Annotated in this window: 90 protein-coding genes; 54 read left to right on the top strand and 36 right to left on the bottom strand. The window is 63.6% G+C overall.

Features of this window, described 5'->3' with window-relative positions:
• The 11 genes from K0F85_RS07640 to K0F85_RS07690 form a co-directional block, all read left to right on the top strand.
• Positions 1–939: acetyl-CoA C-acyltransferase (locus K0F85_RS07640; protein WP_257572598.1), on the top strand; the 939-nt coding region annotated here is incomplete at its 5' end.
• A gap of 78 nt (positions 940–1017) precedes the next feature.
• Positions 1018–2169 carry an ABC transporter substrate-binding protein gene (locus K0F85_RS07645; RefSeq protein ID WP_219115441.1) on the top strand — a complete coding sequence of 384 codons (1152 nt, stop codon included), beginning with the start codon at positions 1018–1020 and terminating at the stop codon, positions 2167–2169.
• 84 nt (positions 2170–2253) lie between these two features.
• A complete protein-coding gene (locus K0F85_RS07650; protein ID WP_219115442.1) occupies positions 2254–3132 on the top strand; it encodes a branched-chain amino acid ABC transporter permease in 879 nt (292 codons plus the stop codon).
• Positions 3129–4133, top strand: coding sequence for a branched-chain amino acid ABC transporter permease (locus tag K0F85_RS07655; RefSeq protein WP_219115443.1), 1005 nt, complete (start codon positions 3129–3131; stop codon positions 4131–4133). Before K0F85_RS07650 ends, K0F85_RS07655 begins: the two co-directional genes overlap by 4 nt.
• A gap of 1 nt (position 4134) precedes the next feature.
• Entirely contained in the window at positions 4135–4890 is a 756-nt protein-coding gene (locus K0F85_RS07660) for an ABC transporter ATP-binding protein (RefSeq protein ID WP_219115444.1), read from the top strand.
• Positions 4887–5618, top strand: coding sequence for an ABC transporter ATP-binding protein (locus tag K0F85_RS07665; protein ID WP_257572599.1), 732 nt, complete (start codon positions 4887–4889; stop codon positions 5616–5618). The genes K0F85_RS07660 and K0F85_RS07665 overlap by 4 nt, the downstream gene beginning before the upstream one ends.
• A gap of 9 nt (positions 5619–5627) precedes the next feature.
• Positions 5628–6242: a phenylacetic acid degradation protein PaaY gene (paaY, locus tag K0F85_RS07670; RefSeq protein ID WP_219115445.1), complete on the top strand. Its 615-nt coding sequence runs from the start codon at positions 5628–5630 to the stop codon at positions 6240–6242.
• A 32-nt stretch (positions 6243–6274) separates the two neighbouring features.
• A complete protein-coding gene (paaZ, locus tag K0F85_RS07675; protein WP_219115446.1) occupies positions 6275–8326 on the top strand; it encodes a phenylacetic acid degradation bifunctional protein PaaZ in 2052 nt (683 codons plus the stop codon).
• Positions 8327–8716: 390 nt separating this feature from the next.
• Complete coding sequence (locus K0F85_RS07680; RefSeq protein ID WP_219115447.1) at positions 8717–9982, top strand: hypothetical protein; 1266 nt, start codon at positions 8717–8719, stop codon at positions 9980–9982.
• 10 nt (positions 9983–9992) lie between these two features.
• Complete coding sequence (locus K0F85_RS07685; RefSeq protein WP_219115448.1) at positions 9993–10400, top strand: hypothetical protein; 408 nt, start codon at positions 9993–9995, stop codon at positions 10398–10400.
• 59 nt (positions 10401–10459) lie between these two features.
• Positions 10460–12016, top strand: a complete 1557-nt coding sequence (locus K0F85_RS07690) for a methyl-accepting chemotaxis protein (protein ID WP_219115449.1) — start codon at positions 10460–10462, stop codon at positions 12014–12016.
• Positions 12017–12024: 8 nt separating this feature from the next.
• On the opposite strand, the gene K0F85_RS07695 is transcribed toward K0F85_RS07690, so the two are convergent.
• The 12 genes from K0F85_RS07695 to K0F85_RS07750 all read right to left on the bottom strand — a co-directional run bounded on the left by K0F85_RS07695 (position 12025) and on the right by K0F85_RS07750 (position 24714).
• Entirely contained in the window at positions 12025–13248 is a 1224-nt protein-coding gene (locus K0F85_RS07695) for a Xaa-Pro peptidase family protein (protein WP_219115450.1), read from the bottom strand.
• Positions 13249–13293: 45 nt separating this feature from the next.
• On the bottom strand, positions 13294–13830 hold the full coding sequence (locus tag K0F85_RS07700; protein ID WP_257572600.1) for a type II secretion system protein: 537 nt from the start codon (positions 13828–13830) through the stop codon (positions 13294–13296).
• Complete coding sequence (locus tag K0F85_RS07705; protein WP_374198649.1) at positions 13817–14206, bottom strand: type IV pilin protein; 390 nt, start codon at positions 14204–14206, stop codon at positions 13817–13819. Before K0F85_RS07705 ends, K0F85_RS07700 begins: the two co-directional genes overlap by 14 nt.
• Positions 14206–14676 (bottom strand): type II secretion system protein, encoded by a 471-nt coding sequence (locus K0F85_RS07710; protein ID WP_257572601.1) that lies wholly within the window; start codon positions 14674–14676, stop codon positions 14206–14208. Before K0F85_RS07710 ends, K0F85_RS07705 begins: the two co-directional genes overlap by 1 nt.
• Positions 14673–16553: a secretin and TonB N-terminal domain-containing protein gene (locus tag K0F85_RS07715; protein ID WP_219115452.1), complete on the bottom strand. Its 1881-nt coding sequence runs from the start codon at positions 16551–16553 to the stop codon at positions 14673–14675. Before K0F85_RS07715 ends, K0F85_RS07710 begins: the two co-directional genes overlap by 4 nt.
• Before the next feature lie 17 nt (positions 16554–16570).
• Positions 16571–17110: a hypothetical protein gene (locus K0F85_RS07720; protein WP_219115453.1), complete on the bottom strand. Its 540-nt coding sequence runs from the start codon at positions 17108–17110 to the stop codon at positions 16571–16573.
• Positions 17107–17727 carry a type 4a pilus biogenesis protein PilO gene (gene pilO, locus K0F85_RS07725; protein WP_219115454.1) on the bottom strand — a complete coding sequence of 207 codons (621 nt, stop codon included), beginning with the start codon at positions 17725–17727 and terminating at the stop codon, positions 17107–17109. The genes K0F85_RS07720 and pilO overlap by 4 nt, the downstream gene beginning before the upstream one ends.
• A complete protein-coding gene (locus tag K0F85_RS07730; RefSeq protein ID WP_219115455.1) occupies positions 17715–18257 on the bottom strand; it encodes a hypothetical protein in 543 nt (180 codons plus the stop codon). Before K0F85_RS07730 ends, pilO begins: the two co-directional genes overlap by 13 nt.
• Entirely contained in the window at positions 18248–19036 is a 789-nt protein-coding gene (locus tag K0F85_RS07735) for a hypothetical protein (RefSeq protein ID WP_219115456.1), read from the bottom strand. Before K0F85_RS07735 ends, K0F85_RS07730 begins: the two co-directional genes overlap by 10 nt.
• On the bottom strand, positions 19023–20720 hold the full coding sequence (locus tag K0F85_RS07740) for a GspE/PulE family protein (protein ID WP_219115457.1): 1698 nt from the start codon (positions 20718–20720) through the stop codon (positions 19023–19025). Before K0F85_RS07740 ends, K0F85_RS07735 begins: the two co-directional genes overlap by 14 nt.
• A gap of 10 nt (positions 20721–20730) precedes the next feature.
• Positions 20731–21924: a type II secretion system F family protein gene (locus K0F85_RS07745; protein ID WP_219115458.1), complete on the bottom strand. Its 1194-nt coding sequence runs from the start codon at positions 21922–21924 to the stop codon at positions 20731–20733.
• A 258-nt stretch (positions 21925–22182) separates the two neighbouring features.
• Positions 22183–24714, bottom strand: a complete 2532-nt coding sequence (locus K0F85_RS07750; protein ID WP_219115459.1) for a M4 family metallopeptidase — start codon at positions 24712–24714, stop codon at positions 22183–22185.
• Between the two features lie 670 nt (positions 24715–25384).
• Here K0F85_RS07750 and K0F85_RS07755 point away from each other — a divergent pair.
• Positions 25385–26041: a hypothetical protein gene (locus K0F85_RS07755; protein WP_219115460.1), complete on the top strand. Its 657-nt coding sequence runs from the start codon at positions 25385–25387 to the stop codon at positions 26039–26041.
• A 51-nt stretch (positions 26042–26092) separates the two neighbouring features.
• On the opposite strand, the gene argH is transcribed toward K0F85_RS07755, so the two are convergent.
• Positions 26093–27490, bottom strand: coding sequence for an argininosuccinate lyase (argH, locus tag K0F85_RS07760; protein ID WP_219115461.1), 1398 nt, complete (start codon positions 27488–27490; stop codon positions 26093–26095).
• A 273-nt stretch (positions 27491–27763) separates the two neighbouring features.
• On the opposite strand from argH, the gene K0F85_RS07765 reads away from it, so the two are divergent.
• Positions 27764–27961 carry a hypothetical protein gene (locus K0F85_RS07765; RefSeq protein ID WP_219115462.1) on the top strand — a complete coding sequence of 66 codons (198 nt, stop codon included), beginning with the start codon at positions 27764–27766 and terminating at the stop codon, positions 27959–27961.
• 176 nt (positions 27962–28137) lie between these two features.
• Positions 28138–28551, top strand: a complete 414-nt coding sequence (locus K0F85_RS07770) for a GNAT family N-acetyltransferase (RefSeq protein ID WP_257572602.1) — start codon at positions 28138–28140, stop codon at positions 28549–28551.
• A 5-nt stretch (positions 28552–28556) separates the two neighbouring features.
• On the opposite strand, the gene K0F85_RS07775 is transcribed toward K0F85_RS07770, so the two are convergent.
• Together K0F85_RS07775 and K0F85_RS07780 are read right to left on the bottom strand one after the other, a co-directional pair.
• Positions 28557–29945: a YfcC family protein gene (locus K0F85_RS07775; RefSeq protein ID WP_219115464.1), complete on the bottom strand. Its 1389-nt coding sequence runs from the start codon at positions 29943–29945 to the stop codon at positions 28557–28559.
• 18 nt (positions 29946–29963) lie between these two features.
• On the bottom strand, positions 29964–31100 hold the full coding sequence (locus K0F85_RS07780) for a succinylglutamate desuccinylase/aspartoacylase family protein (RefSeq protein ID WP_219115465.1): 1137 nt from the start codon (positions 31098–31100) through the stop codon (positions 29964–29966).
• Positions 31101–31302: 202 nt separating this feature from the next.
• Between K0F85_RS07780 and K0F85_RS07785 the strand changes: the two genes are divergently transcribed.
• The 3 genes from K0F85_RS07785 (at position 31303) to K0F85_RS07795 (ending at position 36541) form a co-directional block, all read left to right on the top strand.
• Complete coding sequence (locus K0F85_RS07785; protein WP_219115466.1) at positions 31303–32295, top strand: MurR/RpiR family transcriptional regulator; 993 nt, start codon at positions 31303–31305, stop codon at positions 32293–32295.
• Between the two features lie 42 nt (positions 32296–32337).
• Positions 32338–35133 carry a TonB-dependent receptor gene (locus K0F85_RS07790; RefSeq protein ID WP_219115467.1) on the top strand — a complete coding sequence of 932 codons (2796 nt, stop codon included), beginning with the start codon at positions 32338–32340 and terminating at the stop codon, positions 35131–35133.
• Positions 35134–35287: 154 nt separating this feature from the next.
• The gene (locus tag K0F85_RS07795) at positions 35288–36541 is read left to right on the top strand and encodes a cyanophycinase (protein ID WP_219115468.1); all 1254 of its coding nucleotides are present in this window, start codon (positions 35288–35290) and stop codon (positions 36539–36541) included.
• Positions 36542–36549: 8 nt separating this feature from the next.
• Here K0F85_RS07795 and K0F85_RS07800 read toward each other — a convergent pair whose 3' ends face one another.
• Both K0F85_RS07800 and K0F85_RS07805 read right to left on the bottom strand, forming a co-directional pair.
• Complete coding sequence (locus K0F85_RS07800; RefSeq protein WP_219115469.1) at positions 36550–37734, bottom strand: DUF418 domain-containing protein; 1185 nt, start codon at positions 37732–37734, stop codon at positions 36550–36552.
• 8 nt (positions 37735–37742) lie between these two features.
• Positions 37743–38345 carry a TetR/AcrR family transcriptional regulator gene (locus K0F85_RS07805; protein WP_219115470.1) on the bottom strand — a complete coding sequence of 201 codons (603 nt, stop codon included), beginning with the start codon at positions 38343–38345 and terminating at the stop codon, positions 37743–37745.
• Positions 38346–38567: 222 nt separating this feature from the next.
• Between K0F85_RS07805 and K0F85_RS07810 the strand changes: the two genes are divergently transcribed.
• From K0F85_RS07810 to K0F85_RS07865, 12 genes are all read left to right on the top strand, one after another.
• Positions 38568–40010 (top strand): IgA Peptidase M64, encoded by a 1443-nt coding sequence (locus tag K0F85_RS07810; protein ID WP_219115471.1) that lies wholly within the window; start codon positions 38568–38570, stop codon positions 40008–40010.
• A 569-nt stretch (positions 40011–40579) separates the two neighbouring features.
• Positions 40580–41365 carry an enoyl-ACP reductase FabI gene (gene fabI / locus K0F85_RS07815; RefSeq protein WP_219115621.1) on the top strand — a complete coding sequence of 262 codons (786 nt, stop codon included), beginning with the start codon at positions 40580–40582 and terminating at the stop codon, positions 41363–41365.
• Between the two features lie 10 nt (positions 41366–41375).
• Positions 41376–42824, top strand: coding sequence for an efflux transporter outer membrane subunit (locus K0F85_RS07820; RefSeq protein ID WP_219115472.1), 1449 nt, complete (start codon positions 41376–41378; stop codon positions 42822–42824).
• An 18-nt stretch (positions 42825–42842) separates the two neighbouring features.
• Entirely contained in the window at positions 42843–43916 is a 1074-nt protein-coding gene (locus K0F85_RS07825) for an HlyD family secretion protein (RefSeq protein ID WP_219115473.1), read from the top strand.
• Between the two features lie 2 nt (positions 43917–43918).
• Entirely contained in the window at positions 43919–46675 is a 2757-nt protein-coding gene (gene rbbA / locus K0F85_RS07830) for a ribosome-associated ATPase/putative transporter RbbA (RefSeq protein WP_219115474.1), read from the top strand.
• A 4-nt stretch (positions 46676–46679) separates the two neighbouring features.
• Entirely contained in the window at positions 46680–47804 is a 1125-nt protein-coding gene (locus tag K0F85_RS07835) for an ABC transporter permease (protein WP_219115475.1), read from the top strand.
• Positions 47805–47851: 47 nt separating this feature from the next.
• Positions 47852–50098 carry a DUF3141 domain-containing protein gene (locus K0F85_RS07840; RefSeq protein WP_219115476.1) on the top strand — a complete coding sequence of 749 codons (2247 nt, stop codon included), beginning with the start codon at positions 47852–47854 and terminating at the stop codon, positions 50096–50098.
• Positions 50099–50107: 9 nt separating this feature from the next.
• On the top strand, positions 50108–51523 hold the full coding sequence (locus tag K0F85_RS07845; RefSeq protein WP_219115477.1) for a bifunctional enoyl-CoA hydratase/phosphate acetyltransferase: 1416 nt from the start codon (positions 50108–50110) through the stop codon (positions 51521–51523).
• On the top strand, positions 51520–52740 hold the full coding sequence (locus tag K0F85_RS07850) for an acetate/propionate family kinase (protein WP_219115478.1): 1221 nt from the start codon (positions 51520–51522) through the stop codon (positions 52738–52740). The genes K0F85_RS07845 and K0F85_RS07850 overlap by 4 nt, the downstream gene beginning before the upstream one ends.
• 213 nt (positions 52741–52953) lie before the next feature.
• On the top strand, positions 52954–53430 hold the full coding sequence (locus K0F85_RS07855) for a hypothetical protein (RefSeq protein ID WP_219115479.1): 477 nt from the start codon (positions 52954–52956) through the stop codon (positions 53428–53430).
• 163 nt (positions 53431–53593) lie between these two features.
• Positions 53594–54811 carry a zinc metalloprotease gene (locus K0F85_RS07860; RefSeq protein WP_219115480.1) on the top strand — a complete coding sequence of 406 codons (1218 nt, stop codon included), beginning with the start codon at positions 53594–53596 and terminating at the stop codon, positions 54809–54811.
• Between the two features lie 67 nt (positions 54812–54878).
• Positions 54879–55226 carry a hypothetical protein gene (locus K0F85_RS07865; RefSeq protein ID WP_219115481.1) on the top strand — a complete coding sequence of 116 codons (348 nt, stop codon included), beginning with the start codon at positions 54879–54881 and terminating at the stop codon, positions 55224–55226.
• Here K0F85_RS07865 and K0F85_RS07870 read toward each other — a convergent pair.
• The 5 genes from K0F85_RS07870 to K0F85_RS07890 all read right to left on the bottom strand — a co-directional run bounded on the left by K0F85_RS07870 (position 55223) and on the right by K0F85_RS07890 (position 63501).
• Positions 55223–55411, bottom strand: a complete 189-nt coding sequence (locus tag K0F85_RS07870) for a helix-turn-helix transcriptional regulator (RefSeq protein WP_219115482.1) — start codon at positions 55409–55411, stop codon at positions 55223–55225. The genes K0F85_RS07865 and K0F85_RS07870 overlap by 4 nt on opposite strands.
• A gap of 198 nt (positions 55412–55609) precedes the next feature.
• Entirely contained in the window at positions 55610–57964 is a 2355-nt protein-coding gene (parC, locus tag K0F85_RS07875; RefSeq protein ID WP_219115483.1) for a DNA topoisomerase IV subunit A, read from the bottom strand.
• A gap of 48 nt (positions 57965–58012) precedes the next feature.
• Entirely contained in the window at positions 58013–59782 is a 1770-nt protein-coding gene (locus tag K0F85_RS07880; RefSeq protein ID WP_219115484.1) for a J domain-containing protein, read from the bottom strand.
• Between the two features lie 12 nt (positions 59783–59794).
• Positions 59795–61504, bottom strand: coding sequence for a molecular chaperone HscC (locus K0F85_RS07885; protein ID WP_306983591.1), 1710 nt, complete (start codon positions 61502–61504; stop codon positions 59795–59797).
• Positions 61504–63501 carry a DNA topoisomerase IV subunit B gene (locus K0F85_RS07890; protein ID WP_219115485.1) on the bottom strand — a complete coding sequence of 666 codons (1998 nt, stop codon included), beginning with the start codon at positions 63499–63501 and terminating at the stop codon, positions 61504–61506. The genes K0F85_RS07885 and K0F85_RS07890 overlap by 1 nt, the downstream gene beginning before the upstream one ends.
• A gap of 463 nt (positions 63502–63964) precedes the next feature.
• On the opposite strand from K0F85_RS07890, the gene kdpF reads away from it, so the two are divergent.
• From kdpF to K0F85_RS07925, 7 genes are all read left to right on the top strand, one after another.
• Entirely contained in the window at positions 63965–64054 is a 90-nt protein-coding gene (kdpF, locus tag K0F85_RS07895; protein ID WP_034746483.1) for a K(+)-transporting ATPase subunit F, read from the top strand.
• The gene (kdpA, locus tag K0F85_RS07900; protein ID WP_219115486.1) at positions 64054–65859 is read left to right on the top strand and encodes a potassium-transporting ATPase subunit KdpA; all 1806 of its coding nucleotides are present in this window, start codon (positions 64054–64056) and stop codon (positions 65857–65859) included. Before kdpF ends, kdpA begins: the two co-directional genes overlap by 1 nt.
• A gap of 9 nt (positions 65860–65868) precedes the next feature.
• Entirely contained in the window at positions 65869–67959 is a 2091-nt protein-coding gene (gene kdpB / locus K0F85_RS07905) for a potassium-transporting ATPase subunit KdpB (RefSeq protein WP_219115487.1), read from the top strand.
• Between the two features lie 10 nt (positions 67960–67969).
• Entirely contained in the window at positions 67970–68545 is a 576-nt protein-coding gene (kdpC, locus tag K0F85_RS07910) for a potassium-transporting ATPase subunit KdpC (RefSeq protein WP_219115488.1), read from the top strand.
• Between the two features lie 76 nt (positions 68546–68621).
• A complete protein-coding gene (locus K0F85_RS07915; RefSeq protein WP_219115489.1) occupies positions 68622–71363 on the top strand; it encodes a DUF4118 domain-containing protein in 2742 nt (913 codons plus the stop codon).
• Positions 71360–72058: a two-component system response regulator KdpE gene (gene kdpE, locus K0F85_RS07920; RefSeq protein ID WP_219115490.1), complete on the top strand. Its 699-nt coding sequence runs from the start codon at positions 71360–71362 to the stop codon at positions 72056–72058. The genes K0F85_RS07915 and kdpE overlap by 4 nt, the downstream gene beginning before the upstream one ends.
• Positions 72059–72189: 131 nt before the next feature.
• Entirely contained in the window at positions 72190–72948 is a 759-nt protein-coding gene (locus K0F85_RS07925; protein ID WP_219115491.1) for a TorF family putative porin, read from the top strand.
• A gap of 48 nt (positions 72949–72996) precedes the next feature.
• On the opposite strand, the gene K0F85_RS07930 is transcribed toward K0F85_RS07925, so the two are convergent.
• The 3 genes from K0F85_RS07930 to K0F85_RS07940 are packed head-to-tail and all read right to left on the bottom strand — an operon-like array spanning position 72997 to position 74850.
• Positions 72997–73506: a cobyrinic acid ac-diamide synthase gene (locus K0F85_RS07930; protein ID WP_257572605.1), complete on the bottom strand. Its 510-nt coding sequence runs from the start codon at positions 73504–73506 to the stop codon at positions 72997–72999.
• Positions 73507–73516: 10 nt separating this feature from the next.
• Entirely contained in the window at positions 73517–74554 is a 1038-nt protein-coding gene (gene dapA / locus K0F85_RS07935) for a 4-hydroxy-tetrahydrodipicolinate synthase (protein ID WP_219115493.1), read from the bottom strand.
• Complete coding sequence (locus K0F85_RS07940) at positions 74551–74850, bottom strand: hypothetical protein (protein ID WP_257572607.1); 300 nt, start codon at positions 74848–74850, stop codon at positions 74551–74553. Before K0F85_RS07940 ends, dapA begins: the two co-directional genes overlap by 4 nt.
• A gap of 218 nt (positions 74851–75068) precedes the next feature.
• On the opposite strand from K0F85_RS07940, the gene K0F85_RS07945 reads away from it, so the two are divergent.
• Complete coding sequence (locus K0F85_RS07945; RefSeq protein WP_219115494.1) at positions 75069–76061, top strand: gamma-glutamyl-gamma-aminobutyrate hydrolase family protein; 993 nt, start codon at positions 75069–75071, stop codon at positions 76059–76061.
• Positions 76058–77137 carry an alginate lyase family protein gene (locus K0F85_RS07950; protein WP_219115495.1) on the top strand — a complete coding sequence of 360 codons (1080 nt, stop codon included), beginning with the start codon at positions 76058–76060 and terminating at the stop codon, positions 77135–77137. Before K0F85_RS07945 ends, K0F85_RS07950 begins: the two co-directional genes overlap by 4 nt.
• Before the next feature lie 77 nt (positions 77138–77214).
• On the opposite strand, the gene K0F85_RS07955 is transcribed toward K0F85_RS07950, so the two are convergent.
• The 5 genes from K0F85_RS07955 to K0F85_RS07975 all read right to left on the bottom strand — a co-directional run bounded on the left by K0F85_RS07955 (position 77215) and on the right by K0F85_RS07975 (position 82525).
• Positions 77215–78345 carry a YbdK family carboxylate-amine ligase gene (locus tag K0F85_RS07955; RefSeq protein WP_219115496.1) on the bottom strand — a complete coding sequence of 377 codons (1131 nt, stop codon included), beginning with the start codon at positions 78343–78345 and terminating at the stop codon, positions 77215–77217.
• Positions 78346–79533: a cation:proton antiporter gene (locus tag K0F85_RS07960; RefSeq protein WP_219115497.1), complete on the bottom strand. Its 1188-nt coding sequence runs from the start codon at positions 79531–79533 to the stop codon at positions 78346–78348.
• Positions 79534–79844: 311 nt separating this feature from the next.
• Positions 79845–81014: a VWA domain-containing protein gene (locus K0F85_RS07965; protein ID WP_219115498.1), complete on the bottom strand. Its 1170-nt coding sequence runs from the start codon at positions 81012–81014 to the stop codon at positions 79845–79847.
• A complete protein-coding gene (locus tag K0F85_RS07970) occupies positions 81008–81646 on the bottom strand; it encodes a GNAT family N-acetyltransferase (RefSeq protein WP_219115499.1) in 639 nt (212 codons plus the stop codon). Before K0F85_RS07970 ends, K0F85_RS07965 begins: the two co-directional genes overlap by 7 nt.
• A 9-nt stretch (positions 81647–81655) precedes the next feature.
• Positions 81656–82525 carry a MoxR family ATPase gene (locus tag K0F85_RS07975; protein ID WP_219115500.1) on the bottom strand — a complete coding sequence of 290 codons (870 nt, stop codon included), beginning with the start codon at positions 82523–82525 and terminating at the stop codon, positions 81656–81658.
• Between the two features lie 232 nt (positions 82526–82757).
• On the opposite strand from K0F85_RS07975, the gene K0F85_RS07980 reads away from it, so the two are divergent.
• Positions 82758–83087 (top strand): cytochrome c, encoded by a 330-nt coding sequence (locus K0F85_RS07980; RefSeq protein WP_219115501.1) that lies wholly within the window; start codon positions 82758–82760, stop codon positions 83085–83087.
• 11 nt (positions 83088–83098) lie between these two features.
• Positions 83099–83440: a cytochrome c gene (locus K0F85_RS07985; protein ID WP_219115502.1), complete on the top strand. Its 342-nt coding sequence runs from the start codon at positions 83099–83101 to the stop codon at positions 83438–83440.
• 13 nt (positions 83441–83453) lie between these two features.
• Here the strand turns inward: K0F85_RS07985 and K0F85_RS07990 are convergent, their stop codons facing one another.
• Positions 83454–83609, bottom strand: coding sequence for a hypothetical protein (locus K0F85_RS07990; protein ID WP_219115503.1), 156 nt, complete (start codon positions 83607–83609; stop codon positions 83454–83456).
• An 89-nt stretch (positions 83610–83698) separates the two neighbouring features.
• Here K0F85_RS07990 and K0F85_RS07995 point away from each other — a divergent pair, with 89 nt between their 5' ends.
• Entirely contained in the window at positions 83699–83851 is a 153-nt protein-coding gene (locus tag K0F85_RS07995) for a hypothetical protein (protein WP_219115504.1), read from the top strand.
• On the opposite strand, the gene K0F85_RS08000 is transcribed toward K0F85_RS07995, so the two are convergent.
• Both K0F85_RS08000 and K0F85_RS08005 read right to left on the bottom strand, forming a co-directional pair.
• A complete protein-coding gene (locus K0F85_RS08000; RefSeq protein ID WP_219115505.1) occupies positions 83848–84270 on the bottom strand; it encodes a DUF1841 family protein in 423 nt (140 codons plus the stop codon). The two genes, K0F85_RS07995 and K0F85_RS08000, sit on opposite strands and share 4 nt — an antisense overlap.
• A gap of 60 nt (positions 84271–84330) precedes the next feature.
• Positions 84331–84798, bottom strand: a complete 468-nt coding sequence (locus K0F85_RS08005) for a DUF1203 domain-containing protein (RefSeq protein WP_219115506.1) — start codon at positions 84796–84798, stop codon at positions 84331–84333.
• Positions 84799–85273: 475 nt separating this feature from the next.
• Here K0F85_RS08005 and mqo point away from each other — a divergent pair, with 475 nt between their 5' ends.
• Positions 85274–86872, top strand: a complete 1599-nt coding sequence (gene mqo, locus K0F85_RS08010; RefSeq protein WP_374198651.1) for a malate dehydrogenase (quinone) — start codon at positions 85274–85276, stop codon at positions 86870–86872.
• Positions 86873–86973: 101 nt separating this feature from the next.
• Here mqo and K0F85_RS08015 read toward each other — a convergent pair whose 3' ends face one another.
• Positions 86974–87606 carry an RNA pyrophosphohydrolase gene (locus K0F85_RS08015; protein WP_219115507.1) on the bottom strand — a complete coding sequence of 211 codons (633 nt, stop codon included), beginning with the start codon at positions 87604–87606 and terminating at the stop codon, positions 86974–86976.
• Between the two features lie 204 nt (positions 87607–87810).
• On the opposite strand from K0F85_RS08015, the gene K0F85_RS08020 reads away from it, so the two are divergent.
• Together K0F85_RS08020 and K0F85_RS08025 are read left to right on the top strand one after the other, a co-directional pair.
• Entirely contained in the window at positions 87811–89547 is a 1737-nt protein-coding gene (locus K0F85_RS08020; protein WP_219115508.1) for a proline--tRNA ligase, read from the top strand.
• Complete coding sequence (locus K0F85_RS08025) at positions 89544–90161, top strand: lytic transglycosylase domain-containing protein (RefSeq protein ID WP_219115509.1); 618 nt, start codon at positions 89544–89546, stop codon at positions 90159–90161. The genes K0F85_RS08020 and K0F85_RS08025 overlap by 4 nt, the downstream gene beginning before the upstream one ends.
• A 139-nt stretch (positions 90162–90300) precedes the next feature.
• Here the strand turns inward: K0F85_RS08025 and K0F85_RS08030 are convergent, their stop codons facing one another.
• Both K0F85_RS08030 and ffh read right to left on the bottom strand, forming a co-directional pair.
• Entirely contained in the window at positions 90301–90696 is a 396-nt protein-coding gene (locus tag K0F85_RS08030; protein ID WP_071653383.1) for an SWIB/MDM2 domain-containing protein, read from the bottom strand.
• Between the two features lie 311 nt (positions 90697–91007).
• Entirely contained in the window at positions 91008–92375 is a 1368-nt protein-coding gene (ffh, locus tag K0F85_RS08035) for a signal recognition particle protein (RefSeq protein ID WP_034780269.1), read from the bottom strand.
• A gap of 483 nt (positions 92376–92858) precedes the next feature.
• On the opposite strand from ffh, the gene K0F85_RS08040 reads away from it, so the two are divergent.
• The 10 genes from K0F85_RS08040 to K0F85_RS08085 form a co-directional block, all read left to right on the top strand.
• On the top strand, positions 92859–95057 hold the full coding sequence (locus tag K0F85_RS08040; protein WP_219115510.1) for a TonB-dependent siderophore receptor: 2199 nt from the start codon (positions 92859–92861) through the stop codon (positions 95055–95057).
• A gap of 96 nt (positions 95058–95153) precedes the next feature.
• Positions 95154–95435 (top strand): hypothetical protein, encoded by a 282-nt coding sequence (locus tag K0F85_RS08045; RefSeq protein ID WP_219115511.1) that lies wholly within the window; start codon positions 95154–95156, stop codon positions 95433–95435.
• Positions 95432–97135: a PepSY domain-containing protein gene (locus K0F85_RS08050; protein ID WP_219115512.1), complete on the top strand. Its 1704-nt coding sequence runs from the start codon at positions 95432–95434 to the stop codon at positions 97133–97135. The genes K0F85_RS08045 and K0F85_RS08050 overlap by 4 nt, the downstream gene beginning before the upstream one ends.
• Positions 97132–97473, top strand: coding sequence for a DUF3325 domain-containing protein (locus K0F85_RS08055; RefSeq protein WP_219115513.1), 342 nt, complete (start codon positions 97132–97134; stop codon positions 97471–97473). Before K0F85_RS08050 ends, K0F85_RS08055 begins: the two co-directional genes overlap by 4 nt.
• A 91-nt stretch (positions 97474–97564) precedes the next feature.
• On the top strand, positions 97565–98752 hold the full coding sequence (locus tag K0F85_RS08060) for an efflux RND transporter periplasmic adaptor subunit (RefSeq protein WP_219115514.1): 1188 nt from the start codon (positions 97565–97567) through the stop codon (positions 98750–98752).
• A 5-nt stretch (positions 98753–98757) separates the two neighbouring features.
• Positions 98758–100752 carry a MacB family efflux pump subunit gene (locus tag K0F85_RS08065; RefSeq protein WP_219115515.1) on the top strand — a complete coding sequence of 665 codons (1995 nt, stop codon included), beginning with the start codon at positions 98758–98760 and terminating at the stop codon, positions 100750–100752.
• Positions 100753–100897: 145 nt separating this feature from the next.
• The gene (locus K0F85_RS08070; protein ID WP_374198652.1) at positions 100898–101881 is read left to right on the top strand and encodes an ABC transporter substrate-binding protein; all 984 of its coding nucleotides are present in this window, start codon (positions 100898–100900) and stop codon (positions 101879–101881) included.
• Positions 101882–102113: 232 nt separating this feature from the next.
• Complete coding sequence (locus tag K0F85_RS08075) at positions 102114–102917, top strand: inner membrane protein YpjD (protein ID WP_219115516.1); 804 nt, start codon at positions 102114–102116, stop codon at positions 102915–102917.
• Positions 102914–103174, top strand: a complete 261-nt coding sequence (locus K0F85_RS08080; RefSeq protein ID WP_219115517.1) for a PP0621 family protein — start codon at positions 102914–102916, stop codon at positions 103172–103174. Before K0F85_RS08075 ends, K0F85_RS08080 begins: the two co-directional genes overlap by 4 nt.
• A gap of 113 nt (positions 103175–103287) precedes the next feature.
• On the top strand, positions 103288–104146 hold an 859-nt coding region (locus K0F85_RS08085), incomplete at its 3' end, for a sigma 54-interacting transcriptional regulator (protein WP_219115518.1).

Raw genomic sequence — 104146 nt, forward strand, 5'->3', positions numbered from 1 at the left:
TGCGGTTCCAGCCTGGATGCCGTCGGCATGGCTGCCCGCTCCATCAAGGCGGGCGAGGCGGAGCTGATCATTGCCGGTGGTGTGGAAAGCATGACGCGCGCGCCTTTCGTGATGGGCAAGGCCGACAGGGCGTTTTCGCGCGCGGCGAAAATCGAAGACACGACCCTGGGCTGGCGCTTCGTCAACGGCAAGATGAAAACGCAGTACGGCATCGACACCATGCCCGAAACGGCGGAAAACGTGGCGGTGGAATTTGGCATCAGCCGCGCCGACCAGGATGGTCTGGCACTGCGCAGCCAGCAACGCTGGGCTGCCGCCCATGCGGCCGGCGTGTTTGAGCGTGAAATCGTGCCCGTCGCCGTGCCGCAGAAAAAAGGCGAGCCGAAGATGGTGACGATGGATGAACATCCGCGCCCCGACACCTCGCTGGAAATGCTGGCGAAACTCAAGGGCGTGGTCAAGCCGGATGGCACGGTCACGGCCGGCAATGCCTCGGGCTTGAACGATGGCGCCTGCGCTATCCTGCTGGCGTCCGCCGCCGCCGTCGACAAATATAAACTGACGCCGCGCGCGAAAGTGCTGGGCATGGCGACGGCAGGCCTGGCGCCGCGCATCATGGGCTTTGGCCCGTCGCCGGCGTCGCGCAAGGTGCTGGCGCAGACAGGATTGACCATCGAGCAGATGGACGTCATCGAGCTCAATGAGGCGTTTGCCGCGCAGGCGCTGGCTGTGACGCGCGACCTGGGCCTGGCGGATGATGCGCCCCACGTGAACCCGAATGGCGGTGCGATTGCCATCGGCCATCCGCTGGGCGCATCCGGCGCACGCCTGGTAATGGCCGCCTTGAACCAGCTGGAACGCACCGGCGGGCGCTATGCGCTGTGCACCATGTGCATCGGCGTGGGGCAGGGTATCGCCGTGGTGATTGAACGTGTATAGACGTAGTAAATAATACAAACCAAGGTGCAAGATAGCACCATCCAATTTGACCGTAGTGCCAACCTGGTGGAGACCACAATGATTGCCAATATCTTCAAGAAAACCCTGATCGCCGGCGTGCTGGCCATGTCCGCCGTGGGCGCGTATGCGGCCGAGAATATCAAGATCGGTTCCGTGCTGTCCGTCACGGGGCCTGCCGCCTTCCTGGGCGATCCGGAGCTGAAAACCCTGCAGCTGTATATCGAGAAAATCAATGCGGCCGGCGGCGTGCTGGGACGCAAGCTGGAACTGGTGCATTACGACGATGGCAGCGATGCGGCCAAGGCCAACGGCTTCACCAAGCGCCTGATCGAGTCCGACAAGGTCGACGTGCTGATCGGCGGCACCACCACCGGCGCGACGATGGCGATGGCGCCGCTGGTGGAGCGCGCCAGCATGCCGTTCATTTCGCTGGCCGGCGCCGTGGTGATTATCGACCCCGTGAAAAAATGGGTGTTCAAGACGCCACACACGGACCGCATGGCGGCCGAGAAGGTGTTCGAGGACATGAAGAAGCGCGGCATCAGCAAGGTGGGCCTGCTGTCGGAAACGAGCGGCTTCGGCGCGTCGGGCCGCAAGGAATCGCAGATCGTCGCCTCGAAATACGGCATCACCCTGGTGGCCGATGAAACCTACGGCCCGAAAGACACGGACATTACGGCGCAGCTGACCCGCATCAAGAATACCGCCGGCGTGCAAGCCGTATTCGTTTTTGGCCTGGGCCAGGGGCCGGCCGTCGTGACCAAGAACTACGGCCAGCTGGGCATGGCCGCGCTGCCGCTGTACCAGTCGCACGGCGTGGCGTCGGGCGAATACCTGAAGCTGTCGGGCAAGGCCGCCGAAGGCGTGCGCCTGCCGACGCCGGCCCTGCTGATCGGCGCCATGCTGCCCGACAGCGATGCGCAAAAGGCCATCGTTGTCGGCTACGACAAGACGTATAAAGAGCGCTACAAGATCGACCCGTCGACCTTTGGCGGCTATGCGCTTGATGCCCTGAACCTGTCGGTGGACGCCATCAAGCGCGCCGGCGGCACGGACCGCGAAAAAGTGCGCGCGGCGCTGGAACAGACCAAGGGTTTTGTCGGCACCACCGGTGTTTTCAACATGTCGGCCAAGGACCACATGGGCCTGGACCTGTCGGCTTTCCGCATGGTGGAAGTGAAGAACGGCGAATGGCAATTGTCGAAGTGATGTTCGCAATAAGGTAAGCCAGAAGTACCTGCGCGGGCTGCCCTCGAAGGCGGTCCGCGCGCAGCCGAACATAATGGAGACACCATGGAAGTCGCTCAATTTCTGCAATTTTTGTATTCCGGGATGACGGTCGGTTCCGCCTACGCGCTGGCGGCGCTGGGCTTTACCATCATCTACAACACCAGTGGCGTGATCAACTTCGCGCAGGGCGAATTCATCATGCTGGGCGGGATGCTGGCCGCCGTGATGTCCGCCGCCGGCGTGCCGCTGCCGGTGGCCATCATCCTGGCCGTCATCGCCACGGGCCTGGTTGGCCTGTTGATGGAAAAAACCGTGATCGAGCCGGCGCAGAACGCGCAGGTCATCACCCTCTTGATCATTACCATCGGCGCCTCGCTGGTGCTGCGCGGACTGGTGCAAATCTGGCTGGGCAAGGATACGCACTCGCTGCCGGCCTTCTCAGGTGACGCGCCGATTCAATTCCTGGGTGCCAGCCTGCTGCCGCAAAGCCTTTGGGTGCTGGGCGTGACCATCGTCATCGTGCTGGTGCTGGGCTGGTTCTTTGGGCGCACCCTGATGGGCAAGGCCATGCTGGCGACCTCGCACAACAAGCTGGCCGCGCAACTGGTGGGCATCAACACGCGCAAGGTGCTGCTGTTCTCGTTCGGCCTGTCAGCCTTGCTGGGCGCGGCGGGCGGCATCCTGGTCGCACCGATCACGTATACCTCGTATGACGCGGGCATCATGCTGGGCCTGAAAGGCTTTGTCGCCGCCGTATTGGGTGGCTTGGGTGGCGGTGCGGGCGCGATTGCCGGTGGCCTGATCCTGGGTATTGCCGAAGCCATGACGGCCGGCTACATCTCGTCGGCCTACAAGGACGCCGTGCCCTTCGTGCTGATTTTATTGATCCTGTTCTTCCTGCCGCAAGGCTTGTTTGGCGCTAAAAATTCGGAGCGTGTATGAAGCATTTCTTTACCCGCTCTCGCCACGCTGGCTTGCTGGTGCTGGCGCTGGTGCTCGCCATCCTGCCACTGTTCCTCACCAATGCGTTCTACTACGACGTGGCGATCCGCATTGCGCTGAACGCCATCGTCGTCATCGGCTTGAACCTGCTGATGGGCTATACGGGCCAGATCAGCCTGGGACACGCGGGCTTCTATGGCATGGGCGCGTATGCGTCGGCCGTGCTGACCACACACTACAACTGGCCGCCGCTGGCTGCCTTGGCGGCGGGCGCCGTCGCTACTGGTCTGCTGGCGCTGTTGCTGGCACGCCCAGTATTGAAGCTCAAGGGCCATACCCTGGCCATGGCGACCCTGGGCCTGGGCATCATCATTTCCATCGTCATCAACAACGAGACACAGTGGACGGGTGGACCGGACGGCATCGGCGTCTCCGCCTTCAGTGTCGCCGGCCTGGAAATCACCGGTGAAAAATCGTGGTATCTGGTGTGCGCCGTGCTGCTGTTGCTGGTAACGTGGCTGGGCCTGAACCTGATCGACTCGCCTGTTGGCCGCGCGCTGCAGGCCATCCACGGTTCGGAAGTGGCGGCCCGCGTGGTCGGCGTCGACACCACCCGCTTCAAGGTGCGCGTGTTCGTGCTATCGGCCGTCATTGCCAGCATTGCAGGGAGCATCAGCGCCCACTACATCGGTTTTATTACGCCTAACCTGGCCGGCTTTTTCCACTCCATCGAGCTGGTGACGATGGTCGTGGTGGGTGGCATGGCGTCGATCTTCGGTTCCATCATCGGCGCGGCCCTGTTGACGATCCTGCCGCAACTGCTGTCCAGTTTTGAAGGCTGGGAAACGGTGGTCTTCGGCGCGATCCTGATGGCCACCATGATCTTCATGCCCAAGGGCCTGGTACCCGGCCTGGCCAGCCGTTCGCGCAAGCGGGCAGGGGTGCCGCAGGCACCCAAAGCCCCCGAAGGCGCGACAAAACCACCGACGCAGGAGGCCTGAGATGTTGACGATTAATAATCTGAGCAAGAGCTTCGGCGGCGTGCATGCGGTGCAGGACGTGAGCTTTAGCGTCAAGGAAGGCAATATCCATTCCGTGATTGGTCCGAATGGTGCCGGCAAGACAACCCTGTTCAACCTGATCACGGGCGTGTATACGCCGACCAAAGGCGAGATTTTGCTGAATGGCGAGAACGTGGCCGCCATGTCGCCCGACGCGCTGGCGCGGCGCGGCATGAGTCGCACCTTCCAGAACCTGCAAGTGTGCATGAACATGACGGCCATCGATAACGTGATGGTGGGCGCGCATTTGCGCCTGAACCAGAACCTGTTCGCCTCCATGCTGCGTTTGCCATCCGTGCGGCGCGCGGATGCCGCCTGCCGCGACGAAGCGGCGGGCCTGATGGAGTTCGTCGGCGTTGGCCGGCATATCGACGACGAGGCGGGGCAGATGTCGTATGGCGCCTTGAAGCGCCTGGAAATCGCCCGTGCACTGGCGGCCAAGCCGAAGGTGCTGCTGCTCGATGAACCGGCGGCAGGCCTGAACCATACGGAGACGGGCGAGATCGAAGCCTTGATACGCAAGGTGGCGCAATCGGGCGTGACGGTGGTGCTGGTCGAGCATGACATGAAACTGGTGATGAACCTGTCGGACCATATTCTGGTGCTCGACTATGGCAAGAAGCTGGCCGAAGGGACCGCCGCCGAAGTGCGCGCGAACCCCGACGTGGTGGCGGCATATCTGGGAGTGGCGGCATGATGCTGGAAAAACCTCAAACACCGCTGGTGCTCGACATCCAGGGATTGACCAGCCATTACGGCCGCATTCAGGCCCTGCATGGCATCGACCTGCAAGTGCGCCAGGGCCAGCTGGTGGCGCTGGTGGGCGCGAATGGCGCCGGCAAGACCACCCTGCTGCGGGCGATCTCCGGCGTGCAGCCGATCAGTGCCGGCAGCATCGCCTTCGCCGGCCAGGATGTCAGCCGCATGAGCGCCGACAGGCGCGTGCGCGCCGGTATTTGCCAGGTGCCGGAAGGGCGGCAAGTGTTCGGCCCCATGACGGTGGAAGACAATTTGCGCCTGGGCGCCTTTACGCGCCCCGCACAGGACGTGGCGGGCGACATGGAGCGCATGTATGGCCTGTTCCCGATTTTGAAGGAAAAGCGCTTGCTGCTGGCGGGCACGCTCTCCGGTGGACAGCAGCAGATGCTGGCCATGGCGCGCGCACTGATGGGCCGCCCGCAATTGCTGCTGCTCGACGAACCGAGCATGGGCCTGGCGCCTTTGCTGATCGCGGAAATCTTCCGCATCGTGGCTGAACTGCGCGACCAGGGCATCACCATCTTCCTCGTCGAGCAGAACGCACACGCGGCCCTGTCGATCGCCGACGTGGGCTATGTGATCGAGACGGGTGCCATCACCTTGTCCGGTCCGGGTCCCGAATTGCTGCATAACGAGCAGGTACAAAGCGCCTATCTGGGCATGTAAGGAGTCTGTATGGTCAAAGTCTACGAAATCAACGGCGTCATCCCCGTCGTCCACCCCAGCGCCTATGTGCACCCGTCGGCCGTGCTGATTGGCGACGTGATCATCGGCCCGCGCTGCTATATCGGCCCGCTGGCGTCGATCCGCGGCGACTTCGGTCGATTGATACTGGAAGAGGGCGCGAACCTGCAGGACACCTGCGTCATGCACGGCTTTCCAGGCTGCGACACGGTAGTCGAGACCGACGGCCATATCGGCCACGGCGCCGTGCTGCACGGTTGCCGCATCGGCCGCAATGCACTCGTCGGCATGAACGCCGTGGTGATGGATAACGCCATCATCGGCGAGGAATCCATCGTCGCGGCCATGAGTTTTGTGAAGGCCGGCATGCTCGTCGCGCCGCGCAGCATGGTGGTGGGCACCCCCGCCAAGGTTATGCGCGCGCTGACGGATGATGAAATCAAATGGAAAAGCTCGGGCACGGGCCAGTACCACGAATTGGCCGTGCGCTCGATGCAGACGATGCGCGAAGTGGAAGCCCTGACGCAAGTCGAGGCGAACCGCCAGCGCCTGAATTTCGAATCGGCCTTGCCGCTGCACCTGCACAAGAACGCCGCAGCGCAGTAAGCACGCAGTAAACCAACATAGGAGTAGTACACATGGCTCACATATCCACCCTGCAAAGCCTGATCGCCGGCCGCTGGCTGGGAGAAAGCGCCGCCGTGCCCCTGCACAGCGCCTTGAACAACCGCGTCATCTATCACACGCATGCGGAAAAGATCGACTTCGACGAAGCCGTCACGTATGCCCGCAAAACGGGCGTGCCGGGCCTGATGGCGCTGGACTTCCAGCAGCGCGCCGCGCGCCTGAAGGCGCTGGCCCTGTACCTGGTCGAGCGCAAGGAAGAACTGTATGCGATCTCGCACCTGTCGGGCGCCACGCGCGCCGATAGCTGGGTCGACATCGAAGGCGGTACGGGCACCCTGTTCGCCTACGCCAGCATGGGCAGCAACGAGCTGCCGTCGTCTAACGTGCTGCACGAAGGGCCGGCCATCGCGCTGGGTAAAAAAGGCGGCTTCGCCGGCACGCACATCCTGGTGCCGCGCGGCGGCCTGGCCGTGCACATCAACGCCTTCAACTTCCCTATCTGGGGCTTGCTGGAAAAATTCGCGCCCAGCTTCCTGGCGGCCATGCCCTGCATCGCCAAGCCGGCCACGGCGACGAGCTACCTGACGCAGGCCGTCGTGCGCATGATGCACGAATCGGGCTTGCTGCCGGCGGGCAGTTTGCAGCTGGTGATCGGTTCGACGGGTGACTTGCTGGACCGCTTGAATGGCCAGGACTTCGTGACCTTTACAGGATCGGCCGCCACGGCCGCCAAGCTGCGCACGAATCCGAACCTGATCGCCCAATCCGTGCCTTTCAATGGCGAAGCCGATTCGCTCAATTGCGCCATCCTGGCGCCGGACGTCACGCCGGATGACGTGGAATTCGACCTGTTCGTCAAGGAAGTCGTGCGCGAAATGACGGGCAAGTCGGGGCAGAAGTGTACGGCGATTCGCCGCATCATCGTGCCCGAGCACCTGATGGATGCCGTTGGCACGCGTTTGCGCGAGCGCCTGGCCAAGGTGGTGGTGGGCGATCCGTCCATCGAAGGCGTGCGCATGGGGGCGCTGGCGTCGAAGGAGCAGCAGAACGACGTGGCCGAGCGTGTCGCTACCCTGTCTCAGGGCAACGAGGTGGTGTTCGGCGCGGCCGACGGCTTCCATCCCCTGGGCGATGGCGCACACGATGGCAGCTTCTTCTCGCCGACCTTGTTGCTGTGCCGCGATGCCTTCGGCAACGATGCCGTGCATGACGTGGAAGCATTCGGCCCCGTCAGTACCATGATGGGCTACAAGGATATCGACGAAGCGCTGGCCCTGGCCGCGCGCGGCAAGGGCAGTCTGGTGAGCACTTTGGTGACGCGCGATCCGAAGATCGCCGCGCGCGTGGTGCCGCAAGTGGCGGCCACGCATGGCCGCGTGCACGTGCTCGAGCGCGTGGCTTCCGTCGATTCGACGGGCCATGGCTCGCCCTTGCCGCAACTGAAGCATGGGGGCCCTGGCCGCGCGGGCGGCGGCGAGGAGCTGGGCGGCGTGCGCGCCGTGCGCCACTACCTGCAACGCGCTGCCGTGCAAGGTTCGCCGACCATGTTGGCGGCCATCACCGGCGAATACGTGCGCGGTGCTGACGTCAACGAAAGCCCGATCCATCCCTTCCGCAAGCACTTCGAGGACTTGCAGACGGGCGACTCGCTGCTCACGCATCGCCGCACCGTCAGCGAAGCGGACATCGTCGCCTTCGGCGGTATTTCGGGCGACTTTTTCTACATGCACTTCGACGAAATCGCGGCCAAGGAATCGCAGTTCGGCAAGCGCATCGCGCACGGCTACTTCGTGTTGTCGGCCGCCGCCGGCCTGTTCGTCTCTCCCGGCGTTGGCCCCGTGCTGGCCAACTATGGCCTGGATAACCTGCGCTTCGTTGCCCCCGTCGCCATCGGCGACACCATCCGCGCCCGGCTGACCTGCAAGCGCAAGGTCGACCGCAATCGCAAGGACGTGTTTGGCGTAGGTCAGGGCGTGGTCGCGTGGGACGTGCAGGTGACGAACCAGAACGAGGAGCTGGTGGCCAGCTACGATATTCTGACCCTGGTGTCGAAGCGCGAATAAGCGTTTCTGGCAGGACCGGTTTGAACGGCGCCGCCCGCGATTTTTGCGCGGGTGGCGCTTTTTTTTAGACGAGTTCGTTTTGTCTTGACTTATCCATAAGTGTATGAAAAGTACAGCGGAAGTGTGGTTTTTCCCGCCTGCCCTTTAGATAAAATCCTCTAAAAATCATGTTTTTTCCATTAAAAATGGCAAAATCGTTAATTGCCTAAGGAAAACTTTTCAAAGCAGTCTTTTTCTCTGTAGCATGGTTTCACTCACTGGTCACACCGTCATTCACGCCATGCATGGCGACGGCGGCGCAAAAAGGACCCGGCCTGTTATGGCCGGTGAACCATCGACCTCGAGCCCAACTCCACGATTAACGTTCACCGCTACGGGTATTTAATTACTATGAATAAACACGTCCTGATTTTTCTGCTGGCCATGCCTCTGGCCATCAGCCATGCCTATGCCGAAGATGCTGCCAGCGGCCCGACCGTCAAGATCAGCGGTTTCGGTACCGCCGCGCTGACCGTGGCCGATACCGACAACGCACAGTTCGCGCGTCCGAACCAGGCTACCGGCGCGGGCCGCACTGCCCGCACCGGCATCGATTCCAACCTGGGCCTGCAGGCCAATGTCACCGTCAATCCGTGGCTGTCGGCCACCGTGCAAGGTCTGGCGCGCAAGGATGGCGAGGATGATTTTGGCGCCGAACTGGCCTGGGCCTTTGCCAAGGCCAAGGTGTCGGACAGCTTCAGCGTGCGCATCGGCCGCATGGGCCTGCCGGTCTTCATGATTTCCGATTATCGTAACGTGGGCTATGCCAACACCATGCTGCGCCCACCGGGCGAAATGTATTCGCAGGTGCCGCTCAACAGCATCGACGGCATCGACGGCACTTACCAGTTCAGCGTGGGTGACACCAGCATCACCACCCAGCTGGCGCTGGGCCGCACCAAGGCCACCCTGGCCACCGGCCCCGACTCCACCGTGCATGTGGAAGGCAAGTCCATCGTCGCACTGAACCTGGTGGCGGAACATGGTCCATTGACCCTGCGTTTCGGTCGCGCCGAAACCAAGCTGACCATCGATGATTCCGCCAGCCAGAATGCGCTGATGGCGGCCTTGCGCGCAGCCGGCGCCGGCTACAAGTTTGCCCAGTTGGGCGCACTGGCCGATGCACTGGTAGTGAAGGACAAGAAAGCCTCGTTTACTTCCGTCGGCCTGGGCCTGGACTGGAACAATATCCTGGTGCAGTCCGAGTACGCCAAGCGCAAGACGGACAGCTATGTCAGCGACAGCACCTCGTGGTACGTGATGGGCGGCTATCGCATCGGCGCCTTTCTGCCGTATTACAGCCATGCCAGCCTGAAGGCAGATGATCGCGTGAACAACACCGTGCCGGCAGCATGTCCTGCCGGCTATCCTGCCGCTTGCACGCCGACCTTGCGCGCACTGTCGGCCGGCGTCAACACCATGGCCATGACGCGCAATCAGCTGGAGCAATCGACGGACAGCATCGGCGTGCGCTGGGACTTCCACCGTTCGGCGGCCTTGAAGGTACAGATCGATCGCATCAAGCCCAAGAATGGCCAGGGTTTGTTCGTGCAAGCCAAGCCCGGTTTCAGCGGCCCCGTCACGGTGGTCGCCGCCGCCATCGATTTCGTTTTCTGAGGAGCACCGCATGAAACCATTTATCTTGCGTGCAGCTACCTTGCTGGCCTTGTCGATCACCGCTTCCGCCATGGCCGAAGTGGTCGTGGTGGTCAATCCCAAGAGCGCCGCTGGCGCCATGACGAACGAACAGGTGGCGCAATTTTTTCTCGGCAAATCGACGGCCATGACGCCAATCGACCAGCCGGAGAGCGCCCCCGTGCGCGCCGAGTTCTACAAGAAGGTGGCGGACAAGGAACCGTCGCAAGCCAAGGCCCTGTGGTCCAAGCTGGTGTTCACGGGCAAGGCCACCTTGCCGAAGGAAGTCGCCAATAGCGCCGACGTGAAGAAGGCTATCGCAGCCGATCCGAAAGCCATCGGCTATATCGAAAAGAGTGCCGTCGACGGCACCGTCAAAGTGGTGCTGACGACGCCATAAAGCCGGCTCGGGCCGCGCGCCATACGGCGGCCCGATACATATATCATCAGGAGACAGCAATGAGCATCAAACGCAAGATATGGGCGCTGCCTATCGTCTCGGCCGTGATTTTCGGGCTGGGGCTGGCCGTCAGCGCCTATCTGTCCACGGCCGCACTCAATTCCATCCACGCGACTGAAAGCGCCGACTATCCCGTGCTCGACATGGCCAAGTCGCTGACGCTGGACGTGGCTGCGGTCGGTGATGGCTTGCGCGACGCCGTCAGCGAAGGCGACAAGGAGCGCATTGCGCAAGTCGATGGCCTGGCCGTCAAGTTGCGCGCCAAGCTGGGCAGCTTTGCGGCGATTCCCGGCCAGCGCGAGCACGGCGGGCAACTGGCTAAAGAATTCGAGGCCTACTATGCGCCGGCCCTGAGCGCAGCGCGCATCATGCTGGAAATGGAGCAAGGCGATCCGCAAGCTACCGTGGCCCGCATGCAGGGCGCGCTGGCGGCCCTGAATGCCGACCTGGCGAAAACCAACGAGCAGGCGCAATTGCAATTCAAGGATGGCATCGCCCGCAGCGCGGCGAATGTGCGCCATGCCCTCAATACCAGCATCGCCGTGGCGCTGGCCGTCATCGTGTGCCTGGCCGCCGTGTCGCACTTTGTCGTGCGCGCCATCTGGCAGCAACTGGGCGGCGAGCCGGAATATGCGCGCCAGATTGCGCGCGCCGTGGCCGACGGCGACCTGTCGATGGAGATCGTCACCGAGTCGGGCGACCAGGACAGCCTGCTGGCGGCCTTGAAGGACATGCGCGGCAAACTGGGTGGCATGGTGTCTGACATCAAGGCTTCGGCCGAAACCATCCAGGTGGCCAGCGCCGAAATCGCCCAGGGCAATGCGGACCTGGCTGCACGTACGGAGTCGCAGGCGGGTAGCCTGGACCAGACGGCGCGCGCGATGGACAATCTGACGGTGACCGTTCGCGATAACGCGGCCAATGCTGGCCAGGCGCATGAACTGGTGGTGTCGGCGTCTTCTGTCGCCGTGAAAGGCGGGCAAGTGGTCAGCCAGGTGGTCACCACCATGGGCGAGATCAACGATTCATCGAGGCGCATCGTCGACATTATCGGCGTGATCGACGGCATCGCCTTTCAGACGAATATCCTGGCCTTGAATGCGGCCGTGGAAGCGGCGCGCGCGGGCGAGCAGGGGCGTGGCTTTGCCGTGGTGGCGTCCGAGGTGCGCAATCTGGCGCATCGCAGCGCCGGCGCGGCCCGCGAAATCAAGGAATTGATCGGCGACTCGGTGGCCAAGGTGAATGTCGGCTCGAAGCTGGTCGACGAGGCGGGTCTGACCATGGGGCAGATCGTCGATTCCGTGAAAAAAGTGGCCGACATCATGGCCGAGATCAGCGCCGCGAGCCAGGCGCAAAGTGCCGGGATCGGCGACATTGGCGTGGCGATCGGCAGCATGGATCAGATGACGCAGCAAAATTCCGCGCTGGTGGAAGAAGCGTCGGCGGCGGCCGAATCGCTGCAGGAACAGGCCGTGCAACTGGGCACGGCGCTGGCCGTGTTCAAGCTGGCCCAAGGGCCGGCCGTTCCGGCGACACGGCGTTTGGCGTTGCGCTAAAGCCGGGATCAGCGTTGTAAGCCGAACGGATCGTCGATGCTGTGCGCTGGTTCGGTGAACCAGCGCGGACCGTTTTCCGTCATATAGAAATGGTCTTCGTGGCGGATGCCGAATTCGCCGGGGATGCAAATCATCGGCTCGTTCGAGAAGCACATGCCCACGTCGAGCGGCGTCGTGTCATTGCCCACCAGGTAAGGCCACTCGTGGATATCGAGTCCGATGCCGTGGCCCGTGCGGTGCGGCAGGCCCGGCAACTTGTAGCCGGGGCCAAAGCCGTCGGCTTCCAGCGAGACGCGGGCGGCGCGGTCCACATCGCCGCAGGGTACGCCGAGCTGCGCGGCGGCGAATGCGGCACCCTGGGCCGCCTTTTCGCTGTTCCACACGCTGCGCTGGCGCGCGCTGATGGTGCCAAACACATAGGTGCGCGTGATGTCGGAGATGTAGTTCATCACTTGGCAACCCGTGTCGATCAGCACCGTGTCGCCCGCTTTCAAAGTCTGCACATAGTTCACGCCATGCGGGTAGGCCGTCGCTTCGCCGAACAGCACGATACAAAAATACGAGCGCGGTGCACCCACCTTGCGGTGTGCGCGCTGGATGAATTCCTCCACTTCCACAGTCGTGATGCCTTCGTACAGCATGCTGGCCGTGGCCATGTGCACGGCCAGGGTCATGTCCATCACGCGCTGCATCAGGGCGATTTCCGCCGATGACTTGCGGCTGCGGCAGTAGGCTGTCACGGCGCGCGCGTTTTCCAGTGCATAGCCGGAGGCCAGCGGCTTGACGCCATCGTAGATGAAGAAGGCGGCGCTTTCGCAGATGCCCACGCGCGGCGGCTGGTTCGCGTCCTGGGCTATCCCCATGCGCGCCAGCACGTCGACGAACAGCTGGTACGGGCTTTCATGCTCTTCCCAGCAATTGACACGGCCTTCGATGAGCATGAAGCCTTGCAAGGTGCTTTCCTCGAAGGCAGGGGCGATGTATTCGATGTTGCCGCTGGCCGGCAGGATGGCGCCCACCATGCGTTCGCTGGCATACCATTTGGTGCCCGTGAAATAAGTGAGGTTGGCGCCCGCGTTCAGGTAGATCGCGGCGATGCCCTGAGCGCGCATGAACGCTTGCGCCTTGGCGATGCGCTGCGCGTGTTCGTCCTTGCCGATGGCAACCATGCCGGACGTCATGTCCGACAGCGATGCCAATGCCTGTTCGATGGAAGTGCCACCTATGCTCATGCCTGCCCCTTTGTTCGATGCTGAATATGGAATGCGGGCATGATATCAGTTTGCGCCTTTCGGCTTGAGTCCGGGCGCGCCGCCGGCGGCATCGGGTGGGGCCAGCACCAGGTCGTGCGGATACGTGAAGTGCCAGTCCGCGTAGCGCTGCTTGCGGCGCAGGCTGGCGTCTTCGTCGAGAAAATTGTCCTGCTTGATGGGGATCTGCGGCGACAGCGAATGAATGCCGACGATGCGTCCTTCCTGCCGCAGCACGCCCCATTCCGCCTTGCCCGTGACAGGGTCCGCATACAGGCGGCGCAAGTGCCGCCGGGCGTTGGCAAAGCGCGGATCGCGCAGCAACTCCGGCAAGGTCAGGGGGTAGCGGGGCCGCCCGTCGCCCGGCGTGCTGTCGTAATAGCGGCCAAGCGCATTGCGGAATTCATGGCCGATGAACAGCAGCTCCCGTTCCTTGTCGCGCCGCGCGGCCGTGGCTAACAGTTCGCTGGCCAGCACCAGGCCCACGCCCATGAAGGCGACCAGCATCAGGGTCCAGATATACGCGAAGCCCCGTACGCGGCGCCGGAAATTAGAGCTGCTCAAAGGGGATGCCCTCGCGCGTCTTGCCCTTGGCGCCGCTGCGCACGTCGGCCACGCCGCCGATCTCGCCATTCGGCGAAGGGATCAGCTGCCAGGTGGCGGCAGACTCCGTGACGGGGTCCAGCGGCACGCTGCGAAAGTAATGGTGGGTCACCAGGTCGGCCAGCGCGGCAGGATACTCGCCCTTGTCGGCATAGTATTTATCCAGCCCGCTCCTGAGCACCTGCAGGTTTTCCTTCAGCGCGACTTCCTTGGATTTTTCCACCGAGCCGAAATAGCGGGGGATGGCGATCGTCAGCAGCAGCGAGATGATCGCCAGTACCACCAGCAGTTCGACCAGGGTAAAGCCGCGGCGCGGAGTGGAGGCTGTTATCGACATCACCATTCCTGCAGCGGCACGCCGTTCAGGCCAACCTTGGTCGAGCGCGAGGCGACGTCGAACACGTCCTCGCCTTCGCTGGGATTGTCGGGCGGCGAGGCATAGGCGCGCTTGCTCCAGCTGTCGGCGGCGCTGCCGTCTTCCCTGGGTTGGAACGGGTCGCGCGGCAGGCGGCGCAAAAAATACATGTTCTGCTTCGCGGGGCTGCGCTGGTCGGGCACGCCCTCGACCAGTTCATCGAGTTTTTTCGGATAACCGGAGGCGCCCAGCGACAGCTTGATGCGGCCATTGTCCGAGGCGCGCTTGTAGGTGTCGATAGCCTCGCGTATTTCAATCAGGGCGCTGCGCAATTGCTGTTCCTTCGCCCGTTGCACCGCCACTTGCGCCATCGGCACGGCCACCGTGGCCAGGGTCGCCATGATCGCCAGGGTGATCATCAGTTCGATGAAAGTAAAGCCGCGTGGTTTCACTGGCCACCTTTGCTGGTTTTTTCGCTGGCGGCGGGAGCTTCGTCGCCGCCCGTCATGGGTGAGACGCTGCGTGGGACGGCCTGTTCGGGCGCCGCGACAGCCTCGGGGGAGCCGCCCACGCTGGCGCGCCCGCCCACGGAGGCCTCGGTGCCCGAGTTGAATTCGGCCGTCATCAGGTCCGGGCGGCGGATGCTGCGCAGCAGGCGCGGCGTGATCGACAGCACGATCTCGCTGCGCATGGCGTCGTCCTTCTGGCTGCCGAACAGACGGTTCAGCATGGGGAGCTCGCCTACGCCGGGCACCTTGTTGGCCGTGCCCCTGTCCTCGTCGCTGATCAGGCCCGCCAGTACCTGCGTCTCGCCATCCTTCAGGCGCAGCACCGTGGACGCGCTGCGCGTGCCGATCTGGTAAGCCTGCGTGCCCGTCTTGCTGATCACTTCCTTCACCACGTTCGACACTTCCAGGTTGATCTTGATGGCCACCTCGTCGTCCAGGTAGACGTTCGGTTCGACGTCGAGCTTCAGGCCCACCTCGATGTAGTTGACGCTGTCGGAACTGACGCCGTTGTTCGTCGTGACGGTAATGACGGGCACGCGGTCGCCGATGAGGATCTTGGCCTTTTCCTTGTTGCGCACGCGGATGCGCGGGTTGGCCAGTATATTGCTGTCGCTATCGGTCTTGTTGGCGTTGAGCGTCACGCCACCGATGCCCAGGTTGATATTGTCGCCATTGATGCGGTGCAGGTCGGCCACTTTCAGGCCGCCCAGGCCTCCCGTGCTACCTGCGATGCCGGCCAGGGTCAGGCTGGCCTGCTCCGGCCAGCGCACGCCCAGTTCCATCAGGCGCGTGCGTTTCACTTCCAGCACTTCCACTTCCAGCATCACCTCCGGGTCGGCCAGATCCTGCACATTGATGATGCGTTCGGCCATGCGCACCATTTCCGGCGTATCGCGCAGCATGATGATGCCCAGGCGTTCATCGGTGACGATATCCTTGGCCTTGAGCAGGGTCTTGATGGAAAACGCCACCGTCTTGACGTCCGCATTGGCGAGGAAGAAGGTGCGCACCACCAGTTGCTGGTACTCCTTCACTTTTTGCGGCGTGTTCGGGTAGATCGTGATCGACTTGTCGCTGGTGACGCTTTGTTCCAGCTGGTTGGCGCCCAGCAGCATGGCAATCGCTTCTTCGATGCTGGTGTCGCGCACGGAAATGGTGGCGCGCAGGGCGGGATCGACTTCCTTGTCGAAGACGAAGTTCAGGCCCGAGACCTTGCTGATGAAGTCAAACACGGAGCGCAGCGGCGCGTCGCGAAACTCGAGGGTGACTGGTTTCCTGTAGGCGGCCGCCAGCTTGCCGCCGGCCGGCCGTGCCTTCGCCTGCGCGTCGCCGATGCGGCTTTTCAGGGCCAGCGCCTCGCGCTGCGCGGGGCGTTCCTGCAGCACCTGGCGCAAGGCTTCCTGCGCCTGCGCGATATTCGCTTCGCCGCCGCGCTGGTAGCTGGCCTGCGCTTCCTGTACCAGCTTGCGGTGCCGTCCATCCTGCTCCACGCCGGCCAGGCCACGCTGCGCGACGTCGTTGCTGGCATCCAGCGCCAGCGCCTGCTGGTACAGCGCATGCGCTTCGGACAGCTTGCCCTGCTGGCGCAGCACTTCAGCGCGGCCATTCAGCTTGTTCAACGCGCGCATCCTGCCATTCGTGACGGCGATGCGGTACTTGGCGTTGGTCGGCTCGGCTTGCGCCGCTTGTTCCAGGAGGGCCAGGCCCTGTTCCGTGCGGCCGGCACCCAGCATGGCCTGGCCATCGTTATAAGCCTGGTTGCCGGCGCAGGCGGCCAGCAGGGACAGCAGAGTGAGCACGGTAATGAGAGTACGAGACATACGTGCGGCGCGTCGTTTCAATTGAGGTCCCCTACGGCGAGTGTCTGTTTCAGGTTGAGCGGCAGATAGGTAAATTGCAGGGCGCCTTGCGCCACGCCGTCGAAGCGGTAACGCACTTCGAGCGTGTCGCCAGGGCGCGCCACCACGTTGCGTTCGCCCACCTGCAGGAAGTAGGCCGCCTTGCCTTCATCGACAAAGCGGCCGAGGAATTGAAAGGGCAGCGGCGGTGGCGCGTTCGCATCGACGCGGGCAGCGGGGAGTGCCGCCTGGGCTGCCTGCTGGTCGAGCATGATCTTTTTCGGCGTCTCCGGCTGCCAGCTTTGCTTGGCGAACAGGGTGGCCGCTTCCTCGTCATCGAGACCCCGACGCGGTTCGATGACCAGGGCGCGATCGGTTTGCGCAGCAACAGTGGCTGTAGCGAGAGGCGCGACCGCCACACGCTCCACCTGGCGCGGCGTGGCCGTGGCCGGCCCGACGATGCTGCCTTCGTCTTCGGGCGCGAAGAGGGCGGCCAGCAAGGTCGCCACGGCGGCCCCGCCCAGTACGGCTTTTTTCATCGGCGCACCTCCGCCTTTTTCACCAGCAAGATGAACTGGATGCGCGCGTCGATCTCGCCCGCCTCGATCTGCTCGCGCTTGAAAAGCACGGAGTCGAGCGTCAGGGTGGGCAGCGCTTGCAGGGCGTCGACGATAAAGGCTTGCAGCTGCGCGTATTCAGCGCGTACGGGCAGGGTGATCTGGTAGCGCAAAAAGGCCGTATTGCCGTCTTCCTGCGGCTTGTAGTCCGCCTTGGCCAGGGTGACGCCGCTCTTTTGCGCCACCTCCAGCAAGGCCTTCAATTGTTCCGGAATGCTGTCATGCGCGGGCAGGTAGGCGTGAAAGGCGGCCAGGCTGTCCGCATCGGCATCGAGCGTGACGGCCGCCGGCGGCAGTGCCGCCTGCCTGGCCGCAGCGGCCAGGTGCGCCGTCAGTTGCTGCTGGCGTTCGGCCAGCGCATCGCCCTGCTGCATGGCGAAAGCGGCCAGCGCCAGGTAGGCCGCACCGATGGCGCAAGGCCAGCCCAGGCTACGCCACAACCGTTGCGCTTCCCACTGCAGGCGCGGCGGCAGGCGCAATTGCACGCGTGGACGGGCCACGGGCGCGCTGGTTGTTAACACGGGTTTTATTGCCGCCATTGCGCCTCCAGTTGAAAACGGTAAGGATGTTCGGGGGCATTCGCATTCATTTCGTGTTTGAGCAAATACACGGAGCTGAACATGGGCTGCTGGTTCAGGAAGGCCAGGTAATTGAGCATGTCCTGCGGCGTTTCCGCTTCGGCGGCGATCTTCAGGACGCTGGCGCCAGCCTGTCCCTGTTGCGCGTTCAGGTCCAGCCCCAGCAAGGCGATGCGCACGTCGCGTGGCGCTTGCACCGTCCTGACCAGGCGGGTGACGGGCAGGTTAAGCTGGCGCACGGCGGCGGCCACCTGTTTCAGTTCGAGGTCGCGTTCACGCTGCTGGCTTGCCGAAAGGGGAACGCGCACGGGGCGCGCTGGCTGCAGCTGCGCCAGTTGCGCTTCCAGGCGCCGTGTTTCCTGCAGCTGCACCAGCCAGTACACGGCGGCTGGCAGCAGCATCAAGCCGCCCGCCAGGCACAGAGCCAGGCGCCAGCCCTTGAAGGTCTGCTTTGCTCCGGGCGGCAGCAATTCCAGGCGGCTCAGGCCCATGCGGCCTCCCGCATCAGGTGGGCGGCGCTGGCCACGGGGAGGGGCTGGAAGCGCTCCGGCAAATCCTTCTGCGCCACGCCGCTCAAATCGAGCAGGGCCACCTGTTCGATGGCGTCCAGCTGCGGCGCGCGCAAGTTCCATCGCCGCCACGCGCTATCCAGTTCCTCGCCCCAGGCGGCGCCGCAAGACTGGCTGTGCAGGGCCGAGATGCGTCCTGCGCCCGTTGTTGCCAGCAGCAGCCGTCCCGCTTCCACCAGGGCGAAGGCTGCGGGCTTGCCGCCAGCGATGCAGCGCCAGGCTGGCCCGACGATGGGTTCGATGGACAGGCAGCGCCGGCCATGCGCGGCCGCAGCGTCCTGCACGCCTTGCAGCAGGGCCGCATCGATGCCGCAGGCCAGGCGCGGCTTGCCGTAAGGCGCATCGTCGGTGGCCAGGCGCCAGGCGCGCGCGCCATCGCCGTAGACGGCAGCGAACTGGCTATGCAGGAAGCGCTGTGCGCTGCTCCGGTCGAGCAGAGCGCCGCTCCACGGCACCATCAGCATGGCGCACCAGCGGCTGGCCAGGCTGACGGCCAGTGGCAGTTTTTTGCCGCCATCCTGTTCGAGCCAGCCGCGCAGGGCGGCCAGCGCCACTTCCCAGCTGGCGTCGGGGTTCAGAATGGGCAGGTGGAAGGCGCTGGCGGCATCGGGGCGGCCGGCGCGGCGCAGCACGCCGTCCAGCCCGTGCGGCGCCAGGTGCAGGCACAGGGTGGCGCGGCCCAGGCGTTCAATAAGTGACACGATTGAGCTCCGCTAAAGTGGTTTCGCCGCGTCGCACCAGATCCAGGCCCGCGTCGCGCGCCAGGAGAAAACCGTTGCGCGCCGCTTCTTCCTTCATCTGGCTCAGGGGCGCGCGCGTGCAGATCATTTCGCGCATGGCGTCGCTGAGCATCAAGACCTCGGCGACAGCCTTGCGGCCCTTGTAGCCGGTGCCGCGGCAATGGCCGCAGCCCTTGCCGGCCATGAATTGCCAGTCCTGTACCTGGTGCAGGGTCAGGCCGCTGTCGCGCAGCTGCTGCGCATCGGCCAGCACCTCGGCGCTGGCGTCGACGGCGCAATGGGCACAATTGAGGCGCAGCAGGCGCTGCGCCACGATGCCGTTCAGGGCGGCCGCAAAGCTGTAGGCATCGACGCCCATGTGCAGGAAGCGGCCGACCACGTCAAAGACATTGTTCGCGTGCACGGTGGTAAACACCAGGTGGCCCGTGAGCGCGGCTTGCACGGCGATCTGCGCCGTTTCGTCATCGCGGATTTCGCCGATCATGATCTTGTCGGGATCGTGGCGCAGGATGGAACGCAGGCCGCGCGCAAACGTCAGTCCCTTCTTTTCGTTGACGGGGATCTGCAGCACCCGCGGCAGCCGGTATTCGACGGGGTCTTCGATGGTGACGATCTTGTCGCGCCCCGTATTGATTTCCGTGATGGCCGCGTACAGGGTGGTGGTCTTGCCGGAACCGGTGGGCCCTGTCACCAGCAGCATGCCGTGCGGCTTGGCGGCCAGGCGGCGGATCTGCTCGATGGCGTCCGCGTTCAGGCCCAGGCTTTCCAGGCGCAGCGCCTGCGCCGCCTCCGTCAGCGCGCGCCGGTCCAGCAGGCGCAGCACGGCGTCCTCGCCAAAGATATTGGGCATGATGGAAACGCGAAAATCGATCTCCGCCCCTTTCACGCGCACCTTGAAGCGGCCATCCTGCGGGATGCGGCGCTCGGCGATATCCAGGTCGGCCATGACCTTGATGCGCGAGATGATCTGCTCGGCCATCGCCAGTCCCTGCACCTGGCCCGCCTGTACCAGCACGCCATCGACGCGGTATTTGATGACCAGGCTGGCCACGTCGCATTCGAGGTGGATATCGCTGGCCTGGAATTTCAGGGCGTCGTAGATGGTGGAGTTCACCAGTTTGACCACCGGGCTGCTGTCTTCACTGATGCGAATGAGCGAGATATCCTCGATGCTCTGGTCGAGGCCCGGCACGTCATCCCCATGCTGCATTTCCTGCATCGCCTGCTGCACGCTTTCCTGCTGCAGCAAATAGGCTGCCAGGTCGTCCGGGTGCGCCAGCGCCACCGTGAAGGGCGTGGACAGGGCGAAGTCGGCCCACTGCAGCAGGTCTTCGGCAAACGGGTTGCCGATGATGAGCACGGGCGGCGCGCCGGGGGCGCCCGACTGCAGCAGCACGCAGTCGCGCTGGGCGCAATCCGTGTAGGGCAGCAGAGCAAAGGCGGGCAAGGCGGCCTGCAGCTCGGCCATCGTCCACGCCGGGTAGCGGAACAGGGCGGCCAGCTGGCGCAAAAAGACTTCGGGCGGCAGGGCCGCCGTTTCCTGCAGCACGGCCATCTGCGGGCGGTCCTGTTCCAGCGCGCTGGCGTGGGCGCGGCGCAGCATGGCGGCATCGAGGACGGTGCGTTCTTCGTCGCGTGCGTTCATGACATGAACTTCAAGATAAGCTCCCGGCCAGTTCAAAGATCGGCATGTACATCAGCACCACCACGCCGCCGATCACCACGCCGATGATGGTCATCAGCAGCGGTTCGAGCAGGCGCGACGCCCAATCCACCCAGCGGGCGAATTCCTCGTCGTGGAACTTGGCGGAACGTTCCAGCATGTCGCCCAGGCGGCCCGTGTTTTCTCCCACTTTCAGCAGCGATTGCGCCACCGGCGTGGCCATGCCGGCGTGTTCCAGCGCGGTGGAAAACGGCATGCCTTCCTGCACCGCGCGGCGGGCCTGCGCCAGCTGTTCCTGCTGCGCCGGCAGCAGCATGGGGCCGACCATGGCCAGCGCCTTGTGCAGCGGAATGCCCGCGTGCAGCAGCAGGCTCAGTGCGCGATAGAAGCGGGCCAGGCGAAATTCTGCCGCCTTCCCGGCCAGCACGGGCAGGCGCAAGAGGCGCAAGACCATGGCCTGGCGCGCACCGGCATTGGCGATGCCAAAGACCACGGCAGCCACCACGGCGGCCAGCGCACCGGCGCACAGCAGCGGATGCGCGGCCAGGGTCTGTCCAAAGCCCAGCAGCATTTGCGACATCCAGGGAATTTCGCGGCCCGAGCTTTCGTAGACGACGCTGAATTTTGGCACCACGTAGCCGAGCAGGAACAGCGTCACCAGGCCGCCGACGACGAGCAGCATGCACGGGTAGATGGCGGCGGAAATGAGTTTTTTGCGGATGGCGTCGAATTGCAGCTGGTAGGCGACGAAGCGCGCCAGCGCCTCGGGCAGGTTGCCCGAGCGTTCGGCAGCGTGCACGGTGGCGATGTAAATGTCGGGGAAGATGTCGGGGAAACTGGCCAGGGTGTCGGAAAAGCTCTGCCCTTGCTGCAAGGTGAGCACGATGGCAGCCAGGGTGGCCCTGGCGCCCGGGCGCGTTTCCTTGTTGTGCAGGGTGGCCATGGCTTCGCCCAGGTTCAGGCCCGCTTCGAGCAGGGCCAGCAATTCCTGGCTGAATTGCAGCAGGGGCAGGCCCTGCTTGCCGGGACGCGGCGCGATGCCTGCCTCCTGCGCAGGGCCATCGTCCACGGCCAGCACGCGCCAGCCGCCGCGCACGGCCGCGCGGATCGCCTCGGCCTCGCTGGCGGCGTCGATGGCCAGGGCCTGGCTGCCCGCCGGGCCCTGCACCTGGAGGTGGAACTGCATCGTCGGCTCAGGCGAGCATGATGAGGGCCAGGGGCGTGAAAATGCGGTGATCGGTAGAGGGGAATGCGCGTGCGGACAAGGTCGAGGTAGGCATCGGTCAGGAACAATCCAAAAAAGTTCAATTCGTAGCGGGTACCGGCAGCAGGCAAGATGCAATCACTGCCTCAGGGTAGACTGGAATTGCCAGAAAATCAATCGTGTTGTGTTGTGTTGCGTGTGCGTGCAGGCAGCCACTCATGCCTGCACGCACTGAGCCGCTTACTGGGTGATGAGGCTAACCTTGTCGACCACGAACGAGGTTTGCAGCGAGGCGTCCTCGGTCGCGGCAAACGAGATCTGCACGGTCTGACCCTTGTAGGCGATCAGGTCGAAGCTGCGGATCTGGTAGCCGGCCGCCTTGTTCACGTTCGAGTACGAGGCCAGGGTGCCCAGCACCGTACCGGCGCTGTTCTTCACGCTGACGACCAGCTTGTCGTACACGGTATTGCCCGTTTCCGCCGTGTCGATATGCAGCGCGAAGGTCAAGCTGGCCGAGGTGGCGGCAGCCGGAATGGTCACGCTTTGCGTCAGCGATTCGCTGGCCGTGGTGCCATTGCCGCCCAGCCAGGCGTACTTCGTGCCTTCGTACGCGGTCTGGCCCGTGAAGGTGCCGATGGCGCCCGTGGTGCCGCTCCAGCCCGTGGCGCCGGACTCGAAGCCGCCGTTCGTCACGCGTTCGGTGGCCGAGCTGGTGCCGACCGTCAGAGTGGCGTTGTTCGACGTGGCCGTCACGGCGGGCGACGAGGAATCCGTCACCGTCGCCTTGAAGACGGCGCCGCTGTCGGCCGCTGCGGCAGTGAAACTGTAGGCGGGTGACGTGGCGCCGCTGATCACGGCGCCGTTGCGGTACCACTTGTAGGTGTACGGCGCCGTGCCGCCACCTGCGCCCACGGCGAACGAGGCGGTGGCGCCCGGTGCGACGCTGATGCTGGCCGGCTGGCTGGTGATGGTCACCGCGCCGCCCGTGGTCGTTTCATCGACGTCGGCGCCCACGTTGATGGCTGCATAGGCGCGCTTGACGGCGATAGCCTCGGCGCTGCCCACGCCATACAGTTCTTCGGCGGCCAGCAGCACCTTGTTGCGCGCGTCGGCATAGTTGGTCGACGAGGTGAACTTGGTGGTGGCGGCCTTGAACCAGATGCGGTAAGCCTTGTCGCTGCCGATGCCGGTCATGGCCAGCGGGCTTTTGTTCAGGTAGGAGCTGTAGTAGTCGCTGCTGGACGTGGAGTTCGAGCCTTGCGACAGGAAGTAGAACATGCGGTTGTTCGGGCCGCTGCTGTAGTGGACGTCGAGGTTCTTGATGGTGCTGCTCCATGCATTCGGGCTGCTGCCATCCTTGCTTGGCTTGTACAGCCAACGCAGCGGCTGGCCATTCTTGGCGATTTCCTTGCCCGTCATCCAATCGTTGCCCGTGTTGGGGATGCTGGTGCCCGTGCCGCCGGCGCGCGCATACGCCTCCACCATTTCACCGGCGATGTCCGAGCTCGATTCGTTCAAGCCACCCGACTCCTGCGAGTAGATCAGGCCAGAGGTAGCGTCCGTGATGCCGTGGCCCATTTCATGGCCGATCACGTCGATGGAACCGAGGTTGTTGAACGAGCTGCCGCCGTCGCCGATGTACATGCACTTGCAGCTGCTGTCGTAATAGGCGTTGTCGTAGGCCGTGTTGACGTGGGCGGCGATGTGGGTGGCCGTGTTGTTGCCGTCCAGGCTGGACCAGCCCAGCACATTTTTGTGCGTGTCGTAGGTGTTCATCAAGCCCCACATCGCGTTCACGGCCGCCGTCTGGCCGTTGGCGTTGGTGGTGCTGCCGCCGTTGATGTACTGCTGGCCGTCGCCCCAGGTATTGCTGGTGTTGCTGTACACGCTGCCCGAGCTGGTGCCGTGGTTGGCATTCGTGATGGCCATGCCGCCGAAACTGCCACCCGTGCCGCGGCTGGGGTCCTTCATGGTGTAGGTGCTGCCCGTGAGCGTGGTGTTGAGCGGTACCTGGCCGTTGTACTGGCTGTTGCCGATGCCTGCCACGGTTTTCAGGGCTTTCCATTGACGCAGGATGCGGCCATCTTTGGCGCTGACGACGGTGTCGTAGTAGACGGGCTTATTGCCGCTGATCATGCGCGTCTGCACCAGATAGGCCAGCTCGTAGTGGTCGACCACGTCCTCTAGGTCGAGGGCGTTCAGCGCGGCTTCCGACTTGTTCTCGGCGCCTGCCACGCGCACCGTTTTCATCACGGGGTAGATCAGTAGTTGCGCATGTGGCGGCACGTGGTCGACGGCCGGCACGCCGATGCTTTTCACGGCGGCAGCGATGGCGGCGGCGGCGCTGATGGCCGGCGTGGTGTCGATATCGGTGGTGGCGCTGCGGGTGACGGTATTGACGCCGCCGCTACCGAGGCCGGACGCGCGGTCCGACACCGATACACTGACGATGTCGCCGGCGCTGTTGCTGACCACTACTGTCTCGGAACCGAAGACGGGCAAGCCCTTGTAGGTGTGCTGTACGCGGCTCACGCGGGTGCCGCTGACGCCCGGATGCTGGGCGCCGACGGCAAAGCCATGTTCGGTATTGAGGCCACGGTTGCGCGCTTGCGCGGCCAGCTTGTTGACCAGGTTGGCGTTCTCTTGTGGAGAGGCCTGGGTGACCGGGGCAGCCATCAGGGTCTGTGGCAGCGGCGTGGCGGCCTCTGCCGTGGTGGCCATCAGCGGCAGGGCGGCGATGGATGCGGCAACTATCGTCAAACGTAAATTCATTTCTGCTCCATGGTATCGGTTAAGGAAATGGTGAATGAGCTGGCCGCAATGCCTGATGGCCATCCCGGCGTGCCTGGCGGCGGGCGGATAGCCTGCCGTCTTGTGGTGGCATGATGTCGGGTAGGGGGACACTAAACTTGTCGAGATCGCCATGTCAAAAAAATCAAGAAATAGGTCACGACGCGAATTTTTGTTAAGAATTGAACATTTACCGACCTTGCATCAGCGGAAAGTTTGATTTGCCACAAGCTGCAACTTTTGTTTTGGACTACTTCCCCAAATGGCGTGTTCTGTTGGAAAAACACTGTTGCCTTTTCTGAATGTTGCGATCTACACTAGCTTTTCGCCTTGTCCCCAGCGGACTAAGCGAAGACAAAAAAGCGCACGCGGCAATGACCGCGTCCAGATACAGCGCATCGGGAAAAAAATCGGGAGTTTCACATGACATCAGTTCTGTTTTCTGCTGTTGGTTTCAGCCATTTCCACTCTGCAGCGGCCATCACGCTGCGTCCGCCATCCTAGCTGCCGCTACCCGGCCCATCCCCCGCAAGGGGGCTTTTCAGTGAGTCCGGCCACGCCGCCCGGCGCGGCCGATGGCGCAGTGCATCCTTTTTTCAGGAAGGGGTGCCGGCTACTGGTGCGTGCACCGGAATCACCGGCCCGAGGAACTATGCTTTCGATAGCGACCAAAGTGGAACAGATCGTGATGGAATCGGCCTTTCTCAGCGAGGGATTGGGCCGGGGCTTGCTTAACCTGTCGGAAGTGGCGCGTCAGCTGCAGCCGCAATTGCAGAGCGACTTATGGAAACCAGTGGGGCAGGCCGCCGTGGTGATGGCGCTGCGCCGGCTGGCCGAACGGATGCCGTTGCAGAAAAGCGGCGAGATCGTGCTGGTGCACCGTGCGGGAGAATTGAGCACGCGCAGCGAGCTGATGATTTTTACCTACCGCTATTCCGACCAGACGTATGCCTGCCAGCGCCAGTTGCTGGCGCTGGCAGCGCCTCAGCGCGGCACCTTCATCACGGTCACGCGCGGCGTCAACGAAGTGATGGTGATCTGCAGCCGCAGCCTGCACGCGCTGGTGGAAGAGGTCTTTGGCAGCGAGCAGGAACTGGCGCGCCTGGAGCGGGTGACGGCCGTGACCCTGCACCTGGCGCCCGAAACCTGTTATACGCCGGGCGTGTATCACGCCATCCTCAAGCGCCTGGCCTGGGAACGTATCAACCTGATCAACATCATTTGCACGTACACGGAGCTGACCTTGCTGCTGGAAGCGTCGCAGACGGGGGCCGCTTTTGCCGTGCTGTCGAAAATCGTCGCCCAATGAAAAACGCCCCGCTGCAGCGATGCAGCGGGGCGCAGGCGGGAAGCAGTCCGTTTATTTTTCCAGCTGCGTACGCACGCGGGCGATCGCGGCGCGTACCTGGCGTGGCGCGGTGCCGCCCACGTGGTCGCGCGCGGCGACCGAGCCTTCCAGGGTCAGCACTTCAAATACGTCTTCGCCGGTTAGGGGCGAGAAGGCGCGCAGCTGTTCCAACGACAGGTCGGCCAGGTCGCAACCGGCGTCGACGCAGGCGCGCACGGCCAGGGCCACCGCCTCATGGGCGTCGCGGAACGGCAAGCCCTTTTTGACCAGGTAGTCGGCCAGGTCGGTTGCCGTGGCATAACCCTGCAGGGCTGCCGCGCGCATCGCTTCCGGTTTCACCGTGATGCCGCCGGCCATGTCGGCGAAGATGCGCAGGGTGTCGATGACGGTGTCGACGGTGTCGAACAGCGGTTCCTTGTCTTCCTGGTTGTCCTTGTTGTAGGCCAGCGGCTGGCCTTTCATCAGGGTCAGCAAGCCGATCAGGTGGCCATACACACGGCCCGTCTTGCCACGCGCCAGTTCCGGCACGTCCGGGTTTTTCTTTTGCGGCATGATCGACGAGCCGGTGCAGAAGCGGTCGGCGATGTCGATGAAGCCGATGCGTGGGCTCATCCAGATCACCAGTTCTTCGGCCATGCGCGACACGTGCATCATCAGCACGGCGGCGGCGGCGCAAAATTCGATGGCGAAGTCGCGGTCCGAGACGGCGTCGAGCGAGTTGTGGCACACGTCGTCGAAGCCCAGGGTCTTGGCCACGCGCAGGCGGTCGATGGGGAAGGTGGTGCCGGCCAGGGCGGCGGCGCCCAACGGCAGGCGGTTCACGCGCTTGCGGCAGTCGGCCATGCGCTCGGCGTCGCGGCCGAACATTTCAACATACGCCAGCATGTGGTGGCCGAAGGTGATCGGCTGGGCCACCTGCATGTGGGTAAAGCCCGGCATGATGGTGTCGGCATGCTGCTCGGCCAGGTCCGTCAGGGCGCTGCGGAACGTCGCCAGCAGAGCGGTGATGTCGTCGATGGCGGAGCGCACGTACAGGCGGATGTCGGTGGCCACCTGGTCGTTGCGCGAACGGCCGGTGTGCAAGCGCTTGCCCGCATCGCCTACCAGTTCGGTCAGGCGTTTTTCGATATTCAGGTGGACATCTTCCAGGTCCAGCAGCCATTCAAACTGGCCGGCGGCGATTTCCTGCGAGATTTGCGCCATGCCGCGCACGATTTCCGCGTAGTCGGCCGGGCTGATGATGGCTTGCGCATGCAGCATTTCCGCATGGGCCAGCGAACCTTCGATGTCGAACAGCGCCAGGCGCTTGTCAAAAAATACAGAAGCTGTGTAGCGCTTGACGAGGTCCGAGACCGGTTCGGAAAACCGGGCCGACCAGGCTTCGCCCTTTTTGGAGAATTGATCAGTCATGAAAGAAGTCCTTTAGTGTAGGGCGATTATAAACAAGGTTGGCTTGCGGTAGGGCTTTTAGGGGCGTGCAGGGCGCTGAAATGGCCAGGAATGGGGCTGGCAAGCGTCAAATGGCAGGCCAGGGCGGTATTGCGCGTTCCATCCGGGCTTTTTGTATTCTGTCCCGCAAATCATGCGTTTTGTCGCAATCCGATGGCAGTTCAGGGGTGATCGGCCTACAGTTCAATCATCGCAGGACAAACAGCAACGCCCCTCAACCTCAAGGAAAATATCATGAACATCGCTAAAAACATGGAAGCCATCTTCGTTGCCATCATCGCCATCGCCGCCGCCACCAGCCTGGCCACCGCCGCCGTACCGAAGTTCCGCGCCGCGCCAGCACCCATCGTCGCCAGCGCCGATCAAGCCACCATGCACACCGTGTACGTCAGCGCCAAGCGTTTGAGCGCGGAAGAAAAAGCCGCACTTTAAGCGCGGCCATGCAATGCAGGCAGTACGCAAGATATTCACAGCAAACAGCAGTACCGCATCATGGACAGTCAGGACGGGTGGCGCCCCCGCTTCTTTCCAGCCCTGGTGACAGCAGCGGGAAAAAGACCGATGATCGTGTTTTCAACGATAGCAGGGTCTGCACAATGCCAGCGCTGATGATCAGTACCGACAAGGCGGAACTCGACGTTCCGGCCATCCACCATTTTCTCAGCACGCAATCGACATGGGCCATCGGCATCCCGCTGGCCACCGTGCAGCGCGCCATCGACCATTCTCTGTGCTTCGGCGGTACGCTTGACGGCCGCCAGGTGGCTTTCGCCCGGGTGGTCAGCGACTACGCCACGTTCGCCTATCTGGTCGACGTGTATGTACTGGAAGAGTTCCGCGGCTGCGGCTACAGCAGGCGCCTGATGGAGGCCGTGATGGCACACCCCGACCTGCAGGGCTTGCGCCGTTTCATGCTGGCCACCAGCACGGCGCATGGCTTGTATGCGGACTACGGTTTTACGCCGCCCATCAGGCCGGAGGCGCTGATGGAGCGGTATGTGCGGGACATCTACCAGCGCTGACTGGCTTACTGCCAGTGCATCAGGCAGGGGGGAATCAGCAGCAGCAGCGCCAGCGCCAGGTAAATCAGCTGCAGCGGGATCATCCACTTGGCCCACGTAATCCAGGGCACGCGCGCCAGCGCCAGCACGCCAACGGTGATGCCGGAAGTGGGGATCATCGGCGTGGTGAATTCGCCGAACTGGAAGGCCAGGATGGCGGTCTGGCGCGTGACGCCCACCAGATCGGCCAGCGGCGCCATGATGGGCATGGTGAGAGCCGCCTGGCCGCTGCCCGAGTGGATGAAGAAATTGATCACCGACTGCATGAAGAACATCTTTTGCGCGGCAAAGACGGGGCTTGACGAGGCCACCAGGGGCGTGAGCGCATGCAGCATGGTGTCGATGATCTGCGCGTCGCGCGCCAGGATCATGGTGCCGCGTGCCAGCGCGATGACCAGCGCCACACTGACCATGTCGCGCGCGCCCTGCACAAAAGCGGCCACCAGGCTGTCCATGTCGAGCCGGCCGACCAGGCCGACGACGATGGCCATCACCAGGAACAGGGCGGCGATTTCATCGATGAACCAGTCGTACCTGACGACGCCGACGACCATCGTCAGCAAGGTTGCCATGAAAATCCACAGCACGGCGCGGTGCGTGCGCGTCATGCCGGCAAAGCTGTCCAGGTCCATCGAGTGCTCGCTGCGCTTTTCGATGTCGAGCAGATAGGTCGGGCTTTTTTCCGGATGGCGCTTGATGCGCGCCGCGTACCACATCAAAAACACGATGCTGACCGCCGTGGCGATGGCCCACACGATCAGGCGGTAGCCGATGCCGGAAAAGATCGGCACGCCGGCGATGCCCTGCGCGATGCCGACGTTGAACGGGTTCAGGAAGGCGGCGGAAAAGCCCACCTGCGAGCCGATGAAGGGAATCGACACGCCCGTGATGGTGTCATAGCCCAGGGCCAGCGCCAGCGGCACGAAGATGAGGATGAAGGGAATGGCTTCCTCGTTCATGCCGAAAGTGGCGCCGCCGAGCGAGAACATGGTGAAGAAGACAGGAATGATGGCGGCGCGCACGAAGCGCGAACTGGTATGCGCCTTGGCGATGGCCTTGATCAGGGAATCGAAGGCTTCCGTTTTTTGCAGCACGGCGAAGGCGCCGCCGACGATCAGCACGAAGCCGATGATCAGGCTGGCGTCGACGAAGCCCTTGATGGGCGCCATCATCAAGGCGGCCAGGCCCTGCGGCTTGTTGTCGACATAGTGAAACGTACCGGGGATGATCAGCTGCTTGCCGTTCACCAGTTGGGTGTCGAATTTCCCGCCCGGTACCAGCCAGGTGGCCAGGGCGATCATGGCCAGGATGGCGCACAGCAGGACGAAGGTATTGGGGAGCTTGAATTTTCTCATGGCGCTGTTTAGGGTCACTTATTGGCTCAGCAGGCTGCCGCCACGGAAGGCGACGGCGCCGGCAACCTTGCCGACGTTCATTCCGCGCAGGACGTGGCGGTGGGCGCTGCGCGCAAAAAAAACGCCGGCGACCGTGCAGCGCAAGGTCGTCGTCTCGCCGCTGACGGGGTCGATCAAATCGGCCACTGCGTCGCCGGCGGCCAGCACCTCGCCCATTTCGCGCAGGTAGACGAGGACGCCGTGATGCGGCGCGAGGATCGGTTCCACCCCGGCCAGCGGCGTTGGCTGACATTGCGGCGCTGGCAGGTCGTCGCCGGCGCCGGCTATCTCCAGCACGCCCTCGATGGCGAGAAAGCGCAGCAGGGCGGTGGCGTCGCGTTCGGCCAGGGTGTAGCTCACTTCCACTTCGCCGCGCAATTCGACGGTGGTCGACAGGCAGGCGGCAGGAATCGGATAGCGTCCCTGGAAGTGCGCGTCGAGGTCCCACCACAATCGGCTGCAGGCTTCGTCGAACGGCTCTTCGCCGGCAGCCAGTTCCAGCAGCACGGCGCGCGCGCCCAAGAGCGCGGACAGGGGCGCGATCTGCGCCGCCAGCGGCGTGCCTGTGTAAATGTGCAGGGCCGCCTCGTTATCGCAATGCAGGTCGAGCACGATGTCGGCGTCGATGGCCATGCCGAGCAGGGTTTTCTTCAGCGTCTCCGCATCCGTGGCCGGGCGCCAGGCGGCGACGGCGGTGCGCGCGTGCTGGCGTATCAGCGCCACGTTGGCTTGCGCATCCTGTCCCAGCTGGCCAGCGAGCGTGGTTTTGAGTTCATCGGCCACATGGCGGTAGGCGCGGTTGAAGTTGATGCCGGTGGTCAGGTCGAAGCGGCCGAACGGCGCGCCATGGATGGCTTGCGCCAGGCCGATCGGATTGGCGGCCGGTACCAGGATGATTTCGCCATGCACCTTGCCCGCCGCTTCCAGCGCCAGCAGTTCGCGGCGCAGGAACTGCGATACCAGCATGCCCGGCACCTCATCCGCATGCAGCGCCGCCTGGATGTATACCTTCTTGCCGCTGCGGCTGTTGGCTGCTGCCGCGCCGAAGTGGAAGCTGCTCAACTGGCACGCTACGCTGGCGTGCGCAGTGGAGATGGGATGCTGTTGTACTCGCATGGTGAATTCGCCCCAAAACGGGGCGCGGTTGATGGATTTCGGTCGATTATGTAGCATTATTTTCACGAAGTAAATCAATGAAAATCCTTTTACAAATATTTGTTGAGTTTTCTTTTTGATATGAGTAGAGTAAGTTCCAGCGACCCGTTTTCGCCTTTTTATCCGTCATCCGCCATACACAAGAATACAGGCCGCCAGTGATATGAAATCATCCGCCAGTCCTGCCCGTAACAGCTCCCGCACGCCAGTGGCCGCCGCGCTGTCGTCGCCCGATGCCGCCTTCGCGCAATCGCCACTGGGGCAGGCGCTGATGCACGTGCTGGCCAGCGGCTCGGCCTCGCAGCGGCAGATCGCCGATTACCTGCTGCGCAACCAGATGCGCGTGACGGCCCTGGGCATCGAGGAACTGGCCGACAGCTGCCAGGTATCGACGGCCACCATCAGCCGCTTCGCGCGTGACATCGGGCAGAAGAATTATTCGGCCATGCGCGGCGCCATGGCCGAAACCCTGCAATCGCTGTTGCAGCCAGTCGACAAATTGCGCCGCACGATAGAGCGGCGCGCGCGTGCCACCTCGCCCATCACGGAAAGCCTTGAATATGCGGCCGCGAACATCGCCGCCACGTCTGATGCCCTGTCGCCCCCAGCCATGCAGGCCGTGGTGCGGCGTCTGACGCGCGCCAAGGTCGTGTATGTGATGGGTTTTGGCCTGTCGGCCAACCTGGCAGGCATGCTGGTGCAGCATCTGCAGCCGTTTTGCCCGCATGTGGTGGAAGTGGTCGGCATCGGCGGTTCCGAAGTGGCGGCTGGGCACCTGGTCAACCTGACGGCGCAGGACGTGCTGGTGGTGATCTCGTTTCCCCGTTATACGCTCGATTGCATCGGCCTGGCCAGCTTCGCGCGCGACCGCGGCGCCTGCATCGTGGCGCTCACCGACTCGCCCGCCTCGCCCCTGGCCGAACTGGCCGACCACGCGCTGTATGCGCAAAGCACCCATCCCGTCCTGCCCAGCAGCGCCAGCACGGCGCTGGCCATGATCGAGGCGCTGGCCGTGGCGCTGATGGTGTCGAACAAGAAGAACGTTGAAAAAGCAGCCCGCCTGAGCGAAGTCATCGCCGCCTATCTGTACGGCGGCGAGCATGGCGTGCAGGGACCCCGGAAAACAGCAGTAAAGCAGCGCAAGGCAGTGCCGTAGTCATTATAAAAATCAGGGCTAACGCCATCTGGGAGAGTTTGCATGCAAGCAGAAAAACAAGACGGCAGTTACGCACTGCCACGCGAGCCGGCGCTGGCGCATGCAGTGCGCCTGGCACTGGGGGCCTTGAGCGTGTCGGCGGCGCTGGGCATGCTGGCCAGCGCCGCGCAGGCGCAGGAGCAGGCAGTGGACGTGGAACCGGCGCCGAAAAAAATGCAGCGCGTGGAAATCACGGGCTCGGCCATCAAACGGCTGGAATCGGAGACGGCGCTGCCGGTGCAGGTCATCACGCGCGCCGATATCGAGAAGGCGGGCGTGACGACGGCGGCCGAGCTGATGGCGCGCGTGTCGGCCAACGTGGGCGGCCTGACCGATGGCGCCAGCATCAACGTGGGCGGCGACCAGCGCGGCTTCAACAGCGCCAACTTGCGCGGCGTAGGCACTTCGTCCACGCTGGTACTGCTCAATGGCCGGCGCATGGCCAACTTTGCCTCGCCCGGCGACGATGCGGGCGTGGACCTGAATAATATTCCTGCCGCCGCCCTGCAGCGCGTGGAAGTGCTGCTCGACGGCGCCTCGGCCCTGTATGGCACGGACGCCATCGGCGGCGTCATCAATTTTATTACGCGCAAGGATTACCAGGGCGTGGAGCTGAATGCATACGGCAGCGGCACCCAGGAAGGCGGCGCCGGCAAGCGCACGGCCAGCATCACGGCCGGCACGGGCGACCTGGCGGCGGATGGCTACAATATCTTTGCCGTGGTCGACCTGCAAAAAACCGACCGCCTGAGCTCCTCGCAGCGCAAGTTCATTCCGAACCTGCAGGTTCCGCAGCGCCTGGGGCATTTGCTGTCGAGCTTTACCAGCCCGGCGAATATCCGCCTGTCGGGGGAGCAGCGCGATTATTTGCAGGACAATGGCTTCCTGCTTAATGGCAAGCCGATTAGCAACCGCCAGATCAATCTGTCGATCCCGAACTGCGCGCCGCCGGCTAACCTGTACCTGCCGGCCGGAACGGGTGGCATCGATGCCTGTACCTACGATTACATGGGCGACACGGAGCTGTATCCGAAGACGGACAAGCAGAACTTGCTCACGCGCGGCGTACTGAAACTGAATAACGATCACCAACTGTACGCGGAAGTGGCGCTGAGCCGCTCGCGCAGCTATTACGTGGGCTCGTCGGCGCGCGTGATCGGCTATCTCGATTACAGCAAGGTCCCGCAACTGGCCAATACCGGGCTCGATAGCATCGTCGACGAAGACGGTAATCCGACTGCGCGCGAATTGGAACTGCGCATGCGCCTTAACGAGGCGGGCATGCGTACAAGTGAGTTGACCAGCGAGAGCCAGCGCATCGTGGTGGGCGCCAGCGGCACGCTCGCCGGCTGGGATTACGACGTGGGCTTGAATCACAGCGTCAATGTCGTGAAGGACCGCGATACGCATGGTTATGTCCTGTACGACAAGCTATTGGAAGGCATCGCCTCCGGCGATATCAACCCGTTTGGCGCATCGAGCGCGAAGGGCCGCGCGCTGCTCGACAGCATCCAGGTCAATGACGAAGTACGGCATGCGCGCGGCACCATGGATGCGCTTGACTTCAAGGCTTCGCGCGCATTGATGCCTTTGGGTGGCGGCGACCTGGCGCTGGCTGTGGGCGGCGAAGTGCGCCGTGAACGCACCGAGTTCCGTCCGTCGGCGTTGTTGATGAGCGACAACATCAACAACGACGCGGCGCCCGAAGGTGGCGTGGCCACCAGTGACAGTCGCAATGTGCAAGCCATCTACAGCGAATTGCTGCTGCCGTTTACCAAGCAGTGGCAGGCGCAGCTGTCTGGCCGCTATGACCACTACCAGCAGGTGGGCGGTGCACTCAGTCCGAAGATCGGGCTGACCTATATGCCCAGCAAGCAGGTGCTGTTGCGCGCCTCGGCCGGCAAGGGCTTTCGCGCGCCATCGATGTCTGACTTGCACCGGCCCACTGCCTACAGCAGTACGGCCACGCTACCTGATCCCGTGTATTGCGCGAGCGAGAATAATGATTACTCCGTCTGTGCCGACAATTGGGATACGCGTCGCTACAGCAACGACAAGCTGAAACCCGAACGCAGCCGCCAGTTCACGGCCGGCCTGGTACTCGAACCGGACCAGCACTGGACCTTCAGTGCCGACTATTGGAACATCAAGCGCACAGACCTGATCAGCGAAATCGGCGACGACATCATCCTCGGGAACCTGGCCAAGTATGGCGACCTGGTGCACCGTAACAAGAAAAATGAAATCGACTACATCGAACTGCGCAAGGAGAACCGCGGCGCGCAAAAGGCTACAGGCATCGACCTGACGGCCGACCTGCATGGTGTAAAAACGGCCTGGGGACGTTTCGGCGGCCACCTGAGCGGCACCTATGTGCTCGATTCGAAAATCCAGACCAGCCCCGGCGACGACTTTATCAGTAACTTGAATAAATTCGTCACGGACGGCGTGGTGCAGCGCTGGCGCCATACGATCACCCTCGACTGGGACAGTGGTCCGTATTCGGCCAGCTTGTCGAACACCTATTCGAGCGGCTACGAAGACCAGAATTCGGCCATCAACACGGACGATGGCAGCGTCGTCAAGCCGAACCGGGTGAAGGCGTATACGCTGTGGGACATGTCGGGCGCGTATGCCGTCAGCAAGCAGTTCAAGCTGCGCGCGGGCATACAGAATCTGTTCAATACCAGTCCTCCGTATTCGAACCAGGCGTACTTTTTCCTCTCCGGCTATGACCCGACCTACACGGACCCGCGCGGCCGGCGCTTCTATGCCAGCGCCAATTACAGTTTCAAATAGAGAGGCAAAGCAGGAGATGCCGCAATGCCGCTGTCACACGCAGCGGGTAGTATCGTAGTTCGATGGCGTCGGGTTGCAAGCAGCAGTTTTGGCAGCAAGGGCGCATGCCTGTATTAACAAGTGTGCGCCACTTTCCTTGTATTAGAAAGGCACCATGAAATCATCCGCAAGCCTGTATCACACCTTCCGCGCCGCGCTGCTGTTCGTGCTGGCATTGTGCAGCGTTCATGCCGTGGCGGCGCCCAGCGGCAGTGCCATCGGCAGCGCGCCGCAGGGAACGCTAGTCATCATCGGCGGCGGCTTGCGCGCCGACAATGCCGAAGTCTGGCAGCGCATCGTCAAGTTGGCGGGCGGGCCAGGCGCGCGCATCGCCGTGCTGGCCTCGGCCGCGATGAACCCGGAAAAATCGGGCGAAAGCATCATCAAGAAACTTAACCAATATGGCGCCGATGCCTTTTTCGTGCCGCTGGCCGTCAAGCTGCCGAACAGAGATTACCGCAAGGCCGCCGAAGACCCGGCCATCGTCACGCAGATCAAGTCGGCCAGCGGTATTTATTTTGCCGGCGGCGACCAGGGACGCATCACGCAAGCCTTGCTGCGCCCGGACGGCAGCCGCACGGCCGCCCTGGAAGCGATCTGGTCGGTCTACCGCAATGGCGGCGTGATCGCCGGTTCCAGCGCCGGCGCGGCCATCATGAGCACCACCATGTTCTACGACGCCAAGCCCGTGCTCGACATGCTCAAGATGGGCGTGACGGATGGCCGTGAAATCGCGCCAGGACTGGGCTTCATCGGCAGCGATGTCTTCGTCGACCAGCATTTGCTGGTGCGCGGGCGCTTTGCGCGCATGATTCCCGTGATGCTGAAAAAAGGCTATCACCTGGGACTGGGCATCGATGAAAACAGCGCCATGGTGGTCGACGCCATGCGCGACGTGGAAATCATCGGCTACAGCGGTGCCTTGCTGATCGACCTGTCGGGCGCCATCAGCGACCGTGGCGTGAAAAATTTCAATATCAGCAATGCCGCCATCAGCTACCTGGACCGGGGCGACAAATTCAACCTCGTTACGCGCGTGTTCACGCCGTCGCCGGACAAGGCCGACAACAAGCTCGATCCGAACCAGCCCGATATGCGCGAGCCCGTGTTTACCAACGATATCCTCGGCAACAACGCCGTGCTCGACCTGATGGGCAATTTGATCGACAACGCGCAGCAGGAAGCCATTGGCATCGCCTTCGGCAACCCGCGCGACCCGTATCCTGACCTGGGTTTTGAGTTCAGGTTCAGCAAGACCGTCAACAGCGTCGGTTATAGCTCGACCGAGGCGGAAGCGTATTCGGTGCTGAAGCTGCGTCTCGATATCCGCCCCATCCAGCTGCGCCAGCCGCTGTACCGCTACAAGTAAATGCCGTGCTACCGCCGCCAGCGCGGCCACGCGGCGATCGTCAGCGCCCTGAGTAGCCACTCGACAGGGCCATACGCGTGGCCGCGCAGCCACCAGCGGCTCAGGGGCAGCTGCACGCAGAAGATGATGACGGCCAGCGCCAGCGCGCCAAACGGCGAGACACTGCCCATCAGCCGCGCGCCATATGCGAGGAACAGCCAGGCGCAGATGGCCGACTGCAGCAGGTAGTTCGACAGGGCCATGCGGCCCGTGTCGGCCAGCAGGGAAAACAGCGTGCCGTCGCGCAGGCGCTCGAACAGGGCCAGCGCCAGCGCCAGGTAAGCGCCCGCCAGCAGCGGCGCGCTCGCCAGGCCCACGGCCAGTCCCGCCACTTGCCATGCCTGGCTGTCCCCATACACGGAGGTCCACGCATAGATGGCGGCGCCGGGCAATCCCGCCAGCGCGCCGGCCGATAGCATGCGGCGGCGCAGCGGCAGATAATCGCTTGGGTGCAGCAGCATCTCGCGCTTGCCGGCGGCCAGGCCGCACAGGAACATGGCCAGCGCGCATGGCGCCTGCACCAGCAGCAGGACGATCCAGATTTCACTCAGTTCGCGCAGGTGCTGATGGACGACGGCCGCTGGCGTGGCGCGATAGGCGGCCAGCGCGCCCGCCGCTTTCTGTGCCATCGCCACGGCGTTGTCCGCAGCGTCGCCCGCCGGTTGCAGGCTTTGCAGCCAGGCCATGCCGGCCCAGAATGCCACGCAGACGGCGACGAGCATCAAGGCAATGGACAGTGCCTGGCGCTCGCCGCAGCGATGCAGCGCCAGCAGCACGATGCCCAGCACGGCGTAGGTGGTGAGTATATCGCCGTGAAACAGGAATACGGCATGTAGGGCACCGATCAGCCACAGGCCCGCCTGCCGGCGCAGCATGCGCGGCATGAACGGCGCGTCGGCGCGCGTCGCCGCCTGCCTCTGCAAGGAGAAGCTGTAACCGAACAGGAAGGAAAACAGCAGGTAGAACTTGGTCTCGAACAGCAGGGCGACGAGAAAATGCGTGGCCCTGTCGGCCCAGCCGTGAAAGGCCGGATCATCCATGCCCAAGCCGAACCAGGGCGTGGCGAAGGCGCCGATATTGACGACCAAAATGCCGAACAGCGCGCAGCCGCGCAGGGCGTCGACGTCGGCGATGCGCGCCGATGTTGCCGTCATGGCGCCACTCATGACAGGGCAGGGCGCAGGAAGCGCGCCAATAACAGGTGCAGGCTGGCCCGCTGCGCCAGCGGCGCGTAATGGGGATCGACGGCGACCCGGTTGAAGATGCCGTCGATCAGCGCGGCGATCCAGCTGGCTGTTTGCGCGGCGTCCAGTGCGGCGTCGATCTGGCCCCGCGTGGCCGCCTTTTCCAGCAAGGTTTGCAGGCCGCCGCGCAGGCTGGCGTCATTGCGCGCCACCCTGGCCGCGACATCCGTGTCGCGCATCGCTTCGGCGGAAATTTCCAGTGCCAGTGCCGCAAAATCTGCGTCGGCCGCCAGCGCCAGCACCAGGTCCATGAAGGCGAGCAGGGCGCCATGGGGATCGGTGCTGCCTTGCGCGCCGGCAAAATAGGCAGCCGTCTCGCCGCCTTCCTGGTCGACGATGGCGGCGATGATGGCTTGCTTGGTGGGGAAGTAATGAAACAGGTTGCCTGGGCTCATGCCTGCTTGCGCGCAGATGGCGGCGGTGCTGGTCTGGTGAAAGCCCTTGCGCGCAAAGCAGCTGCGCGCCGCAGCGAGAATGGCGTCGCGGCGCGCCGCGTGTTTGCCGGGGTCGATGGTGCGCATGGTTCCGTCCGTTTTCTCTGTTAATTAATTAATCGACTAATCAATCTAATATAAATCGGTTCGCGCGCATGGTCAAGCGCAGCGACTGAAATGGCTGCTTTGCACGCTCGCTTGCTCTCGCTACAATGTGACGCAGCGGTTTTCCCTGCACCTGCCGACAGGCCCGCTGATTGTTTGGAAAACCGTTCCCTTCACCTGTTTTTCTACCGTTTTAGGAATGACATGCAGCAGACTCCGATTCGCTCCTTCCTGTGCGCGCTGGCGCTCGCAACCGGCATGCTCCCTGCCGCGCAGGCGGCCTATGCGCCGCTGCCGGCCACCATGCGCCTCGATTATCAGCACAGCGGCAATGCGCTGGGCGAGCATTATGCAGTCGAGCGCGTGCTGGTCGAACCCCTGCCATGGCCGGGCAATCCGGCGCGCCCCATCGACGACAGCAACCGTGGCAACAACCTGCTGGAAGTGGTCGATATCAAGTCGGGCAAGGTGCTGTACTCGCGCGGTTTTTCCACCATCTTCGGCGAGTGGGCCAGCACCGATGAAGCGAAAACCACCACGCGCGCGTTTCAGGAATCCGTGCGCTTCCCGCAGCCCGAGCATCCCGTGCGCGTGCGCATCCTCAAGCGCGACGAGCGCGGCCTGTTTTCCGTTGTGTGGAGCACCGATGTCGACCCGGCCGCGCAAGACGTGATCCGCAAGCTGCCGCCGGCGCCCGTCAAGCCGATCCCGATCCGCATCAGTGGGCCCTCCAGCGACAAGGTCGACCTGCTGATCATGGGCGATGGCTACACGGCAGCCGAGATGGGCAAGTTCGAAGCGACGGCGCGAAAATTGGCCGAGCACCTGTTTACCGTTTCGCCATTTCGCGAGCGGGCCAATGACTTCAACGTGTGGGCCCTGGCAGCGCCGACGCAGGAGTCGGGCGTGTCGCGTCCATCGACGGGCGTGCATCACGCGTCGCCGCTGGGCACGCGCTACGACATCTTCGGCAGCGAGCGCTATGTGCTGACGACGGATAACCGCGCGCTGCGCGACCTGGCGCAATATGCGCCGTATGAATTCATCGAAATCCTCGTGAATAACGATACTTATGGCGGTGGCGGCATCTTCGGCCAGTTCAGCACGGCGGCAGCCAATAGTGACTGGGCCAGTTACCTGTTCGTGCATGAATTCGGCCACCATTTCGCCGGCCTGGCCGACGAATACTACACTTCGCCCGTGGCCTATCAATCGAATGGCGAGCGCCAGGAACCGTGGGAGCCGAACGCCACGGCGCTGCGCGATCCGACCAGGCTGAAATGGAAGAACCACGTCCAGGCTGGCACGCCGCTGCCGACACCATGGCCGAAGCAGGCGTATGACAGCCATGCGCGCGAATATCAGAAGCAGCGCGCGGCCCTGCGTGCGCAAAATCGCCCGGAAAGCGAGATGAGCGACTTGTTCAAGGCCGACCTGGCGTACACGCAGCAGCTATTGTCCAAGGCGCCGCAGCGCCATGCCGTCGGTGCCTTTGAAGGCGCGAACTACGAGTCGTCCGGCTACTACCGGCCCGAGATGCAATGCATCATGTTTGACCGCAGCGAGACGTTCTGCTCCGTATGCCAGGATGGCATCAGTACCATCATCGACCTGTATTCGCGTCCTGCCCCGGCGCCGGGCAAATAATGCTGCTCCTGTTTATCCAGTAAGGCACGGCGGGTCATGTTGCAACGCAATAGCATGACCCCCTTCCTGTCTCTTCCTCGCCGGCCATCTGCCGCCGCCGTCCGCGCATACTTGTTTTTCATGTAATATTACCTACCGTTGTCAAAATCTGTTTTTGTCGCGTTAGCCCAGCATTATTATCAAATCGGCATGCCCGCACGCTTGCTTGAAAATTATTTCATTTAGATAATATTGAGGTAAAATTTGATTTACATCAATGCTGCAATGCCGCAATCGCACTTATAGTTGACCTAGCTCAAAGCGTCATGGAATGCGGATCGGACTCAGCTCGAATCACGCATCTAAATGCTGTAGAGTCATTTCGCCCCGCTCCAGTTCCCCGAGAATGCACTGGTGCTGGCCACGAACTTAGTGACGGAAGCCAGATTCATGAAGATACAGACCACCGCAGCTGAAGCAGGCAGCGCTTTACATCCCCATATCCCCATTGCCTTGCCATATGTGCGCGCCGGCGCGGTGCCATGCCTGAACGCGGCCATGCCCTGGCCGCTCATGGCTGCGGGCAAGCCATGACGGCGCCGGTGCCGCAGTGCCTGCCATTGCAGGGCAAGCGCGGGCTGGTGGTGGGCATCGCCAACACGCACAGCATCGCCTGGGGCTGCGCCAGCGCACTGCGCGCGGCCGGCGCCGAACTGGCAGTGACCTGGCTCAATGACAAGGCCCGCCCGCACGTGGAGCCGCTGGCGCAGCAATTGCAGGCGGCCATCATGGCGCCGCTCGACGTGGCCGTGCCGGGCCAGCTCGAAGCGCTGTTCGCGCAGATCGAACGGCAGTGGGGGCGGCTCGACTTCCTCGTCCATTCCATCGCTTACGCGCCGAAGCAGGACTTGCATGGCCGCGTGACGGACAGTTCCGCCGACGGTTTTGCGCAGGCGATGGATATTTCCTGCCACTCCTTCATGCGCATGGCGAAGCTGGCCGAACCGCTGATGCCGGACGGCGGCAGCTTGATGACCATGAGCTACCTGGGTGCGGAGGAAGTCATCGCCGACTACGGCCTGATGGGCCCCGTGAAGGCGGCGCTGGAAGCGTCGGTGCGTTACCTGGCCGCCGAACTGGGTCCGCAAGGCATCCGTGTCAACGCCATCTCGCCCGGCCCCCTGGAGACGCGGGCCGCTTCCGGGATTGCCCATTTCGACCGCCTGATGGCTGACGCCATTGCACGCTCCCCTATGCGGCGCCTGGCCACCATCGAGGACGTGGGGGCGCTGTGCGCCTTTCTCGCCGGCGACGGCGCGCGCGCCATCACGGGCGGCACCTTGTATGTCGACGGTGGCTACAACATTCTGAATTGACTGGAAGAAGATGATCTTGCCTGTTCCCGTTCTACCTGCATGCGCCAGGATGGCCGCGTTGGCCGCTACGCTTGCCCTGGCCGGCTGCGCCTCGATGGCGCCGCCGTATGCGGCACCGCCGCTGCCCGTGGCGGCGCAGTATCCGGAAACCGATCCGGCTGGCGCGCACGCGTCCGACGTCGCCTGGCAAAGCTACTTTGCCGACCCGCGCCTGCAGGCCATGCTTGCGCAGGCGCTGGCCAGCAACCGCGATATCCGCATCGCCGCCCTGCGCGTGGAAGAGGCGCGTGCCGCGTATGGCATTGCGCGCGCCGAACAATTTCCCACCATCGCGCTGGGCGCCTCCGGCAGCCGCGCGCGCGTGCCCGGTGACTTGAGCGTGACGGGGCGCCCCATGACGAGCGCGCAGTACCAGGCGGGCTTGAACGTGAGCGCCTGGGAGCTCGATTTCTGGGGTCGCGTGCGCAGCCTGAAAGACAGCGCGCTGCAAACCCTGCTGGCCAGCGACGAGGCGCGCCGCGCCGTCGGCGTGGCCCTGGTGGCGCAGGTCGCCAACGGCTACCTGGGCTTGCGCGAACTCGATGAACGGGTGGCGCTGGCGCGCGCCACGGTCGACAGCCGCGCCGAATCGTTGCGCATTTTTACGCGCCGTTTCGAAGTCGGTTCGATTTCCAAACTGGATCTGACGCAGGTGGAAACCTTGCTTAGCCAGGCCCTGTTGCTGGCGGCCCAGCTGGAGCAGGCGCGCGCCGTGCAGGCGCACGCGCTGGCCCAACTGGTGGGCGGCCCGGTCGACCTGACGCCGGTGGCTGGTGAGGTGCGCCGCTTCGACGACGCCAGCGTGCTGCAGCCGCTGCACGCGGGCTTGCCCTCGTCTTTGCTCACGCAGCGCCCCGACCTGATCGCGGCCGAACATCAACTGCGCGCCGCGCAAGCCAATATCGGCGCCGCGCGCGCCGCCTTCTTCCCGACGATTTCGCTGACGGCGGCCTATGGCACGGCCAGCGCGGAATTGAGCGGCCTGTTCGATTCTGGCAGCGGCGCCTGGAATCTTGCGCCGCGCCTGGTGCTGCCGATTTTTGACGCGGGCCGTTTGCGCGCCAATATGGACCTGGCCGAAGTACGCCGCGACGTGGCCGTGGCCAATTATGAAAAAAGCGTGCAGGGCGCCTTCCGCGAAGTGGCCGACGCGCTGTCGAACCGGCGCTGGCTGGCGCTGCAAGTCGACATCGGCAAGACGACCCTGGCGGCGCAGAGCGAACGGGCGCGCCTGGCCAAGCTGCGCTACGACAATGGCGCCGCACCCTACCTGGAAGTGCTCGATGCGCAGCGCGACCTGCTGACGGTGGAGCAGCAACTGGTGCAGACGCGCCGCGCTCTGCTTTCGAGCCAGGTCAGCCTGTATGCGGCGCTGGGCGGCGGCGCGCCCGCCTCCTCCGCCGCCGCTTCCACCCACTAATTTGATCGCCTCGATACCATGAATGTTCAATTGAAGAAAAAACTCATCCCTGCGGCGCTGGTCGTGGCCGTTCTCGTGCTGGGCTATGTGGCCTGGCAAAAAATGCGTCCCACGGGCCCTGGCGCAGGTTTTGTCAGCGGCAATGGACGCATCGAAGCGACCGAGATCGATGTGGCCACCAAGCTGGCCGGCCGCGTCAAGGAGATCCTCGTGCGCGAGGGCGACTTCGTCAAGGCTGGCCAGCCGCTGGCCGCCATGCAGGTCGATTCCCTGACGGCCCAGCGCGACGAGGCGCGCGCGCGCCAGCAGCAGTCGTCCGACGCCGTGGTCGGCGCACAGGCGCAGGTGGCCGTGCGCGCGAGCGACAAGGCAGCCGCCCAGGCTTTGGTGGCGCAGCGCGAAAGCGAACTCGATGCGGCCAGGCGCCGCCTGGCGCGCTCCGAAACCCTGTCGAAGGAGGGCGCGTCCTCGGTGCAGGAACTCGACGACGACCGCGCCCGCGTGCGCAGCGTGGCGGCCGCACTGAATGCGGCCAGGGCGCAGGTCACGGCGGCGCAGGCGGCCATCGACGCGGCCAAGGCGCAGGTGGTCGGTTCCCGCTCCGCTGTCGTGGCGGCCGAGGCGACCACGGCGCGCATCGATGCCGACCTGGCCGATGGCCAGCTGACGGCGCCGCGCGACGGCCGCGTGCAATACCTGGTGGCGCAGCAGGGCGAAGTGCTGGCCGGTGGCGGCAAGGTGCTTAACCTGGTCGACCTGTCGGACGTCTACATGACCTTCTTCCTGCCCGAGACGGCGGCCGGCAAGGTGGCGATGGGCGGCGAAGTGCGCATCGTCCTCGATGCGGCGCCCAGTTACGTGATTCCGGCAACCATCTCGTTTGTCGCCGCCAGCGCGCAGTTCACGCCAAAGACGGTGGAAACGGCCAGCGAGCGCCAGAAGCTGATGTTCCGCGTCAAGGCGCAGATCAGCCGCGAGCTGCTGCAAAAGCACCTGGCCCTGGTAAAAGTGGGCTTGCCTGGCGTGGCCTGGGTGCGTCTCGATGCGAAGCAGGCATGGCCCGCTGAACTGACCACGAAGGTCCCGCAGTGACGATGGACGTGAAACCATCTGTCGTCAGTATCCAGGGCGTCAGCCAGCATTACGGCAAGACGGTGGCGCTCGATGGCATCGATCTTGACGTGCCGGCCGGCTGCATGGTGGGCTTGATCGGCCCCGACGGCGTGGGCAAATCGAGTTTGCTGTCGCTGGTGGCCGGCGCGCGCGTCGTGCAGCAGGGCAGCGTGATGGCGCTGGGCGGCGATATGCGCGATGCGCGCCATCGCGACGACGTCTGCCCGCGTATCGCCTACATGCCGCAAGGCCTGGGCAAGAATCTGTATCCGACCCTGTCGGTTGAGGAAAACCTGCAGTTTTTCGCGCGCCTGTTCGGCCATGACGCGGCCGAGCGCCGCCGCCGCATCGACCAGCTGACCCGCAGCACGGGCTTGCAGCCCTTCCTGGCGCGCCCGGCGGGCAAGCTGTCGGGCGGCATGAAGCAGAAGCTGGGCCTGTGCTGCGCCCTGATCCACGATCCCGACCTGCTCATTCTCGATGAACCGACCACCGGAGTCGATCCGCTGGCGCGGGCCCAGTTCTGGGACCTGATCGCCGGCATCCGCGTGCAGCGCCCGCAAATGAGCGTGATGGTGGCCACCGCCTACATGGACGAAGCGCAGCGCTTCGACTGGCTGGTCGCCATGGATGACGGCAAGGTGCTGGACACGGGCACGCCGGCCGAACTGCTGGCGCGCACGGACAGCAGCAACCTGGAAGCGGCCTTCATCAAGCTGCTGCCCGAAGCCAAGCGTGCAGGCCACCAGCCCGTCATCATCACGCCGCTGGACGCGGCCAGCGCGCAGGACGTCGCTATCGAGGCGCAAGACCTGACCATGCGCTTCGGTGATTTTACTGCCGTCGACCATGTGAATTTCCGCATCGGCCGTGGCGAGATTTTCGGCTTCCTGGGTTCGAACGGCTGCGGTAAATCGACCACCATGAAGATGCTCACGGGATTGCTTCCTGCGACGCAAGGCAAGGCCTGGCTGTTCGGCAAGGAAGTCGATTCCAACGATATCGACACGCGCCGCAGGGTCGGCTACATGTCGCAGGCATTTTCTCTGTACAGCGAGTTGACGGTGCGCCAGAACCTGGTGCTGCACGCGCGCCTGTTTCACGTCCCCGACAGCGAAATAGGGGCGCGCATCGATGAAATGGCGCAGCGCTTCGACTTGAATTCAGTGATGGACGACTTGCCCGACAGCCTGCCGCTGGGCATACGCCAGCGTTTGTCGCTGGCCGTGGCCATGGTGCACAAGCCGGAAATGCTGATCCTCGACGAGCCGACGTCCGGCGTCGACCCCATCGCGCGCGACAATTTCTGGCGCCTGATGATCGAGCTGGCGCGGCGCGACCGCGTCACCATCTTCATTTCCACCCACTTCATGAACGAGGCCGAGCGCTGCGACCGCATCTCGCTGATGCATGCCGGTAAAGTGCTGGTCAGCGATGCACCGGCCGAACTGGTACGCAAGAAGGGCGCGCCATCGCTGGAAGCGGCCTTCATCGCCTACCTGGAAGAGGCGGGTGGCGGTACGGCGCCGGCGACAGTGCAGGAAACGCCGGCACCCGTGCAGGAAGCGGCAGTGCAGGCACCGCAGCAGCAGGAACAGCGGCAGCAACGCAGCCGTTTCAGCCTGGGCCGCATGCTCAGCTACATGTGGCGCGAAACCCTGGAATTGCGCCGCGACCCTGTGCGTCTGACGCTGGCGCTGGGCGGCTCGGTGCTGCTGCTGTTTGTCATCGGCTTCGGCATCAGCCTGGACGTGGAAGACTTGAGTTACGCAGTGCTCGACCACGACCAGACCACGCTGAGCCAGAATTACACGAATAACCTGGCCGGCTCGCGCTACTTCGTCGAGCGGCCGCCCCTGCGCGACTATGCCGATATCGACAAGCGCATGCGCAGCGGCGAACTGTCGCTGGCCATCGAGATCCCGCCCGGCTTCGCGCGCGACGTGCAGCGCGGCGCGCCAGCGCAGGTGGGCGCGTGGATCGATGGCGCCATGCCGATGCGCGCCGAAACCGTGCAAGGCTACGTACAGGGCATGCACCAGCTGTGGCTGGCCGACCAGGCCTTGCACCGCTATGGCATCACGCTGAGCAACCCGGTCGCCATCCAGACGCGCTACCGCTACAACCCGGACGTGAAAAGCCTGCCCGCCATGGTGCCGGCCGTGATTCCTTTGCTGCTGCTGATGCTGCCGGCCATGCTGGCGGCGCTGTCCGTGGTGCGCGAAAAGGAACTGGGCTCCATCATCAACCTGTACGTGACGCCCGTGACACGCCTGGAATTTTTGCTCGGCAAGCAGGTGCCATACGTGGCGCTGGCCATGCTCAACTTTGTCCTCATGGCGCTGCTGGCGGTCACCGCCTTCGGCGTGCCGGTCAAGGGCAGCTTGCCGACCCTGATCTTTGCCACCTTCATCTTCAATATCTGCGCCACCGGCATCGGCCTGTTCGCCTCGACGTTTACGCGCAGCCAGATCGCGGCCCTGTTCGTGACCATGATCGGCACCATGATCCCGGCCATCCAGTTTTCCGGCCTGCTCAATCCTGTCTCGTCGATGGAAGGCGTAGGCAAGGTGATCGGCCTGATGTATCCGGCCACGCACATGCTCAATATCAGCCGGGGCGTGTTCAACAAGGCGCTGGGTTTTGGCGACTTGCACGCCTCGTTCTGGCCACTGATCGTCGCCATTCCCGTGATCCTCGGCGTGACGGTGGCGCTGCTGAAGAAACAGGAGTCGTAAGCGTATGCGCCACCTTGAAAATATCTACCGCCTGGGCGTGAAGGAAATCTGGAGCCTGATCCGCGATCCCATGATGCTGATCCTGATCCTCTACACCTTCACTTTAGCCATCTACGTGGCTGCCACGGCCAAGCCGGAAACCCTGCACATGGCCTCAATCGCCATCGTCGACGAGGATGGCTCGCCGCTGTCCGGACGCATCGCCTCGGCCTTTTTCCCGCCGCAGTTCACGCCGCCGGCGATGATCAACCAGGGCCAGGTCGATGCGGGCCTGGACGCCGGCCAGTACACCTTCGTGCTGACGATACCGCCCAAGCTGCAGGCGGACGTGCTGGGTGGGCGCCAGGCGGAATTGCAGCTGAACGTGGACGCCACGCGCATGAGCCAGGCCTTCAGCGGCAGCGGCTACATCCAGCAGATCGTTGCCGGCGAGGTGTCCGAATTCGCCAAACGATATCGGCGCGCGACGGTCTCGCCGGTGGAACTGGTGATGCGCTCGCGCTTCAATCCATCGCTGAGCCAGGCGTGGTTTGGCTCACTGATGGAAATCATCAACCAGGTGACGATGCTGTCGATCATCCTCACCGGCGCGGCCCTGATCCGCGAGCGCGAACACGGTACCATCGAGCACTTGCTGGTGATGCCCGTGACGCCGGCCGAGATCATGCTGGGCAAGGTCTGGTCGATGGGCCTGGTGGTGCTGCTGGCGGCCGCCCTGTCGCTGAACCTGGTGGTGCGCGGCATGCTGCACGTGCCCATCGAAGGCTCGATAGCACTCTTCCTGTGCGGTGCGGCCCTGCACCTGTTTGCTACCACCTCGATGGGCATCTTCCTCGCTACCGTGGCGCGCAGCATGCCGCAGTTCGGCATGCTGCTGATCCTCGTGCTGCTGCCGCTGCAAATGCTCTCGGGCGGCAGCACGCCGCGCGAAAGCATGCCCGAACTGGTGCAGAACATCATGCTGATCGCACCGACCACGCACTTCGTCGAATTGAGCCAGGCGATTTTGTACCGCGGCGCCGGCATCGACGTGGTGTGGAAACCGTTCCTGGCCCTGCTGGCCATCGGCACGGCCCTGTTTTCCTTCGCTCTGGCGCGCTTTCGCAAGACCATCAGCCAGATGGCGTAGGCCCCGCGCCGGAATGGTCCGGCGTATTTTGCATGAAAAGGATAGCCATGAAGACCGAAGCTGCACCATTTTTCTCCATCGGCGGCTTGCCGTCGCTGGGCGTGCTGGGCGACTATGCGCGCGACTCGTGGCAGCGCATCGTGCTGTACGCGGACGTGATGCGCCGACGCGGCAATCAGTACCAGGAGCATCTGGCCGAGGAAGTGCCGAACGTGCTGGACTTCCCCGCCGAACTGGTGATGTCCGGCCTGGAGCTGGCGCGTCCCGTCAACTACGGCCTGGCGCGCATCCTGACGCCCGATGCGCCGCAGCCCGACGCGAGCAAGCGTCCTTTTGTCGTCGTCGATCCGCGCGCCGGCCACGGTCCCGGCATCGGCGGCTTCAAGGCCGAGAGCGAAATCGGCGTGGCCCTGCGCGCCGGCCATCCGTGCTACTTCATCGGCTTCCTGCCCGATCCCGTGCCGGGACAGACGGTGGAAGACGTGATGCACGCCGAGGCAGCCTTCCTGGAGAAAGTCATCGCCCTGCATCCGCTCAGCGAGGGCAAGCCCGTCGTCATCGGCAATTGCCAGGCGGGCTGGCAAATACTCATGACGGCGGCCATGCGCCCGGAATTGTTCGGTCCCATCATCGTGGCTGGCGCGCCCGTGTCGTACTGGGCCGGCTGGCATGGCCGCAATCCGATGCGCTATGCGGGCGGCCTGATGGGGGGCAGCTGGGCCACGGCGCTGGCGGGCGACCTGGGCAACGGCCGCTTCGACGGTGCCAGCCTGGTGCAGAATTTCGAGAAGCTGAACCCGGCCAACACCCTGTGGAGCAAGCAGTACAACCTCTACGCGAACATCGACACGGAAGCGCCCCGTTATCTGGAATTTGAAAAATACTGGGGCGGCCACGTGTTCCTCAATGACGTCGAGATGCAGTACATTGTCGACAATCTGTTCATCGGCAACCGCCTGGCCACGGCGGAGTTGATCACCTCCGATGGCGTGCGCCTGGACTTGCGCAATATCCGCTCCCCCATCGTCGTGTTTTGCTCGAACGGCGACAACATCACGCCGCCACCGCAGGCGCTGGGCTGGATCACGGACCTGTACCGCGACGACAAGGATGTGCTGATGCATGATCAGACCATCGTGTATGCCGTGCATGACAGCATCGGCCACCTGGGCATCTTCGTCTCGGCCAAGGTGGGGCACAAGGAACACCAGAAATTCGCCAGCAATATCGACCTGATCAACCTGCTGCCGGCTGGCGTCTACGAAGCGAGGATCGTCGACAAGACGCCCGACACGCCGAACGCCGACCTGGCCAGTGGCGACTACGTGCTGCAGGTCGAGCACCGCAGCATCGAGGACGTGCGCGCCATCGTGCAGCCTAGCGTGGAAAACGACCGCAAGTTTGCCGCCGTCGCGCGCGTGTCCGAGGTGAACCTGGCCTTGTACCGCAGCTTCGCGCAGCCATGGGTGCGCGCCATGGTCACGCCGCAGTCGGCGCGATTCTTGCAGCTTGCGCATCCGCTGCGCGTGTCGTACGAGCGCTGGACGGATCACAATCCGCTGGCCAGGCTGGTGGCCAAAGAGGCGGAAAAAGTGCGCGGCCAGCGCCAGCCGGTGGCATCCGACAATCCGCTGCTGGCCATGCAGGAGGCCATCTCCGGCGCCATCACGGCCGGTTTGAACAGCTGGCGCGACTGGCGCGACACGCTGCAGGAAACCACCTTCGACCTGGTGTATGGTTCGCCCCTGGTACAGGCGCTGGCCGGACAAGCCATCGGTGACGCCACGCCGCCGCGCCCCCATCCCGGCATCTCGCCCGAGCATTGCGAATACGTGCGCTGCGAAACGCGCAAGATGGACGAAGACATGCAGCGCGGCGCCCTGGTGGAGGCGGCCGTGCGCGCGCTGTTCTACATCTACCGCTTCCGCATGATCGCCGACGAGCGCCGTGTCAACCTGGCCTTGAAGCTGATCCAGCCGCAATACCGGCAGGAATTCAGCATGGAAGAATTCCGTGGCATCGTGCGCCAGCAGGCGCGCTTGATGCTGCATGATTTTGACGCGGCCATCGCTGCCTTGCCAGCCTTGCTGTCGCGCGCCGACGCGGACGACATCGGCGCGCTGGCCGAGTGGCTGCAGCAAGTGCTGCAAGTGCCCGAAGCGCCGACGCCGGACGAAGAAGCGAGCCTGCAGCAGATGCTGGAGGTCTTCGAGCGTGCGACCAAGGCCCAGGTCAAGGCGCTGCCGCAGGCCAGGCCCAAAGGCAAACCTGCCAAAAACACTACCCCTGCCTAGAAGACCAAAATGACTACTCCCCAAGACGATGATTTGCATATCGTGCGTAACCGAACCTTCGACCAGATCGCCATCGGCGACACCGCCAGTATCACGCGCACCCTGAGCATGGACGATATCGCCCTCTTCGCCGTGATGTCGGGCGATGACAACCCGCAGCACCTGGACGCCGAATTTGCCGCCTCCAGCCGCTACCAGGGCGTCATCGCCCACGGCATGTGGGGTGCTGCCCTCATTTCCGCCGTACTGGGCACGCGCCTGCCTGGCGCCGGCACGGTTTACACGGGCCAGACCCTGCGCTTCCTGCAGCCCGTGCGCGTGGGCGATACGCTGGCCATCAGCGTCACCGTCACGGCGCTCGAGCCGCGCAACCGCCACGTGACCCTGGCCTGCCGCTGCGTCAACCAGCATGGCGCCGTGGTGCTTGACGGCGAAGCGCAGGTGATCGCGCCCGCCGAGCCGATCGAGAGGGCGCGCGCCACCCTGCCCGAAGTGCGCCTGCATAACGGCGACGGCACGCGGCGCCTGCTGGAGCACGCGCGCACCCTGGGGCCGATCAGGGTCGCCGTGATCCACCCTTGCGATGAACTGAGCCTGTCAGGCGCGCTTGACGCGCATGCGGCCGGCCTGATCACGCCCGTGCTGGTGGCGCCGCGCGCGCGCCTGGAAGCGGTGGCCCTGGAAGCGGGACTGAGCCTGGAGGGCATCGCCATCGAGGATGTCGAGCATAGCCATGCGGCCGCTGCGCGCGGTGCCGAACTGGCGGGCAAGGGCGAGGTGGAGGCGCTGATGAAGGGCAGTCTGCACACGGATGAACTGATGTCGGCCGTGCTGGCCGCCAGCGCCGGCCTGCGCACCAAGCGCCGCATCAGCCACTGCTTCCTGATGCAGACGCCCGCATATCCGCGCCCCTTCATCATCACGGACGCGGCCATCAATATCGCGCCGAACCTGGCCATGAAGGCCGACATCGTGCGCAACGCCATCGACCTGGCGCACGTGATCGGCGTGGCCAGGCCGCGCGTGGCCATCCTGGCCGCAGTGGAAACGGTGAACGCGGACATGCCGGCCACCCTGGACGCAGCCGCCCTGTGCAAGATGGCCGACCGTGGGCAAATCACGGGGGCGATCCTCGATGGCCCGCTGGCCTTCGATAATGCCGTCTCGATCGCCGCCGCCACCGTCAAGGGCATCGTCTCGGAAGTGGCGGGCCGTGCCGATATTTTGCTGGTGCCGGACCTGGAAAGCGGCAATATGCTGGCCAAGCAGCTTGAATACATGGGCGACGCGGACAGCGCCGGCATCGTGCTGGGTGCGAAGGTGCCCGTCATCCTCACCAGCCGCGCCGATTCGCGCGCCAGCCGCATCGCCTCGTGCGCCATCGCCGTGATGCTGGCCAACCATTATCGGAGCACGCCACCATGAACGCACTCGTCCAACATGCCGCCGACGGCAGCCTGATACTGGTGCTCAATTGCGGCTCGTCGAGCATCAAGTTCGCCCTCTTCGAGCAAGCGGGCGGCGTGCTGCCGCAGCAGGCGCAATGGAGCGGCAAGGTCGAAGGCATCGGCCGCGAAAACGCCACTTACCGCGCCGGCGGCCTGCCGGCTGTATCCCTGCAGCTCGACCCGGACAAACCGCATCATGCAGCCCTTGAAACCATCCGCGCGCAAGTCGTGGCGCAGCTGGCCGGGCGCCCGCTGCGCGCCGTAGCGCACCGCGTGGTGCATGGCGGCAGCAAGTATTTCGCCCCCGTGCGCATCGATTTCACCGTCCTGGCGGACTTGAAAAGTTTTATCCCGCTGGCGCCCCTGCATCAGCCCTTCGCCCTGGAAGCGATCGAGGTGCTGCTGGAATCGCGGCCCGACATCGCCCAGGTGGCGTGCTTCGACACGGCCTTTCACCACACGGTGCCGCAGGTCGAGCAGATGCTGCCGCTGCCCTACGAAGCCTGGGAGCGGGGCTTGCGCCGCTACGGTTTTCACGGCCTGTCGTACGAATACCAGTCGCTGGTGCTGGAACAGCGCTTCGGTGCTGTCGCGCGCGGCAAGGTCATCGTCGCGCACCTGGGCAGCGGCGCCAGCCTGTGCGCCATGCAGAATTTGCACAGCGTGGCCACGACCATGGGCTTTTCCGCGCTTGACGGCCTGATGATGGGCACGCGCTGCGGTTCGCTCGATCCGGGTGCGGTGATCTACCTGATGGAGATCGAAAAACTGTCGCTGGAAAAAGTGGCGCATGTGCTGTACCACGAGTCTGGCTTGCTGGGCGTGTCGGGTGTGTCGGCCGATCCGCCCGTGCTGCTGGCGCAGCAGGACCGGCAGGATGCCACGGGCGAGCGCATCCGCGCCGCGCTGGCGTTATATATCCGCCGCATCGTGCGCGAGATTGGCGCCCTGACGGCCGTGCTGGGCGGACTGGACCTGCTGGTGTTTACGGCCGGTATCGGCGAGCACAGCGCTGAACTGCGCCAGCGCATCTGCGCCGAGCTGGGTTTTGTTGGCCCCCTGCTCGACGCGCAGGCCAATGCGCGCAACGCCAGCCGCATTTCCAGCGATGCCAGCCGCATCGTGGTGGGCGTGGAGCCGGCCAATGAAGAGTGGGTGGCGGCACGCCACGCGGCCCTGGCCGTGAGTGCATGAGGCGCCGACAGCGCTATCGCAGACGATGGGAAGTTTGCCGAATGGCACATATTTTCTGTTGAGTGCGCTAACGCACTGTGTGGTTTGCCAGTTATCTTTACTATGAAGTCATGCCATTGCGCTACATCAGGAAGCAGCGCGATGCCTGGCAAATTTTGAACATTTTGCCCGCCTTTAGTAAAAATAACTCGAATCCCTATTGAAAGGTCATCCATGAACAAATTACTCGCCGCACTCATCGCCACCCTGTTTGCTACCGCCGCCTTCGCTCAAACCGCACCGGCTACCGAAGCCGTCATGAAAGCCCAGGCTTCCGCGCAAAAAGACGTCAACAAGGCTGCCGCTTCGGAAGCCAAAGTCGATGCCAAGGCTGACGCCAATGTCGCCAAGGCCGAAATGAAGGCCGACGAAAAGAAAGCCGACGCCCAGCACAAGGCGAATAAAACCAAGGCCAAGGCACACGACAAAGTCCTCAACGCCGATGCGGAAGACAAGATGAAAGCGGAAGCCAAGGCGGATAAAACCGATGCCAAGGCTGATGCGAAAGCGACCAAGGCTGCCGTGAAAGCGAACGTCAAGGTCGCCAAGGAAAAAGTGGAAGCGAACGCTGATAAAGCCCTCGCCGCCACCAAGACGGAAGAAGCCAAGGCCAAGGCAGACGCTGAAGTCAAGGCCGCCGCCGCCAAGTAATTCCCCGTTTGCGGGCCACGGCCTGCAAGCCCCAAAGACAGCTTCGGCTGTCTTTTTTTCGTCGGCCACTTTTCTGTGGCACCGCTGGCCAGTCTTGATCTGGCGCAAATGCTCCTCTTTTCGCCGTGCCATAGTGAATTGGCAAACAGACGAGGGAGACATCATGAGCAGCGCTCAATCGAAGAAATTACCGTCCACCGGTTCGGCGGAAGGCAGGCCAGCCATGTCCGCCATGCAGTCCATGCCGGTCGAAGGTGAGCTGCAGGCCGGCGCTGATGCGACGGGCGGCGTTGCGGGCGGTGGTGGCATGGGCGGCGGGAGTGGCGGCAGTGGCGGTGACGGGGGCCAGGGTGGCGCTACGCCGCAGACGCGCACCTGCGCCACGATGGACGTGCATCGCTGCCTGCTGACCGACGATCCATCTTATGCGAACGTGCGCGCCGAGATCGAAAACCTGGCCGGATTGTACGAGGGTGACGCCAGCATTGCAGGGCGTTCCGGCGTGACGCAGATACCGGTGGTGGTGCACGTGGTGTGGAATGCGGCCGCGCAGAATATTTCGGATGCGCAGATCGCCAGCCAGATCGATGTGCTCAATCGTGACTTCCGGCGCGTCAATCCGGATGTGAATGGCACGCCGGCGCCGTTTCTGCCGCTGACGGCCGATGCGCGCGTGGCGTTTGCGCTGGCCACGATCGATCCGCATGGCGCGGCCACCAGCGGCATAGAGCGGCGCCAGACGACGGTGCCATCCTTTGGCGCGGACGATGCCGTCAAGTCGCAGGCGACGGGCGGCATGGATGCCTGGCCGGCCGACAGTTACCTGAATGTATGGGTGTGCCAGCTCGGTGGCGGCTTGCTGGGCTACGCGCAGTTTCCCGGCGGTCCGGCCGCCACCGATGGCGTGGTGATCCTGCAATCGGCCTTTGGCACGACCGGCACGGCGGCGCCACCGTTCCACCTGGGGCGCACGGCCACGCATGAAATCGGCCACTGGCTTAACCTGAACCATATCTGGGGCGACGACGGCACCGGGTGCTCGGGCTCGGACAACGTGGCCGACACGCCCAACCAGGGCGGTCCGAACACGGGCCAGCCTGTATTCCCCCACGTTTCCTGCAGCAACGGGCCGAATGGCGACATGTACATGAACTACATGGATTACGTCGACGATACCGCCATGTTCATGTTTACGGCGGGGCAGGTGACGCGCATGCAGGCTTGTCTCGATGGCCCGCGCGCCAGCATCGGCAGCGGGACGGGCGGCACGGCTGCCACGCCGCGCCAGAGTTCCTCTCCCGTCGTGGCCTGGGGCCGAACCGCCTCGATGTCTTCGTCATCGACACGGACCGGGCCCTCACGGCCTGGTCGCCCTCCATGAGCGCTTATGAAGGCCTGGGCGGCGTGGTATGGTGTTTCAGACGTCAATGTGTTCAACGGGAGGCGGCATGCACGGCATGACAACGGCACTGCCCAGCGGTAGCTGGACGCATTCCTTCGAGGAGGATGCAGACGGTATCGCGGTGTACCGGCCCACGGCCACATTCGCCTTTCCGCCCAGCCGCAAGGGGCGCAAGGTACTGGATTTTGGCGCGCCCGCCGGCGCCATGGCGCAAGGGGAGGCGACATTGACGTCGATGGCGCCCGGCCCCGATGACCGTCCGCGCGCCGGCCCAGCGACCCGGCTGCGGCCCCTGGGCTTGGGCCGTTATGCACTCAGTGATCCCGCCGGCGCGCAAGACGTGATCGATATCGTTGAAGCGACGCCCGAGGTGCTGCGCCTGTCGTGGCCTTAAGGCGTATCGCGCAGTTTGTGCGCGAGCGCCGTGCGGTTGCCCACGTCCAGCTTCTGGTAAATCGCATGCAGCTGGTTGCGTACGGTGGCTGGCGACTTGCCCAGTTCCCGGGCGATGCTTTTATACGGCAAGCCTTCGGCCGCCATGGCCGCCACCAGCCGTTCGGCCGGGGTCAAGCGCTGCATGGCAGCCCGCCTGGAACGTTGTTTGTCATCCTTGCTCTCCTGTTCGTGGGCGGCATGCCGGTGGCATGCCTGCAGGGATAACGCGAACGCGGTGAGTATCTGTAAAACTATCTGTAAAATTTTTTTCTGCTGCCGGTGCGCGGCGATGGACGAAAAAAAAGACAGGCGAACCTGTCTTTTCGTCTGGTGCGATGGCGATCAGCCGATGGCCGCCATGGACACCGGTTTCAGCTTGGCCGCCAGTGCCTTGCCTTTTTTCGCGCGCTTGCCGAAGTGCTCGGCCAGGGCGGTGGCGCCCAGCGACGCATCCTGCGGTTTCGAGGCACGGCCGATGCCCGAGACGACGACGCCGCGCTGGGTGATCGGCTGCACGGCAAGCATCTTGTCCTTGGCATCGAGGTCGATCAGCTTGACACCGGTGCCGCCCTTGGACAGGGTTTTCATTTCATCCAGGCCGAACACCAGCAGGCGCGCGCCTTGCGTCAAACAGGCCAGGGCGCTGGCCGCCTCGGGGATGACTTTCGGCGCCAGGGGCACGTCACCGTCGTCCAGGGTGATGAAGGCCTTGCCGCCTTTCAGGCGGCTGCTCATGTCGCCAGCCTTGGCGATGAAGCCGTAGCCGGCGCTGGACGCCAGCAGCAAGCTGGTGGCGCCATTGCCCGCAAAATAGTGCAAGATACGCACGGCATTGCCCGGCGTGCCGCCGCTCAGGTCGCACAAGGTCGTGATCGGCACGCCGTCGCCGCGCGCGTTGGGTAGCGCCGAGACAGGAACCGAGTAAATCCTGCCGTTGTTGCCAAAGCCAAGCAGGGTGTCGACCGTGCGGCATTCGAAGGCGCCATGCAGGGTATCGCCCGCCTTGAAGGTGAACTGCGCCGCATCGTGGCCGATGCCGGTGCGCGCGCGCACCCAGCCTTTTTCCGAAATGATGACGGTGACCGGCTCATCGACGACCTTCTGTTCCGCCACGGCTTTCTGCGCTTCCTCGATCAGAGTGCGGCGCGCGTCGCCGAACTGCTTGGCGTCCGCTTCGATCTCGCGGATGATGGCGCGCTTCATCGAGCCCGGGTTGTCGAGCAGGTCTTGCAAGGATTTTTCTTCCTTGCGCAGCTCGGCCAGTTCCTGCTGGATCTTGAGCGTTTCCAGGCGTGCCAGCTGGCGCAAGCGGATTTCCAGGATATCGTCGGCCTGGCGTTCGGACAGATTGAACGCCTCGATCAGGGCCGCCTTCGGTTCATCCGAATTGCGGATGATCTGAATCACCTTGTCGATATTGAGCAGGATCGCTTCGCGCCCTTCCAGAATATGGATGCGGTCCTTGACCTTGCCCAGCTTGTAGCCAGTGCGGCGCGTGACGGTCTCGAAGCGGAAGTCGATCCACTCGCGCAGGATGTCGCCCAGCCCTTTTTGGCGCGGGCGTCCATCGCCGCCTATCATCACCAGGTTGATCGAGGTCGACGATTCCAGCGAGGTGTGCGCCAGCAGCATCAGCATGAATTCCGTCTGGTCCTGGTTCTTCGACTTCGGCTCGAACACCAGGCGCACCGGCGCGGCGCGCCCCGATTCGTCGCGGATGGTGTCTAGCGAATTGAGGATCAGTGCCTTCAGGGCCACTTGGTCGGGCGACAGTGCCTTCTTGCCCAGCTTGATCTTCGGATTCGTCAGTTCCTCGATTTCTTCCAGCACTTTTTGCGACGAGGTGCCCGGCGGCAGTTCCGTCACGACGGCTTGCCACTGGCCGCGCGCCAGTTCCTCGATCTTCCAGCGAGCGCGTACCTTCATGCTGCCACGACCGCTCGCATACATGTCCTGGATCTGCGACGGCGGCGTGATGATCTGGCCGCCACCGGGGAAGTCCGGGCCGGGAATGATGGCCATCAGTTCGGCATGCGTCATCTTCGGATCGCGGATCATGGCGACAGCTGCTTTCGCCACTTCCGCCAGGTTGTGCGACGGGATTTCCGTCGCCAGGCCCACCGCGATACCGGAGGCGCCATTCAGCAGTACCATCGGCAGGCGCGCAGGCAGCAGCTTCGGTTCTTCCGTCGAACCATCGTAATTGGGCTGGAAATCCACCGTGCCCATGCCGATTTCATCCATCAGCAGTTTGGCGATCGGCGTCAGACGCGCTTCCGTGTAACGCATGGCAGCCGCACCATCGCCATCGCGCGAGCCGAAGTTGCCCTGGCCATCGATCAGCGGGTAGCGCAGCGAGAAATCCTGCGCCATGCGCACCAGCGCGTCGTACACGGACTGGTCGCCGTGCGGATGCAATTTACCCAGCACGTCGCCGACCACGGCCGCCGATTTGCGCGGCTTCGCGGTGGAATTCAAGCCCAGCTCATTCATCGCATACAGGATGCGGCGCTGCACGGGCTTCTGGCCGTCGCACACGTCGGGCAGGGCGCGGCCCTTGACGACGGAGATGGCGTAATCAAGATAGGCGCGCTCGGCAAAGGTGGAAAGGGTCAGCGCTTCGCCGTCGAATACCGGTTCATCCGGCTCGATTGGCTCTGGCTGGGCATCGTCAAATAAATTGGTTTGTGTGGACATGGCGCTTGTTTCAGTATGAAGTAGTGGCGTTTGAATTCTTGGGACCGATTATGACAGCCCGCTTGCTTGTGCGGACCTGCGCTGCTGCAGATACAGATGACGCACGGTGAAATACAGGACAGACAGCGCCAGTACGGCGCTCAGCTTGATGATGGCCTGGTCTGGCGGGCCACCGGGCTGGCTGGCGAGCAGGAAGGTGGCGGCTGCGGGCGCGATGACCAGTGGCCACGCGGCGCGCCAGTTCAGTTCGAAAGGCGCAAACAGCATGCCGATGCAGGACCAGACAAACAGCATGGCACCGAGCACATGCGCTGGCGCGGCGTGCAGATACGTGGCCAGGAATGCGATGGCGCAGCCGACTATCCAGGCTGTGCGCAGGCGCGGCAGGAAGTGCGTCTGCCCGCCGCAATCGACATATAGTCCCGCCATCGAGCGCAGCGCCAGCACCTGCACGCAGAACAGCAGCATGATGCCGTCGCTCATTGCCAGTCCGGTATCGGCCTTGTCCAGCGTGAAAACCATGGTTGCCGCAAAGGCGATCAGGATGCAGGCCAGCAGGCGTCCGCGCAGCAGCGCGTAGTTGGTTTTCGCCGCCAGCAGCGCCGTGAGGCACAGTCCCACCGAGGTGGCGATGCGCAGCGGCGCGCCAGGCGCGGGCAGCAATAGCAGCAGTGCCAGGCACAGGAACGGCATGAGCCAGCCCAATTGCCCCAGGCCTGGGTGCCTGCTCAGCACTGGCAGGCAGGCGTGCAGCTCCTCGCCCAAGGAGGCCATCCAGGCATGGGCGGGCGCCGGCTTTTGCCATGCGTTCATGGCCAGGAGCAGGAACGCCAGTGCCTGGAAGCCCAGCAGGCTGGCATAGGCAGCCGTGTCGCCCAGCTTGAGACCGGCCGCATCGAGCACGCCAGCGAGCATGAAGTGCAGCACGAAACCCAGGCCGCCCGAAGCGAGCGCCGTCTGCTTGAAGTAGCGCTTGGCATGGACGGCCTGTTCCCATTGCTCGAACAGGTCCGTATCGAGTTTGTAGGCCAGCATCTCGGCGTGCTGCCAGCGTATCGCGTGCAGCAGCTCGCGCAGCTGCAGCGTAAATTTTTGGTCGAACAGCTGGCGCGCGTAGGCCGATGGCTGCTGCTGCGACATGATGCAGTCCAGGCCCGGGTAGCTGTCGCGGTTGTCGCTGAAATGGTCGAACGAGCGGTCCGCCCGATAGCGCTGCACGGCGCTGCGCACCAGATCCGCATGGCTGCGCGTCAGGTAGGAAAAATCGTGGTTCCAGCCCAGCTGCTCGAACAGGGCCTGGCGCAACCCCAGGTCATAGCCGGCGCTGGCGCAGTAGCGCAGCGCGCACAGCTCGAATTCCTCGCGCACGTCGAGGTTTAGCATGGCGTCGTCCTGCAGCATGCCGGCCAGCACGTCGCTGGCATCCGCGTGCCGCGCCAGCTCCAGGCAGCCTTGCCACAGCATGGCCGCTTCCTGCGCCGGGTCGATGGCAACCATGCCCCATTGTTCAGGGGGGCGGAACTGCTCTTGCGCGGCTTCGTCGATCACGCCCCACAGGTCGGCCGGTTCCATGGGCGGCGCTTCTGGCACTTCCGCCGCTTCAGCTTCAGCCGATTGCGGTTCCTGCAGCTCCACAGCAAACCGGGACGCATGGCGCAGCGCGTATTCATATGCCTCGCGCAGTTCCTGGAAGGCGGCCGGATCGTCTTCGGGACGCGTCACCTTCAAGCGTTTCGCATACGCGCGCTTGAGGGCGCGCTCGTCGCCGGTCGGCTGCGTGCCCAGGATATCCCACAGGCTGCGCTGTTCCTTGTGCATGCCGCCGTCCATTTACAGGAAGCTCTCGCTCTCGACCTGGCGCAACACTTCGTCGAGCGCCTGGCGCGCCTTGCGAATGGTGTTCGGGTCCTGCGTTTCCAGCGCCGCCTGGAAATTGGCCGTGTGGGCCGCCAGGTACTGGCGTACGTCGCCCAGCGACTGTTCGTACAGGCGGTCGGCGCGCGTGACCAGGGTGCGGTTTTCCATCTGCTCGCGCGGATGGATCTTCAGGTCAGCCAATTCCGCAAAGCGCTGCTCGATCTGTTCCGGCGTCATCACGCCCGCGTTGTCGCTGATGATCATCTTGTGGCGTTCCTGCGTGGCCAGCACCGTCACTTCCGCTTCCAGTACGCCGCTGACGTCGTAGGTGAAGCGCACGTCGATGCCGATCTCGCCGGCCTTTTTCGCCGGTATCGGGAAGCTGATCTTGCCGAGGAAAACGTTGTCGGCCACCAGGCGCGATTCGCCCTGGAAGATCGCCACGTTGATTTCCTTCTGGTTGTCGTGGATGGTGGTGATGTTTTCCGTGCGCGAAACGGGCACCACGGAATTGCGCTCGATGATGGGCAGGTAATGCCCGCCTTCATACTGGTTCGCGCCGACCTGGCGCGAAATCGAAATGCCCAGCGAGTACGGCGCCACGTCCGTCATGACCACTTCGTCGAGGGCCGCGTCGCGCATCTTGAGGCCAGCCTGCACGGCGGCGCCCAGCGCCACGGCTTCGTCCGGGTCGAGGTGGATGGCGGGGAAGCGGCCGAACATGCGCGAGACGAGTTTACGCACCAGCGGCATGCGCGTGGCGCCGCCGGCCAGCACCACTTCATTCAATTCAGCAGCGCGGATGGTGGCGTCGCGCAGCGCCCGCTCCACGGGCAGGCGCAAGCGTGCCAGCAAGGGCTCGCACAGCTGCGCCAGTTTGTCTTCGCTGATCTCCCAGCTGTATTCCTTGTCCTGGTAGCGCGTGGCCATGCGCGCGGACGGCTGGTCCGACAGCAGGCGCTTGACGCGCTCGGCCTCGTCGCGCAGCAGTTGCTGCTGGCGCGGGTCGAACAAACGGCTGCCGGCCGCGTCGCGCAAGCCGCTGCCTTCCAGGAAGGCGTCGACCAGTACTGTGACAAAGTCTTCGCCGCCCAGAAAATTGTCGCCGGCCGAGGCGCGCACTTCCATCACGCCTTCGAACAGCTCCAGGATCGACACGTCAAACGTGCCGCCGCCCAGGTCGAAGACGAGGAATTTGCTTTCCTGTTCCTTGTCGCGGATACCGTAGGCCAGTGCGGCGGCCGTCGGTTCGTTCAGCAGCCGCTCCACGCGCAAGCCCGCCAGCTGGCCAGCGATGCGCGTGGCCTTGCGCTGCGCATCGCTGAAATACGCGGGCACGGTGATGATGGCTTCCTCGACCTTGTGGTCCAGGAAAGCTTCGGCATCTTCCTTCAGCGCGCGCAGCACCATCGACGACAGCTCTTCCGGACGAAATTGCTGCGTGCCGAGGGTGATTTTCTTTTCGCTGCCCATGTAGCGTTTGAAGACGGCGGCCGTCAACTGAGGGTGCGTCTGCAGGCGCTCGCGCGCGGCGCGGCCCACCAGCACGGTGCCGTCGTCATCGATGCTGACGCACGACGGCGTCAGGTGTTCGCCCAGCGCATTCGGGATGATGCAAGCCTTGCCGTCGCGCCAGATGGCGACCAGGCTGTTGGTGGTGCCCAGGTCGATACCGATGATCATCAGATATCCGCCTCCGCCTCATTGCCGTGTTCCTCGATCCAGGCGCGGCGTCCGGCCGCTTCGCCTTTACCCATCAACATATTGAAGCGGGAGGCCGAGGCCATGTGGTCGACTTCCCCTAGCGTGACAGGCAGCAAGCGGCGCGTGTCCGGGTTCATCGTCGTTTCCCATAGCTGCTCGGCGTTCATCTCGCCCAGGCCCTTGAAGCGCGAGATCGACCAGGCGCCCTGTTTCACGCCTTCCTTGCGCAGCTTGTCCTCGATGGCGACCAGTTCGCCGTCGTCGAGCGCGTAGATCTTCTGCATCGGCTTCTTGCCGCGCGCCGGCGCGTCCACGCGGTACAGGGGCGGGCGGGCGATGCAGATGTGGCCCTTGTTGATCAGGACCGGGAAGTGCTTGAAGAACAGGGTCAGCAGCAGTACCTGGATGTGCGAGCCGTCCACGTCCGCGTCGGACAGGATGCAGATCTTGCCGTAGCGCAGGCCGGACAGGTCCGGCGAGTCGCCCACGCTGTGCGGATCGACGCCGATGGCCACGGCAATGTCGTGGATCTCGTTATTGGCGAACAGGCGGTCGCGGTCCGTCTCCCACGAGTTCAAGACCTTGCCGCGCAGGGGCAGGATCGCCTGGAATTCCTTGTCGCGGCCCATCTTGGCCGAGCCGCCCGCCGAGTCGCCCTCGACGAGGAACAGTTCATTGCGCGTGATGTCCGACGATTCGCAGTCAGTCAGCTTGCCCGGCAGGACAGCCACGCCCGAGGATTTTTTCTTTTCCACTTTTTGCAGCGAGCGCTGGCGCGACTGCGCCTGCTTGATCACCAGATCGGCCAGCTTCTTGCCGTAGTCGACGTGCTGGTTCAGCCACAGTTCCAGCGGCGGCTTGGTGAAGGTCGACACCAGGCGTACGGCGTCGCGCGAGTTCAGGCGTTCCTTGATCTGGCCCTGGAATTGCGGGTCCAGCACCTTGGCCGACAGCACGAAGGAAGCGCGCGCGAACACGTCTTCCGGCAGCAGCTTCACGCCTTTCGGCAGCAGCGAGTGCATTTCGACGAAGTTTTTCACGGCGCCGAACAGGCCGTCGCGCAAGCCCGATTCGTGCGTGCCGCCATTCGAGGTGGGAATCAGGTTGACATACGATTCGCGCACGATGGCGCCTTCTTCCGTCCACGCCACCACCCAGGCCGCGCCTTCGCCTTCGGCAAAGCCTTCCGAGTCCGGGCCCGCGTACTGCGCGCCTTCGAACAGGGGAATCAGGGTTTCGCCATTCGATACCTGCGCCAGCGTTTCGGTCAGGTAGCCGCGCAAGCCTTCCGCGTACTGCCAGGTCTGCGTGTCGCCGGTTTTCGCGTTGGTCAGGGTGACGGTGACGCCGGGCAGCAGCACGGCTTTCGAGCGCAGCAGGCGTTGCAGCTCCGTTTGCGAGATATTCGGCGAATCAAAATATTTTGCGTCGGGCCAGGCCGTCACGCGCGTGCCCGACTTCTTGCCATCGCGCGGGGCGGGGCGGGAACTCAGGGGTTCGATCACATCGCCATGCGCAAACACCATGTGATGCAAGCCGTTGCCGTCGCTTTCCTTGCGCCAGACGGTGATTTCCAGGCGCGTGGACAGTGCATTGGTGACGGATACGCCGACGCCGTGCAAGCCGCCCGAGAAGGCGTAGGCGCCGCCCGAACCCTTGTCGAACTTGCCGCCCGCGTGCAGCCGTGTAAACACGATTTCCACTGTCGGCACGCCTTCTTCCGGGTGCAGGCCGACGGGAATGCCGCGGCCATTGTCTTCGACGGTGATGCTGCCATCCGCGTTTTGCGTGACGGCGATATGCGTGCAATGACCGCCCAGCGCTTCGTCGGAGGCATTGTCGATCACTTCCTGAATGATGTGCAGCGGATTTTCAGTGCGGGTGTACATCCCCGGGCGCTGCTTGACCGGTTCCAGTCCTTTCAGGACACGGATGGATGATTCGCTGTAGTCGGATGCTGGTTTTTTAGTGGCCATACGTGTTCAAGCTAAGTAAAGACAGTGGTTGGAACGCCAGGCCAGGGCACTGCGGGGCGCAATGACAGCGGCGGCGATAACTGTATGAATATACAGTATATCCCGTCCAGCGTCACTGGGGGAGGGCAGTGCGGCAGGCTTGGCGTCCTTGTGCGGACGCTCGCGCATTCTATCTTGTCCGGCGGGCAATAGCGCTACTCCAAGGCAACAACAGTGCGCCGTGCGCGTGGTTTTGCGCCCATTGTGGCCGATTTTATGCGCCAAGACCCCCGTTTTTACATCTTGTTTACAGCTGCCTCCCCAGTCTTTACGAATTTTTTAGACCCTTTTGGCTAATCTGCTCACTATCAAAACAAACCTGTGTGAGGGTGGGAATGGATATCGTGTATCTCGGCTTGATTGCCGTGTTTTTCGTCGTGGTGGCCGGCTTTGCCGTCGCCTGCGACAAATTAGGGAGCGTCAAATGAACGCGTTTTATGTGCTGGGTGCCGTCGTGTCGGCTGGCCTGCTGGTGTACCTGCTGGTAGCACTGCTGAAGGCGGAGGAACTGTGATGACGACGCAATCGATACTGTTATTGGTGGCCTTCCTGGCCGTGCTGCTGGCCGCCGCCTATCCGCTGGGCCAGTACATGGCCAAGGTGGCCGGGGACGGCCCCGTGCGCGGCCTGGGCTGGCTGCAAAAACTGGAAAACCTGCTGTACCGCTGGTCCGGCCTTCCTGCCGACAAGGCCATGGGCTGGAAAAGCTATGCCATCGCCCTGATCGTGTTCAACGCGCTCGGCGCCATCTTCATGTATGGCCTGCAGCGCCTGCAGGGCTTCCTGCCTTTGAATCCCCAGGGACTCGGCGCAGTCAGCCCTGATTCTTCGTTCAATACCACCGTCAGCTTTGTCACCAATACCAACTGGCAAGGCTACGGCGGCGAACAGACCATGAGTTACCTGACCCAGATGCTGGGCATGACGTGCCAGAATTTCTTTTCGGCGGCCACCGGCATTACCGTGATCTTCGCGCTGGTGCGCGGCTTCGCTTCGCGTTCTGGCAAATCGATCGGCAATTTCTGGGTCGATTTGGTGCGTGCCACCCTGTATATCCTGCTGCCGTTGTCGCTGGCCCTGTCCGTGGCTTTCATGGGCGAAGGCATGATCCAGAATTTTTCCGCCTACAAGGAAGTGACCCTGCTCGACCACGTGGCGTATGCAACGCCGAAAGTGGCGCTTGACGGCCAGCCTGTGCTGGACGCGGCAGGACAGCCCGTGATGGAAGCCCAGGTGGCCAAGACGCAGATGATCGCCATGGGTCCCGTCGCGTCGCAGGAGTCGATCAAGCTGCTGGGCACGAATGGCGGTGGCTTCTTTAATGCCAACTCCTCGCATCCGTACGAAAATCCAAGTGCGCTGTCGAACTTCCTGCAGATGCTGGCCATCTTCCTCATTCCCGCCGGCCTGTGCTTCACCTTTGGCCGCATGGTGGGCGACCTGCGCCAGGGCTGGGCCGTGCTGGCCGCGATGACGCTGATCTTTGTCGTCATGACGGCCGGCGTCATGAGCGCCGAGCAGCAAGCCAATCCCGCCTTGCAAGCCCTGGGCGTGGACCAGCAGGCCAGCAGCCTGCAATCGGGCGGCAATATGGAAGGCAAGGAAACGCGCTTCGGCATCAGCTCATCGACTCTGTTCGCGGCGGTGACGACGGCGGCATCGTGCGGCGCCGTCAATTCCATGCACGACTCCTACATGCCCCTGGGCGGCATGGTGCCGTTGCTGCTGATGCAGTTCGGCGAAGTGATTTTCGGCGGCGTGGGCACGGGCTTGTACGGCATGCTGATGTTCGCCATCCTGGCCGTCTTCATCGCCGGCCTGATGATAGGCCGCACGCCTGAATACCTGGGCAAGAAAATCCAGGCGCATGAAATGAAGATGGTGTCGCTGGCCATCCTGATCACGCCAGCCCTGGTATTGGCGGGTACGGCGATCGCCGTGATGGTCGAACCTGGGAAGATCGGCGTGGCCAATCCGGGCGCGCATGGCTTTTCCGAAATCCTGTACGCCTTCACTTCTGCGGCCAACAACAATGGCAGCGCGTTTGCCGGACTGTCCGCCAACACGCCGTTCTACAACGTGATGCTGGCGATCGCCATGTGGTTCGGCCGCTTCGGCGTGATCGTGCCCGTGCTGGCGGTGGCCGGTTCGCTGGCGGCCAAGCAGCGCCTGTCGGCCAATGCCGGCACCATGCCCACGCACGGCCCCATGTTCATCGGCCTGCTGATCGGCGTTGTCGTGCTCGTCGGCGTTCTTAATTACGTTCCCGCGCTGGCCCTCGGCCCGATCGTCGAACATCTGCAACTTTTCATCAAATAAGAGGCTACCATGTCACGCACAAGCCTGACCTTGTTCGATTCCGCATTGATCGGCCCTGCCATCGTCGATGCGTTCAAAAAACTCGACCCCCGCACGCAGTGGCGCAGCCCCGTGATGTTCGTCGTCTACGTGGGCAGCATCATCACGACCCTGCTGGCCATCCAGGCCCTGAATGGCCAGGGCGAGGCGCCATTCGGCTTCATCGTCGCCATTGCCGTGTGGCTATGGTTTACCGTGCTGTTCGCCAACTTCGCCGAAGCACTGGCCGAAGGCCGCAGCAAGGCGCAGGCGGCCTCGCTGCGCGCCCTCAAGCAGACGGTGATGGCAAAGAAAATGCAAACGCCGAAGTACGGCACCTCCTGGCTGCCCACGTCAGCGACCGACCTGCGCAAGGGCATGACGGTGCTGGTCGAGGCGGGTGACGTGATTCCCGCCGACGGCGAAGTGACGGCCGGCGTGGCCTCCGTCGACGAGAGCGCCATCACGGGCGAATCGGCGCCCGTCATCCGCGAATCGGGCGGCGACTTTTCCGCCGTCACGGGCGGCACCCGCGTGCTGTCGGACTGGCTGCTGGTGCGCGTCTCCGTCAACCCCGGCGAAGCGTTCATCGACCGCATGATCGCCATGGTCGAAGGCGCCAAGCGCCAGAAGACACCGAACGAGATCGCCCTGACGATTTTATTGGTAGCCCTGTCGATCGTGTTCCTGATCGTCACCGTGACCTTGCTGCCGTACTCGCTGTTTTCCGTGGCGGCGGCCGGCAGCCAAGGTGTGACAAGTTCGCCGGTGTCGATCACCGTGCTGATCGCGCTGCTCGTGTGCCTGATTCCGACCACTATCGGCGGTCTGCTGTCCGCCATCGGCGTGGCCGGCATGAGCCGCATGATGCAGGCCAATGTGATCGCCACCTCTGGCCGCGCCGTGGAAGCGGCAGGCGATGTGGACGTGCTGCTGCTCGATAAAACGGGCACCATCACCCTGGGCAACCGCCAGGCTTCCAGCTTCGTGCCGGCGCCCGGCGTGACGGAACAGCAACTGGCTGATGCGGCGCAACTGGCGTCGCTGGCCGATGAAACGCCGGAAGGGCGCAGCATCGTCGTGCTGGCCAAGCAGAAGTTCAATATCCGCGAACGCGAGATGGCCAGCCTGCAAGCCACCTTCGTGCCCTTCACGGCGCAGACGCGCATGAGCGGCGTGGATATCCCGGGCGAGCAGCAGGTGCGCCAGCTGCGCAAGGGCGCTGCCGACTCCATGAAAAAGTACGTGGAAGCGCTGGGCCAGCCGTATCCAGCCGAGGTGGGGCGCGCCGTCGACGATATCGCGCGCCGCGGCAGCACGCCGTTGGTGGTGGTCGACGATGGGCGCGTCATGGGCGCCGTGGAACTGAAGGATATCGTCAAGGGCGGCATCAAGGAGCGCTTCGCGGAATTGCGCCGCATGGGTATCAAGACCGTCATGATCACGGGCGACAACAAGCTGACGGCCGCTGCGATTGCCGCCGAAGCGGGCGTGGACGATTTCCTTGCCGAAGCGACGCCGGAAGACAAGCTGAAACTGATTCGCAGCTATCAGTCCGAAGGCCGCCTGGTGGCGATGACGGGCGATGGTACCAATGATGCGCCCGCACTGGCCCAGGCCGACGTGGCCGTGGCCATGAATTCTGGCACGCAGGCGGCCAAGGAGGCGGGCAATATGGTGGATCTCGATTCGAACCCCACCAAGCTGCTGGAAATCGTTGAAATCGGCAAGCAGATGCTGATGACGCGCGGTTCGCTGACGACGTTCTCGATTTCGAACGACATCGCCAAGTACTTCGCCATCATCCCGGCCGCCTTCGTGGGCACCTATCCGCAATTGAAGGCGCTCGACATCATGCACCTGGCCAGCCCCGCCTCGGCCATCATGTCGGCCGTGATTTTCAATGCGCTGATCATCGTCGTGCTGATCCCCCTGGCGTTAAAAGGCGTGCAATACCGGGCCATCGGCGCGGCCAGCCTGTTGCGCCGCAACCTGCTGATCTACGGCCTGGGCGGCATCATCCTGCCCTTCATCGGGATCAAGCTGATCGACATGCTGCTGTCCGCACTCAATTTAGTCTAAAGGAACCATCATGAGCACTATCGTACGTCCCGCCCTGGTCCTGTTTGCCGCGTTGACCGTGATCTGCGGCGTCGTCTATCCATTTGCCACGGCCGGCATTGGCCAACTGGCTTTCAACGATGAAGTCAACGGCAGCATCGTCGAGCGGGATGGCCGCCCTGTCGGCTCGATGCTGATCGGCCAGTCCTTCACCTCGCCCAAGTATTTCTGGGGCCGGCCATCGGCCACCGCGCCGATGGCGAATAACGGCGCCGGTTCGGGCGGCTCGAATATGGGACCGGCCAATCCGGCCCTGGTGGACGCAGTGAAGGCGCGCATCGCCGCCCTGAAGGAAGCCGACCCTGGCAACACGCGCGCCATCCCCATCGACCTGGTGACGGCATCGAGCAGCGGCCTGGACCCGGAAATCAGCCTGGCCGGCGCCCTGTACCAGGCACCGCGCGTGGCCCGCGTGCGCGCCATGCCGCTGGCCCAGGTGGAAAACGCCATCGCCAAGGTGCAGAAAACCGCGTATATCGGCTTTTTCGGCGAACCGCGTGTGAATGTGCTGGAACTGAATCTGGCGCTCGATGCGGCCGCAAAGTAAGATGATACCGGGGTCAGACCCGTCGGGTCTGACCCCGGCCCTTGTTCTTGGGCTAATCGACAATTAAAAGATATCCATGCTCCCCAACGACAGCCAACGCCCCGATCCTGATGCCCTGCTGGCACAAGTGCAGGCGCAGGAAAAGAAAGCCGCGCGCGGCCGGCTGCGCATCTATTTTGGCGCCTCGGCCGGCGTCGGCAAGACCTACGCGATGCTGGCCGCCGCCCGCAAATTGCTGGCCGATGGCCAGGACTTGCTGGTGGGCGTGGTGGAGACGCATGGGCGCCTGGATACGGCGGCCCAGCTTGACGGTTTGCCCGTGCTCCCCCTGAAGGCCATCGAGTACCGGGGCAAGACCCTGTTCGAGTTCGACCTGGACGAGGCCTTGTTGCGCGCGCCCTCGCTGATACTGATGGATGAACTGGCCCACTCGAACGTGGCCGGTTCGCGCCATCCGAAGCGCTGGCAGGATGTCGAGGAATTGCTGGCGGCCGGTATCGACGTGCTCTCCACCGTGAATGTGCAGCACCTGGAAAGCCTCAATGATGTAGTGGGCGGCATCACGGGCGTGCGCGTGGCCGAGACCTTGCCCGATACGGTGTTCGACCGCGCCGATGAAGTGGTGCTGGTCGATATCCCCGCTGATGAACTACTGCGCCGCCTGAAGCAGGGCAAGGTGTATCAGCCGCTGCAGGCCGAGCGGGCATCGCAGCATTTTTTCCGCAAGGGTAACCTGATCGCCTTGCGTGAACTGGCCTTGCGCCGCACGGCGGACCGGGTGCAGGACGACGTGCAGGCTTATCGCGTCGAAAAATCCATCAATCCCGTGTGGAAGACGGGGGCAGCGCTGCTGGCCTGCGTGGGACCGCACGCGGGGGGCGAGCACGTGATTCGCAGCACGGCGCGACTGGCTAGCCAGCTGAACGCGGAATGGCACGCGCTGTACGTGGAAACGCCGCGTTTGCAGCGCCTGCCGGCGGGACAGCGCGAACGCATCCTGAAAACCCTGAAACTGGCGCAGGACCTGGGCGCGCGCACGGCCATCGTGCCGTCCGCCGACATCGCCGGCGCCGTGGTCGAGTATGCGCGCAGCGCGAATATTTCGAAAGTCATCGTGGGCCGTGGCCGCGTCGGTGCGCTGGCGCGCCTGTGGCATGTGCCGCCGGCCGTGCGCATGGCCAGCCTGGCGCCCGATATTGACTTGATCGAGGTGGGCTTGCCGCCAGCCGATGTGGCACCCCGGCGCGCGGCGGGCGAGGATGCGGAGGTATCGCGCCGGCCATCGCGCCATTCGCGCTATCTCCTGGCCGCCGGCGCCAGCCTGGCCACGGCCCTCGCCTCGGTCCCCCTGCAACCTTATCTGGACCTGGCCAATATCGCCATGCTGTCCTTGCTGACGGTGGTGCTGGTGGCCGTGCGCCTGGGGCGCGGGCCGGCGGCGCTGGCCAGCCTGGTGGGCGTGGCCAGCTTCGATTTCATCTTCGTGCCACCGCGCTTCTCGTTTGCAGTGGGCGATTTTCAGTATGTGATCACCTTTGGCGTGATGCTGGCCGTGGGCCTGATCACGGGCCACCTGACGGCCGGCCTGCGCTTCCAGGCGCGCGTTGCCTCGAACCGCGAAGCACGCGCCCGCGCCCTGTACGAATTCTCGCGCGAGTTGTCCGGCGTGCTGCAGACGGAGCAGATTTTCGACATCACGAAAAACGCCATCGAACGGGCTTTCCGCGCCCGCGCCACCTTGCTGCTGCCCGATGACGAAGGCAGCTTGCAGACGCCGAACGGCGGCGAGCCGCTGGACATGGGTATCGCTCAGTGGGCCTTCGACCATGCCCAGGCGGCGGGGACGGGCACCGATACCTTGCCGGCTTCACCCATTTTCTACCTGCCGCTGATCGCGCCGATGCGCACGCGGGGCGTGCTGGCGCTGCTGCCGCTCGATGGCGCGCAGCGGGGACGCTGGCTGCTGGTGCCGGAACAGCGCCAGCACCTCGATACCTTTGCCGCCCTGGCAGCCATCGCCCTCGAGCGCGTGCACTATATCGACGTGGCCCAGGGCGCGCTGCTGCAGATGGAGTCCGAACGGCTGCGCAACTCGCTGCTGGCGGCCCTGTCGCACGATTTGCGCACGCCCTTGACGTCGCTGGTGGGGCTGGCCGAATCGCTGGCCTTGTCGCGGCCTGCCTTGTCGCCCGCGCAGCTGGACATGGCGCGCTCGCTGCAGTCCGAAACCGTGCGCATGAGCGCCCTGGTGGCGAACTTGCTGGATATGGCGCGCATCGAGAGTGGCCAGGTGCGCCTGAACCTGCAATGGCAGGCGCTGGAAGAAGTGGTGGGCAGCGCGCTGCGCGCCAGCGGCCCGCAATTGCAGCAGCATGCCGTGCAGACGCAGCTGGCACCGGACTTGCCGCTGGTGCGCTATGACGCCGTGCTGATCGAGCGCGTGCTGTGCAACCTGCTGGAAAACGCAGCGAAGTACACCCCGCCCGGCAGCACCATCACGGTGGCGGCCGGGGCGCATGGCCAGTTCCTGCAGGTGACGGTGTTTGATGATGGTCCCGGCTTGCCGGCCGGCCGCGAAGAAGCCATCTTTGAAAAATTTACGCGCGGCGAGCGCGAATCGAACAAGCCGGGCGTCGGGCTCGGGCTGGCCATTTGCCGCGCCATCGTCGAAGCGCACGGCGGCACCATCCACGCGCAGCCTCACACGCCGGGACAGGGCGCGGCCATCGTCTTCAGCCTGCCGCTGGGCACGCCCCCGGCGCCGCCGGAGATCGAGTTCGATGACGCCAACGACCATGAAACAGGAAAACCAATATGAACGAACCTTCCGCTACCGCCTTGCTGGTCGAGGATGAACCGCAAATCCGCCGCTTCGTGCGCGCCGCGCTGGAAGACGAGGGGTGGCAGATTTTCGAATCGGCCACCATGCAGCGGGGCCTGATCGATGCCGGCACGCGCAGGCCCGACCTGATCGTGCTGGACCTGGGACTGCCCGACGGTGACGGCATCGATTTCATCGGCGACATCCGCAAATGGTCGGCCGTGCCCATCATCGTGCTGTCGGCGCGGGTCGATGAAGACGACAAGATACGCGCGCTGGACGCAGGCGCAGACGATTACCTGACCAAGCCCTTCGGCGTGGGCGAGTTGCTGGCCCGCGTGCGCGCCACCCTGCGCCGCCAGCGCCAGCCCGCCGCCAGCGACGACGGCGTGGTGCAGTTTGGCGACGTACGGGTCGACCTGAAGGACCGCCTGGTGACGCGCAACAAGCAGCTGGTGCACATGACGCCGACGGAATTTCGCTTGCTGTCCGTACTGGTGAAGAACGCGGGCAGGGTGGTCACCAATCCGCAACTGCTGCGCGAAGTGTGGGGGCCGTCAAACAGCGAGAACGGTCACTACCTGCGCATTTACATGGGCCACCTGCGCCAGAAGCTGGAAGCCGATCCGGCCCAGCCGCAGTACCTGCTGACGGAAACGGCCGTCGGCTACCGCTTGCTGCTGCCCCTCTAAACGGCTGTTATCCCCTGTTGTAAAACGGGCGCTGCGCGCGCAGGGGGGACGCTTTACCCATTGTTTTGCAGCGGCGGGCCAGCTGCGCCATGTTGGCAAAGGCCCATACCACCCATGAAGAAGAAAAAACCATGAATAAAATGCTACTTGCACTTGCCCTGGCAACCCCCTTCACAGCCTTGACGGGCAGCCTGGCCCACGCGGACGAGGCCAAACCCGACAACGAAGTCAGCTTCAACGTGGCCGGCGTGTCCGACTACCGTTATCGCGGCATTTCGCAGACGCGTTTGAAACCCGCGCTGCAGGGCGGCGTCGATTATGTCAACAATCCTACCGGCCTGTATGTGGGCGCCTGGGCCTCCACCATCAAGTGGACCAAGGATGCCGGCGGTAGCGGCGACGTGGAAGTGGACCTGTATGCGGGCAAACGCGGCCAGCTGACCACCGATATCGGCTACGACGTGGGTGTGCTCGCGTATGTATATGCGGACAACGGCTTAAAGCACATCGCCGGCCTGGCCGACGCGGACACGCAGGAAGTCTACGGCCAGCTGTCGTATGGCCCTGCCTACATCAAGTATTCGCACGCCGTTTCCAACCTCTTCGGCATCGTCAACAGCAAGAACAGCGGCTACCTGGATATCGGCGCGTCTATCGATCTGACGAACGGCTGGACCGGCAACCTGCATGCGGGCCACCAGAAGGTGAGGAATAACGACGCGTCGAGCTACACGGACTGGAAAGTGGGCGTGACGCGCGATTTCGGCTTTGTTTCGGGCGCGCTGGCCGTGATCGGCACGAACGCGGGCAAGTCGGCCTATGCCTCGCCCGTGAATGGCAAATTCATGGGCAAGACGGCGCTGCAACTGACGGTGAGCAAGACGTTTTAATTGACCGAGGGAGAGGCGGCGAATGCGCCGCCTTTTTCGCGTGCCGAGTCAGGCTTGCAGGTTAAAGACGGCGCAGTACAGTTGCCCCAGGCTTACCACGCGGGCAGCCGGAATCTGCACGGCCAGGGCGTGGGCCGGCGCCGCTTGCGTGTCTGTTGCCAGCAGGACGCGCAGACCGGGATTGCCGCTGCGCGCGTGCGCGATGCGGCGCGCCAGGCCAGCCTGCGCGTCGCCGTCCGCGACACCGTCCAGCGGTACCACCAGCACGCGGGCGGCGATCAGGGCCGAACGGCTGCCCATGGAGTCGCGGCCTTCGCTGTCGATGACGATGTCGTGGTAGCAGTGCACCAGGTGTTCCAGCTCCGGCTGCAAGCCCTTCGCGCTGATGGCGCGCGCCATCAGGCGCGGCCGCGTCAGACTGCCGTGCATGGCGCCGTCGTGCAGGTTCCTCGCTTGCGCCAGCGCTCCCTGGCGCGGATCGGCATCGAGCAGCAATACCTTGCGTCCGGCCAGCGCGCGCGAGGCGGCCAGCCGTCCGGCCAGGATGGATTTCTCCATTCCCCCGCGTTCATCCGTGATGGCGATGATCATCTTGGCGCACGGCTGGCATGATGTTGGCAGGGGAGACCAGTTGCAGCAGACAGCCTTCACGCGGCGCGTCCCTGTCGCTGGCTGCCCATACGGGCAGCTGCATCAATGGATCGAGTGCTGCGGCCAGGGCGGCCTGGCCGGCGCAGGACATGGGCGTCATCGGCAGTCGCAATGCGTTGCGCACCTTGCCCTGCATGGCCAGCGCTGCCTTCACGGGAGCGGGATTGGGTTCGGAAAACAGCAGGCGGATGACGGGCAGCATGGTCTTGAACAGGGCGCTAGCGGCGCTGTGGCGGCCTTGCTTGACGAGGTGGTACAGCTGCGCATACAGGTCGGGGCGCACCTGGGCGGCGGCCGACATGGCGCCGTGGCCGCCCATGGACAGGCTGGCCAGCAGCAGCGCATCGTCGCCGCACAAGACGTCCAGGCGCGTGTCGAGCAGCAGTTCGCCCAGCTGCTGCAGCCTGCCGCCCGCTTCCTTGATGGCGACGAAGTGCGAGTCGCGCGCCAGCAGGGCCGCCGTCTGCGGTTCGATGTTGACGCCCGTGCGCGCCGGCACGTTGTACAGCACAATGGACTGGTCGGTGGCGGCGGCGATGGCCTGGAAGTGGCGCACGATGCCGTCCTGCGAAGGGCGTACATATGACGGCGCCGAGACCAGCAGGCCCGCCAGCGGATGGTCGTGATAGCGCTGCACGGTGGCGACGACGCTGCGCGTATCACTGCCACCGACGCCCATCACGACGGGCAAGCGTTGGCCGACGGCTTCGAGCACGCTATCGAGCAGCATGCTCTGTTCCGCAGCGCTCAGCATGGCCGCTTCGCCCGTGGTGCCGCACACCACCAGGCCATCGAGGCCGCTGGCGGCCAGTTCGCACGCCAGTTGTTGGGCGGCGTCGAAGTCGATTTCGCCATCGCCATCACGGAATGGCGTGACCATCGGCGCCCAGATGCCCTGGAAGTGCGCGGTGATGCGCGATGAAGACATCGCCTGCTCGCAGGCATATTGGTTCATAGCGACTTCCCCTGGCTGATGCGGCCAAATTCCGCCGCCGGCAGCAGGCGCATGACGGCATCCATGGTCAGGCGCAGGGCCGGTTCCGTCACGCACAGCCATACCTTCATGCGCTCGGCATGGTCGACCGCCTCGATGCGCATGAACGACAGCATGCCGCCGCACGTCCTGACGACCAGCTGGCGCAGCTCGGCCAGGCAGGCTTTGTCGACGGTGATGTGCATGAGGAAGGTGGGCAGGCGTGGATGGCGGTGGGGCAGTGCTTGATGCGTAGTCAGGCGTGTATGGGGTTCCATGGTGGCTTTGCAGCGGTGGTTGAGGTAAGTTCAAGATTAGCAGCGGGGGCGTAAAAATTCTCTAAAAAGCGGGGGCGTGGGCGTAAACGGGCTGTATGCAGGCAGCTTGGCCGTGTTGCGTGAATGTGCCGCGCGTGGGCTTTTGTTACAAAATTGAATCGTGCTTTCGGGGACGGGGGGGTATATTGAAAGCGTCTCCGCTTTCAGTCAGCCTTGCCATGTCAGACGAAAAAGATCCCCAGCTTCCCCCTGCCTCCGATCCTGCTGCGCCGCCCCGGCCCGACCGGGTCGGCCGCGCACCCGATGATGACCACCGTGTGCGCGATGCCGCCCCGCGCTACCTGAAGGATAACGACACGCCGCTGGCGCTGGCCTGGCGGGTGATTTCGTCGCGCTATCGTTCCATGCGCGACAAGGCCAGCCGCGATTTCATGCGGCGAACTATGCGTATCGGCATCTCGGCGCGCATTTTCCACCCCGAGCCGGGCGCCACTGGCCTGCGCAGCAAGAACCTGCAATACCTGGAAGAGTCGATTGCCCAGTGGGTCATGTCGCGCGACGTACTGGTGTTCATGATCCCGACCGTCAACACCAGCGGCCTGCTACACCCGAGTAACATCACCTTGCGCCACTATGCGCGCCACCTGGACGGGCTGGTACTGCAGGGCGGTGCCGACGTCTCGCCGCAGACCTATTCCGAGACGGCCACGCGCCCCGAATGGGGCGGCGACCGCGCGCGCGACCTCTACGAACTGGAGCTGTTGCACGAATTCGTCGATGCGGGCAAGCCGGTGCTGGGCATTTGCCGTGGCTGCCAACTCATCAACGTGGGTTTTGGCGGTACCCTTTACCAGGACATCGCCTCGGATGTGGAAGGCGCCACCTCGCACGTCAACGACCTGTATGACCGCCACCGCCACAGCATCGTCTTCCCGAAAGGCTCGTCACTGGCGGGCATGTTCCCGAAGGCGGGCGAGGCGCTCGTCAATTCCATCCACCACCAGTCGGTCAAGGACCTGGGGCGCGACATCACCGTGGAAGCGTATTCGCAAGGGGACAATATCGTCGAGGCCATCCGCTACCAGCGGGCGCGCTTCGTCATGGGCTTGCAGTGGCACCCGGAATTTCATTCGGCGGGCGGCGTCGAACTGCTCGATTGCACGCCCATCCTCGATAACTTTTTGCGCGCGGCGCGGGAAACGCGTTTTTGAACGCGCGCTTCACGCGTCGGCGCGCCATGCTGGCAGGCCTGCTGGCGCTGCCCCTGGCAGGCTTGCGCGCGGCGCCGCGCCCGCATGACAGCGCGCCGCCGTTTGCGCTGACGTCCGCTGCGCTGGTGCGTACGCTCAAGGCGCGGGTGGCACCGGCCATTGCCGAACAGGTGCTCAAGGCGGCGCGCAAGGATGCGGCGCGGCCCGTGCATCTGATGGCCAATGTGCGCACGGGCGGCTTGCTGAAGGGAGAAGGCGGACGCGAGGCCAGCCAGCAGGCGCAGGAAGACTGGCGCCAGGCGCGCCTGCAGGCGCTGGCCTGGCGGCTGTCGGGCGAGATGCCGCATTTCGAGGCCGCGCGCCAACTGCTGCTGGCCTGGAGCGACAGCTACCAGCCCTCGTTCAGCCCTGTCGACGAGACGGAGCTGGCCAGCCTGCTGATGGGCTTTGACCTGGTACAGGAACGCTTGAACGGCGTCGAGCGCGAGCAGGTGCAGGCGTTTTGCCGCACCCTGGCGCAGGGCTATCTGAGTGATCCCATCAAGGTGGGTGGCCCGTCCACGGCGCGCAATAACTGGCATAGCCACCGCATCAAGATCGGCACGGCCGCCGCGTATCTCACGGGCGACGCCCTGCTGATCGCACGCGCGAAAGAGCGCTTCCTGGCGCACGTGCCGCGCAATATCGGCGCCGGCGGCGTGCCCTTTGATTTCGAGCAGCGCGACGCCCTGCACTACAGCACCTACAGCCTGGAGCCACTGCTGACGACAGCCCTGATGGCGCAGGCGCATGGTGACGACTGGTATGGCGCGCCGGAAGCGCGGCGCCTGGCCGAGGCGCTGGCCTGGCTGGCGCCGTATGCGCAGGGCAGAAAGACGCACGAAGAGTTCGCGAAAAGCGCCGTGCCTTTCGACCGCAAGCGCGTGGAGGCCGGTGAAAAGGGCTTTACGGGAAATTGGCAGCCCAAGGGCGCCGCCAATGTGTACCTGCTGGCGTCGCGCTTCGATCCCGCTTACCTGCCGTTGGCGCTGGAATTGCGCCCGCCAGCCTGGGCGCTGGCGCTGTACGGCGTTTGAGGGGCGGAAGACGCGCGGACGTAGGCCAGTGAAGTCCGCCGTCGCTAATCCGGCCGGTGTTAGCCGGCCGTGCAGCGTCAGTAATTCATCGGCTCACCGCGAAAACATCGAATGGCGGCATCGACCATTCCCTCGGCGCTGCCTTGCACATTGCGCTGCTTGCGCAGGTATTGCGCGTCGCTCCATTGCCTGGCCACGTCCGACAGGTGTTTCAGTGCCGGCGTGCTGCCCAGCGCCTCGGCGTGCGGTTCCATCTTGCGCAGGGTGGTCATGATGTCTTCGCGCAGCGACATCGTTTCGTAGGTTTTCGGATGCGTAATGGCGCCATCTAGGCCGAAGCGGCAGGCCTGGAAGCGGTTGTAGTTATACACGAGGTAATCGTCTTCCACGGGCGGCGCTTCGCGGCGTTCGAGCAGGTAGCGGCACAGCGCCTGCAAGTAGGCGGCCAGGGCTGCGGCCCGCTCCACCGTCAGCGGCGTGTCGCACACGCGCAGTTCGATGGTGCCGAACTCCGGCTTGGGACGGATATCCCAGTAAAAATCCTTCATGCTCTTGATGATGCCCGTGTTCTCCATCTTGGCGAAATACTCGTTGGAGAACTGGTCCCAGCTCAGCGTAAACGGCGCGCGCCCGCTCATGGGGAAGGCGAACACGGAGTTCAGACGCGCCGAATCGAACAGGGTGTCGCGTCCCTGCACGTAGGGCGAGGAAGCCGACAGGGCGATGAAGTGGGGGATGTAGCGGTTCAGCGAATGCAGCAGGAACATGGCATCGTCGCCCGAAGCGCAGCCGATGTGCACGTGCTGGCCGAAGATGGTGAACTGCTTGGCCAGGTAGCCGTACAGCTCCGAAATTTCCTGGAAGCGGGGCTTGGAAAAGATCTTTTGCGACGACCATTGCTGGAATGGGTGCGTGCCGCCGCCCGCGATGCCGATATTGAGCTTGTCGCCGGCAGTGACCAGCGTGTCGCGGATTTCCTGCAACTGCTCCAGCAGGGGGCCGTGATGCGTGTGCACGCTCGAGTTAATCTCGATCATGCTTTCGGTGATTTCCGGCGTGACGTTGCCGGGGAACGGTTTCTTGTTCAGCAGATGCAGCAGGTCGGGGCTGGCGGCCGTCAGGTCATAGTCCGACAGGTTCACCAGTTGCAGTTCGAGTTCGACGCCGAAGGTCAGCGCGGCCGATTGGCCAAAGGGTTCCAGCGGCATTTAGCGCTCCTTGATTTCGTGGGTTTCTTTTGCCAGCATCAGCACGCGCTGCACCAGCACGGGGCCGACCAGTTCCAGGCCCAGCGTGACGGCGGCCAGGGCGTTCAATTCGTCACCGAAGTTCACGCCGTGCTGGCGCGCGTGTTCCAGCAGCAGGATGATGAAGACGGAGACGGGCGTCAGCGCCACGCCCGTCAGCACGCCCTTGCGCCAGGAAATGCCGCTGACATGCGAAAACGCCGCCACGCCGACGACCTTGGTCAGCAGGCGCCCGCCGACGACGGCCAGGGCCAGGCCCGCGCCGGCTGTCACGCTGGCCCATTCCAGGGTCGATGCGGCATACACGAACAGCAGCACCGTCAGCAGCTCGCCCAGGGCGCCGAAATTGCGCTGCGCCTGGCTGAAGGCCACGCGGCGGTGGCGCGCCACCAGGCCAAACGTGAGGGTGGCCAGCAGCGGCGACAGGCTGGTGGTGTAGGTGAGGGCGACGAGCAGCATCACCGACAGTGCAAAGGCGACGGTGGCATCCTGCGCCATATTGCCCAGGCGGCGCAGCATGGCCGGCACGACGATGCCGAAGACGGTGCCGGCGGCCACGGAGGCTGCCAGCACGGCGGCGCTGCTGCTGCTCGCCTGGATCAGGTCGGTCGAGCTCTGGAACATCCAGAAGCCGACGATGATATTGAACGTGAAGACGGCCAGCACGCAATTGAGGGCGGTGAGGTGGACGATGCGTTCCGTGACCTGGCCCGAGCTGCGCTCCTCGTTGATGACGCGCATGATGGTGGCCGGCGAGGTGGACATGGCCAAGGACGCCAGCAGCAGGGCCGTCATCGAGGTGCTGCCGAATTCGATGCCGATGAAGTAGACGACGGCAAAGGTCAGCAGCGATTCGGCCAAGCCCGTGACGGCGATCCAGGGGTTGTTTTTCAGCCAGCGCAGGTTGATGCGGTAGCCGATCTCGAACAAGATCAGGCCGAAGGCCACGTCGGCCAGCACCAGCATGGGGCCGGCATCCGTCTGCGGCAGCACGCCCACCTGGCTCTGGGCCAGGAAAAAGCCGATCACGCCGTAAAAGCTGATGCGTGGCAGGCCCGTCCAGCGGTGGCCGAATTCGCCCACCACCCAGGCCAGGGTAATGGCGAACGGCCAGGACAGGTCGGCGGCGATCGAGAGTATACTTTGCATGCTCATTCCTTTGAAAATGGCGCTGGCACCGGCCGGCAGCACAGGGGCTGGTGCGGCGATGTCGTGGTGCAGCGATGGTGCCTAGTTTGCGCAGAGCGATGCGCCGATTCTACCGGAGCAGAAGGCGCGCACGATGTGCGCAATCGAACAGTGTCGCGTCCATGGCGGCCGCGCACAGGATGTAGCAGGTCGGCAGGGCTGGTATCAGCGTATGGTACCCGCCCGCAGCGGAGATGTTCCGCACGGTCATTCTGTGTCGCAGTGTACGGCATGGCGGCCCTATGCCGCCATGGACTTTTTGTTGCGTGCCTTTATTTACTGAGCAGGCGCATGCCTCGCTCCAGCCCGTCGATCGAGAGGGGGAACATGCGGTTGTTCATCAATTGCCGCATCACGCCGATCGACTGGCGGTATTGCCATAAGCCCTCCGACTCGGGATTGAGCCAGATGAATTTCGGGAATGCCTGGGTAAAGCGCGCCAGCCACGTCGATCCCGCTTCCTCGTTATTGTATTCGACGCTGCCGCCCGGCTGCAGGATTTCATAGGGGCTCATGGTGGCGTCGCCGACGAAAATCAGCTTGGTGTCGGGCGGGTACTTGCGCAGCACGTCCCAGGTGGGAAAGCGCTCGGCGTTGCGGCGCCGGTTGTTCTTCCACAGATAGTCGTAGACGCAGTTATGGAAGTAAAAGAACTCCATGTTCTTGAATTCCGTCTTCGCGGCAGAGAACAGTTCTTCGGTGCGCTCGATATGGTCATCCATGCTGCCGCCCACGTCAAACAGCATCAGCACCTTGATGCGGTTCTTGCGTTCGGGCCGCATCCTGATGTCGAGGTAGCCCGCGTTATTGGCCGTGGCGGCGATGGTGGCGTCCAGCGCCAGCTCGTCTTCCGCACCTTCGCGCGCAAATTTGCGCAGGCGGCGCAGCGCCACCTTGATGTTGCGCGTGCCCAGTTCGCGCTCGCTGTCGTAGTCTTTGTAGCTGCGTGCTTCCCATACCTTGACGGCCGTGCGGCTGCCGCCCTTGCCGCCGATGCGGATGCCTTCCGGGTTCGTGCCGCCATTGCCGAACGGCGACGTACCCCCCGTGCCTATCCACTTGCTGCCACCCTCATGGCGTTCCTTCTGCTCCTTCAGCAGCTCGTTCAGGCGCTCCATCAGCTTGTCGTAGCCGAATTTCTCCAGCTGCGCCTTCTGCTCCTCGGACAGTTCGCGCTGCATGCGTTTGAGCAGCCAGTCGAGGGGAATCGCCGCGTTCGTGTCGAAGGCTGCGCTCACGCCTTTGAAGTACTGCGCAAACGCGCGGTCGAACTTGTCGAAATGGGCTTCGTCCTTGACCAGGGTCAGGCGCGAAAGATAGTAGAAATCGTCCATCGAGGCGTCGATGACGTTCTTTTGCAGTGCTTCGAGCAGGGTCAGAAATTCCTTGATCGTGACAGGAATCTTCGCATCCTTGAGCGTGAAAAAGAAATCGATCAGCATGGCGCCGGCTCTCCCGCACGGGACAGTGCGGCGATGGGACGCTGCGCCAGCTTGTAGCGCAGATGGGCGGCAATTTCTGGCCATTCGCCGCGCGTGATGCTGTACATGACGGTGTCGCGCACGGTGCCGTCGCGGCGCAGTGCGTGGTGGCGCAGCACGCCGTCCTTTTTCGCGCCCAGGCGCTCGATGGCTGCCTGCGAGGCGTGGTTGAAATTATCGGTGCGCAAGCCCACCAGCGCGCAGCCGAGCGTGTCGAAGGCGTGCGCCAGCAGCAGTAATTTGCAGGTGGTGTTGACGTGGCTGCGCTGGCAGCGCTTCGCATACCAGGTGTAGCCGATTTCCAGGCGGCCAATGGCTGGCAGCACGTCGTGGTAGCTGGTGGTGCCGAGTACCTCGCCGCTGGCCACGTTGATGACGGCAAAGGCGAAGCGCGAAGGGCGCATCTCGATGCCCTTGAAAATGTACTGGTCCACCCGGTCCGGCTCGGGCACGGAAGTGACGCGCAGATTCCACAGCTCGCCATCCGTGGCCGCCGCGCGCAAGCCAGGCGCATGGTGCGGCGCCAGTGCTTCGAGGCGGATGCCGTGCAGTTCCAGGGGGACGAAGACCTTGTCCGGGCTGATGTCGTTCACTCGCTCTCCTTAGCGGTTGGTGCGCGACATGAACATCAGGCGCTCGAACAGGTGCACGTCCTGCTCGTTTTTCAGCAGCGCGCCGTGCAGCGGCGGCACGACAACCTTGTCATCCTTGCTGCGCAGTGCCTCGGCCGGGATGTCTTCTGCCAGCAGGAGCTTGAGCCAGTCGAGAAATTCCGACGTCGACGGCTTTTTCTTCAGGCCCGGCACGTCGCGCACTGCGTAAAAGGTTTGCAGCGCCTGCGCCAGCAATTCCTGTTTCAGGTGCGGATAATGGACGGCAACGATCTGCTCCATCGTGTCCTTGTCCGGGAATTTGATGTAATGGAAGAAGCAGCGGCGCAAAAAGGCGTCCGGCAATTCCTTCTCGTTGTTCGAGGTGATGATGACGAGCGGACGGTGGCGCGCCGTGACCATTTCGCGCGTCTCGTAGACATAGAATTCCATGCGGTCCAGTTCGCGCAACAGATCGTTCGGGAATTCGATGTCGGCCTTGTCGATTTCATCGATCAGCAGTACCACCGGTTCGGGCGCCGTGAACGCCTGCCACAGCACGCCCTTGACGATGTAATTCTGGATATCGCGCACGCGCTCGTCACCGAGCTGCGAATCGCGCAGGCGCGACACGGCGTCGTATTCGTACAGTCCCTGCTGCGCCTTGGTGGTCGATTTGATATGCCATTGCATCAGCGGCATGTTCAGCGCGGCAGCCACTTCCTCGGCCAGCATGGTCTTGCCCGTGCCCGGTTCACCCTTGATCAGCAGCGGGCGTTGCAGGGTCAGCGCCGCATTCACGGCCAGTTTCAGGTCGGCGGTGGCGACATAGCTGTCGGAACCTTCGAAGCGTTGGCCTTGCTGGGGGTGCTGTGCTTGCATGAGCGATCTGCCAAAGTAGGGAAATGGTAAGTATAAACAGAACTGTGGCGCACCGCCACGCAGACGGCCTGTGCCCGCCGGCCGACAATGCGGGTTTTATAGGTGGACTTGCAAGAATATCTTGGCTAGAATCGGCAAGCAGCAGATTAATTGTCAACCTTAATTGTCAACACATAAGATCAAAAAAACCAGCGCTGGCGTTTCTCCGATTACCTTTGTTCACATTGCCACTATGAAAAAAATATTTGCACTTCTCGTGCTTGCCGGCATAGCAAATGCCGTCACAGCGGCTGACATTTTAGGAAACGCCAAGGCAGCGACTGCCAAGGTGGAAATGTGTATCGGCTGCCACGGCATTCCCGGTTACAAGGCAACTTTCCCCGAGGTGTTCCAGGTGCCGATGATCGGCGGCCAGCCGGCGAAATATATCGAGAATGCGCTGCAAGCCTACAAGAAGGGCGATCGCAAGCACCCCAGCATGAAGGGCATCGCCAGCAGCCTGTCCGACCAGGATATCGCCGATGTCGCCGCGTATTATGCGCAACAAGCCAAGCCGAACTGAGGATCAGCCAGATGAAAATACTACTCGCCGCCCTCGTTTGCGCCACCGTCTCGTTCGGCGCCAGCGCCGCCGGCAATATCAACACGGGCAAGGCCCTGGCCGAAAAATACAGCTGCGCCACCTGCCACGGCAAGGATTACGGTTCGCCCATCGACCCGTCGTACCCGAAACTGGCGGGCCAGCACAAGGACTACCTGGAACACGCCTTGACGGCGTATAAACGGGGCGACAAGGCCAATGGCCGCAACAATGCCATCATGACGGGCCAGGTAAAACCGCTGAGCAACCAGGACATCAAGGACCTGGCCGCCTACCTGCACAGCCTGCCGACCACCCTGGTCATTCACCGCTGAGTTTTAACCCGGGTCAGGCTTTTAGCCCCACCCGGCGCGCCAGTTTGTGCAAGTTGCTGGCGTCCAGCGCCAGTTGCCGCGCTGCGGCGTCCCAGTTATGCTCCTGCAGGACCAGCGCTTGCCGGATGGCCTGGCGCTGGCTCGCTTCCAGCGCATCGAGGCCGAGCATATCCGTTTCCAGGCGGCGTTGTTCTGGAAAGCCACGGGCTGCCTGGTGCTGCGCTACCCGTGGCCCGACTACCGTTGCCCCCTGCATTGATGAAGACGGCGTCCTGGGACTTGCACGCGGGCCTGGTGCTGATGATCTTTATCCGCTTGTTATCGGTTGGCATGATCCCATGCTCGATACGCACCTTCGGCGATGTGGTCTTCATCGTCGGCGCCGTCGCCATGGCGCTGCAGTCAGCTTAACGTCGGCGCACGCAGTCGATATACGCGTCGGTGTCCGGCGGCAAGCCCGAGCGCTGCGAAGCCCAGATCATCTGGCCCAGGCATTCCATCACTTCGTGCTGGGCTGCATGGGCAGAATCGAGGCGCTGGGTCAGTTGCTGCACGGCCGGGCGGATGCCGCGCGGCTGGTCGACTTGCACCTGCTCCGTGATCGACAGGTGCATGGACAGGTGCAGGAAGGGATTCGCCTGTCCGCCTTCGACCGAGTAATCGCGCGCCAGTGCCGCTTCGACGTCGTCCAGTTCGCTCTCATATTCCGGGTGTTCGAGGATCCAGTCGAGCGCGATGGCTTCCATCGGGGTGAGGATTTCATGGGCGCGGTGCTTGCGCAAGGTGTCGCAAAAGAAGCGGCGCACGTCGTCGGAAGAAGGATTGAACATCGTTTTGGCTTGAGGCTGAAAAGGGCAGGCGATATTGTACCGCGTACGCATCAAGCTTACTCAGGCCCGGTCAATGCGGCCCGCATAGCAGCCCCGTTTGGCGTTATGCACGTGGATATAGCTGATGGCGGACTGGGCAAAAAGCCGTGCGATCACGGTTTCGATGGCCGTGCCTTCCACCACGTCGGCGTCCAGCATCATGCCGTGGGCGTCGTAGGCGCGCAGCGACAGCAGCCGCATGCGCAGCGACTCGGGCACCTGGTCGACGGCGTCGTACGTTTGGGTGGCGCCCTCGCGTATAAAAATGGCGTGCGAGGCGCGGTAGGGCGTGTCCGCATCCTGGCAGACATGGTTCAGCAGCAGCACCGCATCGCCGATCGCCGCGTCGCGCAGTTCGATGCGATCCGGGTAGCCAGGTTGGCAGTCGACGACGTAGCGCAGGATGCCGAGCGTGGCCAGTTCGGCATCGGGCAAGCCATACAGGTGCTGGAATGGGCGCGGCGACAGGCCGCGGATACGGAAAGACATGGTCAGGCTCCGGCAGGATCAAAGCGCCATCAGACCATGGCCCGCGCCGGGCTGCCATCCGTTTCTTGCTCTCGGCATGACGGCATCCGCTCGATTGTTGACCTCCCCTGACGTTCCATTTAATGCTCCGCAGTAAGTGTTATCCACGATCCGGGCGGCCCGGCGAGGGCAAATAACGGTGATAAAATCGCCGCTCTTGATATTTGCTATGGACATCGCCGTCCTTTTGCTGTGATTTTGGCCCCGCGCGAGGGCCAGGACAGCAGCGGCGCCGTGTTTTCCCTGTCCGCACCAGCGCCACCCGATCGCTGCCGCACGCTGCGGCGCGGCGGCGGCATGCTTGCTTCATCATTGACAATATTCGACGATCCGGCCGCTTCTTGCGCTGGAGGGATTGCTGTTTCCTGATGATCCGGCGTTTGCCGCCCTGGTGGCCTGGAAGAGCCAACCCTCAGTATTCATAACGGAGTTACGTATGCGTAAATCGCTATTACTTTTGATGTCGTGCCTGATCCTGGCGGCATGTGACAAAACCCCTCCGGCCTCGTCCGAAAAACCGATCGACGTGCTGCTGATCGGCGCCGGCACCATGAGCGCCACCCTCGGCAGCATGCTCAAGGAACTCGATCCGTCGCTGACGATGGAAATGGTTGAGCGCCTCGATTCCGTGGCCGCCGAAAGTTCGGACGCGATGAACAACGCCGGCACGGGCCACTCGGCCTTCGCCGAACTGAACTACACGCCGGAAGCGGCCGATGGCAGCATCGAGACCAAGAAAGCCGTTGCCATCAACGAGCAATTCGAAATTTCCAAGCAATTCTGGGCTTATCAGGTGGCCAACAAGCACCTGGGCGCGCCGCAGACCTTCATCAACAACGTGCCGCACATGGCCTTTGTGTGGGGCGATGACAATATTGCCTTTTTGAAGAAGCGCTATGCCGCGCTGCAAAAGGAAAACCTGTTCAAGGGCATGCTGTACTCGGAAGACCAGGCGCAGATCGCGCAATGGGCGCCGCTGGTCATGCAAGGGCGCGACCAGGGCCAGAAAGTGGCCGCGACGCGCATGGAGATCGGTACCGACGTCAATTTCGGCAACCTCACGCGTGGCCTGGTGAAATACCTGACGGACAGCCACGGCATGGTCTTGCATCTGCGTCATCAGGTGGAAGACATCCAGCGCGGCGCCGATGGCGTGTGGAACGTGACGGTGAAAGACCTGGCCGCTGGCAAGGAAAAAACCATGCGCGCCAAGTTTGTCTTCATCGGTGCGGGTGGCGGTTCGCTGCCGCTGCTGGAAAAATCGGGCATTCCTGAAGCCAAGGGCTACGGCGGCGTGCCGGTGGGCGGCCAATGGCTGGTGACCACCAATGCGGACCTGGTGGCGGCGCATGCTGCCAAGGTCTATGGCAAGGCATCCGTCGGTTCGCCGCCGATGTCCGTGCCGCATCTCGATACGCGCATCATCGATGGCAAGAAAGCCCTGCTGTTTGGCCCGTTTGCCACTTTCTCGACCAAGTTCCTGAAAAACGGTTCCTGGATCGACCTGCCTGCTTCGATCGGCACGGGCAATGTGAAACCCATGCTGCAAGCCGGTTACGACAATATTCCGCTGACGAAATACCTGGTCGAGCAAGTCATGAACACGCCGGAAGACCGCTTGCAGACCCTGCGTGAGTACTTGCCGAACGCCAAGATGGAAGACTGGACCTTGCAAAATGCTGGCCAGCGCGTGCAGATCGTCAAGGATGACCCTGTCAAGGGCGGTTTGCTGCAGTTCGGCACGGAAGTCGTCGGCGCCGCCGATGGCAGCATCGTCGCCCTGCTGGGCGCTTCGCCAGGCGCTTCGACCGCGCCGCCCATCATGATCAAGGTGCTGCAAACGGCCTTCAAGAGCCGCCTGGCGACGCCGGAATGGCAGGCGAAGATGCTGGAAATGGTACCGTCGTACGGTCAAAAGCTGAACAATGACCCAGCCCTGGCCAACAAGATCCGCCATTACAGCAGCAATATCCTGGGCTTGAAAGCGATCACGCTGGAAGTTCCCGCCGCTGTGCCAGCGCCGGTAGCCAACTAAGAGAATCGGAGCGGCAGGTGATTTTCCTGTCGGCATGAAAAAGGGGCAGCCTGGTCAGGCTGCCCCTTTTGCGTGGGAGAGTGCGTTCATGTTACGGCGCACTAACCCTTGCCCGGCAAGATCAGCTCCGGCGTACACCCTTCGGCGGCAATGCCGTCGCAGGGCTTGGTCTGTGCCGCGCCATCCTGCGCCCGTGGCGCATGGGGCTGGCGCAGGTAGCGCGACGTGTGGCGGTGCGCTTGCTGTGCGTTGCCATGCACGGGCCAGGTCAGGAAGCGGGACAGCTCCTGCAAGGCGCGCTGGTACACATCGCGTTTAAATTCAATGACGACATCGAGCGGGACCCAGTATTCATGCCAGCGCCAGGCGTCGAACTCGGGATGGTCGGTCAGGCGCAGATTGACGTCGTTATCGCGCGCGCACATTCTCAGCAGAAACCAAATCTGCTTCTGGCCACGGTAATGGCCGCGAATCTCGCGCTTGATGAAGTGGTCTGGCACTTCATAGCGCAGCCAGTCGCGGGTGCGGCCGACAATTTTGACGTGTTCCTGTCTGAGTCCTATTTCCTCTTCAAGTTCGCGAAACATGGCTTGTTCCGGTGTTTCGCCATATTTGATACCGCCTTGCGGAAACTGCCATGAGTGCTCGCGCACCCGCTTGCCCCACCACACCTCGTTCTGGGCGTTTAGCAGGATGATGCCGACGTTGGGCCGAAACCCTTCACGGTCGAGCATAATGCACCTCAAACTTTCTGCGACAGAGCGTCCTTTTTTACATAATTACCCACAACTTCGCAAGCCGGTGACCTTTTCGGGGTGCGAAAAGCGCCGGAATCGCACCAATTGAGCGCATTTGTGTAAAGTATGGACGCATCAGCCAGCTAATCCTTTAAAATTAGGTTGATTATAACCCTCTCTTTTTAAAAAGAATTCACCGTTATGCGCGCCTCCCGTTTTTTTATTTCCACACTTAAAGATGCACCTTCTGACGCGGAAATCGTCAGCCACCAATTGATGATGCGTGCAGGCATGATCAAACGCCTCGGTTCCGGCATCTATACCTACATGCCGATGGGCTTGCGCGTGATCCGCAAGGTGGAAGCCATCATCCGTGACGAGATGAACAAAGCCGCCGGTATCGAACTGCTGATGCCGCTCGTGCAGCCAGCCGAACTGTGGCAGGAAACGGGCCGCTGGACCAAGATGGGTGACGAACTGATGCGCGTGAAAGACCGCCATGGCCGCGAATACGCGATCCAGCCGACATCGGAAGAAGTCATCACCGACGTCGTGCGCACGGAAATCAAGTCCTATCGCCAGTTGCCGCTGAACTTTTATCACATCCAGACCAAGTTCCGCGACGAGCGCCGTCCCCGCTTCGGCCTGATGCGCGGCCGCGAATTCACCATGAAGGATGCCTATTCCTTCGACCGCGACCTGGCCGGCATGCAGGCTTCGTACAAGGTCATGTTTGACGCCTACACGCGCATCTTCACGCGTTTCGGCCTGAAATTCCGCGCCGTGGCCGCCGACAATGGCGCCATCGGCGGTTCCGGTTCGCATGAATTCCACGTCATCGCCCACACGGGTGAAGACGCGCTCGTGTACTGCCCGACGTCCGATTACGCTGCCAACATGGAAGCGGCCGAAGCGTTGCCGCCAGCGGGCGAGCGCCCGGCCGCAACCCAGGCGCTGACGAAAACGGCCACGCCGGACACCGTCAAGTGCGAAACCGTGGCTGCCCTGCTGGGTATCGAGCTGTCGCAGACCGTGAAAACCATCGCCCTGACGGTGGAAACGGAAAAAGACGGCAAGGTCACGCAACAGTACTTCATGCTGCTGCTGCGCGGCGACCATGAATTGAACGAGATCAAGGTGGGCAAGGTTGCCGGCCTGGCCGGTCACCGTTTCTCGACGGAAGCGGAAATCCTGGAAGTCTACGGCACGATTCCCGGCTACCTGGGCCCGATCGGCACGAAAGCTGCCGTCACCGTGGTGGCGGACCGCACGGTCGCCCACATGAGCGACTTCGTTTGCGGCGCGAATGACGCCGGTTTCCACTACACGGGCGCCAACTGGGGCCGCGACGTGGCCGAGCCTGCCATCGTGGCCGACTTGCGCAATGTCGTCGCCGGCGACGCATCGCCGGACGGCCAGGGCGCGCTCGCCATCGAGCGCGGCATCGAAGTGGGCCATGTGTTCCAGCTGGGTACGGCGTACTCGGAAAGCATGAAAGCCACCTTCCTCGACGAAAACGGCAAGCCTGCGCCGCTGCAGATGGGTTGCTACGGTATCGGCGTGACGCGCATCCTGGGTGCCGCCATCGAACAGAACTTCGATGACAAGGGGATCATCTGGCCGGCGTCGATCGCGCCATTCGAGGTCGTGCTGTGCCCGATGGGCATGGAGCGTAGCGAAATGGTCAAGGAAGAGACGGAGAAGCTGTACGCGGCCCTGCAAGGCGCTGGCGTCGATGTCATCGTCGACGACCGCGGCTTGCGTCCTGGCGCCATGTTTGCCGACTGGGAACTGATTGGCGTGCCGCACCGCATCGTCATCGGCGAACGCGGCCTGAAAGAAGGCAAGCTGGAATACCAGGGCCGCCGCGACACGGAAGCTTCCGGCGTGGCGCCGGACGAGATCGTCGCTTTCATCCAGGGCAAAATGGCGCAGTGAAGCGCTTTTCGCTCAGTAACACGGCTGGCGCGCTCGCGCTGGCCGCCGGACTGGCCTGCGCCTGCACGGCGCAGGCCGGCAACCAGAAAGAGGAGGCGCTGGCCGACTCCGTCCGCCTGGCCCTGTCGCACGCGATCCGCGACGAACGCCCGCCACAACCCAAATTTGCCACTCCTGCCGACTTGCAGCGCTACCAGCAATGGCTGGCGCAGATGTCGCAACGCCTGCGGCGCAAGCTGCCGGACGCCCAGCTGCGCACGGAATTCCTGGAAACAGTATGGTACGAAGCGCGCCGCGCAGGCCTGGAACCGGCCCTGGTGCTGGGCCTGATCCAGGTGGAGTCGGCTTACCGCAAGTACGCCGTTTCGCTGGCCGGCGCACGCGGCTACATGCAGGTGATGCCGTTCTGGACGGGCGTCATCGGCGACAGCGACCGCAGCAAGCTGTTCCACATGCAGACCAACCTGCGCTATGGCTGCGCGATCCTGCGCATGTACCTGGACATGGAACGCGGCGATTTGTACCTGGCGCTGGGCCGTTACAACGGCAGCCGGGGACGGGCCGAGTATCCGAATGCAGTAAGGGCGGCTTGGAAGCAGTGGGAGTTCAGATGAAGGCTGTGGTCAGACCCCCGGGAGCGTTGGCGCAGAGCTCTGTGTTAGCGGTGTTGAGGGTCTGACTCCAAAAAAATGCCCCGCTCGCAGTAATGCGGCGGGGCACTCACACGGCGTGTAACGCCCTGTGGGTATCTGATTATTTCAAATGATCGGAGATCAGTTTCGTCATTTCAAACATGGAGACTTGGGCTTTGCCGCCGAAAACTGCTTTCAGCTTGTCGTCCGCATTGATCATGCGGCGGTTGGCCGGATCTTGCAGATCGAGTTTTTTGATGTAATCCCATACCTTTTTGGTCACTTCCGTGCGCGGCAGTGGTGCTGCGCCAACAACGGCGGCCAGCTCTTTCGATGGCGTCATTGCTTTCATGAATGCTGCGTTTGGCTTGCGTGGTGTTGCCGGTGCTGCCGCTTTCTTCGCCGCTGCTGGTTTAGCTGCTGCTTTGGCTGCGGGTGCTGCTTTTTTGGCGGCTGCAGGCTTGGCTGCTGCTGCTTTGGCTGGCGCTGCTACTGGGGTTTTTTTGGCTGTTGCCATCTTCGAGCCTCCTTAACAAACACATGGGAAATTGCGCAATTAATCGCACGGCTAATATTGGTGTGGATTTACCTTGTATGCAAGTGTTTTTCACGTTTTCACGAGGAAAAAGCAGGGAAATGACGCGCCTGTCTCCCGGGCGCACCGCTTGGGGGCGCGGAACGGCGTTTTTGCCCGAAAAGGGCATGCTTGCTGGCTATGCGGGGAGGGGTACTGCGGGGGGAGGGAGGAACGATGCCGGATACATGAAAATGCAATCCGGCATTGTCTGGAACAGTGTTTTTTTGGGTGTCAAGCGATGATCAGACGCCTTACCTCATGCCGGGCATCATGCCCTTCATGGAACGCATCATCTTCATCATGCCGCCGCCCGACAACTTCTTCATCATCGTCTGCATTTGCTCGAATTGCGTCAGCATGCGGTTCACTTCCTGCACCTGCACGCCGGCGCCGGCGGCGATGCGGCGCTTGCGCGTGGCCTTGATCAGTTCAGGCTTGGCGCGTTCCTGCGGCGTCATCGAGTCGATGATGCCGCACATGCGGCGCACCTGTTTATCGGCTTGATCCATGTTCTTGCCGCCTGCCGCCTGCTGGAACTGCGCCGGCAGCTTGTCCATCAGGTTGGCCATGCCGCCCATTTTCTTCATCTGGCCAAGCTGCGCCTTGAAGTCGTTCATGTCGAACTTGCCGCCTACCTTGATCTTTTGCGCCAGGTCGGCCGCCGCCTTGCTGTCGACGCCCTTGCGCGCCTCTTCCACCAGCGCGAGGATGTCGCCCATGCCCAGGATGCGGTTGGCCATGCGGGTCGGATCGAACGCTTCCAGGCCGTCGAGTTTTTCCGAGACACCGGCAAACTTGATCGGCTTGCCCGTGATATGGCGTACCGACAGGGCCGCACCGCCGCGCGCATCGCCATCGAGCTTGGTCAGCACGATACCGGTCAGTGGCAGCGCATCGTTGAAGGCTTTCGCCGTGTTGATGGCGTCCTGGCCCAGCATGGCGTCGACGACAAACAGGGTTTCGATCGGTTTCACGGCGCCGTGGACGGCGGCGATTTCGCGCATCATCTCTTCGTCGATACCGAGACGGCCGGCCGTATCGATGATCAGCACGTCGTGGTAATGCTTTTTCGCCCAGTCCAGCGCGGCCAGGGCGATATCGACCGGCTTGTCGGTGCTGGACGACGGGAAGAAGTCGGCGCCCACCTGGGCGGTGACCGATTGCAGCTGGGCGATCGCGGCGGGACGGTAGACGTCGGCCGAGACGGTCAGCACTTTCTTTTTCTTTTCTTCCTTCAGGTATTTCGCCAGCTTGCCGACGGTGGTGGTCTTACCCACACCCTGCAAACCGGCCATCAGGATGATGGCGGGCGGCTGCTGCGCAAAGCTGATCTGTGACGCTTCCGGTCCCAGGTCGGCGCCCATCAGGGCGGCCAGCTCGCGCTGCACCACGCCAACCAGGGCCTGGCCTGGCGTGAGCGAGGAAATGACATCCTCGCCCATGGCTTTTTCTTTGACTTTGGCGATGAATTCGCGCACGGCGGGCAGGGCGACGTCGGCTTCGAGCAGCGCCAGGCGCACTTCGCGCAGCATGTCGGCGGTGTTCGCTTCGGTCAGGCGCGCCTCGCCGCGCATGGTCTTGACGACTTTGGCAAGCCGTTGGGTGAGATTATCTAGCATGATGAACCTGCAATGAAAAGCTTGGGAGTGGGCGGCGCAAGCCGGACGATGGGCGCCATTTTACCTTATCGCGGGTCGCCGGCGTTCTCCTGCTGCAGCGCCTGGCGGTTGGCCGGCTTTTGAATTAGTTGGTATTTCTGGCAAGGTCGCGATTGCACGAAAGGCATTGCACGGTTAGAATGAGAATAATTCTTATTTACATTCTCGGGCGCTGCACGCCTGAGCCGAAAGGGATGCCATGTCGGCCGCCGATTTTGCCCAGCAACAAGACCTGCGATCCAGCGCACCTTGAACATGTTGCCCAACTCGCCACCGGTGCCGCTGCGCAGCCGCACGCGCTATTGGGTCAGCGTCGAACCGGCGCCATAGCACGCTGCGCAAAAATATTTCGCCATCCGGCTGCCCGTTTTTCGTTTTCACGGCACCTACAGAGTAGGGCGCCTGTTTTTCACCGTCTCATGACGCCATTTTTCAGGATTTTTCATGCAACAGGTTTCGCATCTTGTCAATTTCGTATCGTATCGTCCCCAGCGGCATCCGCTGGCGCAGGCCGTGGCTGCCGTGTGCCTGGCCGCCAGCTTGCCGGCCCTGGCGCAGCAGGCGCCAGCCGTTCCCGCGTCCGAGCAGACCATGGCCGCAGTGTCCGTCACGGCAGGACGCGATGCGGTGACGGAAGGCAGCGGCTCTTACACGACGGGCGTGAGCAATACGGCAACCAAGCTGAATCTGTCGCTGCGCGAGACGCCGCAGTCGGTCAGCGTGCTGACGCGCCAGCAGATCGATGATATGGGCATCACGACCCTGGACGACGCCGTGCAGTCGATCACGGGGCTGGTCATGCAAAAGGGCAATTTTACGGGTGATTCGGGCAGTTTCAGCGCACGTGGCTTTCCGGTCGATAACATCCTGTTCGATGGCTTGCCCACCAGCCTGGGCGCGAATGGCACCTTCAATGGCGACAATGACGACCTGGCCATCTATGACCGCATCGAGGTGGTGCGCGGCGCCACGGGCTTGATGACGGGCAGCGGCACGCCCAGCGCGGCCATCAACCTGGTGCGCAAGCGCCCGACGGCCACGCCGCAAGCCTCGTTTTCGGCAAGCGTCGGCAGCTGGAGCAACTACCGCCTGGAAGCCGATGCGGCCAACGCGCTCAACGAAGCGAAGACCCTGCGTGGGCGCATCGTCGTGACATTGCAGGACAAGAAGGATTTTGTCGACGTGCTGCATGGCCGCAATCACCAGCTGTACGGCATCATCGAGGCGGAGCTGCGCCCTGATACGACGTTGAGCGTGGGCGCCCATTACCGCAAGACCGATAACGATGGCGTCACGACGGGCGTGGTCACGACCGCCGATGGCAGCTTCCTGAATTTGCCCCGCTCCACCTACCTGGGCACCGACTTCGATGGCTGGCGCCAGACGGATAAAACAATCTTCGCGGAACTGGAACACCGCTTCGGCAATGGCTGGAAGGCCAAGCTGGCGGCCACGCGCAAGACGCCCGAGATCGATACCACGTTTTCCGGCATCAACCGCCGTGGCGACACCTTGCGCTTCAATTCGCAAAGCTACCGCGCCGAACTGGCGAACACCAGTTACGACGCGTATGCCAGCGGCAGCTACAGCCTGTTCGGCCGCGAGCACGAGCTGACGGTCGGCGCCAGCCACCGCCGTTCGTCGAAAAACAGCTATGGCGGCTGGGCGCCGTACAGCTGGGGCGCGGCCGCGCCGGTGATCGACCCATACCACTGGGACTCTGGCAGCGTGGCGCGTCCCGTCATCAATTACGCGCAGTGGGGCACGGCCAGCATCACCGAGCAAAGCGGCGTGTATGCGGGCACGCGCATGCGCCTGGCCGACCCGCTGTCGCTGGTGCTGGGCGGGCGCGTGAGCTGGTACAAGGACGATGCCGGCTACTCGGTGGCGCGCGAATTCACGCCCTACGCCGGTGTCGTGTATGACCTCGACAAGCAGCATTCCGTGTACGCCAGCTGGACCGAGATCTTCCAGCCGCAAGCGTCCACCGACGCCAACGGACAGCCTCTGAAGCCGATCAGCGGCACCAACTATGAAGCGGGCGTGAAGGGCGAATACTTTGGCGGCGCCCTCAATGCCAGCGCTGCCGTGTTTCAGATCCGCCAGCAAAACCGCGGCGTGGACGACCTGGCCGGCCCGAATCCCTGCCCCGGCAGCACCTGGGGCTATTGCCAGCGCGCGTCGGGCGAAGTGCGCAGCGAAGGCGTGGAGCTGGACGTGGCGGGCGCGCTGACGCCAGACTGGCAGCTGTCGGCCGGTTTTACCTATGTGAAGGCGCAATTTACGCGCGACAGCGATGCTGCCAATATCGGCAAGGATTTCAATAGCCGCTATCCGCGTCAGCAGCTCAAGCTGGCCACCAGCTACCGCCTGTCCGGCGCGGCGCAAGGCTGGCGCGTCGGTGCCTCGGTGTACGGACAGGGCGCGACGGAATCAACGGACGGCAGCTACAAGCTGCGCCAGGGCCGCTACGCGATCCTCGGTTTGAACGCGGCGTGGCAGATCGACAGCCGCGCCGAGCTGCGCCTGAACGTGAACAATGCGCTCGACAAGCACTATTACCAGAGCATTTACTCGAGTGTCTTTGGCAATCTGGTGGGCGCGCCGCGCAACCTGATGTTGACGCTCAATTACAAACTTTAACTCACCTACTCGAATGAAGGATGCATGGCTTATGGATGTGCAGTTGAATCTGGCCCGCGACGGCGTGCGCCGGCGTATGGCACAGGGAGCGCCGCGATGATGAAGTCGGCCAACATGATGTTGTTCTCGCGCGTGCTCGCCGCCATCTTTGGCGGCTATGCCCTCACGTCCGGCGTGGCCGTGCTGCTGGCCGCCGTGCTGCCGCTGTCGCGCGCCGAAGCCGTGCTGACGGCCACCCTGAGCGCCTTCCTCGTCTACACTTGCGCCGTGATCTGGGTCTTTGCCGTGCAAGACCTGCGCCGCGCCTGGCTCGGCATGCTGCTGCCGGCCATCGTTTGCGGCGGCATCGGCCTGCTGCTGTCGCGAGGCGCCGCATGAACGCCGTCAAGGTTGATAAAGTGCTCAAGACGCCGCAGCAGGGCGGTTTGCGCCAGGCCATGGCCTGGCTGCATACCTGGAGCGGCCTGTGGATTTCCTGGCTGCTGTTCGCCATTTTCCTGACCGGCACCCTGGCCGTCTTCGACGACCCGATCGGCCACTGGATGACGCCCGAACACGCCCTGGAAGAGGCGGCGCATGCGAACGATCCGCCGCTGCCCAAGGTCACGGACCGCGCACACCGTCTGGAACTGGCGCTCGACTTCATGGCAAAGGAACACCCGAAGGCGGACATGTGGGAAATCTGGCCCGTGCAGCGTCCCGGCCACGGCCTGTCCGCCTACTGGTTCCAGCCCAGCGGCGGCTATGGCTCGGCGGACCTCGATCCGTTGACGGGCGCCATCGTCAAACATGCGCGCGAGGCGAGCGAACGGGAAACCATCGGCGGCCACCATTTCGTCGATTTCCACTACGAGCTGCACGCGGGACGCATCGGCGTGTGGATCGTCGCCATCACCACCATGATCATGCTGGTGGCGCTGGTGAGCGGCGTCATCACGCACAAGCGCATCTTCAAGGATTTCTTTACCTTCCGCCCAGCCAAGGGCCAGCGTTCCTGGCTTGACGCGCACAACGCGGTGGCGGTGCTGACATTGCCGTTCCAGTTCATGATCGCCTACACGGGCCTGGCATTTTTCAGCGATGACTATGTGCCGGCCCCCGTGGTGGCGCAATACGGCATGGACAATGCCAAGAGGGCCTTCCTGGCCGACTGGAACGATGCGGGCAAGCCCGAAAAGACAGGCCAGCCGCTGGCCATTCCCGCGCTGGAATCGTTCGCGCTGCGTGCCGAGCAAGCCATCGGCCAGGAAATCCGCGCCGTGGTGCTGGACAATCCGAATGACGCCTCCATGCGCGTGTGCATGTATGGCTGGAACGAGGACGCGGATTTGCTGGAACGGATCAGCGCCAATACGGGCAGGGCCTGTTATGCGCTGGCCACGGGCGAGCAGGTCGCCGTGCGCCGGCCCGGCGAGTCGGATACGGGCGGCGCGGGCCTGACGCGCTCCGTCATGTCGAACCTGCACATGGTCGGTTTCGGCGGCACGCCCATGCGCTGGCTGTATTTCTTCTGCGGCCTGGCCGGCACGGCCATGATGGGCACGGGCGCCATCCTGTTTATGGTCAAGCGCCGCCAGAAGTCCGGCGCCGAGTTCGGCGCCTACACGCAGCGCGTGTACCGCCTCATCGCATGCCTGAACGTGGCGGCGATTGCCGGCCTGGCCATCGCCTGCGTGGGCTTTTTGTGGGCCAACCGTTTGATCCCCGTCGGCCTCGAGCACCGCGCCGGCTGGGAAGTGCGCGCCTTCTTCGGCGTGTGGTTCCTGATGCTGGTGCACGCCTGCCTGCGCGCGGAAAAGCGCGCGTGGATCGAGCAATTGGGCTTGCTGGCCGCCCTGTGCCTGCTCTTGCCGCTACTCAATTTCCTGAGCACGGGCGACAAGCTGACGGCGCAAATCGCGCGCGGCGACTGGGAAAGCGCCGGCGTGGAACTGGGCAGCATGGCCTTTGGCCTGCTGGCCGCCTGGGGTGCGTGGAAAGTCCGCAAGCGCAAGGAAAAACCGCTCAGGAAGGCTGGGGCCAGGGAAAGCGCTGCGCCCACGGCCAGCCTGCACGTCAATACGGAAGGACAGTCATGATCAATACCATCCTGTGCGCGCTGGGCCTGTCGTATGCGGGCATGGCCAGCCTTTCGCTGGCGATGGACCGCCATCATGGCCAGGTCTGGGGCAGGGACGCGGCACCGAATGTGCGGCGCGTGCTGCAACTGGCGGGCGCCATGCTGCTGGCGCTGGCCATCTGGCCCTGCGTGGCCGGCTGGAGCGTCAGCGTCGGCGTCGTCGCCTGGCTGGGATTCATCGGGGCAGGCGCGCTGCTGGTGGCCCTGCTGCTGCCGTATGCGCCCCGATTGCTGTTGCGTAGTTCCCTGCTGGCAGCCGTCGCCGCGCTGGCAGGTCTTGTGACCTTACTGCGGTGATGTTCACCGCTATTTTTAAGGATAGACCGATGTATTTTTCACGTTTGGCGACACCGTTTTACTTTAGCTGCAAGCGCAAGGCGGCTTCCTGATGGCGGCCCGCCTGCCTACCCGCCGCGCCCGCATCCTGGGCGGCGCAGTCTTGCTGGCGCTATTGGGCGCCGGTGTCCTGTGGGCCACGCGCGGCCCGACTACCGTATTCGACACGGCGCCCGTCAAGCGCGGCAATATCGAAGCGAGCGTCACGGCTATCGGCACCCTGCAGCCGCAAACCTATGTCGACGTGGGCGCGCAGGTGTCGGGCCAGATCACGCGCCTGCACGTGCAGCCTGGCAGTGCCGTGGAAAAAGGCCAGTTGCTGGCCGAGATCGATCCCAGCGTGCAGCAAGCCACGGTCGATGCGGGCCGCGCCGCGCTGGCGGGCTTGCGCGCGCAGCTGGCCGACCAGCAGGCGCAGCACCGCCTGGCGGGCCAGCAGCATGTGCGCCAGAAGCAGATGGCCAAGTTCGACTCGACGCCTTTGGCCGACCTGGAGACGGCCGAAGCCACCCTGGCCTCGGCCAGCGCCAAGATAGACCACCTGAAGGCGCAGATCGCCCAGACCCAGGCCAGCCTGAAGGCGGACGAGGCGCGCCTCGGCTATACGCGCATCTACGCGCCCATGGCCGGCAAGGTCGTGGGCCTGGACGCGAAAGAAGGGCAAACCCTGAACGCCACGTACCAGACGCCGAACATCCTGCGCATCGCCGATCTGTCGGCCATGACGGTATGGACGGAAGTGTCGGAAGCGGACGTGCGCCGCGTGCGTCCGGACATGCCCGTGTACTTCACCACCCTGGGCGGCGACCAGCGGCGCTGGAGCGGCAAGGTGCGCCAAGTGCTGCCTGCCCCGCCGGTGCCAGGTGGTTCCGCCGCCGGCACGGCCCTCGCGCCATCGACCAGCAAGGTGATCTTGTATACCGTGCTGTTCGACGTGGATAATGCCGATGGCGAACTGATGCCGCAGATGACGGCGCAAGTGGTGTTTGTCACGGCTGCGGCAAACAATGTGCTGGCCGTGCCCTTGCCGGCCCTGAAACCATCGACTGAAGAGGGCGCCAGGCCGGGGCAGTACACGGCCCGAGTGATGGATGCGGACGGCAAGGTCGATACGCGCGCCGTCACCGTGGGCGTGCGCAACCGCCTCAGCGCGGAAGTGCTGCAAGGCTTGCGCGAAGGGGAATTGCTGGTGACAGGCGAGCAGCCGGCCAGCAGCGGCGCCAGCAGGTTCCAGCTGTGAGCGCGATGAGCGAGGCTGCGTCGCTGGGGCAAGCCGGAGAACCTGTCCAGCCGGCGCCACTGATTGAACTTGTCGGCATACGCAAGCGCTACGGCGGTCATGACGGCGCACCGGCAGTGGAAGTGCTGCGCGGCCTGACCCTGTCCATTGGTGCCGGCGAATTCGTCGCCATCGTCGGCGCGTCCGGTTCCGGCAAATCGACCCTGATGCATCTGCTGGGCTGCCTTGACCGCCCTAGCGCCGGCAGTTACCGTTTCGCCGGCCAGGACGTGGCCAGCCTGAATCCCGATGAACTGGCGTGGCTGCGGCGCGAGGCATTCGGCTTCGTCTTTCAGGGCTACCACCTGATCGCCACCGAATCGGCGCGCGAAAACGTGGAAGTACCGGCCCTGTACGCGGGCATGCCGGCTGCGGCTCGCCATGCGCGCTCGGAAGCGCTGCTCAAACGCCTGGGCCTCGGTGAGCGCCTCGACCACCGGCCGAATCAATTGTCGGGCGGGCAGCAGCAGCGGGTGTCGATCGCGCGGGCCCTGATGAATGGCGGGCGCATCATCCTCGCCGATGAACCGACGGGGGCGTTAGATAGCAGCAGCGGCGCCGAAGTCATGGCCTTGCTGGGCGAACTGGCCGACGCGGGCCACACCATCATCCTGATCACGCATGACCGCAAGGTGGCGGCCCAGGCGCGCCGCGTGATCGAGATCAGCGATGGCGAAATCATCGCAGACTCGGGCGCCATCGCCATTCCTTCCACGTCGACAGCCCTGCCGCCGCTGGACATGTCGCGCGCCGCCCACGATACAGGTGCTTCGCTGGGCACGGAATTGCTCGACGCGGCGCGCGCGGCCTGGCGCGTGTTGTGGATCAACCGCTTCCGCACGGGCTTGACCTTGCTGGGCATCGTCATCGGCGTGGCCTCCGTGATCGTCATGCTGGCCATCGGCCTGGGCACGCGCCAGCAGGTGATGGCCCAATTAGGCGCATTCGGCTCGAACCTGCTGTACATGGCGTCGCGCGGCGAAAGCTCGCGCATCCCCGGGCGCAGCATCACCCTGGCCGACCTCGATGCGCTCAAGGACGTACCGGGCATTTCCCACGTGCTGCCGAATGTCACCGGCAACAAGGTAATACGCCACGCTAACCTCGATGTGCAGACGTATGTGCGCGGCACGGGGCCGGCCCTGCCGCAGATCCAGACCTGGCCGGTGGCCAAGGGCGGCTTCTTTACCGAGGAAGATGAACGCGAAATGGCCACCGTGGCCGTGCTGGGCGCGCACCTGGCCGAAAAGCTGATGCCCGACGTGCCCAACCCCGTGGGGCAGAGCATCCTGATCGGCAACGTGCCGTTCCAGGTGATCGGCGTGATGAGCGCGAAGGGCGCGCTGACGGGCGAGAAGGATGAAGACGACGTGCTGCTGCTGCCGTTTTCCACGGCCGGCATCCGCGTCTTTGGCCAGCGCGAGCCGACGTACACGGTCATGGCGGTGAGCGATGTCAAGCGCGTGACCGAGGTGGAGGCGGCGGTCGACGCCACCATGTTCGAGCGCCACCGCATCCGCGACTATGGCATCAGCAACGCGGCCGCGTCGATCGCCGCCGAAGCCAGGACGCAGGACAACATGACCATGATGCTCAGCCTGATCGCCGCCGTGTCGCTGGTGGTGGGCGGCATCGGCGTCATGAACGTGATGCTGATGACGGTGCGCGAGCGCACGCGCGAAATCGGCATCCGCATGGCGACGGGCGCTCGGCGGCGCGACATCTTGCGCCAGTTCCTCACCGAAGCCGTGCTGGTGTCGGTGGTGGGCGGCGTAGCCGGCATCGTGGTCGGCGTGACGGTGGCCGGCTTGCTGCTGGTATGGGAGGTGCCGGTGATCTTTTCGCTGAGCGCCGTCGGCGGCGCCTTTGCCTGCGCCGTGGTGACGGGGCTGGTGTTTGGCTTCATGCCGGCGCGCACGGCGTCGGGACTCGACCCGGTGGTGGCGCTGGCGGGACAATAGCTGTTGTAACAGCGCCGGCAGCGTGGCTGCCGGCAAAAAAATATTGGCCTCGCTCTAACACGCGGTACTATCTTCTCATAATAAGAAGCAGTGTTTCGCGTTTTATGCCCTTGCGGGCACATACCAACCACCACAGGAGAACCCGATGCAAAAAAAATCAACCGTGACGACCGGTATTGCCGCCGCCCTCATGCTGGCGTTCAGCGTGGGTTCGGCCCAGGCGCAGGAAGTCGTGCGTTTGGGGAATTTGAAATTCGCCCATTACGGCGCCGTGTCGTACATCAAGGAAATTGCACCCAAGTGCGGCATCAAGGTCGAGGAGCATATCTTCGCCAAGGGCCTCGATGTGATGCAGGCGATAATCGCGGGCGAGCTCGACGTGGGGGCGACGGCGTCCGAAGCGGCCATTTCCGGCCGCGCCGGCGGTGCTCCCATCTATGTGGTGGCCGGCTTTGCCAAGGGCGGCGCGCGCCTGGTGGCTGGAGCGGGGCAAAAGATTGCCAGCGTGAAGGATTTGAAGGGCAAGCGCGTGGGCGTGACGCGCGGCGGCATTCAGGAAGTGCTGCTGCTGGCCGAGCTGTCGCAGGCTGGTTTGACGTATGCCGACACCAAGGGCAAGGATGTGCAACTGGTGTTCCTGGCTTACGCCGACTTGAACCAGGCACTGATGGGCAAGAATATCGACGCCATGATGCAATCCGAGCCGCAATCGTCGCAGGCGATCAACAAGGGTTTCGGCACCGAGGTCATCAAGCCCTACGACACGCCCATCGGCGAGCCCGTGCGGACCATGGTGATGACGGAAAAGTTCTATAAGGAACGCCGTCCCGTGGCGGAAAAATTCATGCGCTGCTTCGTCGAAGCCACCAAGACCTTTATCGACAACAAGGCGACGGCGGAAAAGTATGTGCGTGAAGTGGTGTTCCGCGGCCAGATCACGAAGGAGGACTTCGACGACGCGATCAGCAATTCGCCGTATTCGTATGACATCTCGCCCGAGCATATCCAGGTAACCACCGATGTGATGGTGAAAACGGGCGTGGGCCGCATGAGCAAGCCGCCCGTGGCCAAGGACTGGGTCAAGACGGACTTGCTGGAGCAGGCGAAAAAGAGCCTGAATGTGAAGTAAACCGGAGCTTGGCACTGCCCGATGGCCCGCTTAAGCGGGCCATCATTTTTTTGCGGCATACTAATAGATAGGCAGGCGGTGCGAAAGATTGCCGAAATCTTGAGGCTGCGCCACCCCGTCATGCCGCAGGCGCGATATCATGGCAGGCTTGCGGCATTGGATGGCGGCGTCGTGCCTGTCCCCCGGGCTGCCGCTTGAATCGCACTTGCCAGCTATGGTGTAAACTTAAACTATGCAGATCTATTTCTTTTTCATCGCCGCCCTGTTGTACGCGGCGTGCGCGGTGCTTCCCTCGTCCCGCGCCCGGCTCATTGCCGGCCTGACCGGCGTCGCCTGGCTGGCGCACGCCGCCACCCTGTGGTTCGACCTGATGGCGCCGGGCACCTTGCGCTTCGGTTTTTCCGCCATGCTGTCGGCCGCACTGTGGGTCTCGGTGGGCGCCTACTGGATCGAGAACCGTAATTTCAGCCTGGACGGATTGCGCCGCATGGTCATGCCCAGCGCTGTCATCGCCCTCTGCCTGGCCTGGGCCTTTCCTGGCATCCAGGTCAGCATGGAAGGCAAGTCGGCCGTCTTCGGCTGGCATATTGCCGTGGCCGTGCTCGCCTACAGCACCCTGACGATTGCCGCCTTTCACGCCGTACTGATGGCGCTGCAGGAATCGCGTTTGCATACGCGCAGCGAAAGCCGTGGCTTCATCGGTAGCGCGCTGGACCAGCTGCCAGCCCTGCTGACGATGGAAAAACTGCTGTTTCGCATGATCGGCCTGGGTTTCATCCTGCTGAGCCTGACCGTGCTGTCAGGTATCGTGTTTTCCGAGCAATTATTTGGCAAGGCGCTTACCTGGGATCACAAATCCGTGTTTACCATGCTGTCGTGGCTGCTGTTTGCCTCGCTGCTGGCAGGGCGCCGCTTTCGCGGCTGGCGCGGCAAGACGGCCCTGAGTTTTACCCTGGCCGGTTTCGCTACCTTGCTGCTGGCCTATGTTGGCAGCCGTTTTGTACTGGAAGTGGTTTTACACCGAGGATACGCATGACACGTGTTTTATTCTGGCTGGCACTGGTGTTCCTGGTGCTGTTTGCAATCCGCAGCAAGCTCCGTGGCATGCAGCAACGGGCCCGCGCGCAACAGCAGCAGCGGCCGAACCCGTATGCGCCGCCGGCGCGGCCGCAGGAATTGCCAGATGCCGAGCTGATGCTTTGCTGCGCCCACTGCGGCGTGTACTACCCTGCCTCGGAAAACGTGCAGGCCAAGGGACACGATTACTGCAGCCACGCGCACGCCACGCTGTAAGGGCAGGCCGGCGCCGCGTTGCTCATCCGTATCGTAAGGCCCTCCGGCATCCGTCCGGCGTAGCATCTGCAGCAGGCGGTTCGTCACCGCCATTGCAGAAAGGCGCGTCCCCCATGCCCCGTCCCAGCCCGCATACCGTGACCGCTAGCGGCATGCCGCAAGCGTCGCAACTGAGCGGCAACTCGCTGCCCATGCAAGCGCTGCGCGCGCAGATCGGCCGTATCGCCCGCTGTGGCGCGCCGGTGGCCATCCGTGGCGAATCAGGCACGGGCAAGGAACTGGCGGCGCGCGCCATCCATGCGCAGGGCGCGCGCGCCGGCTTCCCGTTTATCGCCGTCAACTGCGGCGCCATTCCCGAAGCGCTGATGGAGGCCGAATTCTTCGGCTGCCGTCCCGGCGCCTATACGGGTGCGTTGCACGAGCGCCAGGGCTTGTTCCAGGCGGCCCACGGTGGCAGTTTGCTGCTCGACGAAGTCGATGATCTGCCGCTGGCCATGCAGGTGAAACTGTTGCGCGTGCTGCAGGAGCGCCGTGTGCGCAAGCTGGGCGGCAGTACTGACGAGGCCGTCGACGTGCGTATCCTGTGCGCCAGCCAGCATGGCCTGGCACACGGCGTGGCCGCAGGCACGTTGCGCCAGGACCTGTTTTACCGGCTCAATGTGATCGAACTGGCACTGCCGCCGCTGCGCGAGCGGCGCGGCGATCTGCAGGTATTATGTGAGGTGATCCTCGCGCGCCTGTCGCCGGGCCGGGCCGTAAGCCTGGCGCCGCCGGTTCTGGCGGCCCTGGCCGCGTATGCGTTTCCCGGCAATGTACGCGAACTGGAAAATGTGCTGGAGCGGGCGTTGGCCTTTGCCGAAGGTGGCGTGATCGCGCTCGACGGGCTGGCCTTGCCGGCTGCGGCGGGCAGCCTGCCCTTGCCGGCGGCGCCGGCCGTGCCGGGGCAGCAACTATGTCTGCCTGGCATGACGC

Origin of the sequence: Janthinobacterium sp. UMAB-56, from assembly GCF_900095265.1 — a bacterium.
GTDB lineage: Bacteria > Pseudomonadota > Gammaproteobacteria > Burkholderiales > Burkholderiaceae_D > Janthinobacterium.

Excerpts from the sequence above, each read along its gene's own strand:
- rbbA (WP_219115474.1), top strand. The coding sequence starts at position 43,919 with ATGGACGTGAAACCATCTGTCGTCAGTATCCAGGGCGTCAGCCAGCAT.
- K0F85_RS07835 (WP_219115475.1), top strand. The coding sequence starts at position 46,680 with ATGCGCCACCTTGAAAATATCTACCGCCTGGGCGTGAAGGAAATCTGG.
- K0F85_RS07915 (WP_219115489.1), top strand. The coding sequence starts at position 68,622 with ATGCTCCCCAACGACAGCCAACGCCCCGATCCTGATGCCCTGCTGGCA.
- K0F85_RS07720 (WP_219115453.1), bottom strand. The coding sequence starts at position 17,110 with ATGAAAAAAGCCGTACTGGGCGGGGCCGCCGTGGCGACCTTGCTGGCC.
- K0F85_RS07820 (WP_219115472.1), top strand. The coding sequence starts at position 41,376 with ATGATCTTGCCTGTTCCCGTTCTACCTGCATGCGCCAGGATGGCCGCG.
- K0F85_RS07730 (WP_219115455.1), bottom strand. The coding sequence starts at position 18,257 with ATGGGCCTGAGCCGCCTGGAATTGCTGCCGCCCGGAGCAAAGCAGACC.
- K0F85_RS07770 (WP_257572602.1), top strand. The coding sequence starts at position 28,138 with ATGATCAGTACCGACAAGGCGGAACTCGACGTTCCGGCCATCCACCAT.
- dapA (WP_219115493.1), bottom strand. The coding sequence starts at position 74,554 with ATGAACCAATATGCCTGCGAGCAGGCGATGTCTTCATCGCGCATCACC.
- K0F85_RS07925 (WP_219115491.1), top strand. The coding sequence starts at position 72,190 with ATGAATAAAATGCTACTTGCACTTGCCCTGGCAACCCCCTTCACAGCC.
- K0F85_RS08000 (WP_219115505.1), bottom strand. The coding sequence starts at position 84,270 with ATGTTCAATCCTTCTTCCGACGACGTGCGCCGCTTCTTTTGCGACACC.
- K0F85_RS07985 (WP_219115502.1), top strand. The coding sequence starts at position 83,099 with ATGAAAATACTACTCGCCGCCCTCGTTTGCGCCACCGTCTCGTTCGGC.
- K0F85_RS07855 (WP_219115479.1), top strand. The coding sequence starts at position 52,954 with ATGAACAAATTACTCGCCGCACTCATCGCCACCCTGTTTGCTACCGCC.
- K0F85_RS07990 (WP_219115503.1), bottom strand. The coding sequence starts at position 83,609 with ATGCTCGGCCTCGATGCGCTGGAAGCGAGCCAGCGCCAGGCCATCCGG.
- K0F85_RS07790 (WP_219115467.1), top strand. The coding sequence starts at position 32,338 with ATGCAAGCAGAAAAACAAGACGGCAGTTACGCACTGCCACGCGAGCCG.
- K0F85_RS08065 (WP_219115515.1), top strand. The coding sequence starts at position 98,758 with ATGAGCGAGGCTGCGTCGCTGGGGCAAGCCGGAGAACCTGTCCAGCCG.
- K0F85_RS07705 (WP_374198649.1), bottom strand. The coding sequence starts at position 14,206 with ATGTCGATAACAGCCTCCACTCCGCGCCGCGGCTTTACCCTGGTCGAA.
- paaY (WP_219115445.1), top strand. The coding sequence starts at position 5,628 with ATGGTCAAAGTCTACGAAATCAACGGCGTCATCCCCGTCGTCCACCCC.
- K0F85_RS07930 (WP_257572605.1), bottom strand. The coding sequence starts at position 73,506 with ATGGAGAAATCCATCCTGGCCGGACGGCTGGCCGCCTCGCGCGCGCTG.
- kdpA (WP_219115486.1), top strand. The coding sequence starts at position 64,054 with ATGACGACGCAATCGATACTGTTATTGGTGGCCTTCCTGGCCGTGCTG.
- K0F85_RS07870 (WP_219115482.1), bottom strand. The coding sequence starts at position 55,411 with ATGCAGCGCTTGACCCCGGCCGAACGGCTGGTGGCGGCCATGGCGGCC.
- K0F85_RS08055 (WP_219115513.1), top strand. The coding sequence starts at position 97,132 with ATGATCAATACCATCCTGTGCGCGCTGGGCCTGTCGTATGCGGGCATG.
- K0F85_RS07880 (WP_219115484.1), bottom strand. The coding sequence starts at position 59,782 with ATGCACAAGGAACAGCGCAGCCTGTGGGATATCCTGGGCACGCAGCCG.
- K0F85_RS07965 (WP_219115498.1), bottom strand. The coding sequence starts at position 81,014 with ATGCTGATCGATTTCTTTTTCACGCTCAAGGATGCGAAGATTCCTGTC.
- K0F85_RS07800 (WP_219115469.1), bottom strand. The coding sequence starts at position 37,734 with ATGACGGCAACATCGGCGCGCATCGCCGACGTCGACGCCCTGCGCGGC.
- paaZ (WP_219115446.1), top strand. The coding sequence starts at position 6,275 with ATGGCTCACATATCCACCCTGCAAAGCCTGATCGCCGGCCGCTGGCTG.
- K0F85_RS08015 (WP_219115507.1), bottom strand. The coding sequence starts at position 87,606 with ATGCTCGACCGTGAAGGGTTTCGGCCCAACGTCGGCATCATCCTGCTA.
- K0F85_RS07785 (WP_219115466.1), top strand. The coding sequence starts at position 31,303 with ATGAAATCATCCGCCAGTCCTGCCCGTAACAGCTCCCGCACGCCAGTG.
- K0F85_RS08070 (WP_374198652.1), top strand. The coding sequence starts at position 100,898 with ATGCAAAAAAAATCAACCGTGACGACCGGTATTGCCGCCGCCCTCATG.
- K0F85_RS07975 (WP_219115500.1), bottom strand. The coding sequence starts at position 82,525 with ATGCAAGCACAGCACCCCCAGCAAGGCCAACGCTTCGAAGGTTCCGAC.
- K0F85_RS07805 (WP_219115470.1), bottom strand. The coding sequence starts at position 38,345 with ATGCGCACCATCGACCCCGGCAAACACGCGGCGCGCCGCGACGCCATT.
- K0F85_RS07655 (WP_219115443.1), top strand. The coding sequence starts at position 3,129 with ATGAAGCATTTCTTTACCCGCTCTCGCCACGCTGGCTTGCTGGTGCTG.
- K0F85_RS07960 (WP_219115497.1), bottom strand. The coding sequence starts at position 79,533 with ATGCAAAGTATACTCTCGATCGCCGCCGACCTGTCCTGGCCGTTCGCC.
- K0F85_RS07850 (WP_219115478.1), top strand. The coding sequence starts at position 51,520 with ATGAACGCACTCGTCCAACATGCCGCCGACGGCAGCCTGATACTGGTG.
- K0F85_RS07995 (WP_219115504.1), top strand. The coding sequence starts at position 83,699 with ATGAAGACGGCGTCCTGGGACTTGCACGCGGGCCTGGTGCTGATGATC.
- K0F85_RS07845 (WP_219115477.1), top strand. The coding sequence starts at position 50,108 with ATGACTACTCCCCAAGACGATGATTTGCATATCGTGCGTAACCGAACC.
- K0F85_RS07955 (WP_219115496.1), bottom strand. The coding sequence starts at position 78,345 with ATGCCGCTGGAACCCTTTGGCCAATCGGCCGCGCTGACCTTCGGCGTC.
- K0F85_RS08050 (WP_219115512.1), top strand. The coding sequence starts at position 95,432 with ATGAACGCCGTCAAGGTTGATAAAGTGCTCAAGACGCCGCAGCAGGGC.
- pilO (WP_219115454.1), bottom strand. The coding sequence starts at position 17,727 with ATGGCGGCAATAAAACCCGTGTTAACAACCAGCGCGCCCGTGGCCCGT.
- K0F85_RS07860 (WP_219115480.1), top strand. The coding sequence starts at position 53,594 with ATGAGCAGCGCTCAATCGAAGAAATTACCGTCCACCGGTTCGGCGGAA.
- ffh (WP_034780269.1), bottom strand. The coding sequence starts at position 92,375 with ATGCTAGATAATCTCACCCAACGGCTTGCCAAAGTCGTCAAGACCATG.
- kdpB (WP_219115487.1), top strand. The coding sequence starts at position 65,869 with ATGTCACGCACAAGCCTGACCTTGTTCGATTCCGCATTGATCGGCCCT.
- K0F85_RS07685 (WP_219115448.1), top strand. The coding sequence starts at position 9,993 with ATGAAACCATTTATCTTGCGTGCAGCTACCTTGCTGGCCTTGTCGATC.
- K0F85_RS07775 (WP_219115464.1), bottom strand. The coding sequence starts at position 29,945 with ATGAGAAAATTCAAGCTCCCCAATACCTTCGTCCTGCTGTGCGCCATC.
- K0F85_RS07865 (WP_219115481.1), top strand. The coding sequence starts at position 54,879 with ATGCACGGCATGACAACGGCACTGCCCAGCGGTAGCTGGACGCATTCC.
- K0F85_RS07660 (WP_219115444.1), top strand. The coding sequence starts at position 4,135 with ATGTTGACGATTAATAATCTGAGCAAGAGCTTCGGCGGCGTGCATGCG.
- K0F85_RS08030 (WP_071653383.1), bottom strand. The coding sequence starts at position 90,696 with ATGGCAACAGCCAAAAAAACCCCAGTAGCAGCGCCAGCCAAAGCAGCA.
- K0F85_RS08060 (WP_219115514.1), top strand. The coding sequence starts at position 97,565 with ATGGCGGCCCGCCTGCCTACCCGCCGCGCCCGCATCCTGGGCGGCGCA.
- K0F85_RS07750 (WP_219115459.1), bottom strand. The coding sequence starts at position 24,714 with ATGAATTTACGTTTGACGATAGTTGCCGCATCCATCGCCGCCCTGCCG.
- K0F85_RS07765 (WP_219115462.1), top strand. The coding sequence starts at position 27,764 with ATGAACATCGCTAAAAACATGGAAGCCATCTTCGTTGCCATCATCGCC.
- K0F85_RS07980 (WP_219115501.1), top strand. The coding sequence starts at position 82,758 with ATGAAAAAAATATTTGCACTTCTCGTGCTTGCCGGCATAGCAAATGCC.
- K0F85_RS07810 (WP_219115471.1), top strand. The coding sequence starts at position 38,568 with ATGCAGCAGACTCCGATTCGCTCCTTCCTGTGCGCGCTGGCGCTCGCA.
- parC (WP_219115483.1), bottom strand. The coding sequence starts at position 57,964 with ATGTCCACACAAACCAATTTATTTGACGATGCCCAGCCAGAGCCAATC.
- K0F85_RS07680 (WP_219115447.1), top strand. The coding sequence starts at position 8,717 with ATGAATAAACACGTCCTGATTTTTCTGCTGGCCATGCCTCTGGCCATC.
- mqo (WP_374198651.1), top strand. The coding sequence starts at position 85,274 with ATGCGTAAATCGCTATTACTTTTGATGTCGTGCCTGATCCTGGCGGCA.
- K0F85_RS07665 (WP_257572599.1), top strand. The coding sequence starts at position 4,887 with ATGATGCTGGAAAAACCTCAAACACCGCTGGTGCTCGACATCCAGGGA.
- K0F85_RS07840 (WP_219115476.1), top strand. The coding sequence starts at position 47,852 with ATGAAGACCGAAGCTGCACCATTTTTCTCCATCGGCGGCTTGCCGTCG.
- K0F85_RS07645 (WP_219115441.1), top strand. The coding sequence starts at position 1,018 with ATGATTGCCAATATCTTCAAGAAAACCCTGATCGCCGGCGTGCTGGCC.
- K0F85_RS07890 (WP_219115485.1), bottom strand. The coding sequence starts at position 63,501 with ATGGCCACTAAAAAACCAGCATCCGACTACAGCGAATCATCCATCCGT.
- kdpC (WP_219115488.1), top strand. The coding sequence starts at position 67,970 with ATGAGCACTATCGTACGTCCCGCCCTGGTCCTGTTTGCCGCGTTGACC.
- K0F85_RS07940 (WP_257572607.1), bottom strand. The coding sequence starts at position 74,850 with ATGGAACCCCATACACGCCTGACTACGCATCAAGCACTGCCCCACCGC.
- K0F85_RS08020 (WP_219115508.1), top strand. The coding sequence starts at position 87,811 with ATGCGCGCCTCCCGTTTTTTTATTTCCACACTTAAAGATGCACCTTCT.
- K0F85_RS07825 (WP_219115473.1), top strand. The coding sequence starts at position 42,843 with ATGAATGTTCAATTGAAGAAAAAACTCATCCCTGCGGCGCTGGTCGTG.
- K0F85_RS07745 (WP_219115458.1), bottom strand. The coding sequence starts at position 21,924 with ATGCAGTTCCACCTCCAGGTGCAGGGCCCGGCGGGCAGCCAGGCCCTG.
- K0F85_RS07740 (WP_219115457.1), bottom strand. The coding sequence starts at position 20,720 with ATGAACGCACGCGACGAAGAACGCACCGTCCTCGATGCCGCCATGCTG.
- K0F85_RS07945 (WP_219115494.1), top strand. The coding sequence starts at position 75,069 with ATGTCAGACGAAAAAGATCCCCAGCTTCCCCCTGCCTCCGATCCTGCT.
- K0F85_RS07650 (WP_219115442.1), top strand. The coding sequence starts at position 2,254 with ATGGAAGTCGCTCAATTTCTGCAATTTTTGTATTCCGGGATGACGGTC.
- argH (WP_219115461.1), bottom strand. The coding sequence starts at position 27,490 with ATGACTGATCAATTCTCCAAAAAGGGCGAAGCCTGGTCGGCCCGGTTT.
- K0F85_RS07715 (WP_219115452.1), bottom strand. The coding sequence starts at position 16,553 with ATGTCTCGTACTCTCATTACCGTGCTCACTCTGCTGTCCCTGCTGGCC.
- fabI (WP_219115621.1), top strand. The coding sequence starts at position 40,580 with ATGACGGCGCCGGTGCCGCAGTGCCTGCCATTGCAGGGCAAGCGCGGG.
- K0F85_RS07885 (WP_306983591.1), bottom strand. The coding sequence starts at position 61,504 with ATGATCATCGGTATCGACCTGGGCACCACCAACAGCCTGGTCGCCATC.
- K0F85_RS07695 (WP_219115450.1), bottom strand. The coding sequence starts at position 13,248 with ATGAGCATAGGTGGCACTTCCATCGAACAGGCATTGGCATCGCTGTCG.
- kdpF (WP_034746483.1), top strand. The coding sequence starts at position 63,965 with ATGAACGCGTTTTATGTGCTGGGTGCCGTCGTGTCGGCTGGCCTGCTG.
- kdpE (WP_219115490.1), top strand. The coding sequence starts at position 71,360 with ATGAACGAACCTTCCGCTACCGCCTTGCTGGTCGAGGATGAACCGCAA.
- K0F85_RS08075 (WP_219115516.1), top strand. The coding sequence starts at position 102,114 with ATGCAGATCTATTTCTTTTTCATCGCCGCCCTGTTGTACGCGGCGTGC.
- K0F85_RS07755 (WP_219115460.1), top strand. The coding sequence starts at position 25,385 with ATGCTTTCGATAGCGACCAAAGTGGAACAGATCGTGATGGAATCGGCC.
- K0F85_RS08040 (WP_219115510.1), top strand. The coding sequence starts at position 92,859 with ATGCAACAGGTTTCGCATCTTGTCAATTTCGTATCGTATCGTCCCCAG.
- K0F85_RS08005 (WP_219115506.1), bottom strand. The coding sequence starts at position 84,798 with ATGTCTTTCCGTATCCGCGGCCTGTCGCCGCGCCCATTCCAGCACCTG.
- K0F85_RS07795 (WP_219115468.1), top strand. The coding sequence starts at position 35,288 with ATGAAATCATCCGCAAGCCTGTATCACACCTTCCGCGCCGCGCTGCTG.
- K0F85_RS08045 (WP_219115511.1), top strand. The coding sequence starts at position 95,154 with ATGATGAAGTCGGCCAACATGATGTTGTTCTCGCGCGTGCTCGCCGCC.
- K0F85_RS08080 (WP_219115517.1), top strand. The coding sequence starts at position 102,914 with ATGACACGTGTTTTATTCTGGCTGGCACTGGTGTTCCTGGTGCTGTTT.
- K0F85_RS07690 (WP_219115449.1), top strand. The coding sequence starts at position 10,460 with ATGAGCATCAAACGCAAGATATGGGCGCTGCCTATCGTCTCGGCCGTG.
- K0F85_RS07780 (WP_219115465.1), bottom strand. The coding sequence starts at position 31,100 with ATGCGAGTACAACAGCATCCCATCTCCACTGCGCACGCCAGCGTAGCG.